This is a genomic window from Aquipuribacter nitratireducens, from assembly GCF_037860835.1.
GTDB classification, from domain to species: Bacteria; Actinomycetota; Actinomycetes; order Actinomycetales; family JBBAYJ01; genus Aquipuribacter; species Aquipuribacter nitratireducens.
Genome location: NZ_JBBEOG010000002.1, coordinates 1 through 113,655, shown reverse-complemented (window position 1 = coordinate 113,655; position 113,655 = coordinate 1). Strand labels below are relative to the sequence as shown.

At 75.0% G+C, this 113,655-nt stretch carries 113 protein-coding genes, 1 tRNA gene and 1 riboswitch (1 of these 115 only partly in view); of the genes, 46 read left to right on the top strand and 68 right to left on the bottom strand.

Annotation, left to right across the window (positions count from 1 at the left end; genetic code table 11):
* The 8 genes from nuoF to WAB14_RS03910 form a co-directional block, all read right to left on the bottom strand.
* A protein-coding gene (gene nuoF, locus WAB14_RS03945; protein ID WP_340267638.1) for an NADH-quinone oxidoreductase subunit NuoF crosses the window boundary here: on the bottom strand, nucleotides 1-383 show its beginning. Its footprint begins 979 nt before the window's first position; 383 of the gene's 1,362 nt are visible here — the first part of the coding sequence; its start codon is at nucleotides 381-383; its stop codon lies off the left edge, out of view.
* A 2-nt stretch (nucleotides 384-385) separates the two neighbouring features.
* Nucleotides 386-1,081: an NADH-quinone oxidoreductase subunit NuoE gene (nuoE, locus tag WAB14_RS03940; protein WP_340267636.1), complete on the bottom strand. Its 696-nt coding sequence runs from the start codon at nucleotides 1,079-1,081 to the stop codon at nucleotides 386-388.
* On the bottom strand, nucleotides 1,081-2,427 hold the full coding sequence (locus tag WAB14_RS03935) for an NADH-quinone oxidoreductase subunit D (protein WP_340267634.1): 1,347 nt from the start codon (nucleotides 2,425-2,427) through the stop codon (nucleotides 1,081-1,083). The genes nuoE and WAB14_RS03935 overlap by 1 nt, the downstream gene beginning before the upstream one ends.
* Entirely contained in the window at nucleotides 2,424-3,272 is an 849-nt protein-coding gene (locus tag WAB14_RS03930; RefSeq protein ID WP_340268449.1) for an NADH-quinone oxidoreductase subunit C, read from the bottom strand. The genes WAB14_RS03935 and WAB14_RS03930 overlap by 4 nt, the downstream gene beginning before the upstream one ends.
* Nucleotides 3,273-3,430: 158 nt before the next feature.
* Nucleotides 3,431-3,985, bottom strand: coding sequence for a NuoB/complex I 20 kDa subunit family protein (locus WAB14_RS03925; RefSeq protein ID WP_340267632.1), 555 nt, complete (start codon nucleotides 3,983-3,985; stop codon nucleotides 3,431-3,433).
* Nucleotides 3,986-4,050: 65 nt separating this feature from the next.
* On the bottom strand, nucleotides 4,051-4,410 hold the full coding sequence (locus WAB14_RS03920) for an NADH-quinone oxidoreductase subunit A (RefSeq protein WP_340267631.1): 360 nt from the start codon (nucleotides 4,408-4,410) through the stop codon (nucleotides 4,051-4,053).
* A gap of 188 nt (nucleotides 4,411-4,598) precedes the next feature.
* Nucleotides 4,599-5,909 (bottom strand): geranylgeranyl reductase family protein, encoded by a 1,311-nt coding sequence (locus WAB14_RS03915; RefSeq protein ID WP_340267629.1) that lies wholly within the window; start codon nucleotides 5,907-5,909, stop codon nucleotides 4,599-4,601.
* A 248-nt stretch (nucleotides 5,910-6,157) separates the two neighbouring features.
* On the bottom strand, nucleotides 6,158-6,865 hold the full coding sequence (locus tag WAB14_RS03910) for a demethylmenaquinone methyltransferase (RefSeq protein WP_340267627.1): 708 nt from the start codon (nucleotides 6,863-6,865) through the stop codon (nucleotides 6,158-6,160).
* A 63-nt stretch (nucleotides 6,866-6,928) separates the two neighbouring features.
* Between WAB14_RS03910 and WAB14_RS03905 the strand changes: the two genes are divergently transcribed.
* On the top strand, nucleotides 6,929-8,257 hold the full coding sequence (locus WAB14_RS03905; protein ID WP_340267625.1) for an isochorismate synthase: 1,329 nt from the start codon (nucleotides 6,929-6,931) through the stop codon (nucleotides 8,255-8,257).
* Nucleotides 8,258-8,308: 51 nt separating this feature from the next.
* Here WAB14_RS03905 and WAB14_RS03900 read toward each other — a convergent pair whose 3' ends face one another.
* Nucleotides 8,309-10,099: a diguanylate cyclase domain-containing protein gene (locus WAB14_RS03900; RefSeq protein WP_340267623.1), complete on the bottom strand. Its 1,791-nt coding sequence runs from the start codon at nucleotides 10,097-10,099 to the stop codon at nucleotides 8,309-8,311.
* 143 nt (nucleotides 10,100-10,242) lie between these two features.
* Nucleotides 10,243-10,334, top strand: a riboswitch (SAM riboswitch).
* A gap of 160 nt (nucleotides 10,335-10,494) precedes the next feature.
* Between WAB14_RS03900 and WAB14_RS03895 the strand changes: the two genes are divergently transcribed.
* A complete protein-coding gene (locus tag WAB14_RS03895) occupies nucleotides 10,495-11,013 on the top strand; it encodes a flavin reductase family protein (protein WP_340267621.1) in 519 nt (172 codons plus the stop codon).
* Nucleotides 11,010-12,191: a dimethylsulfone monooxygenase SfnG gene (sfnG, locus tag WAB14_RS03890; RefSeq protein ID WP_340267619.1), complete on the top strand. Its 1,182-nt coding sequence runs from the start codon at nucleotides 11,010-11,012 to the stop codon at nucleotides 12,189-12,191. The genes WAB14_RS03895 and sfnG overlap by 4 nt, the downstream gene beginning before the upstream one ends.
* A 34-nt stretch (nucleotides 12,192-12,225) precedes the next feature.
* Here the strand turns inward: sfnG and WAB14_RS03885 are convergent, their stop codons facing one another.
* The 9 genes from WAB14_RS03885 to WAB14_RS03845 all read right to left on the bottom strand — a co-directional run bounded on the left by WAB14_RS03885 (nucleotide 12,226) and on the right by WAB14_RS03845 (nucleotide 25,957).
* Nucleotides 12,226-13,308 (bottom strand): glycoside hydrolase family 5 protein, encoded by a 1,083-nt coding sequence (locus WAB14_RS03885; RefSeq protein ID WP_340267617.1) that lies wholly within the window; start codon nucleotides 13,306-13,308, stop codon nucleotides 12,226-12,228.
* Nucleotides 13,301-14,473, bottom strand: coding sequence for a GtrA family protein (locus WAB14_RS03880; RefSeq protein WP_340267615.1), 1,173 nt, complete (start codon nucleotides 14,471-14,473; stop codon nucleotides 13,301-13,303). The genes WAB14_RS03885 and WAB14_RS03880 overlap by 8 nt, the downstream gene beginning before the upstream one ends.
* Entirely contained in the window at nucleotides 14,470-16,353 is a 1,884-nt protein-coding gene (locus WAB14_RS03875) for an ArnT family glycosyltransferase (RefSeq protein WP_340267613.1), read from the bottom strand. The genes WAB14_RS03880 and WAB14_RS03875 overlap by 4 nt, the downstream gene beginning before the upstream one ends.
* Complete coding sequence (locus tag WAB14_RS03870) at nucleotides 16,350-17,690, bottom strand: glycosyltransferase family 2 protein (protein ID WP_340267611.1); 1,341 nt, start codon at nucleotides 17,688-17,690, stop codon at nucleotides 16,350-16,352. The genes WAB14_RS03875 and WAB14_RS03870 overlap by 4 nt, the downstream gene beginning before the upstream one ends.
* Before the next feature lie 165 nt (nucleotides 17,691-17,855).
* Nucleotides 17,856-19,808 carry a cellulase family glycosylhydrolase gene (locus WAB14_RS03865; RefSeq protein WP_340267609.1) on the bottom strand — a complete coding sequence of 651 codons (1,953 nt, stop codon included), beginning with the start codon at nucleotides 19,806-19,808 and terminating at the stop codon, nucleotides 17,856-17,858.
* A gap of 202 nt (nucleotides 19,809-20,010) precedes the next feature.
* The gene (locus WAB14_RS03860; protein WP_340267607.1) at nucleotides 20,011-21,900 is read right to left on the bottom strand and encodes a glycoside hydrolase family 13 protein; all 1,890 of its coding nucleotides are present in this window, start codon (nucleotides 21,898-21,900) and stop codon (nucleotides 20,011-20,013) included.
* Nucleotides 21,897-22,745, bottom strand: coding sequence for a sugar ABC transporter permease (locus tag WAB14_RS03855; RefSeq protein WP_340267605.1), 849 nt, complete (start codon nucleotides 22,743-22,745; stop codon nucleotides 21,897-21,899). The genes WAB14_RS03860 and WAB14_RS03855 overlap by 4 nt, the downstream gene beginning before the upstream one ends.
* 13 nt (nucleotides 22,746-22,758) lie before the next feature.
* Nucleotides 22,759-24,498, bottom strand: a complete 1,740-nt coding sequence (locus tag WAB14_RS03850; protein WP_340267604.1) for an ABC transporter permease subunit — start codon at nucleotides 24,496-24,498, stop codon at nucleotides 22,759-22,761.
* A 133-nt stretch (nucleotides 24,499-24,631) separates the two neighbouring features.
* Complete coding sequence (locus tag WAB14_RS03845) at nucleotides 24,632-25,957, bottom strand: sugar ABC transporter substrate-binding protein (protein ID WP_340267602.1); 1,326 nt, start codon at nucleotides 25,955-25,957, stop codon at nucleotides 24,632-24,634.
* A gap of 178 nt (nucleotides 25,958-26,135) precedes the next feature.
* On the opposite strand from WAB14_RS03845, the gene WAB14_RS03840 reads away from it, so the two are divergent.
* On the top strand, nucleotides 26,136-27,146 hold the full coding sequence (locus WAB14_RS03840) for a LacI family DNA-binding transcriptional regulator (RefSeq protein WP_340267600.1): 1,011 nt from the start codon (nucleotides 26,136-26,138) through the stop codon (nucleotides 27,144-27,146).
* 223 nt (nucleotides 27,147-27,369) lie between these two features.
* On the opposite strand, the gene menD is transcribed toward WAB14_RS03840, so the two are convergent.
* On the bottom strand, nucleotides 27,370-29,010 hold the full coding sequence (gene menD / locus WAB14_RS03835; RefSeq protein ID WP_340267598.1) for a 2-succinyl-5-enolpyruvyl-6-hydroxy-3-cyclohexene-1-carboxylic-acid synthase: 1,641 nt from the start codon (nucleotides 29,008-29,010) through the stop codon (nucleotides 27,370-27,372).
* On the bottom strand, nucleotides 29,007-30,035 hold the full coding sequence (locus tag WAB14_RS03830) for an o-succinylbenzoate synthase (RefSeq protein WP_340267596.1): 1,029 nt from the start codon (nucleotides 30,033-30,035) through the stop codon (nucleotides 29,007-29,009). Before WAB14_RS03830 ends, menD begins: the two co-directional genes overlap by 4 nt.
* 21 nt (nucleotides 30,036-30,056) lie before the next feature.
* On the opposite strand from WAB14_RS03830, the gene WAB14_RS03825 reads away from it, so the two are divergent.
* The 6 genes from WAB14_RS03825 (at nucleotide 30,057) to WAB14_RS03800 (ending at nucleotide 35,074) form a co-directional block, all read left to right on the top strand.
* Nucleotides 30,057-31,010: a 1,4-dihydroxy-2-naphthoyl-CoA synthase gene (locus WAB14_RS03825; RefSeq protein ID WP_340267594.1), complete on the top strand. Its 954-nt coding sequence runs from the start codon at nucleotides 30,057-30,059 to the stop codon at nucleotides 31,008-31,010.
* 7 nt (nucleotides 31,011-31,017) lie between these two features.
* Entirely contained in the window at nucleotides 31,018-31,482 is a 465-nt protein-coding gene (locus tag WAB14_RS03820; RefSeq protein WP_340267592.1) for an NUDIX hydrolase, read from the top strand.
* Between the two features lie 113 nt (nucleotides 31,483-31,595).
* A complete protein-coding gene (locus tag WAB14_RS03815) occupies nucleotides 31,596-32,495 on the top strand; it encodes a CPBP family glutamic-type intramembrane protease (RefSeq protein ID WP_340267590.1) in 900 nt (299 codons plus the stop codon).
* Between the two features lie 7 nt (nucleotides 32,496-32,502).
* Nucleotides 32,503-33,828 carry an AMP-binding protein gene (locus WAB14_RS03810; protein ID WP_340267588.1) on the top strand — a complete coding sequence of 442 codons (1,326 nt, stop codon included), beginning with the start codon at nucleotides 32,503-32,505 and terminating at the stop codon, nucleotides 33,826-33,828.
* Nucleotides 33,825-34,187 carry a PLDc N-terminal domain-containing protein gene (locus tag WAB14_RS03805; protein WP_340267586.1) on the top strand — a complete coding sequence of 121 codons (363 nt, stop codon included), beginning with the start codon at nucleotides 33,825-33,827 and terminating at the stop codon, nucleotides 34,185-34,187. The genes WAB14_RS03810 and WAB14_RS03805 overlap by 4 nt, the downstream gene beginning before the upstream one ends.
* Nucleotides 34,188-34,198: 11 nt before the next feature.
* Nucleotides 34,199-35,074, top strand: a complete 876-nt coding sequence (locus WAB14_RS03800; protein WP_340267584.1) for a 1,4-dihydroxy-2-naphthoate polyprenyltransferase — start codon at nucleotides 34,199-34,201, stop codon at nucleotides 35,072-35,074.
* Between the two features lie 27 nt (nucleotides 35,075-35,101).
* Here the strand turns inward: WAB14_RS03800 and WAB14_RS03795 are convergent, their stop codons facing one another.
* Together WAB14_RS03795 and WAB14_RS03790 are read right to left on the bottom strand one after the other, a co-directional pair.
* Nucleotides 35,102-35,308 (bottom strand): PLDc N-terminal domain-containing protein, encoded by a 207-nt coding sequence (locus tag WAB14_RS03795; protein ID WP_340267582.1) that lies wholly within the window; start codon nucleotides 35,306-35,308, stop codon nucleotides 35,102-35,104.
* Nucleotides 35,309-35,345: 37 nt separating this feature from the next.
* Entirely contained in the window at nucleotides 35,346-35,864 is a 519-nt protein-coding gene (locus tag WAB14_RS03790; protein WP_340267580.1) for an MOSC domain-containing protein, read from the bottom strand.
* Between the two features lie 53 nt (nucleotides 35,865-35,917).
* On the opposite strand from WAB14_RS03790, the gene WAB14_RS03785 reads away from it, so the two are divergent.
* The 4 genes from WAB14_RS03785 to WAB14_RS03770 all read left to right on the top strand — a co-directional run bounded on the left by WAB14_RS03785 (nucleotide 35,918) and on the right by WAB14_RS03770 (nucleotide 39,643).
* Nucleotides 35,918-36,250, top strand: coding sequence for a DUF4229 domain-containing protein (locus tag WAB14_RS03785; protein ID WP_340267578.1), 333 nt, complete (start codon nucleotides 35,918-35,920; stop codon nucleotides 36,248-36,250).
* Complete coding sequence (locus WAB14_RS03780; RefSeq protein ID WP_340267576.1) at nucleotides 36,247-36,666, top strand: globin; 420 nt, start codon at nucleotides 36,247-36,249, stop codon at nucleotides 36,664-36,666. The genes WAB14_RS03785 and WAB14_RS03780 overlap by 4 nt, the downstream gene beginning before the upstream one ends.
* A gap of 37 nt (nucleotides 36,667-36,703) precedes the next feature.
* Complete coding sequence (locus WAB14_RS03775) at nucleotides 36,704-38,371, top strand: glycoside hydrolase family 13 protein (RefSeq protein ID WP_340267574.1); 1,668 nt, start codon at nucleotides 36,704-36,706, stop codon at nucleotides 38,369-38,371.
* Between the two features lie 114 nt (nucleotides 38,372-38,485).
* A complete protein-coding gene (locus tag WAB14_RS03770) occupies nucleotides 38,486-39,643 on the top strand; it encodes a PP2C family protein-serine/threonine phosphatase (RefSeq protein ID WP_340267572.1) in 1,158 nt (385 codons plus the stop codon).
* A 4-nt stretch (nucleotides 39,644-39,647) separates the two neighbouring features.
* On the opposite strand, the gene WAB14_RS03765 is transcribed toward WAB14_RS03770, so the two are convergent.
* A complete protein-coding gene (locus tag WAB14_RS03765) occupies nucleotides 39,648-40,079 on the bottom strand; it encodes an acyl-CoA thioesterase (RefSeq protein ID WP_340267570.1) in 432 nt (143 codons plus the stop codon).
* A 62-nt stretch (nucleotides 40,080-40,141) separates the two neighbouring features.
* Between WAB14_RS03765 and WAB14_RS03760 the strand changes: the two genes are divergently transcribed.
* From WAB14_RS03760 to WAB14_RS03735, 6 genes are all read left to right on the top strand, one after another.
* Nucleotides 40,142-40,354, top strand: a complete 213-nt coding sequence (locus WAB14_RS03760) for a hypothetical protein (RefSeq protein ID WP_340267568.1) — start codon at nucleotides 40,142-40,144, stop codon at nucleotides 40,352-40,354.
* Nucleotides 40,351-40,860: a DUF5709 domain-containing protein gene (locus WAB14_RS03755; RefSeq protein ID WP_340267566.1), complete on the top strand. Its 510-nt coding sequence runs from the start codon at nucleotides 40,351-40,353 to the stop codon at nucleotides 40,858-40,860. Before WAB14_RS03760 ends, WAB14_RS03755 begins: the two co-directional genes overlap by 4 nt.
* Nucleotides 40,861-40,867: 7 nt before the next feature.
* Nucleotides 40,868-41,068 carry a hypothetical protein gene (locus tag WAB14_RS03750; protein ID WP_340267564.1) on the top strand — a complete coding sequence of 67 codons (201 nt, stop codon included), beginning with the start codon at nucleotides 40,868-40,870 and terminating at the stop codon, nucleotides 41,066-41,068.
* Between the two features lie 231 nt (nucleotides 41,069-41,299).
* On the top strand, nucleotides 41,300-42,181 hold the full coding sequence (locus WAB14_RS03745; RefSeq protein WP_377002453.1) for an acyl-CoA thioesterase: 882 nt from the start codon (nucleotides 41,300-41,302) through the stop codon (nucleotides 42,179-42,181).
* A gap of 73 nt (nucleotides 42,182-42,254) precedes the next feature.
* Nucleotides 42,255-43,091, top strand: a complete 837-nt coding sequence (locus tag WAB14_RS03740) for a matrixin family metalloprotease (protein ID WP_340267562.1) — start codon at nucleotides 42,255-42,257, stop codon at nucleotides 43,089-43,091.
* A gap of 28 nt (nucleotides 43,092-43,119) precedes the next feature.
* The gene (locus tag WAB14_RS03735) at nucleotides 43,120-43,770 is read left to right on the top strand and encodes an alpha-ketoglutarate-dependent dioxygenase AlkB (RefSeq protein ID WP_340267560.1); all 651 of its coding nucleotides are present in this window, start codon (nucleotides 43,120-43,122) and stop codon (nucleotides 43,768-43,770) included.
* 19 nt (nucleotides 43,771-43,789) lie between these two features.
* On the opposite strand, the gene WAB14_RS03730 is transcribed toward WAB14_RS03735, so the two are convergent.
* Both WAB14_RS03730 and ettA read right to left on the bottom strand, forming a co-directional pair.
* Entirely contained in the window at nucleotides 43,790-45,112 is a 1,323-nt protein-coding gene (locus tag WAB14_RS03730; protein ID WP_340267558.1) for a DUF2254 domain-containing protein, read from the bottom strand.
* 9 nt (nucleotides 45,113-45,121) lie between these two features.
* Entirely contained in the window at nucleotides 45,122-46,807 is a 1,686-nt protein-coding gene (gene ettA, locus WAB14_RS03725; RefSeq protein ID WP_340267556.1) for an energy-dependent translational throttle protein EttA, read from the bottom strand.
* Nucleotides 46,808-46,893: 86 nt separating this feature from the next.
* Between ettA and WAB14_RS03720 the strand changes: the two genes are divergently transcribed.
* Nucleotides 46,894-47,544, top strand: a complete 651-nt coding sequence (locus tag WAB14_RS03720; protein WP_340267554.1) for a TMEM165/GDT1 family protein — start codon at nucleotides 46,894-46,896, stop codon at nucleotides 47,542-47,544.
* A 4-nt stretch (nucleotides 47,545-47,548) separates the two neighbouring features.
* Here the strand turns inward: WAB14_RS03720 and WAB14_RS03715 are convergent, their stop codons facing one another.
* From WAB14_RS03715 to WAB14_RS03665, 11 genes are all read right to left on the bottom strand, one after another.
* Nucleotides 47,549-48,145, bottom strand: coding sequence for a single-stranded DNA-binding protein (locus tag WAB14_RS03715; protein WP_340267552.1), 597 nt, complete (start codon nucleotides 48,143-48,145; stop codon nucleotides 47,549-47,551).
* 168 nt (nucleotides 48,146-48,313) lie between these two features.
* Nucleotides 48,314-50,020: a GTPase gene (locus tag WAB14_RS03710; protein ID WP_340267550.1), complete on the bottom strand. Its 1,707-nt coding sequence runs from the start codon at nucleotides 50,018-50,020 to the stop codon at nucleotides 48,314-48,316.
* Nucleotides 50,017-51,714 (bottom strand): ABC transporter, encoded by a 1,698-nt coding sequence (locus WAB14_RS03705; RefSeq protein ID WP_340267548.1) that lies wholly within the window; start codon nucleotides 51,712-51,714, stop codon nucleotides 50,017-50,019. Before WAB14_RS03705 ends, WAB14_RS03710 begins: the two co-directional genes overlap by 4 nt.
* Nucleotides 51,715-51,769: 55 nt before the next feature.
* On the bottom strand, nucleotides 51,770-53,227 hold the full coding sequence (locus tag WAB14_RS03700; RefSeq protein ID WP_340267546.1) for an NADH-quinone oxidoreductase subunit N: 1,458 nt from the start codon (nucleotides 53,225-53,227) through the stop codon (nucleotides 51,770-51,772).
* 5 nt (nucleotides 53,228-53,232) lie between these two features.
* On the bottom strand, nucleotides 53,233-54,759 hold the full coding sequence (locus tag WAB14_RS03695) for a complex I subunit 4 family protein (RefSeq protein ID WP_340267544.1): 1,527 nt from the start codon (nucleotides 54,757-54,759) through the stop codon (nucleotides 53,233-53,235).
* Nucleotides 54,760-56,709, bottom strand: coding sequence for a proton-conducting transporter transmembrane domain-containing protein (locus WAB14_RS03690; RefSeq protein ID WP_340267542.1), 1,950 nt, complete (start codon nucleotides 56,707-56,709; stop codon nucleotides 54,760-54,762).
* On the bottom strand, nucleotides 56,706-57,008 hold the full coding sequence (locus WAB14_RS03685) for an NADH-quinone oxidoreductase subunit NuoK (protein WP_340267540.1): 303 nt from the start codon (nucleotides 57,006-57,008) through the stop codon (nucleotides 56,706-56,708). Before WAB14_RS03685 ends, WAB14_RS03690 begins: the two co-directional genes overlap by 4 nt.
* Nucleotides 57,005-57,601, bottom strand: a complete 597-nt coding sequence (locus WAB14_RS03680; protein WP_340267538.1) for an NADH-quinone oxidoreductase subunit J — start codon at nucleotides 57,599-57,601, stop codon at nucleotides 57,005-57,007. The genes WAB14_RS03685 and WAB14_RS03680 overlap by 4 nt, the downstream gene beginning before the upstream one ends.
* Nucleotides 57,602-57,614: 13 nt before the next feature.
* The gene (locus tag WAB14_RS03675) at nucleotides 57,615-58,529 is read right to left on the bottom strand and encodes an NADH-quinone oxidoreductase subunit H (RefSeq protein ID WP_340267536.1); all 915 of its coding nucleotides are present in this window, start codon (nucleotides 58,527-58,529) and stop codon (nucleotides 57,615-57,617) included.
* A complete protein-coding gene (locus WAB14_RS03670) occupies nucleotides 58,522-59,649 on the bottom strand; it encodes a hypothetical protein (protein ID WP_340267535.1) in 1,128 nt (375 codons plus the stop codon). The genes WAB14_RS03675 and WAB14_RS03670 overlap by 8 nt, the downstream gene beginning before the upstream one ends.
* On the bottom strand, nucleotides 59,640-59,990 hold the full coding sequence (locus WAB14_RS03665; protein WP_340267533.1) for an NADH-quinone oxidoreductase subunit A: 351 nt from the start codon (nucleotides 59,988-59,990) through the stop codon (nucleotides 59,640-59,642). Before WAB14_RS03665 ends, WAB14_RS03670 begins: the two co-directional genes overlap by 10 nt.
* Nucleotides 59,991-60,101: 111 nt before the next feature.
* Between WAB14_RS03665 and WAB14_RS03660 the strand changes: the two genes are divergently transcribed.
* A complete protein-coding gene (locus WAB14_RS03660) occupies nucleotides 60,102-61,289 on the top strand; it encodes an NAD(P)/FAD-dependent oxidoreductase (RefSeq protein WP_340267531.1) in 1,188 nt (395 codons plus the stop codon).
* A 14-nt stretch (nucleotides 61,290-61,303) separates the two neighbouring features.
* On the opposite strand, the gene WAB14_RS03655 is transcribed toward WAB14_RS03660, so the two are convergent.
* Entirely contained in the window at nucleotides 61,304-62,254 is a 951-nt protein-coding gene (locus WAB14_RS03655; protein WP_340267529.1) for a quinone oxidoreductase family protein, read from the bottom strand.
* Nucleotides 62,255-62,430: 176 nt separating this feature from the next.
* Between WAB14_RS03655 and WAB14_RS03650 the strand changes: the two genes are divergently transcribed.
* Complete coding sequence (locus tag WAB14_RS03650) at nucleotides 62,431-63,885, top strand: amidohydrolase family protein (RefSeq protein WP_340267527.1); 1,455 nt, start codon at nucleotides 62,431-62,433, stop codon at nucleotides 63,883-63,885.
* 88 nt (nucleotides 63,886-63,973) lie between these two features.
* Nucleotides 63,974-64,654: a hypothetical protein gene (locus WAB14_RS03645; protein ID WP_340267525.1), complete on the top strand. Its 681-nt coding sequence runs from the start codon at nucleotides 63,974-63,976 to the stop codon at nucleotides 64,652-64,654.
* On the opposite strand, the gene WAB14_RS03640 is transcribed toward WAB14_RS03645, so the two are convergent.
* From WAB14_RS03640 to WAB14_RS03625, 4 genes are all read right to left on the bottom strand, one after another.
* Entirely contained in the window at nucleotides 64,647-65,999 is a 1,353-nt protein-coding gene (locus tag WAB14_RS03640) for a sensor histidine kinase (protein WP_340267523.1), read from the bottom strand. The two genes, WAB14_RS03645 and WAB14_RS03640, sit on opposite strands and share 8 nt — an antisense overlap.
* Before the next feature lie 141 nt (nucleotides 66,000-66,140).
* Nucleotides 66,141-66,845 carry a response regulator transcription factor gene (locus WAB14_RS03635; protein WP_377002515.1) on the bottom strand — a complete coding sequence of 235 codons (705 nt, stop codon included), beginning with the start codon at nucleotides 66,843-66,845 and terminating at the stop codon, nucleotides 66,141-66,143.
* A 91-nt stretch (nucleotides 66,846-66,936) separates the two neighbouring features.
* On the bottom strand, nucleotides 66,937-68,178 hold the full coding sequence (locus WAB14_RS03630) for an RNA polymerase sigma factor (RefSeq protein ID WP_340267519.1): 1,242 nt from the start codon (nucleotides 68,176-68,178) through the stop codon (nucleotides 66,937-66,939).
* Nucleotides 68,171-68,542: a YciI family protein gene (locus WAB14_RS03625; RefSeq protein ID WP_340267517.1), complete on the bottom strand. Its 372-nt coding sequence runs from the start codon at nucleotides 68,540-68,542 to the stop codon at nucleotides 68,171-68,173. Before WAB14_RS03625 ends, WAB14_RS03630 begins: the two co-directional genes overlap by 8 nt.
* Nucleotides 68,543-68,724: 182 nt before the next feature.
* Between WAB14_RS03625 and WAB14_RS03620 the strand changes: the two genes are divergently transcribed.
* Nucleotides 68,725-69,228 carry an SRPBCC domain-containing protein gene (locus WAB14_RS03620; RefSeq protein ID WP_340267515.1) on the top strand — a complete coding sequence of 168 codons (504 nt, stop codon included), beginning with the start codon at nucleotides 68,725-68,727 and terminating at the stop codon, nucleotides 69,226-69,228.
* Here the strand turns inward: WAB14_RS03620 and WAB14_RS03615 are convergent.
* The 3 genes from WAB14_RS03615 to WAB14_RS03605 form a co-directional block, all read right to left on the bottom strand.
* Nucleotides 69,170-70,657 carry an aldehyde dehydrogenase family protein gene (locus WAB14_RS03615; protein WP_340267513.1) on the bottom strand — a complete coding sequence of 496 codons (1,488 nt, stop codon included), beginning with the start codon at nucleotides 70,655-70,657 and terminating at the stop codon, nucleotides 69,170-69,172. The genes WAB14_RS03620 and WAB14_RS03615 overlap by 59 nt on opposite strands.
* 29 nt (nucleotides 70,658-70,686) lie before the next feature.
* Complete coding sequence (locus WAB14_RS03610) at nucleotides 70,687-71,139, bottom strand: mismatch-specific DNA-glycosylase (protein WP_422665459.1); 453 nt, start codon at nucleotides 71,137-71,139, stop codon at nucleotides 70,687-70,689.
* 110 nt (nucleotides 71,140-71,249) lie between these two features.
* A complete protein-coding gene (locus tag WAB14_RS03605; RefSeq protein WP_340267511.1) occupies nucleotides 71,250-71,807 on the bottom strand; it encodes a dihydrofolate reductase family protein in 558 nt (185 codons plus the stop codon).
* Nucleotides 71,808-71,893: 86 nt separating this feature from the next.
* Between WAB14_RS03605 and WAB14_RS03600 the strand changes: the two genes are divergently transcribed.
* Together WAB14_RS03600 and WAB14_RS03595 are read left to right on the top strand one after the other, a co-directional pair.
* Nucleotides 71,894-72,061, top strand: coding sequence for a hypothetical protein (locus tag WAB14_RS03600; protein ID WP_340267509.1), 168 nt, complete (start codon nucleotides 71,894-71,896; stop codon nucleotides 72,059-72,061).
* A gap of 49 nt (nucleotides 72,062-72,110) precedes the next feature.
* A tRNA-Arg gene (locus tag WAB14_RS03595) sits at nucleotides 72,111-72,184 on the top strand.
* On the opposite strand, the gene WAB14_RS03590 is transcribed toward WAB14_RS03595, so the two are convergent.
* The gene (locus WAB14_RS03590; RefSeq protein ID WP_340267507.1) at nucleotides 72,185-72,490 is read right to left on the bottom strand and encodes a helix-turn-helix domain-containing protein; all 306 of its coding nucleotides are present in this window, start codon (nucleotides 72,488-72,490) and stop codon (nucleotides 72,185-72,187) included.
* Between the two features lie 57 nt (nucleotides 72,491-72,547).
* On the opposite strand from WAB14_RS03590, the gene WAB14_RS03585 reads away from it, so the two are divergent.
* Both WAB14_RS03585 and WAB14_RS03580 read left to right on the top strand, forming a co-directional pair.
* Nucleotides 72,548-73,927, top strand: coding sequence for a S8 family serine peptidase (locus tag WAB14_RS03585; RefSeq protein WP_340267505.1), 1,380 nt, complete (start codon nucleotides 72,548-72,550; stop codon nucleotides 73,925-73,927).
* Complete coding sequence (locus tag WAB14_RS03580) at nucleotides 73,927-74,142, top strand: hypothetical protein (RefSeq protein ID WP_340267503.1); 216 nt, start codon at nucleotides 73,927-73,929, stop codon at nucleotides 74,140-74,142. Before WAB14_RS03585 ends, WAB14_RS03580 begins: the two co-directional genes overlap by 1 nt.
* A gap of 119 nt (nucleotides 74,143-74,261) precedes the next feature.
* On the opposite strand, the gene WAB14_RS03575 is transcribed toward WAB14_RS03580, so the two are convergent.
* Together WAB14_RS03575 and WAB14_RS03570 are read right to left on the bottom strand one after the other, a co-directional pair.
* Nucleotides 74,262-75,227, bottom strand: coding sequence for an exopolyphosphatase (locus tag WAB14_RS03575; RefSeq protein WP_340267501.1), 966 nt, complete (start codon nucleotides 75,225-75,227; stop codon nucleotides 74,262-74,264).
* 41 nt (nucleotides 75,228-75,268) lie between these two features.
* A complete protein-coding gene (locus tag WAB14_RS03570; protein ID WP_340267499.1) occupies nucleotides 75,269-75,559 on the bottom strand; it encodes a hypothetical protein in 291 nt (96 codons plus the stop codon).
* Nucleotides 75,560-75,645: 86 nt separating this feature from the next.
* On the opposite strand from WAB14_RS03570, the gene WAB14_RS03565 reads away from it, so the two are divergent.
* The gene (locus WAB14_RS03565; RefSeq protein ID WP_340267497.1) at nucleotides 75,646-76,413 is read left to right on the top strand and encodes a VOC family protein; all 768 of its coding nucleotides are present in this window, start codon (nucleotides 75,646-75,648) and stop codon (nucleotides 76,411-76,413) included.
* Between the two features lie 14 nt (nucleotides 76,414-76,427).
* On the opposite strand, the gene fahA is transcribed toward WAB14_RS03565, so the two are convergent.
* From fahA to WAB14_RS03550, 3 genes are read right to left on the bottom strand one after another with little or no spacing between them, the layout of a single operon-like run.
* On the bottom strand, nucleotides 76,428-77,690 hold the full coding sequence (fahA, locus tag WAB14_RS03560; RefSeq protein WP_340267495.1) for a fumarylacetoacetase: 1,263 nt from the start codon (nucleotides 77,688-77,690) through the stop codon (nucleotides 76,428-76,430).
* Entirely contained in the window at nucleotides 77,687-78,571 is an 885-nt protein-coding gene (locus WAB14_RS03555; protein ID WP_340267493.1) for a hypothetical protein, read from the bottom strand. Before WAB14_RS03555 ends, fahA begins: the two co-directional genes overlap by 4 nt.
* A complete protein-coding gene (locus tag WAB14_RS03550; RefSeq protein ID WP_340267491.1) occupies nucleotides 78,568-79,833 on the bottom strand; it encodes a homogentisate 1,2-dioxygenase in 1,266 nt (421 codons plus the stop codon). The genes WAB14_RS03555 and WAB14_RS03550 overlap by 4 nt, the downstream gene beginning before the upstream one ends.
* A gap of 184 nt (nucleotides 79,834-80,017) precedes the next feature.
* On the opposite strand from WAB14_RS03550, the gene WAB14_RS03545 reads away from it, so the two are divergent.
* The 5 genes from WAB14_RS03545 to WAB14_RS03525 all read left to right on the top strand — a co-directional run bounded on the left by WAB14_RS03545 (nucleotide 80,018) and on the right by WAB14_RS03525 (nucleotide 85,164).
* Nucleotides 80,018-80,986 (top strand): ABC transporter substrate-binding protein, encoded by a 969-nt coding sequence (locus WAB14_RS03545; RefSeq protein WP_340267489.1) that lies wholly within the window; start codon nucleotides 80,018-80,020, stop codon nucleotides 80,984-80,986.
* Nucleotides 80,983-81,873, top strand: coding sequence for an amino acid ABC transporter permease (locus WAB14_RS03540; protein ID WP_340267487.1), 891 nt, complete (start codon nucleotides 80,983-80,985; stop codon nucleotides 81,871-81,873). The genes WAB14_RS03545 and WAB14_RS03540 overlap by 4 nt, the downstream gene beginning before the upstream one ends.
* A gap of 41 nt (nucleotides 81,874-81,914) precedes the next feature.
* Nucleotides 81,915-82,682, top strand: a complete 768-nt coding sequence (locus tag WAB14_RS03535) for an amino acid ABC transporter ATP-binding protein (protein ID WP_377002519.1) — start codon at nucleotides 81,915-81,917, stop codon at nucleotides 82,680-82,682.
* Between the two features lie 218 nt (nucleotides 82,683-82,900).
* Entirely contained in the window at nucleotides 82,901-83,887 is a 987-nt protein-coding gene (locus tag WAB14_RS03530) for an NlpC/P60 family protein (RefSeq protein ID WP_340267485.1), read from the top strand.
* A gap of 71 nt (nucleotides 83,888-83,958) precedes the next feature.
* The gene (locus tag WAB14_RS03525) at nucleotides 83,959-85,164 is read left to right on the top strand and encodes a GAF domain-containing protein (protein ID WP_340267483.1); all 1,206 of its coding nucleotides are present in this window, start codon (nucleotides 83,959-83,961) and stop codon (nucleotides 85,162-85,164) included.
* Nucleotides 85,165-85,192: 28 nt separating this feature from the next.
* Here the strand turns inward: WAB14_RS03525 and WAB14_RS03520 are convergent, their stop codons facing one another.
* Genes WAB14_RS03520 through WAB14_RS03505 form a run of 4 tightly spaced genes read right to left on the bottom strand, consistent with a single transcriptional unit; the run spans nucleotide 85,193 to nucleotide 88,524 of the window.
* On the bottom strand, nucleotides 85,193-86,203 hold the full coding sequence (locus WAB14_RS03520; RefSeq protein ID WP_340267481.1) for a poly-gamma-glutamate biosynthesis protein PgsC/CapC: 1,011 nt from the start codon (nucleotides 86,201-86,203) through the stop codon (nucleotides 85,193-85,195).
* A complete protein-coding gene (pgsB, locus tag WAB14_RS03515) occupies nucleotides 86,200-87,525 on the bottom strand; it encodes a poly-gamma-glutamate synthase PgsB (RefSeq protein ID WP_340267479.1) in 1,326 nt (441 codons plus the stop codon). Before pgsB ends, WAB14_RS03520 begins: the two co-directional genes overlap by 4 nt.
* Complete coding sequence (locus WAB14_RS03510) at nucleotides 87,522-88,412, bottom strand: GGDEF domain-containing protein (protein WP_340267477.1); 891 nt, start codon at nucleotides 88,410-88,412, stop codon at nucleotides 87,522-87,524. Before WAB14_RS03510 ends, pgsB begins: the two co-directional genes overlap by 4 nt.
* Entirely contained in the window at nucleotides 88,384-88,524 is a 141-nt protein-coding gene (locus WAB14_RS03505; RefSeq protein WP_340267475.1) for a hypothetical protein, read from the bottom strand. Before WAB14_RS03505 ends, WAB14_RS03510 begins: the two co-directional genes overlap by 29 nt.
* 85 nt (nucleotides 88,525-88,609) lie before the next feature.
* Here WAB14_RS03505 and WAB14_RS03500 point away from each other — a divergent pair, with 85 nt between their 5' ends.
* Both WAB14_RS03500 and WAB14_RS03495 read left to right on the top strand, forming a co-directional pair.
* A complete protein-coding gene (locus tag WAB14_RS03500; RefSeq protein ID WP_340267473.1) occupies nucleotides 88,610-90,427 on the top strand; it encodes a CapA family protein in 1,818 nt (605 codons plus the stop codon).
* Nucleotides 90,428-90,466: 39 nt separating this feature from the next.
* Nucleotides 90,467-91,066 carry a DUF4126 domain-containing protein gene (locus WAB14_RS03495; protein WP_340267471.1) on the top strand — a complete coding sequence of 200 codons (600 nt, stop codon included), beginning with the start codon at nucleotides 90,467-90,469 and terminating at the stop codon, nucleotides 91,064-91,066.
* Here WAB14_RS03495 and WAB14_RS03490 read toward each other — a convergent pair.
* Both WAB14_RS03490 and WAB14_RS03485 read right to left on the bottom strand, forming a co-directional pair.
* Nucleotides 91,056-91,691, bottom strand: a complete 636-nt coding sequence (locus WAB14_RS03490; RefSeq protein ID WP_340267469.1) for a vitamin K epoxide reductase family protein — start codon at nucleotides 91,689-91,691, stop codon at nucleotides 91,056-91,058. The genes WAB14_RS03495 and WAB14_RS03490 overlap by 11 nt on opposite strands.
* Nucleotides 91,688-92,389 (bottom strand): SDR family oxidoreductase, encoded by a 702-nt coding sequence (locus WAB14_RS03485; RefSeq protein ID WP_340267467.1) that lies wholly within the window; start codon nucleotides 92,387-92,389, stop codon nucleotides 91,688-91,690. Before WAB14_RS03485 ends, WAB14_RS03490 begins: the two co-directional genes overlap by 4 nt.
* Nucleotides 92,390-92,451: 62 nt before the next feature.
* Here WAB14_RS03485 and WAB14_RS03480 point away from each other — a divergent pair, with 62 nt between their 5' ends.
* Entirely contained in the window at nucleotides 92,452-93,855 is a 1,404-nt protein-coding gene (locus WAB14_RS03480; RefSeq protein WP_340267465.1) for an MFS transporter, read from the top strand.
* Here the strand turns inward: WAB14_RS03480 and WAB14_RS03475 are convergent.
* The 5 genes from WAB14_RS03475 to zwf form a co-directional block, all read right to left on the bottom strand.
* Nucleotides 93,787-94,179: a DoxX family protein gene (locus WAB14_RS03475; RefSeq protein WP_340267463.1), complete on the bottom strand. Its 393-nt coding sequence runs from the start codon at nucleotides 94,177-94,179 to the stop codon at nucleotides 93,787-93,789. The genes WAB14_RS03480 and WAB14_RS03475 overlap by 69 nt on opposite strands.
* Nucleotides 94,179-95,654: a glutamate synthase subunit beta gene (locus tag WAB14_RS03470; protein WP_340267461.1), complete on the bottom strand. Its 1,476-nt coding sequence runs from the start codon at nucleotides 95,652-95,654 to the stop codon at nucleotides 94,179-94,181. The genes WAB14_RS03475 and WAB14_RS03470 overlap by 1 nt, the downstream gene beginning before the upstream one ends.
* Before the next feature lie 62 nt (nucleotides 95,655-95,716).
* A complete protein-coding gene (locus WAB14_RS03465; protein WP_340267459.1) occupies nucleotides 95,717-96,508 on the bottom strand; it encodes a MerR family transcriptional regulator in 792 nt (263 codons plus the stop codon).
* 34 nt (nucleotides 96,509-96,542) lie between these two features.
* Entirely contained in the window at nucleotides 96,543-97,856 is a 1,314-nt protein-coding gene (locus WAB14_RS03460; RefSeq protein WP_340267457.1) for an AI-2E family transporter, read from the bottom strand.
* Nucleotides 97,853-99,235, bottom strand: a complete 1,383-nt coding sequence (gene zwf / locus WAB14_RS03455; RefSeq protein WP_340267455.1) for a glucose-6-phosphate dehydrogenase — start codon at nucleotides 99,233-99,235, stop codon at nucleotides 97,853-97,855. The genes WAB14_RS03460 and zwf overlap by 4 nt, the downstream gene beginning before the upstream one ends.
* Before the next feature lie 199 nt (nucleotides 99,236-99,434).
* Here zwf and WAB14_RS03450 point away from each other — a divergent pair, with 199 nt between their 5' ends.
* Entirely contained in the window at nucleotides 99,435-101,519 is a 2,085-nt protein-coding gene (locus tag WAB14_RS03450) for a hypothetical protein (protein ID WP_340267453.1), read from the top strand.
* A gap of 22 nt (nucleotides 101,520-101,541) precedes the next feature.
* On the opposite strand, the gene WAB14_RS03445 is transcribed toward WAB14_RS03450, so the two are convergent.
* From WAB14_RS03445 to WAB14_RS03435, 3 genes are all read right to left on the bottom strand, one after another.
* Nucleotides 101,542-101,991 carry a hypothetical protein gene (locus WAB14_RS03445; RefSeq protein ID WP_340267451.1) on the bottom strand — a complete coding sequence of 150 codons (450 nt, stop codon included), beginning with the start codon at nucleotides 101,989-101,991 and terminating at the stop codon, nucleotides 101,542-101,544.
* An 82-nt stretch (nucleotides 101,992-102,073) separates the two neighbouring features.
* Nucleotides 102,074-103,975, bottom strand: a complete 1,902-nt coding sequence (locus WAB14_RS03440; RefSeq protein WP_377002454.1) for a gamma-glutamyltransferase family protein — start codon at nucleotides 103,973-103,975, stop codon at nucleotides 102,074-102,076.
* Between the two features lie 56 nt (nucleotides 103,976-104,031).
* Complete coding sequence (locus tag WAB14_RS03435) at nucleotides 104,032-104,529, bottom strand: HNH endonuclease (protein ID WP_340267447.1); 498 nt, start codon at nucleotides 104,527-104,529, stop codon at nucleotides 104,032-104,034.
* A 366-nt stretch (nucleotides 104,530-104,895) separates the two neighbouring features.
* Between WAB14_RS03435 and WAB14_RS03430 the strand changes: the two genes are divergently transcribed.
* Nucleotides 104,896-106,308, top strand: coding sequence for a cryptochrome/photolyase family protein (locus WAB14_RS03430; protein ID WP_340268440.1), 1,413 nt, complete (start codon nucleotides 104,896-104,898; stop codon nucleotides 106,306-106,308).
* A 304-nt stretch (nucleotides 106,309-106,612) separates the two neighbouring features.
* Here the strand turns inward: WAB14_RS03430 and pdxH are convergent, their stop codons facing one another.
* Nucleotides 106,613-107,302, bottom strand: coding sequence for a pyridoxamine 5'-phosphate oxidase (gene pdxH / locus WAB14_RS03425; protein ID WP_340267445.1), 690 nt, complete (start codon nucleotides 107,300-107,302; stop codon nucleotides 106,613-106,615).
* Nucleotides 107,303-107,350: 48 nt separating this feature from the next.
* Between pdxH and WAB14_RS03420 the strand changes: the two genes are divergently transcribed.
* The 3 genes from WAB14_RS03420 to WAB14_RS03410 are packed head-to-tail and all read left to right on the top strand — an operon-like array spanning nucleotide 107,351 to nucleotide 110,791.
* Nucleotides 107,351-108,421 (top strand): citrate synthase 2, encoded by a 1,071-nt coding sequence (locus tag WAB14_RS03420; RefSeq protein ID WP_340267443.1) that lies wholly within the window; start codon nucleotides 107,351-107,353, stop codon nucleotides 108,419-108,421.
* Between the two features lie 31 nt (nucleotides 108,422-108,452).
* Nucleotides 108,453-109,556 (top strand): phosphoserine transaminase, encoded by a 1,104-nt coding sequence (gene serC, locus WAB14_RS03415; protein WP_340267441.1) that lies wholly within the window; start codon nucleotides 108,453-108,455, stop codon nucleotides 109,554-109,556.
* Nucleotides 109,553-110,791, top strand: a complete 1,239-nt coding sequence (locus WAB14_RS03410; protein ID WP_340267439.1) for an MFS transporter — start codon at nucleotides 109,553-109,555, stop codon at nucleotides 110,789-110,791. Before serC ends, WAB14_RS03410 begins: the two co-directional genes overlap by 4 nt.
* Before the next feature lie 20 nt (nucleotides 110,792-110,811).
* Here the strand turns inward: WAB14_RS03410 and WAB14_RS03405 are convergent, their stop codons facing one another.
* Nucleotides 110,812-111,297, bottom strand: coding sequence for a hypothetical protein (locus tag WAB14_RS03405; RefSeq protein ID WP_340267437.1), 486 nt, complete (start codon nucleotides 111,295-111,297; stop codon nucleotides 110,812-110,814).
* 93 nt (nucleotides 111,298-111,390) lie between these two features.
* Here WAB14_RS03405 and WAB14_RS03400 point away from each other — a divergent pair, with 93 nt between their 5' ends.
* Nucleotides 111,391-111,870 (top strand): hypothetical protein, encoded by a 480-nt coding sequence (locus WAB14_RS03400; protein WP_340267435.1) that lies wholly within the window; start codon nucleotides 111,391-111,393, stop codon nucleotides 111,868-111,870.
* An 84-nt stretch (nucleotides 111,871-111,954) separates the two neighbouring features.
* On the opposite strand, the gene WAB14_RS03395 is transcribed toward WAB14_RS03400, so the two are convergent.
* Both WAB14_RS03395 and WAB14_RS03390 read right to left on the bottom strand, forming a co-directional pair.
* Entirely contained in the window at nucleotides 111,955-112,443 is a 489-nt protein-coding gene (locus WAB14_RS03395) for an SRPBCC family protein (RefSeq protein ID WP_340267433.1), read from the bottom strand.
* Between the two features lies 1 nt (nucleotide 112,444).
* Nucleotides 112,445-112,795, bottom strand: coding sequence for an ArsR/SmtB family transcription factor (locus tag WAB14_RS03390; RefSeq protein ID WP_340267431.1), 351 nt, complete (start codon nucleotides 112,793-112,795; stop codon nucleotides 112,445-112,447).
* 118 nt (nucleotides 112,796-112,913) lie between these two features.
* On the opposite strand from WAB14_RS03390, the gene WAB14_RS03385 reads away from it, so the two are divergent.
* Entirely contained in the window at nucleotides 112,914-113,219 is a 306-nt protein-coding gene (locus WAB14_RS03385; RefSeq protein ID WP_340267429.1) for an ArsR/SmtB family transcription factor, read from the top strand.
* Nucleotides 113,216-113,655 (top strand): SRPBCC domain-containing protein (locus WAB14_RS03380; protein WP_340267427.1); only part of this gene is annotated, 440 nt, incomplete at its 3' end. The genes WAB14_RS03385 and WAB14_RS03380, both read left to right, overlap by 4 nt.

Below are 113,655 nucleotides of genomic sequence, written 5' to 3'. Positions count from 1 at the left end.
TCGCCGCGCAGGTAGATGAACGCCCGGTTCGCGCCGATCGCGTAGCTGGAGATGACGACGCCCTCGACGAGGAGGTGGGGCGTCGCGAGCATGAGCGGGGTGTCCTTGCACGTGCCCGGCTCGGACTCGTCGGCGTTGACGACGAGGTAGCGGGGCTTGCCGTCGTCGGGCGGCAGGAAGCCCCACTTCATCCCGGTGGGGAACCCGGCGCCGCCGCGGCCGCGCAGGCCCGACTTCTTGACGGCGTCGACGAGGTCGCCCGGCGCCATGCCGAGCGCGGTGCGGAGGGCGGCGTAGCCGCCGTTGGCCTCGTACGTGCGGCGGGTCCACGGCCTGTCCGCGTCCCACGTCGCCGAGAGGACGGGGGTGAGCATGTCGACCACGGTCAGGCCTCCTTGCCGTCGCTGCGCTGTCGTTCGGGACTGCCGGGCTCGGGGGCGGTCCAGCCGTTCTCACGCGCCAGGCGCAGGCCCCGCAGGGTCGCCGGACCGGCGGCAGGACCTTCGTCGGCGCGGCCGTCGGGGAAGCCGGCGAGCACCCGGGACATCGGCTTGAACTCGACGACCTCGTCGGCGCCGCGCGTCGGGCGGACCGCCTCGCCGCGGCGCAGCCGGTCGACGAGCTCGCACGTGGACCGGGGCGTCTGCTCGTCGAAGAACTCCCAGTTGACCATGACGACGGGCGCGTAGTCGCAGGCGGCGTTGCACTCGACGCGCTCGAGCGTGACGGCGCCGTCCTCGGTCGTCTCGTCGTGCCCGACGCCGAGGTGGTCGCTGACGGCGGCGAAGATCTCGTCGCCGCCCATGACCGCGCAGAGGGTGTTCGTGCACACCCCGACGGTGTAGCGGCCGTTGGGGTGCCGCTTGTACTGCGTGTAGAAGGTCGCGACCGCGCTCACCTCGGCGTTGCTGAGCCCGAGGGTCTCGGCACAGAACGCGATGCCGTCGGGGCTGACGAAGCCGTCGACCGACTGCACGAGGTGGAGCAGCGGCAGCAGCGCCGAGCGCTCCTGCGGGTAGCGCGCGACCACCGCGGCGGCGTCCGCGCGCAGCTGCTCGAGCGTCGTCTCGTCGTACGCCATCAGCGGTCCACGCCTCCCATGACGGGGTCGAGGGCGGCCACGGACGCGACGACGTCGGCGACCTGGGCGCCCTCGCACATCACGGAGACACCCTGCAGGTTGGTGAAGGACGGGTCGCGGAAGTGGGCCCGGTACGGCTTCGTGCCGCCGTCGGAGACCACGTGGACCCCGAGCTCGCCGCGCGGGGACTCCACCGCGGTGTAGACCTGGCCGGCGGGCACGCGGAAGCCCTCGGTGACGAGCTTGAAGTGGTGGATGAGCGCCTCCATCGAGGTGCCCATGATCGTGCGGATGTGGTCGAGGGAGTTCCCGAGCCCGTCACCGCCGAGCGCGAGCTGCGACGGCCACTTGATCTTCGGGTCGTCGACCATGACCGGGCCGGGCCCGAGCGCACGCAGCCGCTCCATGCACTGCTCGATGATCTTCACCGACTCGTACATCTCGTCGATGCGGATGCGCATGCGGGAGTAGTTGTCGGCGTCGGTCCGCGTGATGACGTCGAAGTCGTAGGTCTCGTAGCCGCAGTACGGCTCGTCCTTGCGCAGGTCCGCCGGAAGACCGGTGCTCCGCAGGACCGGGCCCGTGATGCCGAGGGCGAGGCAGCCGGCGAGGTTGAGGTAGCCGGTGCCGACGAGGCGCTGGCGCAGCGTCGGGTTCTGCGCGCTCAGGAGCTCGAGCTCCTTGATGCCCTGGCGGATGCTCGGGACGAACTCGCGGATGCTGTCGAGGGTGCCGGGCGGGATGTCCTGCGCGACGCCGCCGGGGCGCACGTACGCGTGGTTCATCCGCAGGCCGGTGATCTCCTCGAGGATGTCGAGGGCCTTGTCCCGCTCGCGGAACCCGTCGGTCATCATCGTCGTGGAGCCGAGCTCCATGCCGCCGGTCGCGAGCGCGACGGTGTGGGAGCCGATGCGGTTGAGCTCCATCGTGAGGACGCGCAGCACGCTCGCGCGCTCCGGCACCTGCTCCGTGATCCCGAGGAGGCGCTCGACGCCGAGGCAGTACGCCGTCTCGTTGAAGATCGGCGAGAGGTAGTCCATGCGCGTGCAGAAGGTCACGCCCTGGGTCCAGGAGCGCACCTCCATGTTCTTCTCGATGCCGGTGTGGAGGTAGCCGATGCCGGCGCGGGCCTCGGTGACGGTCTCGCCCTCGACCTCGAGGATGAGCCGGAGCACGCCGTGGGTCGACGGGTGCTGCGGGCCCATGTTGACGACGATCCGCTCCTCGCCCAGGCGCGCGGTGTCGACGACGTCGTCCCAGTCCCCGCCCCCGCCGACGGTGACGACGGCTCCCTCGAGGACGTCCGGGTCCGTGGCCGAGTACGGGTCCTGCTGCTGGGTGCTCACGTGTAGAGCCTCCGCTCGTCCGGCGGCGGGACGGTGGCGCCCTTGTACTCCACCGGGATCCCGCCGAGGGGGTAGTCCTTGCGCTGCGGGTGGCCCGGCCAGTCGTCGGGCATGTGGATGCGCGTGAGCGCGGGGTGGCCGTCGAAGACGATGCCGAAGAAGTCCCACGTCTCGCGCTCGTGCCAGTCGTGGGTCGGGTACACCGACGTCGTCGACGGGACGTGCGGGTCGGCGTCCGGCACGGACACCTCGAGGCGCACGCGGCGCCCGTGCGTGAGCGAGCGCAGGTGGTAGACCGCGTGCAGCTCGCGGCCGGCGTCCTCCGGGTAGTGGACGCCGGAGACGCCGAGGCTCAGCTCGAAGCGCAGGTCGGGCTCGTCGCGCAGCCGGCGGCACACCTCGAGGAGGTGCTCGCGGCGCACGTGGAGGGTGAGCTCGCCGTGCTCGACGACGACCTTCTCGATCGCGCCGGACGGGCCGTCGAAGTCGAGTCCGACGTCGGCGAGGGACTGCCCGAGCGCGTCGGCGAGCTCGTCGAACCAGCCGCCGAAGGGCCGCTGCGCCGGCAGGGCGACCATCGAGGTCGTGACGAGGCCGGAGTAGCCGCTGGTGTCACCCGGTCCGGCGACGCCGAACATGCCCCGGCGGGTCGTGACGGGGGTGGCGGCCGCGACCTGCGCGCCGGTGGCGACGTCGCTGCGGGCGCCGCGGGACTCCGCGTCACCTGCGGTCCCGGTGCCGGCGGTGGCCCCGCTGGTGGCGGCGCCGCCGGTGGTGGCGGACGGGTCCGGACCGGGCTCGTCCTCGGCCTCGGTGGCCTCCTCGACGGCGGGGTCCGTGCTCAGCTTCGTGCTGGGGTCGAGCGCCTCGTCCTCGACCTGCTCGGTCGTGACGTCGTCGGCGCCGGTCGGGTTCGTGCCGCCGGCGGGCGCACCGTCCGGACCCTGCGCCGCGGCCTCGTCACCCTCGCCGAGCGTGCCGGCGGCGCCCTTCTGGTCGTCGCTCACCGGAGCAGGCCCTTCTGCTGGATGGTCGGGGTCGCGACGAGGGCCCGCTCCTCGGCCTCGCGCTCCGCGGCGACCTTGTGGGCGCCCATCTTCTCGCCCTTGATCTGCTCGTGGAGCTTGAGGATGGCGTCGAGGAGCATCTCCGGGCGCGGCGGGCAGCCGGGGAGGTAGACGTCGACGGGGACGATGTGGTCGACGCCCTGGACGATCGCGTAGTTGTTGAACATCCCGCCGGAGCTCGCGCACACGCCCATGGCGATGACCCACTTCGGGTTCGGCATCTGGTCGTAGACCTGCCGCACGACCGGCGCCATCTTCTGGCTCACGCGCCCGGCGACGATCATGAGGTCGGCCTGTCGCGGGCTCGCGGAGAACCGCTCCATGCCGAAGCGGGCGATGTCGTACTTGGGGCCGCCGACGGCCATCATCTCGATGGCGCAGCAGGCGAGGCCGAAGGTGGCCGGCCACACCGACGCCTTGCGGACGAGGCCGACGAGCTGTTCGACCTGCCCCAGGAGGATCCCGGCGGGGAGCTTCTCCTCGATTCCCATGTCAGTCGCTCCAGTCGGAGGGTCGGGTGGTCCGGTCTGCTGCTGCCCCGCGGCTCACCGGGACGTCAGTCCCACTCGAGGCCGCCCCGACGCCACACGTACGCGTAGGCGATGAGGATGGCGCCGACGAACAGCAGCACCTGCACGAGCGCGAAGAGCCCGAGCTGGTTGAAGGCGATGGCCCACGGGATGAGGAACACCGTCTCGATGTCGAACACGATGAAGAGCATCGCGATCAGGTAGAACTTCACGGGCACCCGGCCACCGCCCGTGGCCTGCGGCGACGGCTCGATGCCGCACTCGTAGGCCTCGAGCTTCGCGCGGTTGTAGCGGGCGGGCCCGGTGAGCGAGGTGGCGAGCACCGAGAACGCGGCGAAGCCGGCGCCGATGGCCAGCATGATCACCAGCGGGAGGTAGGGGCTCACAGGGGTGCTCCTCGTCCGGTCCTGCCTGCGTCGCGGCGGTCGGCCGCGGCGCGGGTCGGGTGCAGGGTCGCGGTCATCCTAGGGGCGACCCGGAACGGTCCAGGACCGGGGTACGGGCCGCCTACCTGCGGGTTTAGGTCAGAAGCGCCTGACGAAATCGAACCGTTACCCCGCACCGCCCGCACCGCTCAGGCGATCCGCGAGGCGACCGGGGACAGCCGCTCCATCGCCTGGATGACGCGGTCGACGCCGCTGCCACCGCGGTCCTCGTAGAGGTTCGCGAGGAGCTTGAGGACGAACTGCATGAGGAGCGGGCGGGGCAGCCCGTAGCGCGTGGCGGTCTGCATGACCCACGGGTTGCCGATGAGCTTCACGAACACCCGGCCGAGCGCGTAGTAGTCGCCCATCTCCGCCTCGACGGCCTTCGGGTACGAGCGCAGCGCCCGCTCGCGCTGCAGCTCCGGCATGGCGAGGGCCTGGCTGACGACGCCTGCGGCGATGCGGCTGGACGCCATGGCGTAGGCGATGCCCTCGCCGTTGAACGGGTTGACCATGCCGCCGGCGTCCCCGACGAGCACGAGCCCGCGGGTGTAGTGCGGCGTGCGGTTGAAGCCCATCGGCAGCGCGGCGCCGCGGACCGGGCCGACCTGGTTCTCCGGCGTGAAGCCCCAGTCGGCGGGCATCGTGGCGACCCAGCGGTGGAGCAGCTCCTTGTAGTCGACCTTGCCGAAGGCGCTGGAGCTGCTGAGGATGCCGAGCCCGACGTTGCTCGTGCCGTCGCCGACGCCGAACACCCACCCGTAGCCCGGCAGCAGCGTGCTCTGCCCGGGCGGGCCGTCCCACAGCTCCAGCCAGCTCTCGAGGTAGTCGTCGTCGGTGCGGGGGCTCGTGAAGTACGTGCGGACGGCGACGCCGAGCGGGCGGTCCTCGCGCTTCTCCAGGCCCATCGCGAGGCTGAGCCGGCTCGAGTTGCCGTCGGCGGCGACGACGACGCGGGCGCTCACCTCACCGGTCTCCCCGGTGCGCCGGCCGCGCTCGTCGTAGCGGGCCCACGTCACCCCGGTGATGCGGCCCGTCGCGTCGAGGACGGGACCGGTGACGCCGGTCTGCTCGAACAGGTGGGTCCCCGACCGCTCGGCGGTGCGGGCGAGGACCTCGTCGAGGTCGGCGCGCGGGCGGACGAGCCCGTAGCTCGGCACCCCGGTGAGCTCGGGCCACGTCAGCTGGAGCCGCTGCCCGCCGCCGATGATGCGCAGCCCCTTGTTGCGGATCCAGCCGTCCTCCTCGCGGTGGGGGACGCCGAGCGCGACGAGCTCCTTCACCCCGCGCGGGGTGAGACCGTCACCGCACACCTTCTCGCGGGGGAAGGCGGTCTTCTCCAGCAGGACGACGTCGAGCCCGGCGCGGGCGAGGTACGCGGCGGCGGTCGAGCCCGCGGGGCCTGCCCCGACGACGACGACGTCGGCCTCGGTGGGGATCGGATCGGGTCCGCTGGTCATCGAGGGTCCTCCACAGGGGTGGCGCGGGTCTTGTGCGCCGCTTCACAAGGTTGGGCCCAGGGTACGTCGGCGCGGCGGCCGTCGCGCGCGCCAGGTGGGCGTGCCCGTTCGCCGGCGACTGGGACGTCCCGCCCGCGAGTGGGACGTTTCGCCGGTGACCGGGACGTCGCGGCCTCGCAGTCGCCCGAGGACGTCCCACACGCGTCGAGGACGTCCCACACGCGGCGCGGACGTCCCACTCGCGGCGCTCAGGTCGGCGGCCGGACCGCCCGGTGCAGCGCGACGATGCCGCCGCTCGCGTCCTGCCACGACACCTCGCCCCAGCCCGCCGCGCGCAGCCGCGCCGCGAGGGCGGGCTGGTCCGGCCACGCCTGGATGGACTCCGCGAGGTAGTCGTACGCCTCCGGGTTCGAGGCGGCGCGCCGCGCCACGGCCGGCAGCACGCTCAGCAGGTACCGGTCGTACACGTGGCGGAACGGCGCCCACGTGGGGTGGGAGAACTCGCAGACGACGAGGCGGCCGCCGGGCCGGGTGACCCGCAGCATCTCCCGCAGGCCGGCGTCGGGGTCGACGACGTTGCGCAGACCGAAGGAGATCGTGACCGCGTCGAACGTCGCGTCGGCGAAGGGCAGCCGGGTCGCGTCCCCCGCGAGGAACGACAGGTCGGGGCGGCGGCGCCGCCCGACGTGGAGCATGCCGAGGGAGAAGTCGCACGCGACGGCTCGGGCGCCGAGGGCGGCGAAGGGCTCGGTCGAGGTGCCCGTGCCGGCGGCGAGGTCGAGGACCCGTTCCCCGCGCTGCAGGTCGAGCAGCCGCGTCACGAGTCGGCGCCACCGCCGGTCGGACCCGAGGGCGAGGACGGTGTTCATGAGGTCGTAGCGCTCGGCGACGCCGTCGAACATCGTGGAGACGTCGACGGGCCGCTTGTCGAGGTCGGCCCTCGTGCCGGAGGTCACAGCGCCAGGGTAGGTGGCCGCGGTGGGCGGAGCGCCCGGCGGCCGACCTACCCTGGTGCTGCCATGTCGACCCCCCTGTCCTCCCCCGCGCAGCCCGCGGAGCGCCCGGCGACCACGCCGCGGCCGGCCGGCCGGCTCGTCTCCCGCACCGTCGGGCTCGACGACCCGGGACCGCTGCTCGACCTGCTCCCCCCCGGCGACGCCGAGCCGCTCGCCTGGGTGCGGCGCGGTGAGGGCCTCGTGGGGTGGGGCCGGGCCGCCCGGATCCGCACGAGCGGACCCGACCGGTTCGCCGACGCCGAACGCCGGTGGCGGGAGCTGCTCGGCGGGTCCGTGGTGCGCGACGAGGTCCGGCTGCGGGGCACCGGACCGGTCGCGTTCGGCTCCTTCGCCTTCGCCGACGCCTCGGCCAGCGAGAGCGTGCTGGAGGTCCCGGAGACCGTCGTCGGCCACCGCGACGGCCGCTGGTGGCTCACCCGCACGACGGTCCAGGCGCCGGGGGCCCGGGCGGCCGCCGAGCTGCCGGGACCGGTGGAGGCCCCCGCCCCCCACGGGCGGCCGGAGCCACCACGGGACGTCACGTTCGCCGACGGGTCCGTGACGAGCACCGAGTGGGAGCTGCTCGTCGCGGCCGCCGTCGCCCGCATCGGCCGCGGTGACGTCGACAAGGTCGTCCTCGCCCGCGACCTGCTGGCCCGGGCCTCGGCCCCGCTCGACGTCCGCTCGGTCCTGCAGCGGCTCGCCGCCGCGTACCCGGCGACGTGGACCTTCCACGTCGACGGCCTCGTGGGCGCGACGCCGGAGATGCTCGTGCGGACCCATGTCCGCCTCGTCGCCTCCCGTGTGCTCGCGGGCACCATCCGCCGCACCGGCGACGACGAGCACGACCTCGCTCTGGCGGCGTCGCTCGCCCGTTCGAGCAAGGACCTCGGCGAGCACGAGTACGCCGTCCGCTCCGTCGTGGAGGCGCTCGAGCCGTTCTGCGCGGGGACGAACGTGCCGGAGTCCCCGTTCGTCCTCCACCTCGCCAACGTCATGCACCTCGCGACCGACGTGACGGGCGTGCTCCGCGACGGGGTGTCGAGCCTGCGGCTCGCGGCTGCGCTCCACCCGTCGGCAGCGGTGTGCGGCACCCCGACGGGGGCCGCGGCGGGACTCATCGCCGACCTCGAGGGCATGGACCGGGGCCGCTACGCCGGACCGGTCGGCTGGCTCGACGCCGACGGTGACGGCGAATGGGGCATCGCGCTGCGGTGCGGACAGCTGGGCGACGACGCGACCGAGGTCCGGCTGTTCGCGGGCTGCGGGATCGTCGACGGCTCCGACCCCGCCGCGGAGCTCGCGGAGTCGACGGCGAAGCTCGTGCCGATGCGCGACGCCCTCGGCGGCTGAGCCGGGTCTCGGCCCCGCGGGCCGCGACGTCCGGGAGCCGGACGCCGCGGGTCAGCGTGGCGCCGGGACGACGCTCCCCTCGCGGGTGATGCGGCCGCGCCCGGCGCGCTTCGCCCGGTACATGGCGGCGTCCGCCCGCTCGAGGAGCCGCTGCGGGTCGTCGTCGGGCTCCGACAGCGTGAGCCCACCGCTGACGCCCACGTCGAGGGCGGTCCTGCCGACGACGAGGGGCTCGGCCATCCGCTCCATGAGGCGCGCGGCGAAGGCGTCCGCGTCGGCCGGTCCCGCGAGCCCCGGGCAGCACACGACGAACTCGTCGCCACCCAGGCGCGCCACGGTGTCGGCGGGACGCACCGCCTCGCAGAGCCGCCGGGCGACGAGCACGAGGAGCTCGTCGCCGGTCTGGTGCCCGAAGGTGTCGTTGACGGCCTTGAAGCGGTCGAGGTCGACGAAGAGGACGCCGACGGAGCTGCCGTCCCGGCGCGCCCCGGCGAGTCCCTGCGCGAGCCGGTCGAGCAGCAGCGTCCGGTTCGGCAGCCCGGTGAGCTCGTCGTGCAGCGCGAGCCGGGTGAGCCGCTGCTCGGCGTCCTTGCGGTCCGTCGCGTCGACCATCTGCACCGTGAGCCGGGCGCCCCGGACGGCGTCTCCGTCGCGACCGACGAGGTCCGCGCCGACGAGGACGTGGAGCCACCGGGCCGTGCCGTCCGGCAGGAGGACCCGCGCGTCGCCCTCCCAGGACGCGGCCCGCCCGCTCGCGACCGCGACGAGCCCGGCACGGACCTCGCGGACGTCGTCGGAGTGGACGAGCGCCAGCCAGTCGGAGCCGACGACCTCGCCGGCGGCACGTCGCAACAGGGTCGCGGTCGCCGGGTTGGCGGTCCGCACCTCGGTCGTCGTCCCGTCCGGACGCAGCCGGAGAGACACGTGGCCGGCGAAGGCGGTGTCGACGCTGCGGCGGGCGCGCGCCTCGCTCACGCGGACCGCCTCGAGCAGCTCCTCGCGCTCGTGCCGGCTGATGGCGACGCTCATCGCGACGAGGGCGAGGACCGCGAGGAACCCCTGGGCGAGCAGGACCCGTGTCGTGGGCGAGCCCGCCCCGGCGAAGGGGCCGTGGCCGAGGACCGTCAACGTCACGGTCGCCGACCACGTGAGGACGAGGTGGGCCGACGTGAGGAAGCGGCCGAGCCGCATAGCCGCCCACAGGGTGAGCGGGATGGTGGCGTACGCGATGTTGAGCCCGTCCGCGACGAGGAACACGAGCCAGTAGCCGGCGACGGTCGCGGCCAGCAGGACCGCCGCCTCCGCCCTCCGGGCCGCGACGACCTCCGACGCCTTGGGCGGCCAGGTCCACGCGACGGACAGCACGAGCGCCGTGCTCACGAGGTTGCGAACGAGGACGAGGAAGGCGGCGAGCGGCCCGTCGACGTACACGGGAGTGGCGACGAAGAGGACGGCGGCGCCGGCCGCGGCGGCCGCGAAGGAGCCGACGAGCACGAGCGAGGCGCCCCGGACGGACGTCATCGGACGCGGTCCGGCGCGCAACAGGCACAGCACGCCGGCGCCGACGGCGGCGTGGACCAGGTTGGAGGCCGCGAAGGCCGGGGCCTGCGAGGCGGGGATGCCGGTGAGGACGTTGACGACGGTGACCGACGCCGCCATCAGCCCCGCTGCGGCCAGCGCCTGCCGGGGACGCCTCACCTGGGTGGCCCAGAGCACGGCGACGCCCGCCGCCGGCCACACGAGCGACAGTCCTGACAGCGCCGACGCTGCCGTCGTGGCCGTCAGTCGCCCGAGGACCGCCGCAGCGGTGAAGGCGACGAGGAAGAGGACGGTCGAGCGCACGTCCTGGTGATCGGCAGCGGGCGGGTCGCGATGCGGGGCCGACCGGGTGACGGCCCTCGTCACGCAGCGTGAGCACGTCCGAGGCGTGAGACGTCCGCTGCGGGAGGTGGACACGAGGGGGCGACGGCCGCCACAGTCGTCCTCGTCCATCCAGAGCGGCCGAGAGACCTGGCTCGTCGACGCCGCAGCAACCCCCCGGTGACGGGTGAGGGTGCTCCCGCCAGGCCGATGGAGGCCATCACCGTGAACGTCCGTCCTGCTCCTGACCCGACCCGCGCGCCGCGGCTGGTGCGCCGCCGTGTGGTCGACCTGCACAGGACCGGGTCCAGCGCCTGTCGGCGCCGGACCTCCTGAGCCGCCCGACCACCCTTCCCGCACCGCCCACAGGAGCCACCATGACCACCCCCACCTGGGGTGGACCCGCCGTGGACCTGCGCCGCGCGTTCCGATCCGACGCCTCGAGCGTCTGGGTCGTCACGACCGCGCACGCAGGCCGGCCCGTCGGGTTCACCGCCGTGTCCGTCACCTCCGTCTCCCTCGTCCCGCCGCTGCTGTCGTTCAACGTCTCGAGGTCGTCCTCGAGCCTGCACGCCCTCGTGCAGAGCGGCCGCTACGCCGTCCACCTGCTCGCCGCCGACCAGGCCGAGCTCGCCCGACGCTTCGCCGCCGACGCCGCCCTCCGCTTCGGGCCCGCGACCGCGTGGCGCTGGGGCGACGACGACCTGCCGCACCTCGACGGGGTCGTCACCCGCGTCGCCGGCGCCGTCCTGCGGTTCGTCGAGGCAGGGGACTCCCTCCTCGCCCTCGGCGAGGTCCACCGCGTCACGGGAGCCGACTCCCCGGGCGTCGAGCCGCTCGTCCACCACTCCCGCACCTACACGCGTCCCGCCGCTCTCGAAGGAGCCGTCGCATGACCGAGCCCGTCCGCTTCGCCGACCCCCTGCGCTTCGCCGGCACGAGCACTCCGCTCCGCTTCGCCTACTGGGTGCCCAACGTCTCCGGCGGCCTCGTCGTCTCGACCCTGCCCCAACGGACGTCGCACAGCCCCGAGTACAACGTCGACACCGCGCGGGCCGCCGAGGCCGCAGGCTTCGACTACGCCCTCACGCAGGTCCGCTACGGCGCGAGCTACGGCGCGGACGAGCAGCACGAGTCGACGTCGTTCTCCCTCGCCCTGCTGCTCGCGACCCAGCGCCTCAAGGTCATCGCCGCCGTCCACCCCTACTTCTGGCAACCGACCGTCCTCGCGAAGTGGGCCGCCACCGCCCAGGCCCTCACGGGCGGCAGGCTCGCCCTCAACGTCGTGTCCGGCTGGTTCAAGGGCGAGGCGGTGTCGTTGGGCGCGACGTGGCTGGAGCACGGGGAGCGCTACCGGCAGTCCGAGGAGTTCATCGAGGTACTGCGCGGGGCGTGGACCACCGACGGCTTCACGTACCGGGGCGACTTCTTCCGCACCCGCGACCTCACCTTCCGCCCCCAGCCGGACGTCCTCCCGGAGATCTTCCAGGGCGGCAACTCCACCGACGCCCGGCACATGGCCGGGCGGGTGAGCGACTGGTACTTCATGAACGGCAACAGCCCCGAGGGCGTCGCGGAGCAGGTCGCGCAGGTCGGCGGCTACGCGGCCGCGAACGGGCGCCGCGTGCGATTCGGCGTCAACGGGTTCGCCGTGGTCCGCGACACGGAGGCGGAGGCCCGGCAGGTCGTCGAGGACATCGTCGCCCACGCCGACGTCGAGAAGGTCGAGGGCTTCGGCGAGGCGGTCCGGCAGGCGGGCCGGTCGACGTCGGACGGGACGGGCATGTGGTCGGACAGCACGTTCCGGGACCTCGTCCAGTACAATGACGGCTTCCGCACCGGGCTCGTCGGCACGCCCGAGCAGGTGGCCCGTCGCGTGCTCGCCTACCGCCTCGTCGGCGTCGACCTGCTCCTGCTCGGCTTCCTCCACGTCCGGGAGGAGGTGGAGGCCTTCGGGCGGCGCGTCATCCCGCTCGTCCGCGAGCTGGAGGCGGAGGTCGCGGGGGTCGCGGACCCCGTCGCCCACCTCGACCTGGAGGATGAGCTCGCCGCGGCCCTCGCTGCGGCCGGCTGAGGCCGCATTGCCACGGGGAGCCGGCGCGGACGCCTCAGTGCCGCGCCGGCTCCACGACCCGGGCGATGCTGGTCGCGTGACGCAGCGGAGTCCCCGTGTACACCGACAAGGGGTAGCCGTCGCCCCAGCGCTCGCCGGTGGCCCAGCAGGCGACGTCGACGCCCCCGCCGATGAGGCGCTCGTACGCCTGCGCGCCCAGCCGGTTCCAGCGGCGCCAGTCTTCGGGGTGCGCTGCCGCGGGCTCACCGGACGGCCAGCCGACCTCGCCGAGGAGCCCGCGCACCCCCTGCTCGTCGCACCATCGGAGGAAGCCGTCGAGCTCGGTCGCCACCTTCGCGGCAAGCGACTCCCAGCCGTCGCGTCGTGCGCGGGCGTCGTCGACGGCGAACGGTGCCGGGTACGTGCCCCGGTGCTCGTTGCTCGCATCGAAGTAGTAGTGCGCCTCCGCCCCGCTACGGCCCAGCGGGTCTTCCACAAACCACCGCGGGTGCGTGACGGCCCACGACGCCGCTGACGACCACCGCTCCCCGGACACCCACACCCACGCACGGGACCCGGCTCCGCGCACGGCGTCGACCGCCGCCTGGGCGGCGGTCTCCCAGCCGCGCGCACCGCCCGGCATGTCGTGCGGCTCGTTCATCAGGCCGAGCTCGACCCGGTCGTCGCCGACGAGGGCTCCGGCCAGCCGGCCCCACAGGTCGGCGAAGGCCTCGACCGGCACGGCCGGGCTGCCGACCGGCTCCCCGCGGAAGCGACCGAAGCCGTGGACGTCGAGGACGCACGCCATGCCCCGCTCCGTGCAGTGCCCGACGACCGTCCGCAGCTCGGCGAGGTAGGCGGGCTCGAGCGAACGGCCGAGGTGGGGCTGGACCGACTCCCAAAGGAACGGCAGCCTGACGAGTTCGTAGCCGCGCTGGGCGAGCAGCTCGGCGGTGCTCACGGGGTCGAAGGCGCCCCCGACCTCGAACTCCGCACCCGCGACGTTGACCCCCACCCGGCCGGGGGTACGCCCGGCGCACGCGGCTGCCACAACGAGGAGCGGGACGACGGCGACGCCCGCCGCACCCCGCAGGAGGGAGCGGCGGGTCAGGACCGGCGCGGTGCCGGCCTCAGGCACCGCGACGGGCACCGACCGGTTGGCCCTCGGACGCGACCACGACCGCGTCCGGCGCGACGGGCACCGTGCGCGGCGGCCGACCGCGATACACGACCCGGGACACGAAGAGGAACCGGACGACGAAGGCGACGGCGATCGTGACGGCCTGCGCGGCGACGGGGTGCAGCCCGGTGAGGGACACGAGCGCCACGAGCGCCGGCAGCCGCAGGGCGGTCTCGATGTTGTTGAACGCGAAGAACTGCAGCGCCCGGGACCACCACGGGTGGACGCCGTCGCGCAGGTCGTGGAACACGAAGCGCTCCGACAGCAGGAAGTTGTGGAGGATGCTCACCTCCGCCGCCACCACGGCCGCCGCCACGTACGGCGTCGCGACCGCCACGAGGGCCCACATGACGGCGAGGTTGACGAGGGCACCGAGCGCCCCCACCACCGCGAAGCGGCTCATGCGCCCCATCCGGAGGCTGACGAGCTGATGGAGGAAATGCAGACCGTTGCGCCACGACGCCTTGCTCTCCCCGTCATGGCGGACACCGAACGCGAACGGCAGCTCCAGGACCCGCAGGTCGTGGCGGGCGAGCACCTCGAGCAGGATCTTGAACCCGCGAGGCCGCAGCCGGTCGGTGTCGACGGCCGCGCGGCGCAGGCAGAAGAAGCCCGTCATCGGGTCGGTGCACAGCCGCCCGATGCGCTTCGGGAAGCACGCACGAGCCAGCATCGTGCTCACCCCGGACACCGACCGCCGCCAGGAGCCGGCCAGACCACCGGCGTCGCCGTCACCGGTGTACCGGCTCGCGACGACGACATCGGCGTCCTCTGCCGCATGACGAAGGGCGGGGACGAGCTCCGGCGGGTGCTGGAGGTCGCCGTCCATGACGACGACGAACGACGCGCGGCTGTCACGGATCCCGGCGGTCACTGCACCTGCGAGCCCTCCGACCCGCTCGCCCGGCGCCCGGTGCAGCAGGCGCACCCGGACGGGGTGTCCCTGCCGCGCCACCTCGCGGACGCGGTCGGGGGTGTCGTCGGTGGAGTCGTCGACGAAGAGGACCTCCGCGGTCTCGGGCCGCTCGAGGGCGGTGGACAGCCGGCGGACGAGGATCTCGACGTTGCCGCCCTCGTTGAAGGTGGGCACGACGACTGTCGTGTCGGGGGCGGTGGGGCTCACGAGGTCTCCTCGGGGGTCTCGGCGAGGACGTCGGTGACGACGTCGGTCGTGGTGCCGTAGCGGTCGGCCAGCTCGGCGGGGGTGGCGTCCGCCGCCTCCGAGCGGATGGCGTCGACCTGCCCGTTCGTCAGGCCCTCGTAGGGGCTCGGCGCCGCGAGGCGCAGCTCGAGGGCGCGGCGCTCGAGCGCGAGTTCCTGGCGCTGCCGCGAGGCCGCACGGGCCTCGCGCTCCTCGATCTCCGCCTGCGTGAGGACGTCGCGGAGCTCGACGCGGCGCACCCCCACGCCGCCGGACCACACGACCTCGCTGTTGTCGTAGGCCTCGCGGACGACCGGGGCCATGTCGCTCATGGAGTCCCGGGTCCACAGCAGGTAGTCGATGCTCTCGTAGCTCGGCACGACCTCCTCGGCGACGGCCGGGTCGGAGTCGACCTTGTAGAACCACACGACGTCCTCGCGGTCCCTGCCCGCCGCGACGAGGTCGTTCCAGTAGGTGTTGTCCACGACGAGGACGGCGTCGTCGGGCACCTCGGCCTCGACGACCTCGAGGGCGCGGGCGTGGACGGCGTTCTGGTCCGCGGCGTAGGCGAAGCGGTAGCGCTCGCGGGCGTCCTGCACGGGCTGCCACGCCATGAGCGCGACCACGACGACGAGGAGGTACGACGGCACGAGGGACACACCGTGCCGACCGGCCCGCATGCGCTGCCACAGCTCGTCGACGACACCGACGAGCACGAGCGCGCAGAACGGCAACATCGCGATGACGTACATCGCCGGTAGGTAGCCGCCGGGCCGGAGCGCGACGAGCGTCGCGATCACGACCGCGAGCGCTGCCGGGCGCAACCGGCGCAGGAGCAGCGCGGGCAACGAGAGACCGATGCCGAGGAGCAGGAGGTACGGGTCCTGGTCGAGCCAGCCGAGGACGGTGCCGTGGGCCCCGCCGTCGGCACCGGAGGGGTCGAGGACGGAGCCGGACCCCTCGCGCGAGGACAGCTGGAACTGCACAGCCGCCCACACGGAGACCCGCTCGTCGCTGGGGAGCAGCTCGCTGCGAATGGCGGCGTACGTGAGGTAGAGGGCGCCGGTGAGCGCGGTCACCACGCCGAGCCCCACGACGGCGAAGCGCCGCGTGCGCGGGTAGGTGGCCTGCCACACCGCGACGAGGAGCGCCGGCGCGAGCACGAGCACGGTCTCCTTCGTGAGGACGGCGATGCCGAAGGCGAGGCCCGCGAGCATGTGGAGCCCGAGATGGCGGCGACGGTTGAGGGCGAGGACGAAGGCCCCGAGCAGCCACGGCATCGCGACGTTGTCGAGCAGGACCTGGCGCCCCCAGAACAGCGTGAGCGGGTTGAGGGCCCACACCAGCACGGTGGCGAGGGCCCATCCGCGGGACATGCCCACCCGGCGGGCGAGCAGGAGGAGCAGCAGCGCCGAGACGACGACGTAGCCCACCATGACGGCCCGGCCGGCGAGCAGGGCGGGACCGTCGTCGAGGATCAGGTCGGGCAGCCACGTCAGCCCGGCCAGCTGCAGCCAGCCGACGGGCGGGTGGTCGTACCAGTAGGTGTACGGCGCGAGGGTGCCGAGCTCCTGCACGGCCCAGGCCTGCGAGAAGTACGTGCCCTCGTCGTCGACGAAGCGCGGCCAGCCGACGAGGTTGGTCGCATGCGCCGCCCCGATCACGACGAGCGACAGGACGACGGTCAGCCGCGTGACGAGCGGACCGGCGGTCGAAGAGGTCGGGCGCCGGCGCGCACGGGCGTGGCGCGGCGGGTGCGGGGGGCCGGACGGTGGTGCCGGCGCGCGTCCGTGTCGCGGGAACGGGTCGATCGCCGGCAGCGGCGCGGGTGCGGTGCCGCGCTCGAGGGTGGGTGCGCTCACGCGGCCACCTCCACTCGATCACGTGCAGGCACGGCGTCGCCGGACGCGGCCCCCGTCAGGTGGGACCCCACGTGGGCTGTCTTCTCCCACGCGAAGTCGCCCGTCACGTACTTGACGAGCGCGCGGACCACCGCCACGGCGAGCAGCACCTGGTAGAAGGGCATCGACACCACGAGCCGCACGTAGTCGCGGAAGCGCACGCCCAGCTGCATCTCCTCGTCCCACTCCCGGAGGATGAGCACCTCGAAGGCGAGCATCGCGAGGGTCGGCACGAGCGGCAGCAGGGTGACGAGCACGACGAGCGGCGGCACCTCGGCGAGGAACGCCGTGAGGACGGCGACGGGCAGCACGAGACCGGCGAATGCGACGGCGTGCTGCTGTACGAGGGTCCACCACGCGTGCACGCGACGCGAGCGCGTCGGGAGTCGCTTCCAGTCGCCCTTCGACAGCACCTGCATGAAGCCGAGCGCCCAGCGCGTCCGCTGCTTGACGAGCTGGGGGATGCGTTCCGGGGTCTCCTCACGCGTGACGAGCGACGGGTCGTAGGCGACCTCGATGCGTCGCCCGCGCGTGGACAGGCGCACGCCGAGGTCGCAGTCCTCGGCGAGGCAGGAGCCGTCCCAGCCGCCGACCTCCAGCAGCAGGTCGCGGCGGACGAAGACGGTGTTGCCGCCGAGGGGGATGAACCCGGACAGCGCGTGCCCGTGCAGCCGACTGCGGAACCAGATCCGGTACTCCATGCAGTTACGGAGGCTGAACCACGAGTCCTGGTAGTTCATGAGGTGGACCGCTCCCTGCACGACGTCGGCGTCGCGCTCGGAGAACACGCGGTCGACGTTGACGAGCAGGTCCGGGGCGGCGAGCGACTCCGCGTCGAAGACGCCCACGACCTCGTTGCGGCACATGAGGAGGGCGTCGTTCAGCTGCTTCGGCTTGTTCTTCGTGCCGACGGGGTCGTGGTTGACCGAGACGCGGACCCGCGCGTCCCGCGCGGCGAACCGGTGCGCGGTCTCGACGGTCGGGACGTCGTCGTGGCCGACGGAGATGATGACCTCGACATGCGGGTGCGACTGCGCGAGGAGCGCGTCGAGGGTGGCCCGCATGACAGGCTCCTCCTCCTCCCGGCACGGCATGATCAGCGAGAAGGAGCGGCGTACCACCGGCCGGCGGTGGGGCGGGTCCTGATTGAGGTCGAGGACGGTGTCGTCGGCGCCCGGGTAGCGGGCGCGGTCGTCGTGGTCCGGCAGGAGCCACGCGTGCATCTGCCACCACAGGGTGGTGACGGCGACGGCGGTGAGGGCGAGCGCGACGAGGACGAGCAGCAACGAGACGATCAAGGGGTCGCTCCGGCGGGGGGATCAGCAGCCGTGATCTCGACGTCGAGGGACAGACCTTGGGCGGACAGCTGGACGTGACGCACCGGCCGTTGCACCACCCTGACGGAACCCGCCCCAGGTTGGCGAACTCGGCGCTGGGGCTTGCTGTACCCGCCCGCGTGGGGGTCAAACTCCTGAGGGCGACACGTGTGCTCTCGGGCCGGCCCCACCCGCTGTTGCGGCCGTTTGCAGCCTCGCCCGCACCTGGTCGCCCCACGGCGTCGGCCGCGTCCCGGCCCAGTCCTGCACGAGGACGTGGGCGTCACCTGGCCACAGGTTCCAGGTCCAGGCGGTGTACCCGGCGCCTTCCCCGTCGAGCAGGTCGAGCAGCCGCTCGGAGAAGCCGGTGGACGACGGCGCGCACCCGACACACAGCTGGTCCGGGCCGATCTCCGTCGCGACGAGCGGGTGCTGTGCCGCGACGGGCGCCACCTCCGCCAGGAAGCACTCGGCGGTGCGGCAGGCGTTGAAGTCGTAGGCGTGCCACGCCACCCCGAGGTTCCCGATGGGGTCGTGCGGGCGGTGGGCGAGCCAGCCGTCGAGCCGGTTGCTCCACTGCACCCCGCCGACCAGCACGAGCTGTCGGGCGCCGGTCGAGCGGACGGCGTCGAGCAGTTCCTGCACCCCGGCGACCTCGTACGGGGCGCCGGTCGCGTGGTCCACGGTCCGGGGGCACCAGCCGCCGTCGCGCCAGCAGCGCCACGCCTCGGCGCTGGTGCTGCCACCGTCGGGATGGGGCTCGTTGACGAGCTCGAAGACGACGGAAGGGTTGTCGCGGAAGTGGGCCGCCACCGACGCCCAGAAGCGGGGCGAGTGCTCGCGGTTCGTCATCGGGTTGTTGTCCGTCCGGCGGGTGCCGGGGGCGTGCCAGTGCAGGTCGAGGACGGCGACCATGCCGAGCGCGTTGATCGCGGCCACCTGCCGGGTGATCGCCTCCCGGTACTCGCTGCCACGCCGGTGCGCCGGTATGCCGGAGTCGACGTCGAGCCAGCAGTGCTCGTTGAGGGGGACCCGGACCGCGGTCGCCCCCCAGGAGCGGGCACCCATCAGCGGGACGCTGCTCGCCCGCTCGGCGTCCGGCCCGTCGAAGAAGCCCCAGCCCTGAGCGCACGCGTACTCGGTACCCGACTGGTTGACGCCCAGCAGGCGGACGGTCCGGCCCGACTCGTCGACGATCGTGTTCCCGCTCGCTCTCAGCCCGCGGGGAGCAGCAGGTCGCCCTGTGGGCGCTGGGTCCGCCGCAGCCGTCGACAGCCGGACGTCGTCGACGTGGACGTGGACGGTGCCGGACGCCTGGTCGGACTCCACCTGCACGCCGACGGCCCTCATCCCGCCTGCGACGACGTCCGGGACGGTGAATGAGACGGTCGTCCATGTACCGGGCACCAGCGTCGAGGTGGGGCCGGCGACATAGGACCACCCGGAGTCCTGGGCCTCGAGTCGCGCCCGCCACGAGCCAGAGGTTCCGGCGGGCACGAGGACCCTGGCCTCGAGCCTCGTGCCCTGGTTGCGGATGTCTCGCAGGGCGCTGCGCCCGTCCCCGGCCCGCAGCGCTCCCCAGCCACCCGGGAAGGTGCGGGTGACCCGCAGCGAGCCCGTTCCCACCGCCGCGGCGAGGGTGCTGTGGCTCGTGGTGGAGTTCTCGCCGCGCCATCCGTCCGTCCCCAGCTCGAACCCGTACGACAGCGCAGTCGACGGTGCGGTCGGGCTCGTCGTCGGGCTCGTCGTCAGGCTGGTCGTCAGGCTCGTCGTCGGGCTCGTCGTCGGGCTCGTCGTCAGGCTCGTCGTCAGGCTCGTCGTCAGGCTCGTCGTCGGGCTCGTCGTCGGGCTCGTCGTCAGGCTCGTCGTCGGGCTCGTCGTCGGGCTCGTCGTCGGCGCCGCGGTCTCCGTCGAGGTCGTCGTGGCGGCGACCAGCGGTCCCCGGGACCGCGAGCGGCCCGTCGAGGCCGGTCGCCACATGTCGGTGCGAGCGGCCTTGCGCGCAGCGGACCAGGCGGTCTCCGCGGCCGCCGCCGACGGGCGGGTGGACGCAGCGGCACCCGACGCGGCGTTCCCGGGGACGTCGCCCGAGACCGTCACCGCGGTCAGGAGGACAGCGAGGGCGATCGGGGCACTACCACGCGATCGAGAGCCCAGGAGTCGAAGGAGTCCGAGGAGTCCTGGGGGCGAAGGAGACATGGCGGACCATTCGTCGGAGCTGCGGGCCTCCTGGTACTCGACCGGCTCGGCCCTCCCCTCCAGACGGCAGACGGGTGACGCGCACGTCGGCGCGGGCAGGGCGTCAGCCGCAGCGGAGGACCACGGCCCCCGGACCGGGCAGCTGCACCTGGACGACGGTCGCGCCCGCCTCGACCGTCGCACCGGGACTGCGCCACAGCAGCGTCGGCTCGCCCAGCAGCGACACCGGCAGGTCGACGGTGCTCGCGGCGCGGGCGACGACGACGGCGACCCGCTCGCCGGGTGCCTCGCGCAGCCACGCCATGTCGTCCTCCCCCGCGCAGAGCCAGCGCATGCCACCGCGGCGCAGCGCCGTGGACCGCCGGCGCAGTCCCAGCAGCCCGGCGTAGGCCTCGAGCACCGCCCCGGCGAAGCGGTCGTCGTCGTCCCACGGCATCGGGGTGCGCGCGTGCTCGCCGTCCTCCGCCTCCAGCCCCAGCTCGTCACCGGCGAAGACCATGGGGATGCCGGGGTAGCCGACGAGCAGGGCGGCTCCGACCAGCAGGGCCTCGTCGGAGCCGAACACCGTGCGGGCGCGGGGCGTGTCGTGCGAGCCGATGTTGTTGACGTTCTGCAGCGCCTGGTGCCACGGCACGGCGGCGGCGAACTGGCGCATCGCCGCCACGACGTCCTCGGTGCGCTTGCGGGGGACCTCGACCGGGAGGCCGAGGAACCCGATCCGGCAGCCGGGCTCGGCGAGCCACTCCCACACCGGCCGGGTGAAGGCGGCGTAGTTCATGACGGCGTCCCAGCCGCCGGCCCCGGTGGTGACGTCGTCGGAGGTGTCGTGGAAGTGCTCGGCGAGCAGGAAGCTGTCCGGCTTCGTCTCGTCCATGGTCCGCCGGACCGCCCGCGCCACCTCGTGGTTGTGGTCGTCGTCGGCGCGCCGTCCTGTCATGTTCGCGACGTCGATGCGCCAGCCGTCGAGCCCGTCCGGTCCCTCGAGCCAGCGCGCCACGACGCTGCCGGGTCCCTCCACCATGCGGCGGCGGAGCTCCGGCGAGGCGTGGTCGAGCTTGGGCAGGCTCGGGATGGCGAACCACGCCTCGTAGTCCGGGCCGTCGGCGGCCGCCACCTCGCCCCGGGGACCGTGCTGCGGCTGGGGACCCTCGTCGAAGAAGTAGTAGAAGGACGCCTCCGGCGAGCTGCGGTCGGCCTGGGCGGCGAGGAACCACTCGTGGGTGTCGCCGGTGTGGTTGGTCGTGAGGTCGCCCATCACCCGGATACCGGCCCGGTGCGCGGCCCGGACCAGGGAGGCGAGCGCCTCGTCACCGCCGAGCAGCGGGTCGACCCGGTCGAAGCTCGACGCGTTGTAGCGGTGGTTGCTCGCGGCCGGGAAGAACGGGGTGAGGTAGAGGATGTCGACACCGAGGCGTGCCAGGTGGTCGAGGTGCTGCTCGACCCCGGCGAGGTCGCCGCCGAACAGCTGCAGCGGGGTCTCGGGGCCGGTGTGCTCGACGGGGTCCCCCCACTCGGCGGGCACCGCCCAGTCCGGCAGTGGGCCGTGGTCGACGCCGGAGCGGGCGAACCGGTCGGGGAACACCTGGTACACGACCCCGTCCACGGCCCAGTCCGGTGCGGGGCGGTACGTGCTGACGACGAAGTCGGCGGCGTCGGTGACGTCGTGGCTCCACGTCCCGGCGGCGTTGACCCACCGGTAGCCGTCCGGCCCGTCGTCGAGGAGCCAGCGGTAGTGCGTCATCCGGTTGCGCAGCGGCAGCCGGGCCTGCCACCACGTGTCGTGCTCGTCGCGTCGGACGACCTCCGCCGCCGTGTAGAAGGGCTCGCCGTCGTGCAGGCGACGCACGTGCACCGCCTGCACGCCGGGTCCCGCGTGCGGCACGCGCAGCAGGACGGGCACGACGTCGCCGAGGGTGGCGGCCGCCGCCTCCGGGCTGTGCAGGGCCGAGCCGTCGTGGTGCGGCTCGGCCCACAGCCGGGTCCCTCGGGTCACTTGCCCGCCCCGGCGGTGAGGCCGGACACGACGTACTTCTGCAGCCAGAGGAACAGCAGGACAGCGGGGATGGCGCCGAGGAGCGAGCCCGCGGCGAAGAACCCCCACTGGGCGTTGAGGAAGTTGCTGACGAGCCCGTAGAGGCCCACCGCCAGGGTGAGGTCCTCCGGTGCGGTGAGGATGATGCTCGCCACGAGGAACTCGTTGAGCGTCGTGATGAACGCGAGCAGCACGACGACGGCGAGGACCGGCGCCGACAGCGGCAGGATCATCGTGAAGAAGATCCGCGTGTGGCTGGCGCCGTCGACCTTCATCGCCTCGTCGAGCTCCTTCGGCACCGTGTCGAAGAAGCCCTTGATGAGGAACGTCGAGACGCCGAGCGCGCCGCCCATGTACACGAAGACGAGCCCGAGCGTGGAGCCGAGGCCGATCGCGGGGAACAGGTTCCCGATCTCGAAGACGAGCAGGAAGATCGCGATCGCCGCGAGGATCTGCGGGAACATCTGGATGAGCAGGAGGCCGAGCAGCCCGATGCGACGACCCGCGAACCGGAAGCGGCTGAAGGCGTACGCCGCGAGGCAGGCGACGAAGACCTGGAGGACCGCGGTCGCGACGGCGACGAACATCGTGTTGAGGAACCAGCGGGGGAACGGGAACACGGGCGTGTTGAAGAGCGCCTCGTAGTTGTCGGTCCCGATCCGGCTGAAGAGCTGGTTGCTCGCGGTCAGCGTCCCCGCGGGGTTCAGGGAGGCGCTGATGACGAACACGATCGGGAACAGGGCGAAGACGAGGACCGCGAGGGCGACGAGGTGTCGCCAGCCGGTGTCGGTGAACCACTTGGTCATGTGTCCCAGCTCCTCAGTTGATGTCCTCGAGCGCGCGGGTCTGCCTGAAGCTGACAGCGGAGATCCCGGCGACGATGAAGAAGATCAGCACGCTGAGCGCGCAGGCGAAGCCCCACTGCTGGCCGCCGCCGCTCTCGAACCCGAGCGTGTAGACGACGTGGATGAGCAGGTCGGTGGCCCCGAGGCTGATGGAGGCCTCAGGGATGTTCGGCCCGCCGCCCGTGACGAAGTAGATGAGCGTGAAGTTGTTGAAGTTGAAGGCGAAGCTCGCGATGAGCAGCGGCGCGACGCTCACCATGAGCAGCGGCAGCGTGATGGACCGGAAGATCCGGAACGCGCTCGCGCCGTCGACGCGGGCCGCTTCCTTGACGTCACCGGGGATCGACTGCAGGGCGCCCGTGCACACGAGGAACATGTAGGGGAAGCCGAGCCAGAGGTTCACCAGGAGGACGCTGAAGCGCGCGAGCCACGGGTCGGTGAGCCAGGGGATGTCGGCACCGCCGAGCAGGATCTGGTTGACGAACCCGAAGCTCGGGTTGAGGAAGCCGGCCCACAGCAGCATCGACATGAAGCTGGGGGCCGCGTACGGGAGGATCATGAGGGAGCGGTAGAGCTTGCGCCCGCGCATGCGCGGGTTGTCGAAGACGATGGCGAGCAGGACGCCGAGGAAGAACGTCGAGATCACGGAGATCGCCGCGAAGGCGAACGACCAGACCGTGGTGCCGAGGAGCAGGACCGAGAGCCTGTCGTCGTTGAAGACGCGCACGTAGTTGTCGACGCCGACGGGCACCCGCCACCCTGGTGTGAGCTCGGTGCCGTCCTCGCCGACGTAGAAGCCGACGGACTGGTCGGCGGTGTAGACGGTGCCGTCCCGGGTGTCGACGAGCGCGTCCGCCTCCTCGTCGTACTCCAGCTGGGGACGGAACTCGTAGGCGATGCGGCCGTCCTGCGTGCGGAGGCTGCCTGCGTCGGGGTCCTCCTCGTCGGCCAGGGGGACCCGGAAACCGACGACGGCCTGCTGGCGGTCGGCGAGGTCACCCAGGGACAGGGACTCCCAGCCCTCGATCGCTGTCGCGACGCCCTCGTCGTCGAGCGTCACGGCGTCGGCGTCGACCTCCTGCAGCCCCTCCGAGGTGCCGAGGCTCACCTCGCCGTCGGGACCCGTGAGGAGGAACGCGAGCTCCTCCTGCGGCGCCGTCTCCGCCGGGTCCTCGGGGGCGTCGACCGCCCCGGCGTCGCCGGCTCCGGCGTCCTCACCGGCGGGTGGGGCCGCCTGGCCCTCGCGGGCGACGATCGTGAGGTCGTACGCGGGGCTCTCGGGGACCCGCTGCTCCGAGACGGCGAGGATCTGCTCGCGGGCCTGGTTCTGGTTGATCGTGTGGGCGTCGCCGAAGTTCGTGAAGCTGATGAAGACGGTGTAGGCGACGACGAAGATCTGGAAGATCAGGAGGAAGAACAGGCCCGGGAACAGGTACTTCGCCGGGACGAGCCGCTTGCTGAAGTAGATGACGTCGGCGACGACGAGCGAGACGAGGAGGAAGGCGAAGAAGCCCCAGTTCTCGGCCCCGAAGGAGACGAACAGGGCGAAGGCGCCGAGGGCGTTGAGCACGCCCATGAAGAGCGTCTTGAGGAGCAGGCTCGTGAGGAACCCCGGACCTCGCGGCGGCTTGCCCGCGGGGACGGGGGGTTCCCCCGGTGGTGGGGCCGCGGGCGGGTCGCCCTGCGGCCGGGTCGTGGTGAGGATGCCGGACACCGGGCCTCCGCTTCGTCGTCGGGGGTGAGTGCGTCGCCTGCTGCGTGGGGGTGGTGCACCCGGGGGCCGGGACGGATCCCGACCCCCGGGGCGTGAGCGGTGGTGCGGTGGTGGTGCGTGTCGCGCGAAGGGCTCAGCCGCCGGCGATGGCGGCGCGGATCCGCTCTGCGGCGTCCTGCACGAGCGTGGCGGGCTCGCCGTTGCCGAGCAGGATGTCGCGCTGGGCGTTGCCGTAGTCGCCCCACACGCTGTTCATCGCGGGGATGTTGGGCAGCGGCTGGCCCGTGGCGCCGTACTCACCGAAGCCGGCGATGATCGGGTCGGACGAGACCTCGTCGAACACCGACTGGAAAGCCGGCGGACGCTGCCCGGTCTCGTAGAGCTCCTGCGCGACCTCCTCGGTCCCGAGGTAGTTGAGGACGAAGTCGTTGGCCACGAGCGGGTTCTCCGCGTACGCGGAGACCATGAAGCCCTGGACGCCGACGAACGGCTGCGACGGCTCCCCGCCGGCGGACGGGATCGCCTCGACGACGAACTCGACGCCACCGTCGGTGAACGTCGGGACGTTCCACGGGCCGGTGATGGCGTAGGGGGCGCGGCCGCTGGCGAAGGCCTCGGACGCGATGTCGAAGGTGACGTCCGGGTTGATGAGGCCGGCCTCGCCCCACTCGGCGAGCTGCTCGGCGAAGGCGATGCCGCCCTCGTTGTCGATCTGCAGGTCGTCGGGGTTGTACGAGCCGTCCTCGTTCTGCCGGAAGATCTGCGACCCGAAGGAGGTCTGGATCGGGTAGAAGTGGTAGACGTCGCCGGCCTCGCCCACCTGGAGAGCGAGCGGGAGGTCGGCGTCACCGGCGTCGACGAGCGCCTGGCCCTCGTCGAGCATCGACTGGAAGTCGGCCGGCGCCTCGGGCGCGAGGGCCGTGTTCCGGAAGAGCGCGACGTTCTCGACCGCGTAGGGCAGGCCGTAGGTCACGCCCTCGTAGGACAGCGCCTCGACGGCGACCTCCTGGAAGTTGCCCTCGGCGTCGCCGAGCTCGAGCGGCGCGACGGCTCCGTTCGTCACGAGCTGGCCCAGCCAGTCGTGGGCGCCGATGATGATGTCCGGACCCTCGCCGACCGGACCGCGCTGGATGAGCTGGTCGCGGATGACGCCGAAGTCGAGCTGCTGGACGGCCACGGTGAGGTCGTTCTCGGCGCCGAACTCGTCGCCGATCTCCTGCACGATCGGGGCGCGGGTCTCGTCGGTCCAGATGACGAGGTCGGCGTCGGCGCGCTCGATCGGCGCCTCGCTGCCCTCGGCGCTCGGCTCGGCGGCCGGCTCGCTGGCCTCGGCGGTGGCCTCGTCGGTGGGCTCCGGCGCCGCGGCGGTGGCCTCGTCGGTGGTGCCGCCGTCGCCGCACGCGGTCGCCACGAGCGCGAGGCCGGCAACCATCGCTGCGATGGGGATGCGTCGTCGCATCGGTGTGTCTCCGTTCTGTCGGCCCGCTCGACGCTCGAGCGGCTGGCGCGGACACTAGCAAGACCAAGCGCAAGAGCGGAAGAGTCTTGCGCAGAACTCTCGCAAGGCTTTACCGATTCTTGACGCGGCTACAGCGAACTCCTTGCGCGCGGACTTGCGCGGGTGCCAGAGTCGGCAGGTGACCACGCTGGACGTCATCGCCGCCGAGGTGGGGGTCAGCCCCGCGACGGTCAGTCGTGCCCTGCGTGGCAAGAACGGCGTGAGCGACGCGGTCCGCCAGCGTGTCCTCGCGGCGGCGGAGGCCGCTGGGTACGTCGCGAGCCGCCGCAGCACCGGTATCGACACCGACGTCGTGGGGCTCATCGTCCCCGAGCTCGACAACCCCGTGTTCCCGGCGTTCGTCCAGCGCATGCAGACCCTGCTCGTCCAGCAGGGCTACACCCCGCTCGTCGGCTCCCAGTTCACGCCGGGCGTGAGCGAGGACGAGTGGATCGAGCTCATGCTCGGCCGGCAGATGGCGGGGCTCGTCGTCGTCAACGGCATGCACGCCGACACCACGGCGCCCCCGGACCGCTACCTGCGCCTGCGCCGGCTCGGCGTGCCGCTCGTGCTCGTCAACGGCTTCGTGCCGGACCTCGACGCCACCTTCATCGCCGTCGACGACGCCAACGCCGTCGAGATGGCCGTCCAGCACCTCGCGACGCTCGGCCACCGCACGATCGGGCTCGCGGTCGGGCCGGAGCGCTACACGCCCGTCGTGCGCAAGGTCGAGGCGATGACCCGCCTCGTCGAGGCGCGCCGCGGCACGCCCGTGGAGATCACCGGCCTCGTCGAGCACTCGCTCTTCACGATCGAGGGCGGGCAGGCCACGGGTCGCCGGCTCATCGAGGCGGGCGCCACGGGGATCGTGTGCGCGTCCGACCCCATGGCGCTCGGGGTCATCCGGGCGGCCCGGGCGCTCGGCCTCTCCATCCCCGGCGACGTGTCGGTCATCGGCTTCGACGACTCCCCGGTGAACGCGTTCATGGACCCGCCGCTGACGTCGCTGCGCCAGCCGGTCGGCGACATGGCCGCGGTCGCCATCACGGCGCTCGTCGAGCAGCTGCGGACGGGCCAGCACCCCACGACGGAGTACCTCTTCGCCCCCGAGCTCATCGTCCGCGGCACGACGGGCCCCGCTCGCACCTGACCGCGCCCCGCCCGCCCACAAGCCCGCTCCCGCGCCACAACCCCTGCGCCACAGCGGTTGTGGACGCGAAACGGCCGATCCGGGCGCTACAACCCCTGTGCCGCAGCGAGTGCCGTCCGGGCGGCGGGTGACCCGCGCCACGACGACACAACGAACGGCCGTTCGGGGTCGCCGGTGCACGGAACCGGCGTTGCGGGTGTCGTCGTGGCGTCGTCCGCGCGACCTACCGGAGCGTGGCGAGCGCCGCTTCCCGTGCCGCGGCCGCGACCTCGGCCTGCAGGGCACGGGAGCCGGACCGGTCGGTCCGGGCCTCGACGACCTCCATCGCCCCGCCGTCCCAGCTGCCCAGCGCGTCGGCGAGCTCCGCCTCGGTCGTGACGAGCCGGTGCGGGACGCCGTGCGCCCGGCACAGCGAGGCGAGGTCGACGCCGTGCGGCGTGGCGAAGAAGCGCTCGTGGACACCGGCGAACCGCTCCTCGCCGTGCTCGAGCAGGCCGAAGATGCTGCCGCCGTCGTCGTTGGCGACGACCACCTGCACGGGCGGGCGCTCCTCGGTGTGCCCGACGAGCAGGCCGTTGGTGTCGTGGAGGAACGTGAGGTCGCCGACGAGCGCCCGGACGGGCGCGCCGCCCCCGAGCGCGATGCCGCCGGCGGTGGACAGGCTCCCGTCGATGCCGGCGAGACCGCGGGAGGCCAGCACCGGGGGCCGCCGGATCCCGTGGTCGAGGACGAGGTCGAGATCCCTCACGATGCTGCTGGCGCCTACGAACAGCTCCGGCTCGTCACCCGCCCAGGCGGAGCGGGCCGAGGCGACGCACCGCGCGACGTGCAGACCCGCGAACGCGGACGAGCGGTCGAGGGTGGCGTGCACGGCGCCGAGTGCGGCCGCGCCGGCTCGTCGCCAGCGGTCGCGCCAGGGGAGGTCCGTCGGCACGGAGGCCGCCTCGACCCGCCGGACGCCACGACCCGGGCCGGGGAGCGCCCCACGCCCGACGAGTACGACCTCGACGTCCTCGCGCTGCACCAGACGGCTCACCGGTCGCGTGAGGGTCGGGCGCCCGACGACGACGACGCGACGGACGTCCGCTCCCAGCCCCGCCACGTCGACCAGCAGACGACCGGACGGCACGGCAGGGAGCCGGGACCCGAGCCCCGCCGACGCCTCGACGCACCAGGGTGCCCCCTCGGCGTCCAGCAGCGGCGCCAGCCGCCCTGCCCCGTCCCCGGCGACGACGAGCGTCGGCTCGTCGTCGAGGACGACCGGTGCGACCGCTCGGGCAGCGGGGGGGTCCGCCACGGCGGCTGCGCCGGGCGACCACGCGAGGTCGTCCGGCACGAGCGGGTCGTCGAACCCGGCGTTCACGTGCACCGGCCCACCCGCACCGCCGTCGTCGGCCCGCGCGACCCGCACGAGCCGGACGACCTCGGCACGCAGGTCCACGCCCTCCGCGGCCTCGACGTCGAGCACCTCGAGCGCGGCCTCGGCGAACGCCGCCGCCTGGAGCGGCGTCGTCTGGTTCGCCCACGTGCCGCGTAGGCGGCGCGGCCGGTCAGCGGTGAGCAGGAGCAACGCCACCTGCGAGTGGTGCGCCTCCCACACCGCCGGCAGCAGGTTCGCCACGGCCGTGCCGGACGTCGTCACGACCGCGGCGATGCCGCCGGCCTTGCCGATGCCGAGCGCCGTGAACCCGGCGGAGCGCTCGTCGATCCGCACGTGCACGCGCAGCAGCCCGGCGTCGTCGGCGGCGGCGAGCGCGTACGCCAGCGGCGCCGAGCGCGACCCCGGGCACAGCACGACGTGCTCGACACCGGCGTCGACGAGGCCCTGGACGATCGCGCGGGCCGCGGCGGTCGACGGGTTCACGCCGCCGATCCTCCCCGCGCCGCGAGCAGCCCGTGCACCCGGGTCAACCGCTCCCGCCACCACGCCTGCCGCTCCGGCGGCGCCTCCCAGCGCCCGAGCAGCGCCGGGTCCGGAGCCACGCGGCGCACGGGCACGCGCCCGCCGGACGGCAGGAGCGGCGACGCGGTCACGTCGCCGGCCAGCAGGGCGGCCGTCGCCAGTCCCTCGGCCCGCCCGGCGTCGAGCACGGCCGCTGCCGCGACACCCGCCGCGAGCCCGACCGACGACTCCAGCGCCGACGACACGGTGACGAGCACCCCGTACGACTCGCGCAGCTCGGTCGCCAGCGCCACCAGCGCCGCGACCCCGCCGAGCGGGGCCGCCTTCACGACGACGACGTCCGCGGCGCCCGCTCGCGCCACGGCCAGCGGGTCCGAGGCCCGACGCACGACCTCGTCGGCCGCGACCGGCACGTCCACCCCCGCCCGGGCGAGCGCCACCCGCAGCCGCGCGAGACCGTCGACGCCCGCGACGGGCTGCTCGGCGTACTCGAGCCCAGCCCCGGCGAGGGCGCGCAGCGCGTCCACCGCCTGCGCCTCGTCCCAGCCCGCGTTCGCGTCGACGCGGATCGCGCCGCCGGGGCCGAGCGCCTCGCGCACCGCGGCGACCCGGGCGAGGTCGTCGGCGAGCGACTGCCCCCGCTCCGCCACCTTCACCTTCGCGGTCGTGCAGCCGGGGAAGCGGGCGAGCACCGACGGGACGTCGTCGGCGGGCACGGCCGGGACGGTCGCGTTGACGGGCACCGCGGGAACACGAGCGGCGGGCCACGACCCGTACGCCGCCTCGTAGCAGGCTGCGAGCCACCGCACGGCCTCGTCGTCCGGGTACTCGGCGAAGGCGGCGAATTCCCCCCACGCGGACGGGCCCCGCACGAGGAGCGTCTCCCGGACCGTCAACCCCCGGAACCGCGTGCGCAGCGGCAGCGCCACGACGTGCACGTCCGCGGGCGGGGGCAGGTCGGGGACGTCGGACGGCACGGCGGTCATCCTCGCCCGTACGCTCGCGCCGTGCCCGCGCTCCCCCACGTCTCCGACACGTTCGACCCGTCGGCCTGGCGGGAGGTGGACCCGACCGAGCTCGGCCGGGAGCGTCTCACCGACGTCACGTACCACCGCTGCGTCCTCGACGGCCCGGCCGGCGGCACCGTCCGGGTCGCGTTCGACCGGCCCGAGGTCCGCAACGCCTTCCGGCCCCACACGGTCGACGAGCTGTACGCCGTCCTCGACCACGCGCGCCGCACGCCCGACGTCGGCTGCGTCCTGCTCACCGGCAACGGCCCGAGCCCGAAGGACGGCGGCTGGGCGTTCTGCTCCGGCGGCGACCAGCGGATCCGCGGCCGCACCGGCTACCAGTACGCCGAGGGCGAGACCGCCGACACGGTGGACGAGAAGCGCACCCGGGCCGAGGGCGGGCGACTGCACGTCCTCGAGGTCCAGCGGCTCATCCGGACGATGCCGAAGGTCGTCGTCGCCGTCGTGAGCGGCTGGGCCGCCGGCGGCGGGCACTCCCTCCACGTCGTGTGCGACCTCACGGTCGCCAGCCGCGAGCACGCCCGCTTCAAGCAGACCGACGCCGACGTCGGCAGCTTCGACGCCGGGTACGGCAGCGCGTACCTCGCGAAGATGGTCGGGCAGAAGAACGCCCGCGAGATCTTCTTCCTCGGTCGCACCTACGACGCCGAGACCATGCAGCGGATGGGCGCGGTCAACGTCGTCGCCGACCACGCCGACCTCGAGCGCGACGCGCTGCAGGTCGCCGCGGAGGTCAACGGCAAGTCCCCCACCGCGCAGCGCATGCTGAAGTTCGCGTTCAACCTCACCGACGACGGCCTCATGGGCCAGCAGGTGTTCGCCGGCGAGGCGACCCGCCTGGCGTACATGACGGACGAGGCGGTCGAGGGCCGCGACGCGTTCCTCGACAAGCGGACCCCCGACTGGTCGGCGTTCCCCTGGTACTACTGACGGCGCCGTGACCGGGGCCCCGATCGACCGCCGCTCCGCCCGCGTCCTCCTGCTCGACGGCCGCGGCCGCCTCCTCCTGCTCCACGGCTGCGACCCGGCCCGCCCGGCGACGAGGTCGTGGTGGTTCACCCCGGGCGGCGGCCTCGACCCGGGCGAGAGCCACCTGCAGGCCGCCGCGCGGGAGCTGTGGGAGGAGACGGGCCTCACCGGCGTCGAGCTGCACGGCCCGGTCGCCGAGCGCTCCGCGGAGTTCACGTACGACGGCGTCGAGTACCGCCAGCACGAGCTGTTCTACGTGTCGCGCCTCGACGCCGCGGACGTCGCCGTCGAGCCCGGCGCCCACACCGACGTCGAGACCCGGGCGCTGCTCGGCTGGCGCTGGTGGACCGCGCGGGAGCTCGCCTCGACGGAGGACACCGTGTACCCCGAGTGGCTCCCCCGCTGGCTCGAGGAGCGCTCGGCCCCGTCGTGATCACCGGTCCGACCCTGCGCCGGCACCCACCGTTACCGAACCGCTGACGAACCGTTATCCACCCGATGCCTCCCGTGTCGTCCGGTACGGGCGGAGGTTCCTACCCTGGGTGCGTGGACCTCGTGCTCGCCGCTGTCGCGGTCGCCCTCGCCGTCGTGGCGTGGACGGCGTGGGAGGCGACCATGGCGACCCGGCTCGTCCGCGACCGGCGTCCGCTGGTCGCCCGGAACGCCGCCGTCGCCGGCGCACAGCGCCTCACCGTCCTCGGCCAGCTCGGCCTCGTCGTCGTCGCGACCGTCGCCGCGGGGCTCGTCGGGGTCGACCTGTGGTGGAGCGCCATCGCGGTCGCCCCACCCGTGCCCGGCTGGCTCCTCACGGCCGTGGCGGTTCTCCTGCTCGGGCTCGCCGTCGCGTGGACCGCGCGTCGCGGACCGCTCCCCGGCGACCGGCGGGCGCTGACGGCGACGGTCGCGACGGCCGTCGGCACCGAGGTCGTCCTGCGCGGCTTCCTCCTCGGGCTGCTCGAGGCCGCGGGCTCCCCCGTCACCGTCGCCGTCCTGCTCACCGCGGGCGCGACGGGAGCCCTGCAGGCGGTCCGGGCGCGACCCGGCACCCGCGGCACGGCCTTCGTGCTCGCGACGGTCCTCGGTTTCGGGCTCGGTCTCGTCGTGCTCCTCACGGGCAGCCCGCTCGCCGCGGCGGCCCTCCACGCGTCGGTCGCGGCCCTCGGCCTCGGCCGGACCCTCGTCACGGCACACCGCGCCGAGGGGTGCGCGTGCGGCCACGACCACGGCACCGACGCGGCCGCCGGCCAGGCCGTGACCGTCGTGCCCGGCACGTCGACGGCCGACGTCTCGCCCGCCAGCGCCGCTGCGCAGGCCACGGGCGACGCGACGAGCCACGGCACGAGCCACGCGGCCGCGCACCCGGACGGAGCGGCGTGCACGGGCGCGTGCGACCACGCCGGGTCGAGCGCGTGCGCCGTCTGCCCGCTGTCCACCGCCCGGGTCTGACCCGCTCGTGAGCGGCCGGGCGGTCCTCACCGTCCCCGTGACGGGAGCGGACGGCCGTCCCCTCCTCGACCCCCTGCGCGACGCCCTGTGCGGGGCAGGGCCCGCGGTGCTCCCCCGGGCCGGGACCGCGCCCGTCCCCCCGTGGCTCATCGAGCCGCTCGCGGCCGACGAGGACGACCCCCGCGACCCCACCGCCGCCCTCGTCACCACGACGGGGTCCACGGGCGCCCCCCGTGCCGTGCTCCTGCCCGCGTCGGCGCTGCTCGCGTCCGCGGCGGCCACGCACGACCACCTCGGCGGCTCCGGCCGGTGGCTGCTCGCGGTGCCCGCACACACGGTCGCGGGCGTCATGGTGCTCGTCCGGTCCCTCGTCGCCGGCACCACCCCGGTCGCGCTCGACCTCACCGACGGCTTCGACCCCGCCCGGTTCGCGGCCGCCGCCGAGACCCTCGGCGGGCGCCAGCGCCGCTACACGTCCCTCGTGCCCACGCAGCTGCGACGCCTGCTCGTCGCACCCGGGCGCGCCGGTCGCGAGGCGCGCGCGGCGCTCGTCTCCTTCGACGCGGTCCTCGTGGGCGGTGCCGCGCTCGACGCCGGCACCCGCGAGCGGGCCGAGGCCCTCGGGGTCGGCGTCGTCGAGACCTACGGCATGACGGAGACGTGCGGGGGCTGCGTGTACGACGGCACGGCCCTGCCGGGGGTGCGGGTCGACGTGGAGCCGCCGCTCGGCCGGGTCGTCGTGAGCGGCCCGGTGGTCGCCCGCGGCTACCGCCGCGACCCCGCGGCCCCCGGGGGCGACCACGGCGCCCCCGACGCGGCCGGCGGCGGGTTCGGCGACGACGTGGTCCCGGGCGGTCCCCGCTGCTTCCGGACCACCGACCGTGCCGTCGTCGAGGGCGGTCGCCTCCGGGTGCTCGGACGCCTCGACGACGTCGTCGTGTGCGGCGGCACCAACGTCGCGCTCGACGCGGTCGCCGCGGCGGCCCGGACGGTCCCGGGTGTGACCGACGCCCTCGCGGTCGGCCTGCCGGACGACTCGTGGGGCACGGTCGTCGGGCTCGTGCTCGTCCCCGACGACGACGGTGCGACGCGCGAGGTCATGCCCCGCGCCGTCACCGCCGTGCGGGACCGCGTCGGTCGCGCGGCCACCCCGCACCGCGTCGTCCTCGTCGACGCCCTGCCCGTCGCGGGCGTGGGCAAACCGGACCGCGCGGCTGCCGTCCGGCTGCTCGCGGCCGCCGGCGCGGCACCCCGGACGACGCCGGACGCCGGCATGGGAGACCATGGTCGCCAGGACCACGCACCCCCGGAGCAGGAGGACGAGCACCCGTGAGAGCCCTCATCATCCCGGCGCTCGTGCTCGCCTTCACGGTCTACTGCCTCGTCGACGTCGTGCGGTCCGACGACTCCGACGTCCGGGGCCTCCCGAAGCTCGTGTGGGTGCTGCTGGTCCTCCTGTTCCCCCTCGCCGGCGGCGTCGCGTGGCTCATCGCCGGGCGCCCGCGCCGCAGCCGCCTGCCGGGCACGGGCCGTCTCGGCCGGCCCGCGCCACGGGTCCTCGGCCCGGACGACGACCCCGACTTCCTCCGGGGGCTCGACCGCGGGGCGCAGGACCCACCGGAGGAGCCCGGCGACCGCCGCGACGGCGACGCGGGTGACCCCGGCGGGCCCGCGCCCGGCGGGCGGCGCTGACCCCCTCCCCCGTGACGACCCCCGCCCAGTGGGTGGCCGGCTCACGCCCGCGCACCCTCCCGGCCGCCGTCGCGCCCGTCGCCGCGGGGACCGGCGCGGCCGTCGGGCTCGGCGCCGTCGCGCCCGGGCGCGCCGTGCTCGCCCTCGTCGTCGCCCTCGCGCTGCAGGTCGGCGTCAACTACGCCAACGACTACTCCGACGGCGTCCGCGGCACGGACCGGGACCGGGTGGGCCCGGTCCGGCTCGTCGGGCAGGGGCTGGCGTCGCCGCGTGCGGTGCTCACGGCGACCGTCCTCGCCTTCGCCGTCGCCGCTCTCGCCGGTCTCGTGCTCGTCGCCCTCAGCGGCACGTGGTGGCTGCTGCTCGTCGGCGCGCTGTGCGTCGTCGCGGCCTGGACGTACACCGGCGGCCCGAGGCCGTACGGCTACGCCGGTCTCGGCGAGGTCGTGGTGTTCGTGTTCTTCGGCCTCGTCGCGGTCCTCGGCACGACGTGGACGCAGGCCCTCGCCCTCGACGCGGGCGGCGTGGCCGCGGCGGTCGCGCTCGGCGCCGTCGCCGCCGCGCTGCTGGTCGTCAACAACCTGCGGGACATCCCGACCGACACCGTCGCCGGCAAGCGCACGCTCGCGGTCGCCCTCGGCGACGCCCGCACCCGGCGGCTGTTCGTCGGGCTGCTCGCCGTGCCCGTGCCCGCGGTGCTGCTCGCGGCGACGACGAGCGGGTGGGGGGCGCTCCTCGCGCTGCTGGCCGTCCCGGCGGCGCTGCCGCCCGCGCGCGCCGTGCTGCGCGGTGACACCGGGCGGGACCTCGTCGCCCCGCTCGGCGGCACCGGCCGGTACCTGCTGCTCCTCGGGCTCGGCCTCGGGTCGGGACTCGCCCTCACCTGAGCGCCGGCGGCCGCAGCAGCGGTCCCGTCAGCGGCGCCGGCCCACCGGGTCGAAGGCCTCGGGCCGACCCGACCACAGCCACAGCAGCGGCCCGACGACCGGCACGACGAGGACGACGAGCACCCACGCCGCGAAGGGCAGCCCCCGCACGTGCGCGGGCGAGGTGCGCATGCAGTCGATGAACGCGTAGACGTGCAGCGCGACGACCGCGAGCACGACCAGGAGGCGGAGCACAGGACCAGGGTAGGTCGGTACGGCACCTCCGGGCAGGTCACAGGGGGTGCAGCGGGTCGTCCCCGACGTGCAGCACCCGAACGGCGTCACCCGCCCGGACGCGGCCGCCCGCCAGCACGACGGCGAACACCCCCACCCGCCCGACGGGCACACCGGCGGGGTCGAGGTCGACGCCGACGCGGTCCGTCGCCGGGTCCTCGTGGCGCGGGAACCGCATCCCGGTGAGGCGCAGCCGCGCCCGCCCCCCGACAGCCAGCACCGTGCCGGCGGGCAGGGCGAGGAGGTCGACGCCGTCGGTCGTGACGTTCTCGCCGAGGTACCCCGGACCCACGTCGTGCCCCGCGGCGCGCAGCAGCCGGTACCGGGCGACGTCGACGAGGTGGACCTCCCGCAGGTCCCGGCCGGCGTGCCGGTCGTCCGCGGCGCCGTGGTCGGCGACGAGGAGGAGCTCGTCGCGCGACTGCTTCGCGAAGCCGCTCGCCGGCGCCTCCGCGGCCGCGTGGACGGCGAGCACGGCCCCGGCCCGACCGCTCGGGTCGCCCTGTCGCGCGTCCATCCCGACAGTCTCCCCCGGACGGGACCGGCCAGCGTGACGCCTACCCTGGGGGGATGCGTCCCGTCGCCGTCTACTCCGCGCTGCGGCTCGGCATGTTCCTCGTCGCGTTCCTCGCCCTGCGCCTCGTCGGCGTCGGGGGGCTGCTGTCCCTCGTCCTCGCCCTCGTCATCTCGATGCTCCTGTCATTCGTCGTGCTGCGCCGACAGCGCGATGCCGTCACGCTCGCGATCATGGAGCGCCGCGCGTCCCGCGACGCCGGTGAGGCGCAGGCGACCACGGGGCAGCGGCGACGGCTCCGCGACCGGATCGACGACGACGCCGCCGCGGAGGACGCGGCGCTGGACCGCGCCGACGACCACCGGGCGGACGGGCAGGAGCCCCGGTGAGCCGGCCGCACGACGTCCCCGACCTGCGCCGTCCCGACTCCTTCTGGGCAGCCGTCGGCGGCACCGACACGTTCGACCGGCTCGTCGCCGCCTTCTACGCCGGGGTCGGCGAGGACCCGGTCCTCGCGCCGATGTACCCGGAGGAGGACCTCGGCCCCCACGGGGCCGCCGCCCAGCGGCTGCGCATGTTCCTCGAGCAGTACTGGGGCGGGCCGACCACCTACAGCGAGGAGCGCGGTCACCCGCGCCTGCGCATGCGGCACGCGCCGTTCCGCGTCGACCCGGACGCGCGCGACCGCTGGCTGCTCCACATGCGCCGCGCCGTCGACTCCCTCGACCTCGCGCCCGTGCACGAGGCCGTCCTGTGGGACTACCTCGAGCGGGCTGCGCACTCCCTCGTCAACACCTTCGAGTGACGGGACGGGCACCGCGGCTGTGCCACCCTTGTGACACGTGACCTCCTCGTCCCTCGAGTCCGCCCCGTGGTGGCGCGACGCCGTCATCTACCAGGTCTACCCGCGCTCGTTCGCCGACGGCGACGGCGACGGCATCGGTGACCTGCCGGGCATCACGTCCCGCCTGCCGAAGCTCGCCGAGCTCGGCGTCGACGCGGTGTGGCTGTCCCCCTTCTACCCCTCCCCGCAGAACGACGCGGGCTACGACGTCTCCGACTACCGCGACGTCGAGCCCATCTTCGGCACCCTCGCCGACGCCGACACCATGATCGCCACGGCGCACGACCTCGGTCTCCGGGTCGTCGTCGACGTCGTCCCCAACCACACGAGCTCGGAGCACGCGTGGTTCCGCGCCGCGCTCGCCGCGGCGCCGGGCTCGCCGGAGCGAGCGCGCTTCCACTTCCGCGACGGGCGCGGTGAGGCCGGCGAGCTGCCCCCGAACAACTGGGCGTCGGTGTTCGGCGGCCGGGCGTGGACGCGCGTGACGGAGGCCGACGGCTCCCCGGGCCAGTGGTACCTCCACCTCTTCGACTCCACGCAGCCGGACCTCAACTGGGACAACCCCGAGGTCCACGACGAGTTCGAGGACACCCTGAGGTTCTGGCTCGACCGGGGCGTCGACGGCTTCCGCATCGACGTCGCCCACGCGATGGTGAAGGCACCCGGCCTGCCGGACTGGTCGGCGGACGACCGGCCCATGCAGGGCACGGCCGAGATCACCGACGACCGCCGTCCCCCGATGTGGGACCAGGAGGGCGTCCACGCCATCTACCGGCGCTGGCGCGCCGTCACCGACTCCTACGACGGCGACCGCATGCTCGTCGCCGAGGCGTGGGTCACCCCGTACGAGCGCCTCGCCCGGTACACGCGCCCCGACGAGCTGCACCAGGCGTTCAACTTCGACCACTGCGTCGCGCCGTGGCTGCCGAAGGAGCAGCAGGAGGTCATCACGACCTCCCTCGCCGGCTCCGAGGCCGTCGGCGCCCCCACGACGTGGGTCCTGAGCAACCACGACGTCGTCCGCCACGCGTCGCGGCTCGGTTTCCCGCCGGCCACGCGGGGTCTCGGCGGCATCGGCCCGCGCGACGAGCAGCCCGACGCCGAGCTCGGCCTGCGCCGCGCCCGCGCCGCCACGCTCCTCATGCTGTCGCTGCCCGGTTCCGCGTACCTGTGGCAGGGCGAGGAGCTGGGCCTGCCGGAGCACACGACGCTGCCCGACGACGTCCGGCAGGACCCGGCATGGCACCGCACGAGCGGGGAGCAGGTCGGCCGCGACGGCTGCCGCGTCCCCATCCCGTGGGAGGCCGACGCCCCGTCGTACGGCTTCGGACCGGGTGACGCGTCGTGGCTGCCGCAGCCACCGGTGTGGGCGGAGCTCGCCCGCGACCGGCAGGAGGGTGTCGACGGGTCGACGCTCGAGACGTACCGGGCCGCGCTGCGGCTGCGTCGCGAGCACGGCCTCGGGCGCGGCAGCCTCCGCTGGCTCGACGAGCGCTGCGGCGACGGGTCGCTCGGCCTGCGCAACGGCGACGTCACCGTGCTCGTCACCTTCGACGGTGAGCCGCAGGAGCTGCCGGCGGGTGCCGAGGTGCTGCTGACGAGCGGCCCGCTCGACGCCGACGGCCGGGTCCCGTCCGACACCACGGTGTGGCTGCGGACGCCGTGACGACCGGCTGAGCCCTCGAGGGGCGTCACCCGATCGGCTGACGCCGACCGTCCGACGCGCGGCCCTCCCCGCCCCGCCCGTACGATCCCGTGCGAGTGCGAGGCGAGGAGGGCCGTGTCCGTTCCACCCGCCGCGCGCGACGCCGGTGACGACGCCGCGCTCCTGCGCGCCGCCGTCGAGTCCGGCCTCGACGGCATGGTCGTCGTCTCGACCCAGGGCCGGATGATCGCGATGAACCACCAGTTCCTCGACATCTGGCGCATCCCGGCGGACATCGCCGCATCGGGCGACGACCAGGCGGCGCTCGCGTGGGCGCAGCGCAGCGTCGTGGACCCGGACGCGTTCCTCCGCCGCGTCGAGGAGCTGTACGCCGACGGCTCGACGCCCGCGCGCGACGAGCTCCAGCTCGTCGACGGGCGCGTGCTCGACCGCTACGGGACCCCGCTGCGTGCACCGGACGGCACCTCCATCGGGTGGGCGTGGTACTTCCGCGACGTCACCGTCGAGCGGCGGGCAGCACAGGAGGCGATCGAGGCGGGCGAGCGGTTCCGCCGCCTCGCCCGCACGCTGCAGGACAGCCTCCTGCCGCCCGTGCTGCCGGACGTGCCCGGGGCGGAGATCGCCGCCCGCTACCTGCCCGGCTCGGAGGTCGTCGACGTCGTCGGCGACTTCTACGACGTCTTCCAGACCGGCGAGCACGGCTGGGCGCTCACCGTCGGCGACGTCTGTGGCAAGGGCGTGGAGGCCGCCACCGTCACGGCGCTGGCCCGGTACACGATCCGCGCCGCGGCCGTCACACGGACCTCACCGTCGTCCGTGCTCCGGCTGCTCGACGAGGCGCTGCGTCGGCAGCACCCGGACTCCGAGCGCTTCGTGACCGCCGCCTACCTCGCACTCCGGCTCGAGGACGGCGCGTGCCGGCTCACGGTGTCGCTCGGCGGGCACCCGCCGGCGCTGTGCCGCCGCGCCGACGGGACCGTGGAGCCGCTCGGCGAGCCGGGGATGGTGCTGGGCGTCTTCGAGCAGCCGATGCTGAGCGACGCCGCGACCGTCCTGCACCCGGGCGACAGCGTCCTGCTCTACACCGACGGCGTCACCGAGGCCCGGCACGAGGGCGAGCAGTTCGGGGAGCAGCGGCTCGTCGAGGTGCTGCGCGGCTGCGACGGGCCCGCGGCCGACACGGCCCGCTGCGTCGAGGAGGCGGTCCTCGCCTTCGCGCAGCGGCAGAGCGACGACACCGCCGTCCTCGTCGTCCGCGTGCCGCCCGCCTGACGGCTCAGCGCGAGGGCCGGCGGAACTGCACCGGCGGGCCCGACAGGCTCTCGAGCAGCTCGCGCTCCGCCGGCTCGATGCGACGCGGTGTCGCTCGTGAGAAGGAGTACATCACCATCGTCGAGGCCGAGACGGCGTGGACGACGCGCTCACCGGCGTGCGTGGTCGCGACCTCGTAGGCGAGGTCGAAGCCGGCGCCGCCGATCCGCGTCACCCAGATGTCGACGAGGACGCCGTCGCGGTGGTACTCCAGCGGCACCCGGTACTCCACCTCGTGGCGCACGACGAGCGTCCCCGTGTCCGGGCCGGACTTGACGAGCGCGAGCGCCTCGATGCGCGCCTGCTCGGTGTAGCGCATGAAGTCGGTGTTGTTGACGTGGCCGTAGGCGTCCATGTCGGACCAGCGCATCGCGACGGGCACGGTGACGACGGGCACGCCCGGGATCCTCGCACGCGGCCCAGGCATGGCGCGGAGCGCGTCCGGGTACCGCACTCACCATGAGCGAGAACACCGAGTACCCGACGGGTGCCACGGGCGACCCCGAGGACATGGAGGGTCCCGGCGACGAGACCGGCGGGTACGACCCCGACGACGACCCGGACGCCGACCCGGAGATGCTGCACCCGCGTGACGGCGACCGGGCCTCCGGGTCCCAGACCGAGGACCCCGACTCCGACCCCGACAGCCTCAACCCGAGGGGAGACGCATGAGCGAGCAGGAGGGCGTCGACCGGATCGACGCCGAGGCGACCGCAGGCATGGACCTCGACGAGGTCGACATGGACCAGGACCTCGCGTTCGGCGAGGACGGCGAGGACGACAACCTCGACCGCAGCTACGTGCCGAACGACCGCCCCGTCGCGGCGACCGCGCACGGCACCACGGCCGAGGAGCAGCACGAGGGCGGCAGCCTCGAGGCGCGCCTGGAGGCGGAGGAGCCGGAGGTCTTCGAGGAGCGGCCCGGGGACGCCGTGCTCCCGACGGACCAGCCCCTCACGGACGCGACCGGCGAGGACGTGTCGAGCGAGGACCTCGCGATGACCGAGGACGACGACAGCGAGGTGGGCGACCTGCGCGCCGGACGGCTCGTCGAGCCCGACGAGGGCGTCCGCGAGGACACCGAGAAGGACCTCGTCGCCGAGGACGTCGGCATCGACGCGGGCGCGGCGAGTGCCGAGGAGGCCGCGATGCACGTGACGGAGGACCCCCGCACCTGACCACGGTGTGAGCGGGGCCGCCGGCGGGTACTGCGCCGGCATGCCGGACCCCGACGCCCCCGAGCGCACCGACCACGACGACCCCGAGATGTACCGCCACAGCGACGACCCCGAGCCCGACGCGGGCGAGGGGCCGCAGGAGGGCGGCACCGCCGGTCCCGGCGGGGCGGCGCAGGCACCGCCCCGACCGGGACCGCAGCGGTCCTGAGGGTCGGCCGGTGCCCGGTTTCGTCTGCGGGACGGGCCCGCGACTGGGACGTTCCGGTGCGCCGGACGCCCGAAGTCGTCCCACTCGCCGTGCGAACGTCCCACTCGGCGTGCGGACGTCCCACTCGCCGTGCGGACGTCCCACTCGGCGTGCGGACGTCCCACTCGCCGTGCGGACGTCCCACTCGGCGGTGATCGAGGGCGCGGCCGGGGTCGGCGGTAGGTTCCGGGGGTGAGCGAGCGCCCGACCCCCGAGTCCCTGCGCGACCGTCTCGTCAGCGACCTGAGGCTGGAGGCCACCGACGACGCCGACCGCTTCGTCGGCCAGAACGTCCACCACCCCTCGGGGCGCGTCTTCGGCGGGCAGGTCCTCGGGCAGTCGCTCATGGCGGCGGGCCGCACCGTCGACCCCGAGCGGCACCCCCACAGCCTCCACGCGTACTTCCTCCGCGCCGGCGACCCGTCGGTGCCGATCGAGTTCGCGGTCGAGCGCCTGCGGGACGGCCGCTCGTTCAGCGCCCGGCGCACGCACGCCCTGCAGCACGGTCGACCGATCCTGTCCATGATCGCGTCGTTCCAGACCGCCGACGAGGGCCTCGACCACGCGGCCCCGATGCCGGACGCCCCCGACCCGGAGTCGCTCCCGACGACCGCGGACGTGCTCGCCGGGATCGACCACCCGACCGCCCACTACTGGTCGCACGAGCGGCCCGTCGACATCCGCAACGTCGACGAGCCGATCTTCCTGCGGCCGGCGAGCGCCCGCCGCAGCGACAGCGCGGTGTGGTGGCGCACCCCGGCCGCGCTCCCGGACGAGCCCCTCGTCCACGCGGCCGTCATCGCCTTCGCCAGCGACTACTCCCTGCTGGAGGCGGTGCTGCGCCGCCACGGCGTCGCGTGGTCGACGCCCGGTCTGAAGATCGCCAGCCTCGACCACGCGATGTGGTTCCACCGTCCGGCGCGCGCCGACGAGTGGCTGCTGTACACCCACGCCAGCCCGTCGGCGTCGAACGCGCGCGGCCTCGTCCAGGGCCACATGCACGACCGGCAGGGGCGGCTCGTCGTCACCACCACCCAGGAGGGCATGGTGCGGGTCCCCCGCTCCGGGGGGTGACGACCCTTCGACACGGCGTACCGACTCGCTCCAACAGGTCCAGGCGGCCGCCCGCTCGACCGATGATGGACTCATGGGCCGACGCCGGCACGCGCGACGCCACCTCGTCGTGGCGGCCCTCGTGCTGCTCGCGCTGGTGGCGCCGCACGCTCCCCGCGACCCCGGCGTCGACGAGGCGACGCGGCTCGCCCCGGCCGCGGCGAGCCCGCCCCGGGCCGTCCCCGGCTCGTCCCGGTTCTCCCTGTACGACGGCGTGCTGCCCGACGGCAGCGGCACGTACCTGCGGTGGGACCCGTGCAGCACCATCACGTACCGCGTCAACCTCACCGCGGTGCCCGTGCGCCTGCGCGCGCAGGTGCTCGGCGAGACCCACGCCGCGGTCGAGGAGGTCGCCGCGACCACGGGCCTGCGACTCACCTACCGCGGGCTGACGGCGGAGGTCCCCCTCACCGAGCCCGCCGACCCGCTCGAGCAGTCCGCCGACGTCGTCGTCGCGTGGGTCGAGCCGGAGCAGACGAGCGCCGACCTCGAGGGCGGCATCGCGGCCCAGGCCGGGGCCCGTGGCCTCCTGACGTCCCGGACGCGCGACGGCCTGGTCTACGACCCGGCGGACCCGGGCCGGCTCGGGCACGTCATCGTCCGCGGCTACGTCGTGCTCGACGCCCCGCAGCTCCTCGTCGAGGGCAAGCCCGCGGCGGGGCCGGGGACGTCACGGCGGAACACGCTCCTCCACGAGCTGGGACACGCGGTCGGGCTCGGGCACACCGAGGACCCCACGCAGCTCATGCACCCCCGGTTGCACGCCGGCACGCCGGACGGCTTCGCCGCGGGCGACCTCGAGGGACTCGCCGCCGTCGGCGCCACGCACGGCTGCCTGCAGGCACCGGTCGGGCTCCCCGACCTCCTCTGACCGCTCGAACACCTGTACGCTATCGGTCGTGCGGACCGCCTTCCAGCCGTCGCTCCTCGACGCCGCCGAGGGGCCGGACACCACCGAGGGGTGGTCCCTCGGTGCGCTCGCCGACGGGCTCGAGCGCGTCGACCTCGCGCACGGGGCGTGGCTCGACGTCCGGCGCGGCTGGCTGCGGGGTTCGGCCGGAGTCATGGCGCACCTCGTCGGCACCGTGCCGTGGCGCGCCGAGGAGCGCCGCATGTACGACCGCGTGGTCACCGTCCCCCGCCTGCTCGCCTGGTACGGCCCCGAGGAGCCGTGGCCGCACCCCGCCCTCACGGCGGCCCGGGAGGCGCTCGACGCGCACTACGGGCTCCCGGCCCCGCAGCGCGTCGCGAGCGCCGGACTGTGCTGGTACCGCGACGGCCGAGACGGGGTCGCATGGCACGGTGACCGCATCGGTCGCAGCCGGCACGAGGACGTGCTCGTCGGGATCCTCTCCGTCGGGGAGCCGCGGGCGCTCGCCCTGCGCCCCGTCGACGGCGGCGGACCCACGCTGCGGTTCCCCCTCGGGCACGGCGACCTCCTCGTCATGGGCGGGTCGTGCCAGCGCACGTGGGACCACTGCGTGCCGAAGACCGCGCGGCCGGTGGGCCCGCGCATCAGCGTGCAGCTGCGCCCGCGCGGGGTCGCCTGAGCCGGTCTCGCCCCGCTCCTCAGAGGGCGGGCGTCGCCGGCAGGGACGCACGGGCCTCCTCCGCCGCAGCGAGCACGCGCTCCCGGTCGCGGGGGTAGGGCTGCGTGCGGGCGTGGTGGTCGAGGAGCACGTCGAGCTGGGCGCCGAGCGCCGGAAGGTCGGCCCGGTCGGCGTCGTCGGCGACCTGACCGATCAGCCTGACGGTCCGCACGACGACGTCCGGGTGCGGCAGCCCGTAGGCCCGGACGGTGTCGACGACGGTCTCCAGGAGCTCCGGCAGCCGGATCGTCGGCGCGACGACACGCACCGTCCCGTCGTCGTCGGTGTGGCGCTCGGGTGGCCGCGAGCGCCGGGCCATCGCGGCCAGGCCGTCGCTGAGGTCGTCGAGCGCCGTCCGGGCCGTGTAGGGGTCGTTCGTGCCCGGCGACAGCGCCCGGGCGAGCATGTCGAGGAGCAGCTGGACGGCGAAGCCGACGTCCTGCGCCGGGTTGCGGGACGGCGCGAGCACCACCGCAGGGCGCACGCAGCCGACGAGGTCCTCGGCGTCGCGGACGGTGCCGTGGACGTGGGCGAGCTCCTGCCCCTCGACGACGAAGTCGCCCGGCCGGACCCGCAGCCGCACGAGCACGTCGTGCTCCTCCGCGTGGTGCACGAGGTCGTCGAGGGCGACGGTGAGGACGTACCCCGCGTCGTCGCTGCGCACCCGCAGGGTGACGGGGCCGGGGTCGGCGAGCTCCGGTTCGGCCCGCTCCTCGCCCGTGCCACGCCGATCGGGGTAGAGGTCGTCGATCGTGCGGCGCAGCTCGCCGCGCACGCGGCGCGCGAGCGTCCACACCTGGATGCTGTCGCTGATGTGGTGGATGAACCACACGAGCGTCGCGATGCTGACGATCGCGAGGAGCATGGCGACGTTGACGGCGATGTGGGGGACGAACGCCTCGTCCGTCTCCGTCCCGGAGATGGTCCGGATGGCTCGCAGCACCAGCAGCGAGTAGAGGAACGTCGCGAGGAAGGTCCCGAGCGCCGCCTGGTTGACGCGGTCGGCCATGAAGTTGCGCACGAGCCGCGGACCGAACGCCGACGACGTGAGCGCGAGGACCGCGATGGTGATGGAGAACGTGGTGGACGCGGCAGCCAGCACCGAGCCCGCGATGGCCGACAGCAGGCTGCGGCTGCCGTCGGCCCCGACCCGGTAGAGGACGTCCACGCCCTCGAGGACCTGCACGCCGAGGAGCGCCCGGTCGACCTCGACGAGGACGAGGGCGAGCACCGCGGCCGCCACGCACAGCAGCGTCGGAACGGCCCAGAAGGACTCGCGGACGCGCTGCACGACGGCGACCACGGCGCGGACTCAGTCGCGGGTGAGCTTGCGGTGCGTGACCCGGTGCGGCCGGGCGGCGTCCGGGCCGAGCCGCTCGACCTTGTTCGCCTCGTAGGACTCGAAGTTGCCCTCGAACCAGAACCACTTCGCGGGGTCCTTCTCGTCGCCCTCGTAGGCGAGGATGTGCGTGCACACCCGGTCGAGGAACCAGCGGTCGTGGCTGATGACGACCGCGCACCCGGGGAAGTCGAGCAGCGCGTTCTCCAGCGACCCGAGCGTCTCGACGTCGAGGTCGTTCGTCGGCTCGTCGAGCAGCAGGAGGTTGCCGCCCTCCTTGAGGGTGAGGGCGAGGTTGAGCCGGTTGCGCTCCCCGCCGGACAGCACCCCGGCCGGCTTCTGCTGGTCCGGGCCCTTGAAGCCGAACGCCGACACGTACGCCCGCGACGGCATCTCGACGTTGCCCACCTGGATGTGGTCGAGGCCGTCGGACACGACCTCCCACAGGGTCTTCCTCGGGTCGATGTTCGCGCGGTTCTGGTCGACGTAGGAGATCTTCACGGTCTCGCCGACCTTGACGGTCCCCGCGTCGGGCTCCTCGAGACCCACGATGGTCTTGAACAGGGTCGTCTTGCCGACGCCGTTGGGGCCGATGACCCCGACGATGCCGTTGCGGGGCAGCGAGAACGACAGCCCCGAGATGAGGGTGCCGCGCTCGTCGAAGCCCTTGTGGAGGTCGTCGACCTCGATGACGGTGGAGCCGAGGCGCGGCCCCGGCGGGATCTGGATCTCCTCGAAGTCGAGCTTGCGGGTGCGCTCGGCCTCCGCCGCCATCTCCTCGTAGCGCTGCAGGCGCGCCCGGGACTTGGTCTGGCGGCCCTTGGAGTTCTGGCGCACCCACTCCAGCTCGTCCTTGAGGCGCTTGGCGAGCTTCGCGTCCTTCTTGCCCTGGACCTGCAGGCGCTCCTGCTTCTTCTCCAGGTACGTCGAGTAGTTGCCCTCGTACGGGTAGAGCTTGCCGCGGTCGACCTCGGCGATCCACTGAGCGACGTTGTCGAGGAAGTAGCGGTCGTGCGTGACGGCGAGCACGGCGCCCGGGTAGGCGGCGAGGTGCTGCTCGAGCCAGCTGACGCTCTCCGCGTCGAGGTGGTTCGTGGGCTCGTCGAGCAGGAGCAGGTCCGGCTTGCTCAGCAGGAGCTTGCAGAGGGCGACCCGGCGGCGCTCGCCACCGGACAGGACGGTGACGTCGGCGTCCGGCGGCGGGCAGCGCAGTGCGTCCATCGCCTGCTCCAGCTGGCTGTCGAGGTCCCACGCGTCGGCGTGGTCGAGCGCCTCCTGCAGCTCCCCCATCTCCGCCATGAGCGCGTCGAAGTCGGCGTCCGGCTCGCCCATCAGCGCGCTGATCTCGTTGAAGCGGTCGAGCTTCTGCTTGATCTCGCCGAGGCCCTCCTCGACGTTGCCGAGGACGGTCTTCTCCTCGTTGAGCGGCGGCTCCTGCTGGAGGATGCCCACGGAGTAGCCGGGCGAGAGCCGCGCCTCGCCGTTGGAGGGCTGGTCGAGCCCCGCCATGATCTTGAGGATCGTCGACTTCCCCGCACCGTTCGGGCCGACGACACCGATCTTGGCGCCGGGGTAGAACGACATGGTGACGTCGTCGAGGATGACCTTGTCGCCGTGGGCCTTGCGGGCCTTGTACATCGTGTAGATGAATTCCGCCACGGCCCCAGGCTAGGGGAGCCCCACCGCCGACCGCGCACGGTCGGGCCGCGCCCTCGGGTACGGGAGGATGCCGGGGTGAGCGCACCGTGACGACCGCCCTCGGCGCCTGGCTGCTCGCGGCCGGGGGCGCCGCCCTCGCGACGTTCCTCGCGGAGTTCGGCGACAAGTCCCAGCTGCTCGCGGCGGGGCTGTCGGCGCGGCTCGGTCGCCGGGTGGTGCTGCTGGGCGTGACCCTCGGCATCCTCGCGGTCCAGCTCGTCGCGGTCCTCGTGGGCGCCGCGGCCGGGGCGGTGCTGCCGGCCCGCCCGGTCGGGATCGTCTCCGGCGTCCTCTTCGTGCTCGTGGGCCTGTGGCTGTGGCGGGAGACGCTGGGCGACGGGCACGGCGACGACGACGGCGACGAGGACGGCGGCGACGTGGTCCCGGGCACGGGGCGGCTCGCACGGCGGCTCGCCACCGCGACGGGCCGCAGTGCCGTCCTCGCCGTCGCGCTGACCTTCGCCCTCGGGGAGATGGGCGACAAGACCCAGCTCGCCACCGTCGCGATCGCGGCCCAGCAGGACGCCGTCGCGACGTTCGTCGGCGCGAGCCTCGGGATGGTGGCCGCCAACGCGGTCGCCGTGGAGGTCGGCGCCCGCCTCGCGCGCGTGCTGCCGCAGCGGACGGTGCTGCGCGGCTCGGCGGTGCTGTTCGTCGTCGTCGGTGTCGTCGTGGCCGTGCTCGCCGCCGTCGGGTGAGCCCTCAGAACGGGTCCGCGGCCCCGACGACCGCGAGAGACGGCGCGTCGCCCTCGGTGGTCCCGCCGTCGGCCTCGCCGTCCTGCTCGCCGAGGTCCCCGTCACCGAGGCCCTCGTCCGGCTCCGCCGCCTCGTAGGCCAGGCGGGACTCCTCGGTCACCTCTGCCGCCGACTGGGCCGCCAGGATCTCGGCCTCGGCGCGGTCGGCGGACCGCTCGCCGCTGCTGCTGCCACCGCGACGCCGGGCCGGCTCGAGCTTCACGGTGCCCCACGAGAGGTCGAGCGCCACGACGTCGGCCGTGACGTCGGCGCTCGTGCGCGGCTGGTTCTCCCACGTGTAGTCGCGGATGCGCAGTCGGCCCTGGACCACGACGCCGGTGCCGGGGGCGAGGCTGGCCGCGACGTTGCCAGCGAGCCCCCGCCAGGCCGTGACGGTGTACCAGCTCGTCGCGCCGTCGACGTACTTCTGGTCGGTGTCCGACCAGCGCCGGTCGGTCACGGCCATGCGGAACGTGCAGAGGGTCGTGCCGGCCGTCGTCACCTTGAGCGAGGGGGTGGTCGCGACGTTGCCGCGCAGCGTGATCCGGGTGTCGTTGAGCATGAGGTGCCCCTTGTCGTCTCGGGCGCCGACGGGTGCCGGCGCGTCGGGACGAGCCTCGACGCCGCGGTGCACCGACGGGGTGGCCGGCGTCCGCTGCTGTGGACGACGACGCCGCCCGACGACCTGTGGACACGGCACCGACCGGGACGCGACCGCACGGCCCCGGCGTCAGGGGGTGAGCAGCTCCCGGCACCGCCGGTGCTCGGCGAGCACGTCGGCGACGGGCGACAGCACCCGTTCCCGCGCGACCCCCGACACGGCGACGTCGAGGCGCGTGCGGGCCTCGCGGGCGCGCGCCCGCGCCCGTCCGGGAACCGCTGCGCCCGCGAGCACGGACAGCAGCAGCCCACCGAGGAGCCCGACGAGGAGGAGGGCCGTCGGCGCCGGGAGCCAGTCCGGGAGCCCGGGCAGGGCGGGCAGGTCCGGTGCGGGCACCTGGAGGAAGCCGAGGACGAACAGCCCGACGAGGGCGAGGAGCCCCACGAGCGCGAGCAGGGCGAACACCCACTGCAGGGCGCCGACGACCACCCACCAGCGGGGTCGCCGGAACGACAGGTCGGTGCCGACGACGGCCTGGTCGAGGGCGTCCCGGAGGTCCTCCGTCCGCACCGGCGCCGCTCGCACGGCGTCCGCCCAGCGGTCGGGCAGCCCCGTCGTCGCGCGGTCGACGAGCTGCCGCTCGGCGAGGTCGACGCGCGCGAGCTGCGCGCGGGTGGGCGCGGGCACCGACGAGCGCGCCAGCCCGGTCAGCTCCTCCCCCAGTGCGGGGTCGGTGAGCCGGAGCCGACGCAGCGGGTCCCGACCGAGGCGGCCGAGCCACCGCGTGTAGGGCCAGCCGACGTGCCGTGCCGCCTGACGCCGGTAGTCGGCCTCGACCGCGGCCACCACCGACGGCACGGACGCCGCGCCGGCGAGGGTCTCGGTCAGGTCGGCGTCCCCGTTGACGTCGTCGACGTGGGGCTCGTCGTCGGCGACGGCGCGGCGCAGGTCGGCCGCGACCTCCCGCAACGCCGCCCGCGCGCGCCCCAGCGCCATGGCGCGGGAGGCGACGGCGTCGGCGAAGAGCCGCCGGAGCTCGTCGACGCCCTCCCCCGTGACCGTCGACGTCGCGAGGACCGACGCGCGGGGCAGGCCGTCGGCGGCGACGAGACGGCGGAGGTCGGCGAGGACGGCGTCCCGCTCGTCGTCACGGAGCCGGTCGACCTGGTTGAGGACGACGAGGAGGACGTCGTCGTGTCCCCGCAGCCGGGACAGGTAGTCGGCGTGGAGGGCCTCGTCGGCGTACTTCTGCGGGTCGACGACCCACACGAGGAGGTCGACCCGCCCGACGAGGCGGTCGACGTCCGCCCGGTGGGCGCGCTCCCGGGAGTCGTGGTCGGGCATGTCGAGCAGGACGAGCCCCTCGAGGGCGTCGGAGCGGCCCTCGACGAGCTCGCTCGTGTGCTCCGTGCGGTGCCGCGACGGCACCTGGAGCCAGTCGAGGAGCGCGTCGGTGCCGGGACCCCACGTGCACGCCACCGGGTCGCTCGTCGTGGGCCGCCGCACCCCGACCTGGGAGATCGTGAAGCCGGCCACGGCGTTGAACAGGCTCGACTTGCCCGAGCCGGTCGCGCCCATGAGCGCGACCACGGTGTGCTCGGCACCGAGCCCGGCGCGGGCCTCCGTCCGCTCCAGCTCCTCGTTCGCGGCGCGGACCCGGTCGGGCGGGAAGCGGTCGCCGGCGAGCTCGAGCGCGCTGCGGATGCGGCCGGTGAGGTCGGGCACCTCCACCGCCGGGTCCACCCCGCCGCCGCGACGTTCCCGGGCGCCGCGCCGCGGCCGGGACCGCCGGTCCCCGACGACGCGGTCCTCCCCCGTCCCCGCCGCCGTGCTCACCGGGCCTCCTGCAGGAGCTCGAGGGACGCCCGGACCCGTGCGCCGGCGTCGGCGACGGGGGCGGCGTCGACCCAGCGGCGACGCTCGCCCTCGAGGAGGACGCCGACCCGGTCGAGGAGGTCGGCGCGAGCCTTCGCCGCCATGGTGCGGACCGCCTCGTCGCCGAGGATCGCCTCGAGGAGGCGCTGGCTGACGACCGCGGTCCCGCCGGCGATCGCGACCTCGCCGCCGGTGAGCCCGGCGGTCTGGCTGAAGACCGCGAGCATGAGGACGAAGCCGAGACCGTTGACACCGAGGCTGACCGCACGGGCCTGGGCCTTCTTGCCCTCGCCGAGCTCCGAGACCAGGTCGATGACGGCGCTCTGCCAGTCCCGCACGAGCCGCTCCACCCGCTCGTCGGAGCCGTCGGAGGGACGCGCGAGCGTGGGGTCGAGACGGAGCAGGGCCGCTCCGGCGGGGCGGGCCCGCCACTCGCGGGCCGTGTCGCCGGCCGCCGCGGTCAGCTCGGAGACGACGAGGGCGTGCGTCGAGGACTGCAACGCCTCGCCGAGCCGCTCCACCGGCGCGCGGCGACCGCGGACGAAGCCGACCAGCCGGTCGCGCACCCGGGAGACGCCGGACTCCAGGCCGCGCCACAGCTCGCCCGTGCCGAGCGCCTCCTGCCAGCGGGCGAGCACCTCGCCGCGCAGGACCGAGCCGTCGGACAGGGCGGTGTCGAGCCGGCGCCGCGCCTCGGCGTACCGCTCGCGCGCGACCGTCCGCAGCTCCGTCGCGGCGGCGTTCTGCGCGTCGGCGGCCTCCGCGACGACGGCGACCCGCTCGCCGAGGGTGTTGAGGGCGCCGGTGACGGTGCGGCGGATGACGACACCGCGCGCGGCCTCGTCCGCGGCGAGGCCGGTGAGCCACGCGTGCAGCCCCGCGACGGCACGGCGCGGCAGCAGACCGTGCTCGACGTCGGAGTCGGCGATGGTGAACATCGGGGACGCGCCGAGCCCGTTCGCGGCCAGCATCGACGCGAGGTCGTCCCGCACGTCGGTCATCGCGGCGGCGGGGACGCGGTTGAGGACCACGGCGAGCGCGGCCGCGCGGGCCGCGGCCTCCTGCAGCAGCCCCCACGGGACCGCGTCGGCGTAGCGGGCGGCGGTGGTGACGAACAGCCAGAGGTCCGCGGCGGCGAGCAGCTGCGCGGCGAGCTCCCGGTTGGAGTCGACGACCGAGTCGACGTCGGGGGCGTCGAGGACGGCGAGCCCGGCCGGGAGGGCCTCCTCGCTCACCAGCCTCACCGTCGTGATGGGCCGGTCCGGCGGCAGGTCCTCCTCGGGGCCGTGCACGCGGGCGAGCCCGGGAAGGATGCGCCGGTCGTCGAACCAGTGGGCGTCGGCGGGGTTGTGGACCAGCACGGGCGCGCGTGTCGTGGGGCGGAGGACGCCGGACCGGCTCACCGCGTTGCGCACGAGGCTGTTGACGAGCGTCGACTTGCCGGCGCCCGTGGACCCGCCGACGACGACGAGCAGTGGCGCCTCGAGGCGCTCCAGCCGCGGCAGGAGGTAGTCGTCGACCTGCCGGCACACCGCGTCGACGAGCTCGCGGGAGGCCGCGACACCCGGCACCTCGTACGGCAGCGCGACGGTGTCGAGCTCCGCCCGCAGCCCCCCGAGGGCGCTCACGAGCGCCGAGCCGTCACCAGTCGTCACGGCCCCACTGTGCCGAAGTGATCAACGTGAGGCGAGCGGACTCGCGGGCGGGGGGTCAGCGGACCGGTGCCCCACCGCCCGCGGCCACGACGACGCCCGCGGCGAGCCCGACCACGAGCACGCCGACCGAGCCGGCCGCGGCCGCCCGTGACGCCCACGCGAGCGGACGCCGGGGGTCGTCGCCGCCCGGCGCGTCGGCGACCGCACGGAAGGCGGGAGCGAGCCAGCGCAGGTAGTAGAAGAGACTCGCCACGGTGTTGAGGACGGCGACGACGGCGAGCCAGCCCGCGCCGGCGTCCCAGGCGGCGCCGAACGTCGCGAGCTTGCCGACGAACACCGCCGTCGGCGGGGTGCCGACGAGCCCGAGCAGCGCGACGACGAGCGCCACCCCCGTCACCGGGTACCGGCGAGCCAGACCCGCCCAGTCCGCGATCGAGCGGGCGTCCCGGTGCGCCGCCACGACGGCGAAGGCCGTGAGGTTCGTGACGGCGTACCCGGCGAGGTAGACGAGGAGGCTCGCGAGGGCGAGCTCGGCGCCGACCACGGCGACCGGCAGGAGGACGTAGCCGACCTGGCTCACGGTCGACCAGCCGAGCAGCCGCCGGACGTCGTCCTGCCAGAACGCCGCGAGGTTCCCGAGCGTCATGGACGCGACCGCGACGACGCCCACGACCACGAGCGCGGTGCGGGTCAGGCCCGGGTCGGTGCCGCCGGCGGTGGCGGCCTCGAGGAACCGGTACGCCGCGAGCAGCGCCGCCACCTTCGGCACGGTCGTGAGGAACGCCGCCGCCGTCGTCGAGGCGCCCTGGGCGGCGTCGGGCACCCAGAAGTGGGCGGGCACCGCCCCGGCCTCGAAGAGGAGCCCGACGAGGACGGCGACGAGCCCGGCGCCCGCGAGCGCCGCGGGAGAGGCGGGGAGCCGCTCGGCGAGCTCGGCGTACGTCGTGCCCGCCGTGCCGGCGTAGAGGAGGCCGACCCCGAGGAGCATGACGATGCCGAGGAGCGCGCCCAGGAGGTAGGCCTTGAGGACGGCCTCGGCCGCACGGCTCGTGCCGGCGAGGCCGATGAGCCCGTACAGCGGCACGCTCGACAGCAGGAACGCGACGGCGAGGACGAGCAGGTCGGTGGCGGAGGCGAGCACGAGCCCGCCGAGCGTGCCGAGGAGGAGCAGCGCGTACGTGTCGGACTCGCGCGGGACGCCGGCGAGCTCGTCGACGCCGAGCCCGACGACCAGCAGCGTCGAGAGGCAGAGGACGACGCGGACGACCGTCGTGGCGCCGTCGACGGCGAACGTGCCGGAGAAGGCGGTGGTGGGGCCCTCCGCGCCCGCACCGACGCGCGGGGCGACGACGCTCACGACCACGGCACCGGCCAGCACCGCCACGGCGAGGAGCCGTGCTGTCCACTGCCGCTGCCGTGGCAGGAAGGACCCGAGCAGGAGCGTCGCGACGGCGCCGACGAGCACGACGAGCTCGGGCAGGACGAGGAGCGTGTCGGCGCCGTGCATCGACATCCCGGTCACGGCAGGTCCGCCCCCGACAGGGCGTCGACGACGTGCTGTGCGGCGGGGGCGACGACGTCGAGCAGCACCGCGGGCAGGAGCCCGACGAGCACCGACAGGGCGAGCAGCCCGGCGACGGCGACGGTGGCGTGCGGCGCGAGGTCGGCGAGCCCGACCGAGCGGCCCGCCACGGGCCCCACGACGAGGCGCTGCAGCGCGCGCAGGTACAGGGCCGCCGTGAGGAGGATCCCGAGGAGAGCGACCGCCGTCACCGGCGCGAGCGCGATGCTGCCGGCGAACACCTGGACCTCCGCGACGAAGCCGCTGAACCCGGGCAGCCCGAGGGAGGCGAACGCCCCCACGGCGAACAGGCCGGAGAACACCGGCGCGACGCGCGCGAGCCCGCCGTAGGCGTCGAGGGAGTAGTCCTCGCGCTGCTGCCACAGGAGGTCGACGAGGAGGAACAGCGCGGCGGTGATGAGGCCGTGGCTCACCATCTGCGTGAGCGCCCCGGACACCGCCGTCACCGCGGCCTCCTCGCGGGACGCGTCGGGGGCGCCGTCGGCGAGCAGACCCGCCACCCCGAGCCCGAGCACGACGTAGCCCATGTGGTTGACGGACGTGTAGGCGATCATGCGCTTGACGTCGGTCTGGGCGAGGGCGACCAGTGCGCCCCACAGCACCGACACCACCCCGAGCGCGACGACGACCCACGCGAGGGAGCGCCACGCCTCCGGCAGCATCGGCACCGCGATGCGGACGAGGCCGTACGTGCCGAGCTTGAGGAGCACGCCGGCGAGGACGGCCGAGCCGACGGCGGGTGCGTCGGTGTGGGCGGGCGGCAGCCACGTGTGGAACGGGACGGTGGGGATCTTGACGGCCAGCCCGACGAGGACGGCGACGAGGACGAGGCCGCCCGCGAGCGGCCGGTCGACGAGGGGCGGGCGCGCGGCGAGCTCGACCATGTCGAACGTGCGGGGGCCGGCGTCGCCGGATGCGGCGAACAGCCCGATGAAGCCGAGGAGGAGCACGAGGCTGCCGAGGAACGTGTAGAGGAAAAACTTGAGAGCCGACCGGGCGGCGTCCCGGTGCCCCCAGCCGGCGATGACGGCGTACATGCCGACGATCGACAGGTCGAAGAACACGAAGAAGACGAGCAGGTCCGCGGCGGCGAACACCCCGAGGCACGTGGCCTGGAGGAAGAGGAACAGTGCGGCCTGCGCGCGGGGTCGCCGCCGCTCCGTGAGGGCGTGGACGGCGCACGCGAGGAACACGACGTTCGTCATGAGGACGAGCGGCAGGCTGAGCCCGTCCAGACCGACGTGGTAGCTGCTGCCGAGCGAGGGCAGCCAGCGGACCTGCTCCTCGAACGCGAGCCGCCCCCGGCCCGGGTCCTCGAAGGCGAGCCACAGCCCCAGCACGAGGACGGTCTCGACGGCGGCGACGAGCACCCACGCCCAGCGCGCGACCCGGTCGGGAAGCCCGCGCGCGAGCCCGAGGACGGCGGCGGCCAGCGCCGGGAGGAAGACGACGAGGGAGAGCACTCACACCACCACCAGAAGGAGGACGACGGCGAGACCGAGGAGGACGGCGAGACCGGTGACGAGCTGGAGGTAGTACTCGTCGACGCGGCCGGTCTGCGGTCGGCGGGCCAGGCGCCCGAGCCCGCGCGCGCCTGCCGCGACCCGCTCCACGCCTGCGTCGACGACGCCGTCGTCGACGCGCGCGGAGGCGCCGGCCAGGCCGACGGTCCCGCGCGACGTCCGGGTCACGGCAGCGTCGAGACCGCCGTCGTCGGCACGCGCCGCGCCGGCGCCGGCGGCGAGCGCCAGGGTCGCGACGGCGTGGACGGCCCGGTCGACGCCGTGGTCGTCGACGCGCGCGCACCATCCCGCGAGCCCGAGCACGGGTCGGACGACACCGGCGTGGGTGAGGCGGCCGAGGCCGAGCCACCCCTCCGCCCACGTCGCCCGAGGGAACGCGTCCCGACGGGTCAGGACCACGACCACGGCCCCGACGACGAGCACGAGGACGGCCGTCCCGACCACCTCCACCACGCCCGGGTGCGGGGGCGCCGCGCCCGTCAGCGCGCGACCGAGCGGGTCGAGGAGGCCGGGCAGGGCGAGCACCCCCAGCCCCGCCGCGCCGGCGGCGAGGGCGACGACCGCGGCGGTCTGCCCGCCCGAGACGGGCGCCGTCGGCGTGGGGGACTCCGCCGGAGGGCGGCGCAGCAGCACGGTGACGAGACGGGCGGCGTACGCCGCGGCGACCGCCGCGGCGGCCAGCCCGCACGCGTACAGCCACGGCGACGTCTCGAGGGCGCCGGCGAGGACGGCGTCCTTCGTCGCCCACAGGCTGAGCGGGGCGACGCCGGCGAGGGCGCACCCGGCGACCACGGCAGCGGCACCCACGCCGGGCGTCCGCCGGGCCGCCCCGTCGAGCCGGTCGAGGGCCTTCGTCCCGAGCACCTGCAGCCACACGCCGGCGGCGAGGAACAGCGCCGCCTTGGTGGCGGCGTGGGCGACGAGGTGGGCGGCGCCGCCCGAGGGCGACGTCCCGGCGGCGAGCACGACGAACCCGAGCTGCGAGGCGGTGGAGGCCGCGAGGACCTGCTTGAGGTCGCTCTGGGTCAGGGCGACCAGCCCGAGCAGCAGCGCGGTGAGCACCCCCACCCACGCCGCCGCGGTCGCCGCCCACCCGGTGGCGGCGAGCAGGTCGCTCGTCCGGAGCAGGAGGTACCCGCCCATCGCGACCATGGCCGCGGAGTGCAGGAGCGCGCTCACCGGGCTCGGACCCTCCATCGCCCGCGACAGCCACGCGCTGAACGGCAGCTGGGCGGCCTTGCCGAGCGCCGCGACGAGCAGCCCGGCGGCCGCGACGTCCCGCCAGATCCCCTGTGCGTCGGGGAGGTCGGCGAGGCCGAGGCCCGCACCGCCGGCGAGGGCGGCGGCGACCGCGACGTAGAGCCCGAGGTCCGCCGCACGCGTCGTGAGGAACGCGGTGAGCCCCGCGTCAGCGGCCCGGTGCTCGCGCCACGGCGCGGCGATGAGCGCGTACGACGCCGCGCCCATCACCTCCCAGCCGAGGAGCAGCGCCGGCAGGGTGCTCGCGGTCGCCGTGAGGAGGACCGCGGCGAGGAAGAGCAGGAGCACGCCGTGCACGGCCGCCGGCGCGGCCGCGACGCGCTCCTCGCGGGCCCCCGACGCCACGACCCACGCCACGACGAGCGCGGTGACGACCGCGACCGCGGGCACGACGAGCGCCGCGAGGGCGTCGACGGCGAGGCCGAGCTCGGCGAGCACGAACGGCGCCGCGACGGTCGGCGTCCACCACGCGACGGCTGCGGCGAGGCCGGCGACGACGACGACGGTGACGAGCGCGACCGGCCCCGCGAGCGGCCCGGCCCGGCGGCCGGCCGCGCACAGCACGGCGCCGACGAGCCCCGGCAGGAGGACGAGCGCCCACAGCGCGGCACCGCCGAGGGCCGCGCTCACCCGGACAGCTCCGTGGCCATGTCGACCATGTCCGTACCGGCGGAGCGGTGGAGCAGCGTCGCGACGGCGAAGCCCATCGCCATCTCGACCGTCATCGCCGCGATGACGACGAGGAGCAGGACCTGCCCGGTCGGCTCGGGCGCGAGGAAGTACCAGAACCCTGCGACGGCGAGGATGACGCCGTTGAGCATGAGCTCGAGGCCCATCATCACCATGACGACGACCTGCTGCGTGAGCGCCCCGTACAGCCCGACGCTGAACAACGCGGACGCGACGACGAGCACCGCCTCGAGGCTCACCGGCCCACCCCGCCCGGCTGGGGGTCGTCGGCGGGTCGTCGGCGCAGGTCGTCGCCGAGCCGGTCGTAGCGGGTGCGGTGGGAGGCGAGGACGACCCCGGCGACGAGGGTGGCGAAGAGCAGCGGGCTCACCGTCATCATCACGAGCATCTTCGGACCCATGACCGCCTCGCCGACGGCGCTCGCGCTCCCGGCCCCCGGCACCGGGTCGGCGAGCCGTTCCCACGGCACGAGCAGCGCACCCCCGGCGAGCACGACGAACGTCGCCACGGCGACGACCGCGGCGGGACGTTTCCGGTGCGTCATGTCCATCGGCATGAGCGCCGGGTTCATCCCCATGAACATGATCATGAAGACGGCCATGATCGCCATCTCCATCACCATCATGAGCACCGTGACGGCCCCGATGTAGTGGAGGTCGACGACGACGAGCGCGAGACCGACGGCGACGAACGACGTCGCGAGGGCGTACGTCACCCGGGCCATCGAGTCCCATCGGAAGACGAGGACACCGGCCACGACGGCGAGCGCCGCGAGCGCCCAGAACGCCACCACCTCGACGAGGCGGAGGGGGTCGGTCACGAGGTCGGTCATCGGGTCCTCCTGGTCAGGCCCCGCCCGCGCGGAGGACCGCGACGACCGAGACGACGAACACCTGGGCGAGGGTGAGGGGCAGGAGCACGAGCCAGCCGGCCTCGACGAACCGGTCCGGTCGCACCACGGGCAGCAGCCGGCGCCCGGCGACGAGCACCGCGAGGAGCGCGAGCGTCGTGACGAGCGACCACACCCACCCCGGCAGCCACGGGCCGGTGCCGCCGCCGAGGAACAGCGCCGCCCCGAAGGCGGCGCCGGCGGCGAGCAGCGCGTACCGGCCTGCCTGGACGACCCAGCGGTCGACGCCGGACAGCTCGGCGAGCACGCCGCCGTGGACGTCCGCGCCGGCGGGGTGGGCGAAGGGCCCGTGCACGGAGAACCCGACCACGCCGACGCAGAACACGAGGAACGCGACGGGCATCTCGACGACGAACCAGCGGTCGGCCTGCGCGGCGGCGACGTCCGTCATGCGCAGGCTCGCCGCCGCCACCGCCGGCGCCGTGAGGGCGAACATGAGCGGCAGCTCGTAGGAGAGGGCCTGCGCGAGGAACCGGTAGCCGCCGACGAGGCCGTGCACGGCGTTGGCGCCCCAGCCGAGGCACCACACGGCCGCCCACACGACGACGTCCATGGCGTTGAACCACACGACGCCCACGGGCACGTCGGCGACCGGCCGCCCGCCGACCGGCACGACGGCGGCCATGAGCAGCGCGGCGACGAGGAGCCCGGCACCGCCGAGGCGCCACAGGAGCCGGTCGGCGGACGCGAGGGCGCGGCGCCGTTGCCGGGCGAGGCGGGCGGTCTCCTGCCACGGGGCCCGCCAGGCCGCGGGCCCCTCGACGAGCACCGCGTCGAGGCCGGCGGCGAGGGCCGCGAGGGCGAGGAGCACGGCGGTGAGGCCGAGCGGGAAGAGCAGCGCCTCAGCCATGGCCGTGACCCCCGTGACCCTCGTGACCCCCGTGACCCCCGTGACCCCCGTGACCCCCGTGACCCCCGTGACCTGCGCTCTCCGGCTCCGGCTGCGGCTCGGGCACCGCCACGAGCGACAGGTCGGGGTCGAAGGACGCGACGACGAGGCGGACGGCGCCGAGGTCGAGACCGGTGACGAGACCGGGCAGCGCGTCGACCGCGGCCTGCGACTCGGCCCGTTCCACCGCTTCGTCGAGGTCCGGGTTCCCGTCCCCGACCGCGGCGACCGCCCGGTCGAGCCGTCCCAGCAGCCGGTCACGCACGTCGAGCCCCTCGTGGACGCCGAGTCCCCGCGTCGACCACCGCAGCACCCACGACCGCGCGATCCGCGCCCGCAGCGCCGCGAGGTCGCGCACGGCGTCGCCGCCCGCCGTGCTGCCGACCGTGCTGCCGACCGCGCTGCCCCCCGTCGCGACGGCGTCACGCAGCGCCCGTGCCCGCCGCGCCGCACCGTCCCAGCCGGCCACCCGGAGCATCCCGGCCACCGCGTCGAGGTGCCGAGCCGCCGCAGGCAGGCCACCCACCGGAGGGGACGGTCCAGGGTCGGCACCGACGCGCGGACCGACGCCCTCCACCGCCGCGCGGGTGACGACGTCCCCGGCCAGAACGCAGCGCAGTCGCAGCCCCGCCGGCCACGCGGGCAGGACCGGGCCGAGGGGCACGTGGAGCACGTCCATCTCGAGGCCGTCGCGGTCGTCGGCCTCCGACGCCATGTCGCGGTCGTCGCCGGGAGGCTCGCTCGAGCGGCCCGCCGCGTCGTCGCGCGCCGCGTCGTCGTCGAGGAGCGCCGCTGCCGCGACGTCGAGCGCGGCGACCGCGGCGTCGGCGGCGGAGACGTCGACCCGGGCCCGCGGTCCCGGCAGGTCCTCCCACACGGTCGCGACGGCGTCGCCGAGCCGACCGTGGAGCGGACCGCAGACGGCGAGCACGTCGGCGTCCGCCGGGCTCGCGGCGAGCACCCAGCCACGCGCGTCGGCCGCCGCCTCGACGCCCGCGCGGACCGCCCGGTGGCCCGGCACCTCCACCGCCAGCACGTGCGCCCGGGCGACCGCCGCCCGCGCGAGGCGTGTCACGACCACCGGAAGGCGCCCTCCCGTCGCGCCCACACGACGCCGGCCATGAGGACGACGAGGAAGACGAACATCTCGACGACGGCCGCCCAGCCCTCGGCGGCGACGACGACGGCCCACGGGTACATGAAGAGCATCTCGACGTCGAAGGCGAGGAAGACGACGGTGAGGGCGTACCAGCGGACGTGGAACCGGCTGAGGGCGTGCTCGCGCGGCCGCTCCCCCGACTGAGCCGGCGACGCTCCGACCGCGTCCGGCGCCACGGCGGTCCGCCGGTGCACGAGGTGGGCGATCCCGACGACCGCGAAGGCGCAGCCGAGCACGACGGTCAGCGCGACGTAGCCCTCCACGCGCCCCACGCAACACCGCCGCAGCGGACCTCGCCAGCGGGCGCGCGCCGCAGCGCCTGCGCCTAGCGTGGAGCGGGCCCGCCGCACCCGGACCACCTGGAGCACCCCCGCATGCAGACCCGCCGGCACGACGTCGTGGTCGTCGGCGGCGGCAACGCGGGGCTCTCCCTCGCCGCACGGCTGCGGCGCGACGGCTGTCGCGACGTCGCGCTCGTCGACCCGCGCGAGGTCCACGTCTACCGTCCGCTGCTGTCGTACGTCGCCGGTGGCCAGGCCACGCTCGCGGAGGCGAGCCGACCGCAGGCCGGGCTGGTCCCGCGCGGCTGTCGCTGGTACCGGGACCGGGTCGTCGCGGTGGACGCGGACCGCTCGACCGTCCGCCTCGCCGATGGCGGGGACCTCGCGTACGGCGACCTCGTCCTGTGCCCCGGCTCCGAGGTCGACTGGGACGCGGTCCCAGGCGCCCGGGCCGCCATGGCGACGCCGCACGCCGCCACGAGCTACGAGCCCGACCTCGCCGAACGGACCTGGCCGCTGCTCGCGGGGCTGCGCGCGGGCACCGCGGTGTTCGCGCTGTCGTCGCGTCACACCCCGTGCAGCCCCGTCGGGCTCAAGCCGCTCTTCCTCGCCGCGGACCACTGGCGCCGCAGCGGGGTCCTGCCCGACGTGCGCATCGAGCTCCTCGTCGAGGCGGACCGGCTGGTCGCCGAGGCGCGCGCCGACCGTCGGCTGCGGGAGGCGGCGGAGGAGCTCGGCGTGCGGGTGCGCACGTCGAGCGTCGTCGAGCGCGTCGACCCGCAGGCCCGCGTCCTCCGGGTCCGCACGGTCGACGGCGTGACCGAGCAGCCGTACGACGCCTTCTACCTCGCCCCGCCCTACCGGGCGCCGCGGTGGGTGGCCGGCAGCGGCCTCACGTCGCCGGGGTCGGACGGTCTCGTGGCCGTCGACCCGGACACCCTGCGGCACCGTGCCCACCCGAGGGTGTGGGCCCTCGGCGACGTCGCGGCCCACCGCACGCTGTCGTCGGGAGGCGCGCTGCGCCGGCAGGTGCCGGTGGTCGCCCACAACGTCGCCGCACAGCGGCTCGGACAGCCGCTGCGGCGCTACGACGGCTACACCGTCGCGCCGGTCGTCACGTCACGACGCCGCCTGCTGCTCGCCGAGCACGACCGCGACGCCCGGCCGACGCCGACCGTCCCGTGGCCCGACCTCACCCGCCCGGGCCTCGCGACCTTCGTCGTCGACCGCTACGTCGAGCCGCGCGTCTACTGGCACCTGCTGCTGCGAGGCCGCGTGTGAGCTGAGGCGCCCGCTCAGGGCAGGACGAGCACCTGCCGGCGCGGCGCCCGGCCCTCGGCCTGCCGCCGCCACGCGTCGCCGCCCTGCTCCAGCGGCACGGTCTCGTGCGCGACACGGACGCCCGGCACCGCGAGCGCCGAGGTCAGTGCGGTCCCGATCTCCGCGCCGGTGAGGAGGGCGTTCGTGTGGCCGAGCACCTCGGCGGCCCGCCCGCGCAGCGCGGCGGACGAGACCTCGAACGACGGCCCGGCGGAGGAGCCGAGGTGGACGAACCGCCCGCCGACGGCCAGCCCGAGGAGCGCGGCGGTCGCGGGCGGCCCGCCGAGCGGGTCGAGGACGACGTCCCAGCCGGACCCGGCGGCGAGCGCCTCCGCGGTGACGTCGAGCGCCTCGTCGGCCCCGAGCCCGAGCGCGGCGGCGCGGGCTCCGGCCGACCGCGCCGCCGCCACGACCCGGCCCGTCGCCCCGACGAGGTGCCGCGCGACCTGGACGGCGACCTGCCCCACGGTCCCGCCGGCGCCGAGGACGAGCACCCGCTGCCCGGCGGCGAGGCGGCCTCGCACGGCGAGGGCGTGCCACGCGGCGACGGCGCTCATGCCGAGCGCGGCGACGGCGGCGTCGTCGGTGACCTCGTCGCCCAGCAGGACGCACACGTCGTCGGGCACGACGACGAGCCCGGCGAACGTGCCGTCCCCCGGGGCCAGGCCGGCGGAGGTCGTGACGTGCACCCGCGCCCCCACCGGGTGGGCACCGGAGGCGACGACGCGCCCGACCCCCGCGACACCCGGCACGTAGGGCAGCGCCGGGGCGCCGAGGTAGGAGGCGCCGCTGCCCGCGAGCACGTCGAGCGGGGCGAGCGCGGCCGCCCGCACGGCGACCAGCGTCCGTCCCGCGCCGGGCGACGGATCGGGCAGCGTGCGCGGCACCGGCGGCCCGCCGTGGCTCTCGAGGACCAGTGCGTCCATGCCGCTCCTCCGATCTGCGGACATCTGTCCGATCCGGCCGAGCGTAGTGGGGTCCCGGGGGCCCGCACCGCTTGACAGCGGCCCCGCGTCGGCGGACGCTGCAGCCGAGCGACCGTTGTGCGGACAGTCGTCCGCTGATGAGCCGAAGCGGTCGCCGTCCGACGAAGGAGTCGCCCGTGGACCACTCAGCAACCAGCTCCGGCCCCCGTCCCGGCGTCGTGTTCCGCGGCGGCACGGTGCTGCCGATGGACACCGCCCGCAGCGTGCTGCCCGACACCGACGTGCTCGTCGTCGGCGACCGGGTCGAGGCGGTGGGGCCGGCTCTCGACGTGCCGACCGGCACCGAGGAGGTGGACGCGCGCGGCGGCATCGTGATGCCCGGGATGGTCGACACCCACCGCCACATGTGGCAGACCGCGATGCGCGGGTACGGCGCCGACTGGACCCTCACGCAGTACTTCGTCTGGTACTACCTCGAGCACGGCCGCCACTTCCGGCCCGAGGACATCGCGGCGGGCAACCTGCTGAGCGCGCTGGAGTCCCTCGACGCCGGGGTGACGACGACCGTCGACTGGTCGCACGGGCTGCAGTCGGTCGAGCACGCCGAGGCGGCGGTGGACGCCCTGCGCTCCGTGCCGGGGCGCTTCGTCCTCGCCTACGGCAACATCCAGGCGGCACCGTGGGAGTGGACCGCCGACGCCGACGTCCGCTCGTTCCTCCAGCGCGTGCCGCGCAGCGACATGCTCGGGCTGCAGCTCGCCTTCGACGTCACGGGCGACCCGGCCTTCCCCGAGAAGGCGGCCTTCGAGGCGGCCCGCGAGCTCGACCTCGCCGTCACGACGCACGCGGGCGTGTGGGGCGCGACCAACGACGACGGCATCAGGCTCATGCACGAGAACGGGTTCATGGAGGAGCGGACGGTCTACGTCCACGCGGCCACGCTGTCGCACGACTCCTACCACCGCATCGCGGCCACGGGCGGCTCGGTGTCGGTGGCGACGGAGTCCGAGCAGAGCTGCGGGCAGGGGTACCCCCCCACCTGGACGCTGCGGGAGCACGGCATCCCCGTGTCGATCTCCATGGACACCAGCGTGTGGATGAGCGGCGACCTCTTCAGCGCGATGCGCTCGACGCTGGGCGCCGACCGCAGCCGGGAGCACCTGGAGGCGCACAAGAAGGGCGACACCGTCACGCACTGCCACCTCCGGGCGGACCAGGTCGTCGAGTGGGCGACGCGTGGCGGTGCGCAGGCGCTCGGCATGAGCGACCTGGTCGGCAGCCTCGAGCCGGGCAAGAAGGCCGACGTCGTGCTGCTGAGGAACGACGACAGCCCGGTCTCCTTCCCGGTGCTCAACCCGTACGGCCACGTCGCGATGCAGGCGCAGCGCAGCGACGTCCACACGGTGCTCGTCGACGGGCGCGTCGTGAAGCGCGACGGGCGCCTCGTCGGCGTCGACCTGGCGGCGGTCCGCGCACAGGTCGGGGCGACGATCGACCACCTGCGCTCGGCGATGGGCGACGACGCGTGGGAGAAGGGGATGAACCCCGACATCCCCGAGACCAAGGTGCTCGACAACCCGTACCAGTACACGGAGTACCGCAGCGCCTCGACGCACGCGGGTCGCGGCTGACCCATCCGGGTGACGGGGCCGCGTCGTACCCCTGACGTCCAGGGATCGACGCGGCCCCCTCGAGGGGCCCAGACGGAAGGACCCCACCATGTCCAGCCCCAGCCCCGCCCTCGCCCTCGCCACCGCCCTCGGCGCCACCGCCGCCCTCGCGCTCGCCGCCCCGGCGGTGGCCGGTCACGACGGCAACCCGTCGGACAGAGTCGCCGCCTACGCCTACGACCTCGACCAGGTGCAGTCCGGCGTCCCCGGCACCGACGCGACCGGCTCGACCCGCATCACGGCGCTCCCCAACGGCAAGCTGCAGGTCAAGGTGGAGGCGAGCGGCCTCGCGCCGGGTCTGCCGCACGCCGTGCACCTGCACGACACCACCGGCACCGACCGCGACCCGTCGCAGTGCCCCGTCGACGCGGACACCGACGGGAACGGCGTCGTGACGGTCGTCGAGGGCGGCCCGTTCTACGGCGGCATCATCGCCTCGCTCACCACGACCGGCGACACGTCCGCCGCGAGCGGCCTCGCGCTCGACCGCTTCCCCGTGGCGGAGGCCGACGGCACGCTGTCGTACAGCCGCACCTTCACCCCCGCCGACCCGGCGGCCTTCGCCCAGGCCGGCAGCGTCCAGGTGGTCGTCCACGGCGCCGACTTCGACGGCAGCGGCGGCTACGCCTTCAACCCGGACGACTACTTCGCCGCGATGCCGTCCTCGCTCGTCGCGTCCGTCCCGCTCGAGGCGACCGTCCCCGTCCTCTGCGGCGGCATCCTCAACTGAGGTCCGTGGCCGCCGGCAGCCGCAGCGTCACGCACGCGCCGCCGAGCGCCGAGGCGTTGTCCGCGCCCACGGACCCACCGTGGGCGCGGACGGTGGCGGCCACGATCGCCAGCCCGAGCCCGGTGCCGCCCGGGGACCGGGCGGCGTCGCCGCGGCGGAAGCGCTGGAAGGGGTCGTCGAGCACCGCGGCGGGGAACCCGGGACCGTCGTCCTCGACGCTCACGACGACCTCGTCGCCCTCTCGCCCGCACCGCAGCCGCACGCTCCGGGCGCCGGCCCGGACCGCGTTGCGCAGGAGGTTGTCGAGCGCCCGGTCGAGCGATCCCGGCTCGACGCGGACGTCGAGCCGCCCCCTCCCGGCGTCGTCGACCGGCTCGACGGTGACCGCGAGCGCGGTCCCGGCCCGCTCGGCCGCAGCGCGCAGGTGCGGCACGACCGCGGCCGGCTCCGGCGCTGCTCCCGTCGCACCGGCGTCGGCCCGCGCCAGGACGAGGAGGTCCGTCGCGAGACCGCTGAGCCGCTGCGTCGCCGCGAGCGCGGCGAGGACGCTCTCCCGTGCGCGGACGGGGTCGGGGTCGTCCGCCGCGAGCTCGAGCTCCGCCTGGACCACCGCGAGCGGGGTACGCAGCTCGTGGCTCGCGTCGTCGACGAAGGCGCGTTCGCGCCGCAGCCCCGCCTCGACCCGGTCGAGGAGGTCGTTGAGCGTGCGGGCGAGCTCGTCCACCTCGTCACCCGTGCCGGGACGAGGCAGGCGGCGCCCGCCCGGGGAGCTGCCGATCCCGGCGGCCGTCCGGGTCATGTCGGCGACGGGCCTGAGGGCGGCGCCGACGACGAGCCACGTCCCGACGACCGCGGCGACGAGCGTTCCGGCGAGGACCGCGGCCAGACCGACGGACACCCGCTCGGAGACGCGGGCGAGGGTCTCCAGCCGCGTCCCCGTGACGAGCGCGGTCGCCAGCGGGGCCTCCGCGACACCGTCCGGGAGAGGCACGACGAGGACACGGACCTCACCGGGGACGCCGGGGACGGTGACGACGTCGCGGACGGGCTCGTCCCGGCTCCTCGACACCTCCGCGGCCGGGACGAGCGGGACCCCGGGAGAGCCGTCGATCACGGACCCGTCCGCCGCGAGCAGCTGGGTGAAGGGGTCCCGTAGCTCCTCCCCCGCGGACAGCTCCGCCAGCAGGACGGCCACCCGCTGGTCGAGCCCCTCGTCGACGGCGTCGAGCAGCTGCCGGGGCGCGAGGACGGCGAGCGCGCCGAAGGACGCGGCCGCGGCGAGGAGCGTCGCGATGCCCACCACGACCGTGAGGCGTGACCGCAAGGCCACCGGCAGCCCCGGCACCCGGGGATCGTAGGGTCGCGACCGCGGCCGGCGCGTCACCCGGCGGCCGGCGCTCGGGTGGTGCTCGACGAGGACCGCGTCGAGCTCCCCGACGGCCCGCGGTCGCTGACGACGACCATGCCGAGGACCAGGGCCCGTGGCTCACCCACCGGGTGCCTCGGGGGCAGCCCCGGACGTGTCGTCGACGACCCGGTACCCGGCGCCGCGGACCGTGAGGACCGACCGTCGCCCGAAGGGCCGGTCGACCTTGTCCCGCAGGTAGCCGATGTAGACGTCGACGACGTTCGAGGTGCCGTCGTAGGCGAAGTCCCACACCTGCTCGATGAGGGCCGACCGGGACAGCGCCTCGCCGGGGCGGCGCATGAGCGCCTGGAGGAGGGCGAACTCCTTGGGCGACAGGTCGACCGGGACCCCGGCCCGGGTGACCTCACGGGATGCGGGGTCGAGGACGAGGTCGCCGACGCGCAGCACCACCGGGCGCTCCTGCGGGGCGCGCCGGGCGAGGGCGCGCACACGCGCGGCGAGCTCCCCTACCGAGAACGGCTTCGTGAGGTAGTCGTCGGCGCCGGCGTCCAGGCCCGCGATCCGGTCGACGACCCCGTCCCGGGCCGTCAGCAGGAGGACGGGCGCCCAGCGCCCTGCCCCCCGCATGCGACGCACCACCTCGAAGCCGTCGGGGCCGGGGAGCATGACGTCGAGGACGACGACGTCGTAGTCCTGCTCGCACGCGAACCACAGCGCCTCGTCACCATCGGCCGCGGTGTCGACGGCGTGCCCCTCGCGCTCGAGCGCGCGCCGCAGCGTGGCGGCGAGCGCGGCGTCGTCCTCCACCACGAGCAGGCGCACGGAGCCGAGGCTAGCCAGCCCGCCGTACGCGATGGTGCCCACGGACCCGAGCCTGCCCCGGTGGTCGTGAGGCGGTGGTGAGAGCGGGCGCTCACGCCCGCACGAGGTGGTCGCGGACGGCCGGGTCGTGCGTGAGGTCCGCGGCCCGGCGCCGGGCGGCACCGGCCGCGGCCGGGTCGAGGTCGGCGAGGGTCGCGGCCCGCACGACCCAGTACGGCTGGTAGCCCGCGCTGCGGGCGTCCTCGCGTGCCAGCGCGTCGAGGATGGCCAGCGCGGGCACGGACCCGTGCGCGGCGAGGACGGCGGCCGCGTGGGCGACCTTCGCCCCGGTGGTGGGCTGCAGCGCGACGAGGCCCTCGTACAGCCGCGCGAGCGCGACGTGGTCGGTGCGCCCGGTCACCGCCCGGTGCGCGTGCACGGACTGCACGGCCCCCATCAGCTGGTAGGGGCCGACGACCCCGGCCTGCTGGGCGAGCAGCAGGTGCTCCTCGGCCTCGCGCACGAGGTCGGCGTCCCAGCGCTGCGGGTCCTGCTCCGCGAGCGGGACGAAACGGCCCGCGCCGTCCCGCCGGGCCCCGCGTCGTGCGTGGACGTGGAGCACGGCGGCGAGCAGGCCCCGCGCCTCCGGCTCCTCGGGCAGGCGGCGGACCACGAGTCGCGTGAGGCGCAGCACCTCGCCCGTGAGGTCGTCCCCGCGGCCCGGGGGCTCCCCGTCCGGTGTCGCCGCCTCGTCCCAGCCGGCGGTGTAGGCGGCATGGAGGGCGTCGAGGACGGCGCCGAGCCGCGCCGGCAGCTCCGCCCCCTCCGGCACCGCGAACGGGATGCCGGCGGCCGCGATCTTCGCCTTCGCGCGCACGAGCCGTTGCCCCATGGTGGTCGCGGGCACGAGGTGGACCCGCCCGATCCGGACGGCGTCGAGACCGAGGACGACCTGGAGCATGAGCGGGCCCCGGACGGCCGGCGCGATCGCCGGGTGCGCGCAGGCGAACATCAGCTGCAGCCGCGTGTCCGGGACGGTGCTGGCCGGGCCCGCCTGCGCGTGCTCGTCGGCGAGGCGTGCGAGCTCGGGCAGGGCGCGCTCCGCCGTCGTGCGCCGCCGCAGGGTGTCGAGGTGACCGCGCCGGGCGGCCGTCAGCAGCCACGCCTCCGGCCGCTCCGGCACCCCGCGCTCGGGCCACGTCCGGAGGGCCGCCACCAGCGCGTCCGACAGGGCGTCCTCCGCCGCAGCGACGTCGCGGGTCCGCACGGCCAGGTACGCGACGAGGCGCCCGTACGACTCCCGCACGACGACCTCCACCGCGTCGCGGCTCGCGTCGCCGTCCTCCTCACGCACCAGCGGGCCGGGGCGGCGGCAGGACGGGCCGGACCTCGCACGACCCGCCCGCGGCGGCCGACGGGCAGCGCCCGGCCCAGCCGAGCGCGGCGTCGAGGTCGGGGACGTCGACGACGAAGTAGCCGCCGAGCTGCTCCTTGGTGTCGGCGTAGGGCCCGTCCTGGACGTCGACACGGCCCTCGACGACGCGGACGGTCGTGGCCGTGGCGGGCGGGTGGAGGCCGTTGGCGCCCCGCAGCACGCCGGCCTCCTCCAGGGCGGTGACGTAGCCCTGCCAGCCCGCCCAGTAGGCGGGGGCGCGGTCGGGGTCGTCGCGCTCGGCGAAGGCGGCCTCGGTCTCGACGGCCAGCAGCAGGAACTCCACGGCCCACTCCTTCGGTCCTCCCGGCCCGGCCGGGGCGGCACGGTGCCGCACCTCAATGACGCGCGGGCCCCGGCCGTTTCGACACCTCGCGGCTGCCGGTGTCGAAATGCGGGGGGCGTCCGCGTCATGAGGGTGCCACCGCCCGGAGGGACCGGCGCGGGGTACCGACCGAGGAGGTCACCATGAGCACGACCACGACCGCTGCCCCCGCCCCGTCGACGAGCGCGACCGCGACCGTCCGGCTCGCCTACGCCGTCCGCGCCGAGCCCGAGGCGGTGTGGCAGGCGCTCGTCGACGGCAGCGTGACGCCCGCCTACTACTACGGCTTCGAGGCGCACTTCCCCGCGCTGCAGGCCGGGGCCGCCTACCGGTACACGGCCGGGGGCGGCGACATGATCACCGGTGTCGTCGAGGACGTCGAGCTCGGCCGGCGCCTCGTCCTCACCTTCGACGGGGTGTGGGCCCCGGACATCGCGGAGCTGCCGACCTCGCGCGTCACCTTCGAGGTGGTGGAGCCGTTCATGCCGATGCCGGGCGTGACCGTGCTCCGCTGCACCCACGAGGGCCTGCCCGCCGGCGCGGCCGCGGACCACCTCGAGATCGGGTGGGTGGCGATCCTGTCCGGCCTCAAGACGCTGCTGGAGACGGGGCAGCCGCTCGTGGCGGCCCCAGGTGGCACACGGTGACGGCGGTCATCTCGTCGAGCAGCTCGGGGCCGTAGCCCAGTCCGGTGCCGGAGCCCCGGCGCGGGGTCGCCGCCCCGCCCGGGGCGCCGCCGAAGACGTCGTTCACCTTGACGGTGCCGACGTCGAGCGCGGTGCACGCACGTCGCGCGACGACGAGGTCGGCCGTGAGGACGGTCGCGGCGAGGCCGTACCGGCCCGCCCCCGCCAGCCTCAGCCCCTCGTCGACGTCCTCGACGCGCACGAGGGGGAGCACGGGACCGAAGGTCTCCTCGGTGAGGACGGCGGCGTCGGCCGGGACGTCCTCGAGGACCGTCGGCGGGTAGAACGCGCCGGGACCGTCGGCAACCTCCCCGCCCCGGAGGACCCGCGCACCCGCGTCGCGGGCCGCGCTCACGTGGGCGTGGACGGCGTCGCGGTGCGCGGTGTCGACGAGCGGGCCGATGGCCTGCTCACCGCCGGGTGCCCACCGCTCGACCTCGGTGAGGAGGGCCTCGCGGACGGCGTCGTAGGCGTCGGTGTGGACGTAGACCCGCTCGACCGCCGTGCACAGCTGCCCGGAGTTGATGAGCCCGCCGAGCGCGATCTGCTGCGCCACCCACTGCGGGTCGAGCCCGCGGTCGACGACGAGCGGGTCCTTGCCCCCGTTCTCGAGCAGGGTGTGCGCGCCGGTGCGCGCGGCCGCCGCCGCGATGGCGCGGCCGGCGGCGGTCGAGCCGACGTGCGCCACGACGTCGACGTGCTGCTCGACGAGGAGCGCACCGGTCGTGGCGTCGCCGTGGACGACGTTCACCACGCCGGGCGGGAACGACGCGGCGAGCAGCCCGGCGAGCCGGTCGCTCGTGCGGACGGCCCGCTCGGACGGCTTCCACACCACGGTGTTGCCCGTGACGAGGGCCGCCGCGAGGAGACCGACGGTGGCGGCGACGGGGTCGTTCCACGCGGTGACGACGGCGGCGACGCCCCGCGGGCGCAGCTCCATGACGTCCCACGCGTCCGGGGAGCCGTTGAGCCTGCGCCCGCGGTGCAGGGGGCCGAGGACGGCGTACTCGCGCATGGTGGCGACCCCGGCGGCGACGCCGTCGCGTGCCAGTGCGGGTGGGCGGCCCATGTCGAGGCGGCTGTCCTCGGCGAGCTGCTCGGCGACGGCCTCGACGGCGTCGGCGGCCCGGGCGAGCGCGGCGGCGCGCTCGGCGGCGGGGGTGCGCGCCCAGTCGGGTGCGGCGGCACGGGCGGCGGCGACGGCGGCCGCGACGGTGACGTCGTCGCCGACCGGGGCGGTGCTCGTCGGGTCGCCGGTGGCCGGGTCGCGGCGCTCGAGGACGGGCGCGTCGAGCGGGTCGGGCCGCTCGCCGGCGACGAGGTGGCGGGCGTGGTGGACGGTCGTGTCGTGCGCGTCGGGGTCGGCGGGCCGCTGCAGGGTGTCGGTCACGACCCGTGCCGTACCCCGTCGGCGGCGTCTCACCCGTGCGGCGGCTGCACCGCCTCCCGCAGCGTGGCGAAGAGACGGGCGAGGTCGGCGGGGGTGTGGTGGGCGTTGAGGCCGCTCGGGTTCGGCAGCACCCAGACACGCGTCGTGCCGATCACGTGGTCGGGCTGCTCCCCGAGGGCGGCGCGCGGCCGCCCGAAGGCGGTTCGGTACGCGGTGATGCCGAGGACGGCGAGGGTCCGCGGCGCGTGCGCGAGGACCTTCCGCTCCAGCTCGTGGCGACCGGCCCGCAGCTCGTCGTCGGTGAGGTCGGCCGCGGCGGCGGTCGCCCGGGCGACGACGTTCGTGATCCCGAGGCCGAGCCCGAGCACCTCCTGCTCCTCGCCCGGGTCGAGCCGTCGCGGCGTGAACCCGGACGCGTGCAGCGCGGGCCAGAACCGGTTGCCCGGCCGGGCGAAGTGGTGGCCGCTCCAGCCCGACCACAGACCCGGGTTGATGCCGCAGAACAGGACGCGGAGACCGGGGCCGATGACGTCGGGGATGGTCCGGTCGACGCTCGCGAGGAGCTGCTCGCGCGTCGGCCGGGCGGGGCTGCTCAGGGCTCGCGCCGCACGTCGTAGCCGAGGTGGACCGCGCCGCCGGCGAAGCGTCGCTCGGTCACGAGGCGGAGGTCGACGCGGAGGTCGGTCGGCATGGCGGCGAGGCCGCCGCCGACCGTGACGGGGAACACCACGAGGTCGACCCGGTCGACGAGGCCCTGCCGGAACGCCGCCGACGCGACGGTCGGGCCGCCGATCACCGCGTCGGCGTCGGCGGTCAGGTCGCTGACGAGCGCCCCGTCGAGCTCGCGGACGAGCTCGGTGCGGGACGTGGTGACGGCGTCGAGCGTGCGGGACACGACGACCTTGCGCGCCCGCACCCACTGCTCGGCGAACCGCGCGGCCTGAGGGGTGTCGCCGACGGACGGGTCGGTCTCCCACACCGTCATGAGCTCGTACGTGCGCCGGCCGTAGACCTGGACCGGCGTCTCGTCGCCGAGGTCGTTGACGAGGGCCATGACCTCCTCGTCCGGGAACGCCCACTCGAAGCCGCCGTCGCGGTCGGCGACGTAGCCGTCGAGGGAGCACAGCGCGGAGTAGCGGAGCCTGCCCACCCTCGGATGCTGCCAGACGGGTCGGTCGACGGTGCGACCGTGCTGGCACGGATGACGACACCACGGTCTTCCCGGACGCTGGGGCGGTGGCGGCCGGAGGCGCGGGCGGTGTCGGCAGGTTCTGGTGCACGCTGCGGCTGCACCGGTGGGTGGTCGTGCGCCCGCCGGGCGTCGAGCCGTACTGGGGCTGCTCCCGCTGCGGCAAGGAGCGCATGTGGTCCCCGGGCGCGGGGATCGGCATGGGCGGCGGCTGAGCGACGTCGGCGACCCGACAGCGCCGACCGTCTACCGTTGTGCTGCGATGCCCCCGTAGCTCAGCTGGATAGAGCGGCGAACTTCTAATTCGCGGGCCACAGGTTCGAGTCCTGTCGGGGGCGCTACCTGCCCGCGCTGCCCGCCGACGACAGCGCCAGGGCCGCCGCTGCCTCGGCCGCCGAGCTCACGCCCAGGCGACGGCGGATGTGGTCCATGTGCGCCCGCACGGTGCCCCGCGAGACGACGAGGCGCGCCGCGACCTCGGCGTACGACAGACCCCGACCGACGAGCCGGAGGACCTCCTCCTGCCGGGGGGTGAGCGAGGGTGCGCCCACCCGGCGACGCTCGGCCCGCTGCCACACCTCGTACAGGTGGGGCCGCAGCAGCGACAGGACCTGGCGGTCGCGCTCGTCGAAGGACTCGATCACGCGGCGGTTCGGTGCCACGATGGCCGGGCCGGACGACAGCGGGATCAGGAGGACGGCGTGGCCGTGGTGAAGGTGCTGCTGGAGGTCGAGGCGCCGGACCAGCCGGTGGGCTTCGAGCTGTTCGAGAGCGCGACGGAGTCGCTCGTCGCCGCAGACCGGGCGGCCAGACCGGCGCTCGACCGCGTCGCCGGGCTGGGCGTCGAGCTCGACGAGCCGCTGCCGCCCGTCCCGATGTTCGGCACGCGCGACGGCTCCGCGCCGTGGGGCGGTGCGCCGGCCGGCTCGCTGCGCGCGTTCGCCGGTCCCGAGACCAACGCCGACCTGGCGGCGACGAGCGTCGTGGTGGCCGCCGAGGTCAACAGCTCGCAGCTGGCCGAGCTGCGGGACCGCGAGGGGGTGACCGTGTGGCCGAACTCCCCCGTCACGCTCGACCACCACGAGCACGACGACGCCGTGGACCTCGCCCGGTCGCGGCCGGGCCTCGACTGCCGTCCGTTCCGCGACGCCGTCGACCTCGAGGTCGTCCGGGCGATGCTCGGGGTCCACCGGGCGTGGTGGGACGGCTACCGGGGCCAGAACGTCGCGGTCGGCATCATCGACGAGGGGGTGAACGGGGTCGTCTACCCCGTGGTCGGCGGCTTCGCCCGCCCCAACGCCGCCCGCCAGCCCGGCGCCGCCCCCATCACGAGCCACGGCTCGATGTGCGCCGCGGACGTCCTCGTCGCGGCCCCCGCGGCGCGGCTGTACGACTACCCGTTCCTCGGGGTCGCGAACTCCGGGGGCGTCCTCACGATGTTCCAGGCGGTCCTCGACCAGCGGCGCCTCGACGGCACGCCGCACCTCACGACGAACAGCTACGGCTACACCGGGATCCCCCCCGTCGCGGACTTCCCCAACCACGAGGTCCACGACCCGCAGCACCCGGTCCACCGCAAGGTCCGCGAGGTCGTCGCGTCCGGCGCCGCCTGCCTGTTCGCGGCCGGCAACTGCGGTGCGGACTGCCCGAGCGGCGCCTGCCACAGCAGCGGCATCGGACCCGGGCGTTCGATCCACGCCTCGAACAGCCTGGCGGAGGTCATCACGGTCGCGGCGGTCAACACCCGTCACGAGCGGATCGGGTACTCCTCGCAGGGACCGGGCATGTTCCACGCCGAGAAGCCGGACCTCGCGAGCTACTCGCACTTCTTCGGCAACTTCGGTCCCGACCGCCCCGGCGGCACGAGCAGCAACCCGTTCGACAACGGCACGTCGGCGGCGACACCGGTCGCCGCGGGCGTCGCGGCGCTCCTGCTGTCCGCAGCGCCCGGCCTCACCCCCGACGGCCTCCGGGACGCCCTCTATGCCGGGCTCACGAACGTCACCGGCGCGGCGTGGGACGCCGGCTACGGCCGCGGCATCGTCAACGCGGCGGCGTCGTACTCCTCGCTCGTCCGCTGATGCGCTGGCTCATCACGGTCGCCTCGGGCACGGACCTGCAGCAGCTCGACGCGCTCGTGCGGGCCGCGCACGGCTCCCTCCGCGACCTCGACGCCGTCCCGATGGGACCGGAGGAGCTCGTGGTGTTCGCCGAGGGACCGGTCGACCTGCCGCGCCGGCTCGACTGCCCGCCGGTTCTCGGCGTCCACCCGGACTCCGAGCCCGAGCCCTACTGAGGCGGCGGCACCCTCACCAACGGCCACAGCGCAGGACGTCGCTGGCGTCGCCGCAGGTCGGCTGCCACGGCGGCCGCCAGGCCCTGTGGTGTGGCCGGCCGACGACCGCAGGCGCGACCTCAGCGGCCCCGGAGCGCGGCGACGACCTCGGTGAGCGAGCGCTCGGCGTCCTCGTGCGCGACCTGGCACGTGCCCGCGGCGGCGTGGCCCCCGCCGCCGTGTGCGAGGCACACCGCACCGATGTCGACCGTCGAGCTGCGGTCGAGGATCGACCGGCCGACGGCGAGGACGGTGTTCTGCTTGTCCCGGCCCCACATGACGTGGACCGAGACCCGCGCCTGCGGGAAGAGGGCGTACACGAGGAAGCGGTTGCCGGCGTGGATGACGTCCTCGTCGCGGAGGTCGACGACGGCGACGTCGCCGTGGAGCGTCGTGACGCGCAGCAGCTGCTCGCGGAACAGGTCCGCCTGCGCCCGGTACAGCTCGACGCGCTCGGCGACGTCGGGCAGGGCGAGGATCTCGTCCACGTCCTGGTACTCGATGCAGTGGTCGATGAGCTGCATCATCAGCTGGTAGTTCGAGATGCGGAAGTCGCGGAAGCGGCCGAGACCGGTGCGGCTGTCCATGAGGAAGTTGAGCAGCGTCCAGCCGGTCGGCTCGAGGACGTCCTCGAGGGAGTAGTCGGCGGAGTCGGCCTGGTCGACGGCCCGCATGAGCCCGTACGACACGCCGGGCACGCGCTCGGGGCCGCCGAGGAACGTGTGGACGACGCGCGCCGCGGACGGCGCCGAGGGGTCGATGACGTGGCGCTCGGAGGCGCCGTTGCGGACCGTCTCGGACAGGTGGTGGTCGAAGACGAGGTGCGCGCGCGGGTCGAACGGCAGGTTCGTCAGCACGTCGCGGTCGGTGATCTCCACCGTGCCGTCCTGCACGTCCTTCGGGTGGACGAACGTGATGTCGTCGATGAGCCCGGCCTGGCGCAGCAGCACCGCGCACACGAGCCCGTCGAAGTCGCTGCGCGTCACGAGGCGGTAGGGCCCGGACCCGAGGAGCGCGGCGGGGTCCTGCACGAGGGTGTCGGTCACGTGCGGGTGATCGGCCGGTCGCCGACCCACCTTGAGGCGCCTCAGGCGGCGAGGTCGCCCACCCGGCCCAGCACGAACAGCAGGAGCGCGACGACGAGGACGACCGCCACGACGGCGACGACGACGCTGGTGGTTCGCCTCGTCACCCGCGTCTCGACCCCGCGGGTGTGGGACTCGCCCGTCGAGTGCGGGCGGGACCGCTCCCGGTAGCGGGTGAAGGCCGCGACGAACACGAGCCACGCGACGGCGAGGGCGACGCTCACCCACAGGACGACGAGCCACCCGGCCTCGGACAGCGGGACGGCGTTCGTCGACAGCGGCACGGCGAGCACGCCCTCACCCTCACGACCCGCGGACCGCGCCGCAACCGGTGGCCGAGGGGTTCCGTCCGTCCGGGGTCGGTGCCACGCTCACGGACATGAGCACACGTGACGAGCCGTGGCCCGCCGGCACGCCCTGCTGGGTCGACTACGGAGCCGTCGACGTCGACGCCGCCGTCCGCTTCTACACCGAGGTGCTCGACTGGACCGCCGAGGCGAGCGGGCCCGAGTACGGCGGCTACGTCATGTGCCGGGTCGGGGACCGCGACGCCGCGGGGATCGGCCCGGCGCAGGAGGGCGCCCCCGCGGCGTGGACGACGTACCTCGCCTCCACCGACGTCGACACGACGACGACCCGGGCCGCCGACGCCGGCGCCACCGTCCTCGCCCCGCCGTTCGACGTCGGCGACCTCGGCCGCATGTCGGTCGTCGCCGACCCGCAGGGCGCCGTGCTCGGCGTGTGGCAGGCGGGCCGTCACATCGGCGCCCGGGTCGTCAACGAGCCCGGTGGGCTCACGTGGAACGAGGCCGCGGAGCCCGACCCCGCGACCGCGCGCACCTTCTACAGCCAGGTGTTCGGGTTCGTGTGGGAGCCGGTGCCGGGTGCGCCGGACGACTACTGCACGTTCGCGACGGAGACCGGGCGGCCGCTCGGGGGCCTCGGCGGGCTGCCCGGTAAGGACGTGCCGCCCCACTGGCTCACGTACTTCTCGGTCGCCGACACCGACGCCTTCGTCGCCGCCGCGAAGGATCGGGGCGCGAGCGTCGTGTCCGGGCCCTTCGACACCGAGTTCGGCCGGATGGCGACCGTCCGCGACCCGTGGGGCGCGACCTTCGCGGTCATGGGCGGCGGCAGCGCCGCCTGACGTCCGGGCCGGGCTCAGCGGAGCGCCCGGGCGGGCAGCACCCGACCGCTCACCTCGCCGAGGCCGACGCGCGCGCCGTCCGGGCCCGGCGCCCAGCCGCGGAGCACCACCTCGTCGCCGTCCTCGAGGAACGCCCGCGTGGTCCCGTCCGGCAGCACGAGCGGCTCCTCGCCGTTCCACGTGAGCTCGATGAGCGACCCGCGCTCGTCCCGCGCCGCCCCGCTCACCGTGCCGGAGGCGAAGAGGTCCCCCGTCCGCGTCGAGGCCCCGTTGACCGTCATGTGCGCGAGCTGCTGGGCCGCGGTCCAGTACATGCCGGCGAACGGGGGACGCGACACGACGTGCCCGTTGAGCCGCACCTCGAGCCGCAGGTCGAGACCCCACGGGGCGGCCGCGTCGTCGAGGTACGGCTGGACGGCGTGCTCGCGGGCCGGCGGCGCAACGCGCGCCGCGGCGAGCGACGCGAGCGGGGTCACCCACGCCGACGTCGTCGTGGCGAACGACTTGCCGAGGAACGGCCCGAGCGGCACGTACTCCCACGCCTGCAGGTCCCGCGCGGACCAGTCGTTGACCAGGCACACGCCGAAGACGTGCGCGGGCAGGTCGGCGACGCCGACCGGCTCCCCCAGCGGTGAGCCGGCGCCGACGACGAAACCGACCTCCGCCTCGATGTCGAGCCGGCGCGACGCCACCACCTGCGGCTCGTCGGTACCGGGAGGGCGGACCTGCCCGACCGGGCGACGCACCGGTGTGCCGGACACGACGACGGTGCCGGAACGGCCGTGGTACCCGATCGGCAGGTGCGTCCAGTTCGGCGTGAGGGCGGGCTGGCCGGGGCGGAACATCGCGCCGAGGTTGGAGGCGTGCTCCCGCGAGGCGTAGAAGTCGACGTAGTCGGCGACCTCCACCGGCAGGTGGAGCGCGACGGGGGCGGGCCCGCCGAGCGGGTACGACGCCTCCCGCACCTCCACCGCGCGTCCCGGGTCGGTGAGCAGCGTCGAGAGCCAGTCGCGCTCCTCCGCCCACGCGTCCGGACCGAGCGCCATGAACGGGTTGAGCGACGGCGACGCGAGGGCGTCCGCCCACGGCAGGCCGTCCCGGCGCGCCAGGGCGCCGACGTCGACGACGCTGTCGTGGAGCCGCACCCCGACCCTGGGCAGGAGACCCGGCAGCGAGAAGACCCCGTGCGCCTGCGTGACGGGACCGAAGAGGTCCTCGGCGTCGGTCGCGTCGTGGGGCTCGGCGGGCTCCGCGGGCACGAGGTCCGCGGCCGTCACGTCCCCGCCCCGACGAGCCCGACCCCGGGTCGGCGGAGCAGCCCGAGCCCGGCGAGGTCCTCGACCGGCTCCACGGTCGAGCACGTCCCGAACGACGTGAAGGCCCGACGGACCCGGACCGCGTCGTCGTCGTCGAGGTGCTCGAGCTCGCGGACGAGGACGTCGGCGTCGGTCGCGGCGACGAGCGCCTCGACACGGGCGAGGTCGGCACCGCCCAGCAGTGCGGCCGACGTCGCGGCGAGCAGGTTGAGGAAGCCGTGGTGCTCGAAGCCGGTGTCCTCGTCGCGGTGGCGCAGGGCGTTGTGCAGCCCCGCGGTCGCCTTGAACGGCACGCCCGCGGTCACGGCGGCGTGGACGAACCGCGCCACGCCCCTGACCGGGGGGAACGCCGCAGCCGTGATGCCGCCCGTACGGATCTTCGCGCGCACTCCCGCCTCGGCGAGGACCGGCATGGCGACGGCCGGGTCGACCGTCGACGACAGCTCGACGTGGAGCGGGACACCGGCGGGCACCTCCATGCGGGTGCGCAGGAGCAGGACGGTGTCGGGTGCCACCGCCCCCAGCGGCACGTCGACCCCCGCGAGGCGCAGCCGCTCGTCGGCGGCCGCCGCCACCGCGCCCGCCACCTCGTCGAGCCCGCCGGGCGTCACGACGACCACGGGCAGAGGCCGGACAGGGCCGTCGTCGGTCGCCTCCAGGGCCGCCAGGAGCTCCGGCACGCGGTCGGCGCGGACGACGAAGGCACCGACGAGCGGGGCGTACCAGCTCGACTCGTACATGCCGCGCGCTGCCACCGCGTCGGCGGGCGCGGCGTTGCCGGGCGGGAACAGGGCGGCGTCGTCGAGGAGGCCCGCGACGAGCGGGCAGGGCAGCGGGCTCACGCGGTCGCACCCCCGCCGGCCGGCGGCACGGGACCTGTGGGGCCGCGCCCGCTCCACGTCCACGCGTAGCGGCCGTCGTCGGCGGCCAGCCCGCCCTCGCCGAGCTCGAGCGGACGGAACGTGTCGACCATGACGGCGAGCTCGTCGAACCGCTCCGCACCGAGCGAGGCCTCGATGGCCGACGGCTGCGGGCCGTGGCTGTGGCCGCCGGGGTGGACGGTGATCGACCCCTTCGCGATGCCCGAGCCCTTGCGCGCCTCGTAGTCGCCGTCGACGTAGAACATGATCTCGTCGCTGTCGACGTTGGCGTGGTAGTAGGGCACGGGGACCGCGAGGGGGTGGTAGTCGACCTTGCGGGGCACGAAGTTGCAGATGACGAAGTTCCATCCCTCGAAGACCTGGTGGACGGGCGGCGGCTGGTGGACCCGGCCGGTGATGGGCTCGAAGTCGTGGACGCTGAACGTGTACGGGTACAGGCACCCGTCCCAGCCGACGACGTCGAACGGGTGCCGCGGCACGACGTGGACGGTGCCGGCGAGCCCGCCCGGACCCGGTCCGCGGTGCTTGACGTACACCTCGACGTCGGCCTCGTCGCGCACCTCGGGGGCGCTCGGGCCGTGGAGGTCCCGCTCGCAGTACGGCGCGTGCTCCAGGAGCTGGCCGTAGCGCGACAGGTACTTCTTCGGCGGTGCGATGTGGCTGTTCGCCTCGATGCAGTACGCGCGCACAGGCCCGTTCGCGGCGACGTCGACGGGCAGCCAGCGGTGCGTGGTGCCGCGGGGCAGGAGGACGTAGTCGCCCTCGGTCGCGTCGAGGTGGCCGAACACCGTCTCGACGCGCGCCGCGCCCCGCTCGACGTACACGCACTCGTCGCCGACGGCGTTGCGGTAGAGCGGGGAGTCGGCCGCCGCGACGACGTACGACAGCCTCACGTCGGCGTTGCCGAGGACGAGCCGCCGCCCGCGGACGACGTCGACGTCGGCGACCTGCGAGGCCTCGGTGCCGCTGCCGCCCGGGAAGAGCCCGTGCAGCTGCAGGTGCCGCGGCTGCAGCGGGTGGTTGGGCGTGGTGCGCTGGTCGGGCAGCTCCCAGGGCCGGGCGTCGACGAGGGCCGACGGCACCCCCACGTGGTAGAGCAGGGAGGAGTCGGACGAGAAGCCCTCCTCCCCCATCAGCTCCTCGTGGTAGAGCCTCCCCTGGCCGTCCCGGTGCTGCGTGTGCCGCTTGGGCGGCACGTCCCCCATGGTGCGGTAGTGGGCCACCGCGGTCTCACCTCATCCGTCAGGGCGTCGTCGTCGACGCCTGTTGGCCTGGCGATGCCTCAGCCTAGCCGCCGCATCCCGGCCCCCGGTCCTCCGTGCGGGTGTGAGGGTGCTCACCTGCGATGATGTCCCCCGACCGGCGCAGCCGGTCTCCCCCTGGTCACCGCCTCACCGGAGGTCTCCCGTGCCCCGACCCCTGCCCTCGCGCACCGTCCGCGCCGCCGCGCTCCTCGGCGCCACGGCCCTCGTCCTCGCCGCCTGCGCCGACGACACGGCCGACGAGCCCGCCGCGACCGGCGCACCCGCCACGATGGACGCCGCCACCGACGCGGCCACCGACACCGCCACGGACACCGCCACCGACGCGGCCACCGACGCCGCGGCCGGCGGCGCGATCGAGGGCTGCGACCCCGCATCGCTCGAGACCCTCACCGAGGGCACCCTCACGATGGCGACGAGCGAGCCGGCCTTCGAGCCGTGGATGGTCGAGAACGACCCGACGAACGAGCAGGGCTACGAGTCCGCCGTCGCGTACGCCGTCGCCGAGCGGCTCGGCTACGCCGACGACGCCGTGGAGTGGGTCCGCGTGCCGTTCGAGGCCGCGATCGCACCCGGCCCCAAGGACTTCGACGTCGCGATCAACCAGTTCTCCATCACCGAGGAGCGCCGGCAGGCCGTCGACTTCTCCAGCCCGTACTACGACGTCCGCCAGGCCGTCGTGACGACCGCCGGCTCCCCCGCCGACGGCGCGACGACGACCGGCGAGCTGGGCGAGGTCCTCATCGGCGCGCAGGTCGGCACCACGAGCCTGCAGGCCATCGAAGAGCTCATCGGGCCGACGATGCAGCCGCAGGTCTTCAACAGCAACGAGGACGCGGTCACCGCCCTGCAGAACGGTCAGGTCGACGCGATCGTCGTCGACCTGCCGACGGCCTTCTTCGTCACGGCGGTGCAGCTGGACGACGGCGTGATCGTCGGGCAGCTGCCCGAGCTGGGCGAGGACCCCGAGCAGTTCGGCATGGTCCTCGACCTCGGCAGCCCGCTCACCGACTGCGTGAGCCGCGCCGTCGACGCCCTCGAGGCCGACGGGACGCTCGACGCGCTGCAGGAGGAGTGGCTCGCCGACGTCGCCGGGGCCCCCGAGCTGGGGTGAGCGTCCCCCCGCTCACGCGTGCGGGGTCGGGAGGCGCCGACCGGCTCCTCCTGACCCCGCTCGAGCAGCACCGGGCCCGGGTGCGGCGCGCACGGACCCGCCGCTCGGTGCTGACGTCGCTCGCGAGCACCGTCGTCTTCGCGGTGCTGCTGTACGTGTCGGTGACGAGCGCCCCCGGCTGGCCGCGGGTGCAGGAGACGTTCTTCGACCCGGCCGTGGCGCGCGAGTGGCTGCCGAGCATCCTGCGCGGGCTCTGGCTCAACATCCGCGTGCTCGCCGTCGCCGCGGTGCTGACCCTCGCGCTCGCGCTGCTGCTGGCGGTCCTGCGCACGCTGCGCGGGCCCGTCTGGCTGCCGGTGCGGCTGCTCGCCACCGCCTACGTCGACCTGTTCCGCGGCATCCCGCTCATCGTCCTGCTGTACCTCGTCGGCTTCGGGGTCCCCGCCCTCCGCTTCACCGAGGGCCGCATCAGCCCCGTCGTGCTCGGCGCGGCCGCGATCGTCCTCACGTACTCGGCGTACGTCGCGGAGGTCTTCCGCGCGGGCATCGAGACGGTGCACCCGAGCCAGCGGCTCGGCGCCCGCTCGCTCGGCCTGTCGTACGCCCAGTCCCTGCGCCTCGTGGTCCTGCCCCAGGCCGTGCGCCGGGTGACGCCGCCGCTGCTCAACGACTTCGTCGCGATGCAGAAGGACGTCGGCCTCATCTCCGTCCTCGGCGCCGTCGACGCCGTCCGCGCGGCGCAGATCGGTGCGCTCGACTCCTTCAACTTCACCCCGTACGTCGTCGCGGCCCTGCTGTTCGTCCTGCTGAGCGTCCCGACGGCGCGCCTGGCGGACTGGGCGGCGCTGCGGGCGACCCGCCGCGAGCAGGCGGGGGGCGTGCTGTGAGCCGCACCGCGGACCGACCCGACGCGGACAGGTCGCTGTGGCTGCCGCAGGGCGCCGTCCGCGGTGACGTCGTCCTCGACGTCCGGGGCCTCGTCAAGCACTACGACGACACCCCGGTCCTGCACGGGGTCGACCTCACCGTCGCCGAGCACGAGGTCGTCGCCCTCATCGGCTCCTCCGGCTCCGGCAAGTCGACGCTGCTGCGGTGCGCGGCCCTGCTGGAGGAGGTGACCGACGGGCAGGTCCTCCTCGACGGCGACGACATCACCGACCCCGGTGTCGACGCCGACCGCGTCCGCTCGCGCTTCGGCGTCGTCTTCCAGGCCTTCAACCTGTTCCCGCACATGACGGTGCGGCAGAACATCACCCTCGCCCCGCGGGTCGTCCACGGCGTACCCGCCGGGGAGGCGGACGCCAGGGCCCTCGAGCTGCTCGAGCGGGTCGGTCTCGCCGACAAGGCGGACGCGTACCCCGACCGGCTCTCCGGCGGCCAGCAGCAGCGGGCTGCGATCGCCCGCGCCGTCGCCGTCGAGCCGCGGGTCCTGCTCCTCGACGAGGTGACGTCCGCGCTCGACCCCGAGCTCGTCGGCGAGGTCCTCGCCCTGGTCCGCGAGCTCGCCGAGGGCGGCGCGACGATCCTCATGGCCACCCACGAGATGGGGTTCGCCCGCCGGGTCGCCGACCACGTGGTCTTCCTCGACGGCGGCCGGGTGTGCGAGGAAGGGCCGCCGGCCCAGGTGCTCGGGGAGCCCACGCAGCCCCGCACCCAGCAGTTCCTCCGACGGGTGGTCGACGCCGGGCGGCTGTGAGCGCGGTCCCGCACCGGGACGCTCCTGCCGGTGACGGGCTCGACCGTCCGCACGACGTGCGCCTCGCCCGGTCGGCGAGTCGCAGGACGGTGCCGTCACGGCCCGTGAGGGCTGCCGTCCAGCCCCGTGGCACCGGTGTGGTCGCCACGGCACGGGCTCGCCCGGGCACGCCCGCGCGCCGAGGCACGGAGGGTATGTCGTGTCCCCCTGGAGGTCCCGTGCCCATCGCCGCGCGCCGCTCCGGCGTCGTCCTCGCCCTGCTGCTCGCCCTCGTCGCCGGTCTGCTGGTCGTGCCCGGTCCGCCCTCGCACGCGCACCTCACCGCCAAGGCCGCGGCGCCGCGTCAGCTGCCCGGCACCACGGGCACGCTGCGGGTCTGGACCTCCGGCACGCCGGCGGTCACGACCGTGCGTGACGACCGCGGCGTCGTCGCGACCTTCACGCGCGGCGCCCGGACGGTCGGCGTCCGCGGGCCCGCCCGCTCGTTCGCCGAGAGCACGACCACCGCCATGGTGACGTCGACGACCTGGGTCCGTCTGCTGCCGGCCCCCTTCTCGGGCAGCATCAACTGGTCGTGGCTGGGCGTCGCGCTGCAGGACCGCACACCGGACGTCCTCGCGGTCGCCGTGCAGTACGTGACCGGCGCCCCCGACGTGGTCGACGACACCGGTCGACGTGTCGCCGGTGACGCGTCGTACGGCCCGCTCGTCGACGGTGCGAGGCAGGAGGGCTCCGACGCCAACGACTTCCTGGGCGAGATCTGGACGTACCCCGACGGCACGACCGACGCGCCCGAGCCGGCGCAGCTCGGCGCCATGGACTGCTCCGGCTTCGTCCGCATGGTCCTCGGCGTCCGGTCGGGCCTGCCCCTGTCCCTGCGCCCCGACGGTCAGCGGCTGCCGAGGCGCTCCTTCGAGATGCTGGCGTCGGGCCCCGGGGTCGTGGTCGCGGCCGACACGGGAGCCCGCGCGCCGGTGTCGGGGCTGCGCCCCGGGGACCTCGTCTTCTTCGACGCGAGCACGGACGACGGCACGCGCGTGGACCACGTCGGCATCCACCTCGGCACGGATAGCGCCGGCGCTCCGCGCTTCGTGTCGAGCCGGAAGACCGTCGACGGCCCGACGTTGGGGGACGTCGGGGGGCGCTCGACGCTGAGCGGGACCGGGCTGTACGCCACCGCCTTCCGGGCCGTCCGCCGCCCCTGAGCTCGGCGCGGCAGCGCGACCGCCCTAGGGTGCTGGGGTCGGGGACATGCAGCCGGTACGGGAAGCAGGAGATGTCGTCCACCACGCAGATGTCCGAGACGGGTGCGCTGCCCGTCACCGCCGATCCGGGACGACTGGAGGTGCTGCGCCGCACCGGTGTCGCCGACGGCCGCTCCGACGAGGTCTTCGACCGCTTCGCCCGCCTCGCGGCGACGCTGCTCGACGCCCCGGTCTCCTACGTCTCCCTCGTGGGGCACGACCGCCAGGTCATGCCCGGCGCCGTGGCCCTCGACGGCGGGGGCGAGCGCCGGACGCTCGCCCTCGAGGACTCGGTGTGCGCGTTCTCCGTCGCGACCGGTGACGAGCTGGTGATCGAGGACATGGCGACCGACCCGCTCGTCCGCGACAACGACCGCTTCCGGGACCTCGACTACGCGGCCTACGCCGGGTATCCGCTCACCACCGAGGACGGGTACGTGCTCGGCAACCTGTGCGTCGTCGACCGCTCGGCACGCCACTGGTCGGAGGAGGAGATGCGGAGCCTGCGCGAGCTGTCCGCCCTGGTCGTCCAGGAGCTCGAGCACCGCATCACGCGCTCGCGTCTGGACGCCCTCCGCGACGAAGTGGTGGCCGTCCTCGCCGAGGTGCCCCCGACCCACGAGGCGGTCCGCCTGCTGAGCGGCGCGGCGGACCGCAGCGAGGACCCCCGGCTCCAGCGTCTGGCGGCCACGGCGTCGGCGCGCGCGGACCGGCTCGTGCGCGCGGCGTCCGCCGTGCACGAGGACATGGCCGCAGCACCCGTCGCCACGACCCCGGCGGTGCGGGGTCGGGTCGACCTCGTGCGCACCGTCCGGCGCACCGTGCAGGGGACGCGGGCCGCCACCGGGGCCGACCTGAGGCTCGAGACCGATCCCGCGCTCCACGGCACGGAGGTCGACGGCGACGTGCTCGCGCTCGAGCGTGCGTTGTCCCACGTCATGCTCGCTCTCCTCCACCACAGCGGGGACGCCGTGCCGACGGTGACGCTCGAGCGGGACGGCGACCTGGCGCGGCTCACGCTCGCCACCGACGCGGGGCACCTGCCCACCGGGCAGCTCGGGCGTGCGGTCGGCCGGCTCGCGGCCGCCGTCCAGCCAGTGGGCCAGGGAGCAGGGCGGCCTACCGGCGTGCGCCTGGTGGACGGTGCCGTGCGTGCCGTGGCCGGGGACGTCGAGGGAGAGGTGTCACCGGAGTACGCCGCGGTCCGGGCCGTCATGGCCGTGCACGACACCCGCTGACGGTCGGCTCGACCGTCGCCCCACCGGGTCACAACCAGCCGAGGAGCCGTGCCACGCCGGCCGACAGCCACACGAGGCCGAGCACGCCGACGGTCGTGAGCCCCGCCCCCCACAGGGTCCGCTCCCAGCCCTGCCGCTGGGCGTCGTTCGCGAGCAGGGCGGGGACCATGAGCGCCATGATCGGGAGTCCGCGCCACGGCACGTGGTCGCCGGCCGTCAGGGTCGCGACGAGGACCTCTCCCGTCCACGCGACGAGGGCGCCCACCAGCACCATCGTGCTGAGCTTGCGCCGACCGAAGACGAGGAGCCGCGGCATGATGACGTGGACGACGAGGGCCCACGTCACGACGGCGGCGGCGAGGGCGAAGACGATGTCGCCCCAGCGCGGTGCCACCATGGCGAGGTAGGCGCCCGAGATGAAGCCGCCCGAGCGCAGGCCGAGCCGGCTGAAGACGAGCATGCCGACGGCGACCGAGGCGAAGGCGGCCGGCAGCGTCAGCTCCGGCGGGTAGGCGGTGAGCGCCGCGAGGTCGTCGAGCGGCTCGTCGCGCAGCGGCGAGATGGCGAGCAGCGACGCGTAGAGGTAGACGACGGCGCCGAGCACGACGGTCGTGACCGCGACGGCGAACAGCGTCCTCCCGGGCCGCTGCCGCGACATGTCGTGCGCGATGACCCCGGGCACGAGGTAGCCGAGGGCCGCGACGCCCGCGAGGGCGGGGTCGACGTCGTCGAGCAGCGCCGCCGCCGAGCTCAGCAGCGCGACGAGCACGAGTCCCGCGAGCACCTCCAGCTCGAACTTGCGCCGCCCGTACACGATCAGCCTCCTGCTGAGGACGACGCTCACCAGGAGGTACGCCCCGAAGCCCGCCAGCAGCGTGCTGAGGACGTGCAGCGGCGCGGGCAGGCTGATGGCGAGGTAGGCGGGCACCACCGCGCCGCCCGTCGTCAGCTGGACGCGCTCGTAGAACAGCACGCTGACGACGACGCCGACGACGAGGGCGACCCGGACGACCTCCGGTCGGAAGAGGTACTCCGTCACGCCCCCGGCCCCCCTCCGCCGCGCCCACGGGCGGCCACGCCCCGCAGCCGGACGTGACCCAACGGCATCCGCGCGGGGTCGCGGGACTCGTCCAGCTCGTCGGACCCGTGCGAGCCGCGCAGCTGCTCGAAGTGGTGGATGAGGAGCTCCGCCTGGTCGGTGTGGATGTTGACCATTCCGACGAGGACCGCCCTGCCGTCCACGGCCAGTCCCTCGATGGTCGTGAGGATCTTCTCGAGCGTCGGTTGCACGGTCTCGCCCAGGAGGTGGACCCGGTCGGCCGGGTAGCCCCCGTCGACGATCCGCTGCTGCACGGTCTCCTCGTAGGCGCCGAAGGTGACGACGTGGTCGAGGTGGTCGGCGAGGTCGGTCGGCACCATGGTCGCGAAGAGCTCGGCCCGACGGCCCCGGTCGCGACGGTTGTTGAGGATGCCGATGACAGGGGCACCGGGGGGGAACTGGGGACGCAGCGTCTCGAAGGTGAGGACGACGCTCTCGCGGTCGTTGGCGGCGAACATCGGCACCCACAGCAGCTGCGCGTCGCCGACCGGGTACGTCCGCAACCGCACGACCCCGACGTCGGGGACCGACTTCCACATGCCGCGCAGCGCCGTGTCGCGTCCTATCCCGAGCAGGCGCGCGAGGGTGAGCCCGACGGCCACGTTGGACTTGAACTGCAGGTAGTCGAAACCCCGCATGTCCTCGTCCGCGACCTGCTCGGGGTCGGCGTACACGAGCCGGGAGCCACGCGCCTCGGCGTTGCGACGCAGCCGCTCCCGCAGGTGGGGACGGTCCTCGGCCGTGATGAGGACCCCGTTGCGGGGGATCGTCACGGACATGCTGTCGGCGATCTCCTCGAGCGTCTCCCCCATCTCCTCCTGGTGGTCCTCGCGCACGTTCGTGATGACGGTGACGTCGGACTGGACCATGAACTCCTGGGAGTACTGCTGGTAGAGCGGCCGCACCGCCATGCACTCGATGACGAGGGCCTCCACGTCGTCGTGGACGTGGGCGGCGACGACGTCGACCTGCTCGTTGATCGTCGCGGCGCCGCGCCGCGCGATCGGTGTCTCCTCACCGCGGGGACCGATGACCCGGGCGGCGCTCCCGGTCGTCTTCGCCACGGTGTAGAAGCCGCCCTCGCGCAGCACGCCCGCGACGAGGCGGGTCACCGTCGACTTGCCGCGGATGCCGTTGACGTGGACCCGCACGTCGAGCTGGCGCAGCCGCTGCTGGTGCCGCGACACCGACACGCGCCAGTAGCCGAAGGTGCCGACGGCGAGCGCGAGGAGGAGTCCGATGGCGTCGAGGTCGGCGATCACCGGACGGACTCCCCGTGGGGCGCGCGCGCCGGCTCCTGCTCGTCACCGCCGAGCGAGCGCAGGGCCGCGGCGAGCAGCGTGCGGGCGTCCGCCCCGTCGTCGGGCAGCGTGGCGATGCCGACCGCGACGGTCGCGTGGTCGCCGAGGCGCTGCCGCGAGCGCTCGTCGCGGTCGGTGAAGGTCGTGTCGGCCACCCGCTCGAGCAGGGAGCCGGCGACCTGCCACGCCCCCTCGGCCGGAGTCTCCGGGAGGATCGCCCCGACGAGGTCGGGCGCGAGGGCGAACGGGACGTCGGTGCGCCGCAGGGCCGCCTCGACGTGCCGGGCGGCCACACGCTGCGCGGCGTCCGCCCGGTCCGCCGAGCCGTCGACCACGCTCGTGCGGACCAGCATGACCGACAGCACCCTGCGATGGCGCTGGGCGCGCAGCGCCTCCTCCTCCAGACGCGCCTCGGCGACGACCTCGGTGACCAGCCCCATCGAACCGAAGGCCGCGGCCTGGGCGAGGGAGGGTTCGGGACGCGAGGACCCCCGCAGGCGCTTGCCGAGCCGGCCCACCGCCCAGCCGAGGAGAAGGAGGAGGACGGTCGTGGCCAGCGAGCGCCCGAACGACTCCGGCGTCCACGCACCGGTCCACTGCCTGACGACGACGAGGGCAGCGGCGGACAGCAGGCCGACGAGGAGCCCGACCAGCCCGTCGGCGGCCACCGGGACGACCGCGCACACCGCCACCGCGACGAGCGTGGCAGTGGCGGGGACGGCGGGGTCGCCGACGGTCAGGGCGCCGACCACGGCGGCGGTGACGAGGGCGACGGCCGCGAACGCCTGCCGCTCGCCCCAGGGACGACGTCGTCGCGGCTCAGTCGAGCCCGCTGTCTGATGTCTCACGCGGGGTGGTCCTCCTGAATCGAAGCCTGGCCCCCGAGAACAGCGCGACGAAGACGGCGAGCGCGGCCAGACCACGGAGCAGGTCGTCCTGCCAGGAGCCGTCGACGATCACGCGGGGCACGCTAACGGGCCGCCCCGGGTCCCGCAGTCCGGTGCAGCACAGTGCGCTCGGGGCGGTGCGTGGCAAGGTGGGCGGGATGCGGACGACCGGGCGGTTCGTGCTGACCGGCGTCGCCGTGGTCGCCGTGGTGGGCCTCGGGGCGCTCGAGCTGTCGGGCTCGGTCCCGGACGGCACCGTTCCCGCGACCGTGCGTGTCGTCGACCCGGACGGGCAGCCCCTGACGGGTGTGGGCGTCACGGCCGGCGACGTGACGGCGACGACCGACGGCGACGGCGCGGCCGACCTCCCGCTCGACGGCCCCACGCTGCTGGAGCTGAGGGGGCCGGAGGGCGAGGAGCGGACTCTCGCGCTGGCGCCGGGCGAGGAGCGGAGCGTCGTCCTGGCGGACGGGGCCCTCACCATCCGCTTCGGCGGCGACGTCATGGCGGGACGTCGGTACTACGCCGACAGCGGCGAGGCCGGCTCCCCCCTGCTCCCTCCCGGCGCGGACGCCGCCGACCACACGACGCTGCTGGCCGCCGTCGCGCCGCTGCTGGCCGACGCCGACCTCACGGTGGTCAACCTCGAGACACCGCTCGTCGACGACCCGCTCGTCGAGGGCGGGCCCGGCGAACGCCCACCCGGGTGGCACCCGACCAAGGCGTTGGCGTTCGGGAGCGCCGTCGCTCTCGCGGAGGCGCTGCGCGACAGCGGCGTCGACGCGGTCTCCCTCGGCAACAACCACTCCTACGACGCGCTCGACCGCGGCCTGCGCAGCACCCTCGAGGCGCTGGACGCGGCAGGCATCGCCCACACCGGTGCCGGGCTCACCCCCGACGAGGCTTGGGAGCCGGCGGTGCTCGACGTCGGTGACCGCACGGTCGCCCTCGTGGCGTGCACGACCGTCCGCGGGGCCCAGCACGACATCCGCTACGTCGCCGGGGCGAGGCAGGGCGGTGCCGCCGCGTGCGAGGAGGCGCGGCTGCGGCGGGAAGTGGCGGACGCAGCCGGGTCCGCCGACGCCACCGTCGTCATGGTCCACGGGGGGACCGAGTACGAACGGATCCAGGACGACCGCGTCCGGACCGCCACGGAGGTGGCGCTCGAGGCGGGCGCGACCGCCGTCGTCAACAGCCACCCGCACGTCGTCGGCGGGGTGGGGCTGACCGAGGACGGGCGCCTGGTGGCGGAGTCGACGGGGAACCTGCTCTTCGACCAGGACCTGTGGCCGACGTTCCAGTCCTACCTGCTCCACCTCGCCCTCACCGACGGCCGCGTGGTGTCCGCCGACCTCGACCCCGTCCTCGTCGACGACTACGTGCCCCGGCCGGTCACGGGCCCCGTGGCCGAGGCGGCGCGGGCGGTGGCGCGCGACCTCGCACCCCCCGGTACGGCCCCGCTGCAGGAGGCTCCCGGTTCGGTCGGCGACCGCGACCTGCTCCTCGGGACGGGCGGCTTCGAGGACGTGACGGCCGACGACCAGCGTGACGCGGCACCCGCGTGGACGTTCGGTGCGCCTGCCGGTCGCCTGTCGCCGCAGGCCGCCTGCTCCGGGAGCACGGGCGTGGAGCTGCGCCGCGGCACGCTCAGCACGCAGGACGGCGTCCTCACGCCCGACCACCGCCAGCCCGTGGGGGCCGGGGTACCCCTGCGCCTGGAGGTCGACGTGCGCGCCGCGAGCGGCGACGCCGTGCTGGAGCTGCGCACGTACGAGGGCTCCACCGGCGGCAGCAGCACGGTCGTGTCGGTCCCCGTCCCCCGGCACACCGGCGCCGGCTGCCGGACCGTGACCCTCGAGACGACGACGCCGCCGGGGACCGTCGCCGTGCAGCCCTTCCTGCGCCTGCGGCCGCCCGAGGGTCTGCAGGGCTCCTCGCGCCTCGCCGTCGACGACGTCAGGCTGCTCGCGCCGTAGCCGTCCCGCGTACCCTCGCAGGCACGGAGGTGGCAGACGATGGAGGTCCTCACCGCGCTCGGGCTCGCGTCGGCGGCGGGGCTCAACGCGTACGTCCCGCTGCTCGCGCTCGGCCTGCTGGCGCGCTACACGGAGCTGGTGGCGCTACCGGCGGGCTGGGGCTGGCTCGCCGACCCGTGGGCCCTCGGCGTCCTCGGCGTGCTCCTGCTCGTGGAGGTGACCGCCGACAAGATCCCGGGCCTCGACCACGTCAACGACCTCCTGCAGACGGTCGTGCGGCCGGTGTCCGGCGGCCTCGTGGTCGGCGCCGGCACAGGGCAGGAGTCGCTCCTGAGCGACCCGTCCGCGTTCGTCGAGTCCGGGGACTGGGTGCCCGTCCTCGTCGGGATGGGCATCGCCCTCGCGGTGCACGCGTTGAAGGCGGGCGGCCGGGCCGTCGTCAACGCGACGACCGCGGGGGTCGGCGCACCGGTCGCGAGCACCGCGGAGGACGCCCTCAGCATCGGGCTGAGCCTCGCGGCGCTGCTCCTGCCCGTCCTCGTCCTCGTCCTCCTCGTCGTGCTCGTCGTGGCGGTCGTCCGGACGCGCAGCAGGAGCCGGCGACGCCGCGAGGCGCCGAGCGGCGGCCTCAGAGCATGAGCGCCCACTGGTCGGCGAACCGGACTCCGACCAGTGCGGCCACGAGCGCCACCCAGAGCAGGACCGGCAGGGGGTGGGCGAGCACGAGCGTGCGCACCGCGGTCGAGGCCGCCACGCGTCGCCCCAGCAGCCCGTCCGCGGCGTTCGCGAGCGTGACGTAGGAGAAGAGCGTCATGGTCGCCACCCACACGACCATGCAGTACGGGCACAGGACGCCGAGCCGGAAGACGCTCACGACCACGAGCCAGTGGACGAACACCGCGCCCAGCACGACCCCGACCTGCAGCCCGAGTCGCACGCCGCGCGGCAGCCGCACCCCCCACAGGCCGAGCACACCGAGCGTCACGACGACCGCGAACGACGCGACGCCGATCAACGTGTTGGGAAAGGTGCCGAACAGGCTCGCCTGGTCCGAGCTCGCCACCGCGCCGCAGTCGAGCAGCGGGTTGACCGAGCACGTCGGCCGGTACGACGGGTCGACGGCGAGCAGCAGCCGCTCGTACGACAGGTCGAGTGCGGCGAGGAGCCCTGCGGCACCGGCGACCGTCAGCACCCACGGGAGCAGGCGCGGGACGACCTCCGAGCGGACCGCCGCCTCGGCTCGGGTACCCGCGGGCGCGCTCAACGCGGCCCCTCCTCCCCGGTGAAGTCGTGGAGCACCTGCCAGGTGGACGGGTCGTCGTGCCGCCGCTCGGCGAGGTCGACGAGCCGCTCGGCGACGACGGCGGGGTCGAAGGCCGTCCCCTCACGGAGGAACCCGCGCACGGTGAGCGTCGCGGCGTGGACGCCACGGTCGGCGAGGTCGGGCGCCATCGCCTGCAGCAGGGCCCGCACGCCCGCCTTCTGCACGCCGAGGGTGACGGCGTCGGTCACGGGCCGGTCCGCCGCCCCGCCACCGGTGACGACGACGCTGCCCCGGCTCGCCTCCAGCACGGGCAGCGTCGCCCGCACGCTCGTGAGCAGGCTGCCCACCCCGGCCGCGACGTCGGTGAGGAGGTCGTCCGCCGTGACGTCCGGCGCGCGACCCGCCCTGTAGACGCTGACGTTGTGGTGGAGCACGTCGAGCCGCCCGGTGTGGGCGACGAGGCGCTGGAGCGCGGCGGTCAGGCCGACGGGGTCGGCGACGTCCGCGGCCGCCCAGCCGATCGACGCCCCGGGCACCTCGACCCGGCCGGCGAGCTGCGCGAGCCGACCCTCGTCGCGGGCCACGAGGGCGACGTCGTACCCGGCGCGGGCGAACGCGCGGGACGCAGCGAGGCCGAGACCGGGACCTGCGCCGACGACGCACGCGACGGGGCGGGCAGGGGTCACCTCGGTCGTCACCGTCCGAGCATGCCACCGGGTCCGGGGTGCCGACCCGGGACCGTGGCCGCAGGATCAGGACGGTGCGCACCTCCCCCGAGCCCGGGCCGCCCGGTCTCGCCCCCGCTGCCGCGTGGACCCCCACGCGGGCCGCGGTCGTCCTCGGCGTCCTGTGGGGCCTGGACTCCCTCGGCACGTCGGCCGCGAGCGTCGTCATCGGACCGCTGTCCGACGAGCTGGGCCTCGGCACCGCCGGCAGCGCGTGGGTGCTCACCGCGTTCGCCCTCACCTTCGCCGCGTCGACGGCCGTGTGGGGCCGGGTCGCGGACTCCGTCGGCGTGCGCGGGCCCTTCGTCCTCGGGGTCGTGCTGCTGTGCGTGGGCGCCGGCGTCGCCGCGGCGGCGACGACGTTCGAGGTGCTCCTCCTCGGCCGGCTCGTGCAGGGCGTCGGCGCGGGCGCGGTCCCCGTGCTCGCGACGACCACCCTGTCCGCGCGCTTCGCCGGCCGCGACCGGGCGGTGGCGCTGGGCCGGACGAACTCCGTCGTCCTCGTCCTCACGAGCCTCGGACCGCTGCTCGGCGGCACCCTCGGGGTCGTCGTCGGGTGGCGGGCCGCGATCCTCCTGCCCGTCCTCTGCCTGCTCCTGCTCCCCGTCGCCTACCGCTTCACGCCCGCGCGCGGCACCGGCGCCCCGGTCGACGTGGTGGGGGCCGGCCTCGTCGCCGGGTCGGCCGCGGCGCTGCTCGCCGTCGTCCAGACCGTCGGCGACCCGAGCGCCGTGACGGCGGGGGCTGCTCTCGTGCTCGTGCCGCTCCTCGCCGTGCTCGCCCTGCGCGTGCGCCGCCACCCGGACGGCTTCGTGCCCCTCGCCGTGCTGCGGGAGGACGTCGTCCTGCGGGCCGGGGTGGCCGCGGCCGCGATGCCGGTCGTCTACTTCGCGGGCCTCGTCGCGGTCCCCCTGCAGCTGGCCGCCCGCGGCTGGGACCCGCTGCAGAACGGGTTGCTGCTCCTGCCGGGCGCCCTGCTCGGCGCCACGGTGTCGTTCAACAGCGCCCGGGTGCTGGCCCGCCTCGGCCGGCGGGGCACCGCGACGCTCGGGCTCGGCCTCTCGGTCGTCGGCGGCCTCGTGTCGGCCGGGGTCGGGTTCAGCCCGTGGCTGGCGGGCGTCGGCTTCGTCGGGATGTCGACCGGCTACGCGCTCGCCCAGCCGTCGCTGGTGGGCTCGGTGGCGGCGGCCGTCGGCGACGGCCTGCGGGGGGCGGCGCTCGGTCTGTTCACCCTCGTGTTCTTCATCGGCGCCGGGCTCGGGTCCGCGGTCGTCGGCGGCCTCGGGGACCTGCTCGGTCTGCCGGGGGCCCTGGCGGTCGCGGCGCTGGCGCCCGTCGTCGCGATCGGGGTCCTCGCGACGGCGCGTCCGTCAGCCGCCTGGGACGGCCGCGCGGGAGACCCGCACGCCCCACGCGACGAGCGGCGCCTGCAGCGGTAGGCGGGCGAGCGCCGCGGCCCGGTAGGGCCAGGGCCGGCGGCGCCACAACCACGCCATCCACAGGTTGCCGGGGAAGACGGCGACGAACAGGCCGGCCGCGGCGAGGCCACCGAGGCGGCGCGTGCGGGGGTGGGCGACGGCAAGCCCGGTACCGACCTCCGCGACCCCGCTGGCGAGCGTCCAGAACCGCTGGGAGGGCGGGAGCCAGCGCGGCACGATGGCGTCGAAGACCCTGGGCCTCAGCACGTGCAGCACCCCGGCGCCGACCAGGAGCGCCGCGAGACCGCGGTGCTCCTCGGGCCGTGCCGCACGGCCGAGGGGCACTACAGCGCCCGGTCGTGCGGGCCCACGGGCGCCGGCAGGCGCGAGGAGCCGCGGACGGCCGCGTCGACGGCCGCGGCGCACGCGCGCCCGTCCGCGATCGCCCACACGACGAGGCTCGCGCCGCGGGTGGCGTCGCCGCACGCGAAGACGCGCTCGCTGCTCGTCGCCCACCGGTCGTCGACCTGGACGGCGCCGCGCTCCCCCACGACGTCGACCCCGGCGCCGCCGAGGAGGTCGTCCGCGCCCGTGCCGACGAAGCCGACGGCGAGGAGCACGAGGTCCGCGGGCAGGTCCCGCTCGGACCCCTCGACGGCGTGGAAGGACCGGACGCCGTTCTCGTCGTAGCGGCGCTCGACCGTCCGCACGCGCACGTGCGTGAGGCGCCCCTCGTCGTCGCCGACGAACGCGACGGTCTGCGTGGCCCAGGACTCCTCGACGCCCTCCTCGTGGGCGGGGCTCTTGCGGTGCGTGCGGGTCCACTGCGGCCAGGGGTTGCTCACGGGGTCGCGCACGACGGGCGGGGTGGGGTTGTGGTCGAGCACCGTCACCGACAGGGCGCCCTGCCGGTTCGCGGTGCCGAGGCAGTCGGCCGCGGTGTCGCCGCCGCCGATGACGACGACGTGCTTGCCCTCCGCGGACACCGGGACCGCGGGCTGCTTGCCGGCGACGTACCGGTTGGCCTCCGGCAGGTAGTCCATGGCCTGGACCACGCCGTCGAGGTGCCGGCCCTCGACGTCGACCTCGCGGGGGCGCAGCGCCCCGACGGCGAGGACGACCGCGTCGAACTGCTTGCGCAGCCGGCTCACCGGCATCGCGTCCGTGCCGACGTCGACCCCCGTGACGAAGCGGGTGCCCTCGGCCTCCATCTGCGCGACGCGCCGGTCGATGGCGCGCTTCGGCATCTTGAAGTCGGGGATGCCGTAGCGCAGCAGCCCGCCCACCTCGTCGGACTTCTCGTAGACGACGACGGTGTAGCCCGCGCGCGTCAGCTGCTGGGCCGCGGCGAGCCCGGCCGGGCCCGACCCCACGACGGCCACCGTCTGGCTCGTCATGCGCTCCGGGGGTCGCGGGACCACCCAGCCCTCGTCCCACGCCCGGTCGATGATCGACAGCTCGACCTGCTTGATGGACACGGGGTCGTCGCCGATGGCGAGGACGCACGAGGCCTCGCACGGCGCCGGGCACAGCCAGCCGGTGAACTCGGGGAAGTTGTTCGTCGCGTGGAGCCGGTCGATCGCGCGGCGCCAGTCGGCGTCGACGACGAGCTCGTTCCACTCCGGGATGAGGTTCCCCAGCGGGCAGCCCTGGTGGCAGAACGGCACACCGCAGCCCATGCACCGCGACGCCTGGGTGCGGACCGTCGCCTCGTCGGCGCGCTCGTACACGGGCTTGTAGTCGAGCAGGCGCAGCTCGACCGGGCGCTTCGGCATGTCCTGCCGGGGTGCCTTGGTGAAACCCCACGGGTCGACGGGCATGCCGCCAGGGTACGGGGCGTCCCGGGGGGTGGACAGCGTGTCCACCGCCCGGGACGCCTCGCTCAGGCCCGCGCCGCCGCGTTCGCCTGCACGGCCGTCGACACGTACTGCGCGAGACCGGGCGCCTTCGCCTCGTACGTGGCCGTGAACCGCTCGTCCTCGACGTACGTGCGGCCGAGCGCCGCGTGCATCTCGGGGGTGCAGTCGTAGTGCCAGCGGCTGATGAGCTGCCGGTGCGCCTCCGCGGCCTCGCGGGCCGCCGGGCCGTCGGCGGGCTCCCCGGCGCCCAGCAGCGCGACGAAGCGCGCGTCGATCTCGTCCGCCTCCGCGCGCATCCGCGCCCAGTCGTCCGCCGTGTAGCGCGCGGATCGCTCGCGCGACTGCCGCCACGCGTCGGTGTCGCCCCAGCGCTCCTGCGCCTCGCGGGCGTACTCCTGCTCGTTCTCCGTCCAGGAGTCGCCGAACAGCTCGCGCTTCTCCTCCTGGCTCAGCCTGACGCCGCTCACGTGCGCCTCCCTCTCCCTCTCCAGCGCCGCCCGCACCTGCTGCAGGCGGTCGATGCGGGCGCCGACGAGCACCAGCTGGTCCTCGAGGACCTGCCGGCGCGCCTCGTCGTCCGCGTCGAGGAGCACCCCGACCTCCTCCAGCGGCACGTCGAGCTCGCGGTACACGAGCACGGCGCGGAGCCGGTCGAGGTCGGCGTCGGAGTACACGCGGTACCCGCCGGTCGTGCGCCCCGAGGGGCGCACAAGGCCGATCGCGTCGTAGTGGTGGAGGGCGCGCACGCTCGTGCCGACCGCCGCTGCGGCCGACCCGACGGTGCGCCCCTCCACGCCTGCCATGGTGCTCCTCATGACGGGGAGCGTGGCGCCTCACGTCGCGTGAGGGTCAAGCGCGCGAGCCCTGCCGGGTGTCCGCGGGCTCGTCGGGCCCGTCCGGCCCGTCCGGCGCGGCCGGCTCGTCGACCTCGTGCGCGTGCCCCGTCGCGAGCTCCGGCGGACCGCCGTGGCCGGGGCCCGTGTCGCCACGATGGCGGTGGGTGTGGACGTGCACCGGCCCGTCCCGCTCGGCGCGCAGCCGCCGCAGCACCGTGACCGCGCCCCACGCCACCGCGAGGAGCGGCACCGCGAGGATCGCGCCGATGATGCCGGCGGCGATGGTGCCGGCGGCCACCGCCAGCAGGATCGCGAGCGGGTGGAGCTTGAGCGCCTTGCCCTGGATGAAGGGCTGGAGGATGTTGCCCTCGATCTGCTGGACGACGACGATCGCCGCCACCACGAGCAGCGCGTTGACCGGCCCGTTGGCGACGAGCGCGACGAGCGCGGCGAGCAGACCCGCGGAGACGGCGCCGACGATCGGGACGAACGACGCGATGAACGTGATGAGCGCGAGGGGCAGCGCGAGCGGCACGTCGAGGACGACCAGTGCGATGCCGATGCCGGTCGCGTCGACGAAGGCGATGAGGGCGGTCCCCCGCACGTAGCTGCCGAGGACGTGGAGGGAGTGGTCGCTGACCGCGTCGACCCGCTCGTGGGTGCTCGCGGGCAGCTGCTCGCGGAGCCAGCGGTAGAGCGTCTCGCCGTCCTTCAGCACGAAGAAGAGGACGAAGAGGGCGAGGACGGTCCCGGTGGCGATGTTCGCCGCCACGGTGGCCCCGCTCAGGACACCCGAGCCGATCTGCGCACCCTGCAGGGCGTTCCGCGCCTGCTCGAGCAGCTGGTCGACGTCGGCCTGCGTGAGGCCGAACGGCAGGTTCTCGCCGAGCTCCTGCAGCTGCTCGAGACCGCCGGACACCCCTTCGGTCAGCTCGTCGGCCTGGCCGGCCACCGCAGTACCGACGAGCGTGAAGACCCCGCCGATGATGCCGAGCGCGGCGAGGAACGTCACGAGCACCGACAGGACCCGCGGCAGCCCCCTGCGGTCCAGCCACGACACGACCGGCCAGAGCGCCGCGCCGAGGATGAGCGCGATGAGGACGGGGATGACGACGACGCGCAGGAAGATGAGCGCGTACGCGAGCGTCGTGAACGCGATGACGACGAGGAGCGCCTGGCCGCTGCGCAGCGCGAGGCGGCCGAAGTGGTCGGCCCACCGGTCCTTGCGCCACGCGCGTTCCTGCGTGCGGCTGCGCGTCGGCGTGTCCACCACGTCCTCCTTCGTCGCGGTCGTCGTGGTCGTCGTGGTCGTCGTGTCGGCGCTCATCGGGGGTCGTACCAGTGCAGGCCGGACTCCAGGAGCCGTCCCGCCTCGTTGGGTCCCGTGCTCCCCGGGGCGTAGCCGTAGACGGGGATGCTCGCGCTGATGAGCGGCTCCACGACCCGCCACGCCTCCTCGACGGTGTCCTGCCGCGCGAAGCGGCGCTGGTTGCCGTCGAGGATGTCGTCGAGCAGCCGCTCGTAGGCGTCGTCGCTCTCCCCGAGGCTCGGTTCGAAGTCGACGCGGAGGTCGACGGGCTTGGTCGCGAACGTCTTGCCGGGGCGCTTCGCCTCGATCGACACCGACACCCCGCCGGAGCCGCCCAGGCGGAAGCGGATGAGGTTGGGGTGGGGTCGGGGGGCTGCCTCGCCGGCGAACAGCAGGGTGGGCGTCGGCTTCAGCTCGACGACGGCCTCCAGCGCCGTGCTCGCGAGCATCTTCCCCGTCCGGATGAACCACGGGACCCCGGACCAGCGCCAGGAGTCGATCGACAGGCGCAGCGCGGCGTACGTCTCGACCTGCGAGTCGGGCTTCACGCCGTCCTCGTCGAGGTAGCCGTCGAACTGGCCGTACACGACGTCGTCGGGCGTCACCGGCCGCGTCGCGCGCAGCACCTTGAGCTTCTCGTCGCGCAGGGGGTCCGCTCCGCCGCCGGCCGGTGGCTCCATCGCGAGCACGCAGAGGATCTGCAGGAGGTGGTTCTGCACGACGTCTCGGACGGCGCCCACGGAGTCGTAGAAGGCGCCGCGGCCGGCGACCCCGAACGACTCGGCCATCGTGATCTGGACGCTCGCGACGTGGTCGCGGTTCCACACGGGCTCGAAGAGCGAGTTGGCGAAGCGGAACGTCAGGAGGTTCTCGACGGTCTCCTTGCCGAGGAAGTGGTCGATGCGGAACACCTGGTCCTCGGCGAACACCGTCGCGATGGCGGCGTTGAGCTCGCACGCGCTCGCGAGGTCCCGACCGAACGGCTTCTCGATGATGACGCGCGCGCCCGTGTCGAGGTCGTGCTCGGCGAGCTCCTTGACGACCGTCGGGAACAGCGCCGGGGGGATCGCGAGGTAGTGCGCGGGGTGCTCCGCCCCCTCGAGCCGCTCGCACAGGCGCGTGTACGTGTCGTCCTTGAGGTAGTCGCCCTGGACGTAGCGCAGTGCGGCGCACAGGGCGTCGAGCTGCTCGGGGTCGGGGTCGCGGCGCCCGTGGGTGCGCACGGAGTCGCGGGCGCGGGCTCGGAGCGTCTCGTCGTCGCCCTCGCTGAGCGCCACCCCGATGACGGGCACACCGAGGCGTCCCTTCGCCTGCAGCTCGTAGAGGGCGGGGAACAGCTTCTTGAACGCGAGGTCGCCGGTGGCCCCGAAGAGGACGAGGGCGTCGCTGCGGGTCATGCCCCCCAGCCCACCACTTCCCGGCGCTGACGGCGACGGGACGCCACGCGGCCGGTGCTTCCCGTCGCGCTCCGCAGTCGTTCCGCCGGGCGGGTGAGGCCATCGGGTGGTCGTCCGCCCCGGTCCTCAACGGGGCGGCCGGGCGCCCCGACCACCGTCGTGGGAGCGGGACCGCCCCGGCCCCGCAGGAGGTGTCACGGTGCGACGACGGCTCGTCGGCACGGCGACCGCAGCCACGCTCGCGACGGCGCTCGTCGTGGGCGGCTGGCTGCCGGTGCCCGGCACGCAGGTCCCGGCCGCGCCGGACGGCGGCGTGGTGGCGGGCACTGTCGCTCCGGGCGCGGCGGTCAGCCCGCCGGTCACGCAGCCGGCGACACCGGCCCCTGACGTCACCGCCGGCGCGGAGCCGGCGCACGAGGCCGGCACCCCGTCGGCGCCCGGCACCCCGTCGGCGCCCGGCACCGCGTCGGCGCCCGGCACCACGTCCGTACCCGTCACCACCTCCGCGCCCGACACCGCACCCGTACCCGCCACCGCGTCCGTGTCCGGCCCCGGCGGCACCCCGGCGACCGCGCCGGTCCCGGACGTCCCGTCGACGACGAGCCGGCAGCAGACGACGAGCCCGGCCCCCCGCGCCTCCCTGCCCGCGACCGAGGGACCGGGCCGCGTGACCGGCACCCTCGTCCGCGTGTGGGCCGAGGTCCACGAGCCGGGGCCGCACAGCGAGGCGCTCACCGACGCCGCTCACGTCGAGCCGGAGCAGCAGGCGTGGCTCGAGGTCGGGGACGGCCTCGCGTACCGGGTGCCGGAGGAGTCCGTCGCCGAGCTGCCCGACGGCGCCGTCGTGACCGCCGACCTGGGCCCCCGGAGCGGCTCGGAGGCCGTCCACGCGTGGCAGGGACTCGTCGACGCGGAGGTCGTCGCGCCCGCCGCCGACGAGGCGGTGTTCGGCGCGGGCAGCGACGACGTCTTCGGCGTCGCCGCGGCCGCCCAGGTGCACGACGTCACCGTCGTCCTCGCCCGGCCCCGCAGCGGGTCGGCCGACACCACGACGACCACCGCCCTCGCCGACGCCGTCACCCGCGCGGGCACCTGGTGGGACCAGCAGAGCCGCGGCCAGCGCGCCTTCCGGGTGGTCCGCCAGGTCGGCTGGACGACGTTCTCCGCGCCGTGCTCCGACGCGTTCGGGGTGTGGGACGAGGTCGCGGACGCCGTCGGCTGGACGCCCGGTCCGCGCTCGCACCTGCTGCTCTACATCCCGCCGTCGAACGGCTGCGGGGCGGGGCTCGGCACCGTCGGTGCGGGCCCGGACAGCGGCGGCCGCACGTGGGTCGGCTACCCGACCCCGTCGATCATCGCCCACGAGCTCGGGCACAACCTCGGCCTGGGGCACGCCAACGGCCTGCTGTGCACGGGCGCCGCCGACGGCACCTACGCCTCGGGCGCCTGGCAGAGCGGCTGCGCCGACCACGAGTACCGGAACTACTACGACGTCATGGGCGTGTCGTGGGCCAACCTCGGGTCGCTGTCCGCCCCGAACGCCGACGCCCTCGGCCTGCTCCGCTCGACCGAGCGGCTCGTCGTCACCGAGCCCGTCCGGGTGCGGATCGCGCCGCAGACCGGCGCCGGGCTGCGGGTGCTCCGCATCGACGAGGGCACGGCCACGTACTACGTCGAGTACCGCGTCGCGACGGGGTGGGACGCGTGGCTGGGCAGCAACTACAAGGGGCTCGACGCCGGAGTGCTCGTCACCCGGCGCCACCCGAAGGACCCGCGCAAGACCCTGCTCGTCGACGGCTCCGTGACCTCCGGCACGCGCACGGACGACTGGCGCTCGGCGCTGCGGCCGGGGACGACGCTGCGGACCGCGTCGGGTCGTACCACCGTGCGCGTGGAGAACCAGTCCGGGACGGGCGCGACCATCGTCGTCACGCGCGACGGCAACGCCCCCGCGAGCCCGACCAAGCCGTCGGGCGGACGGCAGGTCGAGCTCCGCACCCCGACGGTGCAGGCCGCCGACGACGGCAGCACCGTGCCGGCCACGGTGTTCGGCGGCACGGCGACGTCACCCGGCACCGTCGCGTGGGAGGTGCGCCAGGGCGGTGTCCGCCGGGCGTTCGGCACGACCGAGGCGGCCGCGACGGAGAACGGCGCCGGCGAGTTCGTCGTGCCCGTCGCGCTGCCGCCCGGGACCTACTCCTTCCGGGCGTGGGTGCCGTCGGTCGAGGGCGCCCCTGTCGAGCCCGCGTCGCCGAGCGCGGACACGACGGTGACGGTGCCCTGACGGCACACCCGTCAGATCGACGTCACGGCGCGAACTCGCCGGTGTCCCAGACCTCGCTGATGATGTCGGCCGCCTGCGTCTCGAGAGAGTCCTCGCAGCGCTCGACGACCGCGTCGTGGAACGCCTCGATCGTCTCCGGGGAGGGCGTGTCGGCAGTGAGCTCGGTCAGCCAGTAGGCGCGCAGCAGCGCCCCCGCGTTCTCCTCCCGGGTCCGGACGGGCACGTCGAGCAGCTGGTCGCACGTGCCGTTCGCGCGCTGGAGGGCCTCGTCGACGGCGTCCCCCGCAGCCGCCCGCGCCGACTCCTCCGCGGCCGTGCCTGCCGCCTGCTCCGCCTCGGCGACGGCGTCCCGGGCCGCCTGCTCGACGACGCCGCGCGCCGCCTGCTCCGCCTCGGCGCAGCCTGCGACCCCGGCCGCCGCCAGCAGCGCGGCGGCCGCCACGGCGAGGGGGCGGGTGGGTCGGGGTCTCACGGCAGCCGAGTGTTGCAGACCTCGTGGCCCACGTCAGGAACCGCGCGGCGCGCCGCGTCGTGACACCGCAGGTCAGGGGCTGTCAGCGACCGGCGGCGTACCCCTGGGCGCCGCGCGCGTTCGCCGCGGCCCGGAGGAACCCGCCCTCGACCCCGACGACGCAGGTACGGCCGAGCGACCACCCGTCCGCCGTCGCGACCCGGTGGCCGCGCCGGCGCAGGTCGTCGACGACGTGCGGCGCCGTGCGGTCCTCGACGAGCAGGCTGCCCGGGTCCGCGCCGCGCGGATGGAAGGAGCCGGGCGCGTGGTCGGTGTGGAGCATCGGCTCGTCGAGCACCGCCTGCAGCGGGGTGAGAGCAGCCGGGCGCTCGCCCTCGCGGCGGCCGTGGGCGGCGGCGGCGAGCATCCGGACGAGGCTCACGGTCGTCCACTGGTCCTGCTGGTCACCACCGGGGGTACCGAGTGCGAGCCACGGCTCCCCGTCGCGGAGGACGAGCGTCGGCGACAGCGTCGTCCGCGGCCGGCGGCCGGGACGGAGCGAGGCGGGCAGCCCGGGCTCCACCCGGAACATCTGCCCCCGGGTGCCGAGCGGGAAGCCGAGCGCCGGGACCACGGGGCTGGACTGCAGCCACGCCCCGCTCGGTGTCGCCGACACCACGGTGCCCCAGCGGTCGACGACGTCGAGGTGGACGGTGTCGCCGCGGGTGACGCCCGCTCGGTCGACGGTCGGCTCCCCCGCACCGGCACCCGCGGCCGCACCGGCACGGCCCGCGCACCAGTCCGCCCACGACGCCGTCACCGACGTCGGCAGCACGGGCGCGCGCCCGCCGGGGGCGCCGGGGCGTAGTCCGTGCGCGCCGAGGTCGGCGTGCGTGCCGATCTCACCGGCGCGGGCGGCGAGGTAGGCGGGGTCGAGGAGGTCGGCGAGCGGCGGCGGGTCGTCGCCGGAGTCCCCGAACCACGCCTCGCGGTCGGCGAGCGCGAGCTTCGTCGCCTCGACCCACGCGTGCAGCCACGCCGGGTCCTCCCGGCCCTCCGCGTCGGCGAGCGGCCCGGTGCCGACGCCGAGCGCGCCGAGCATGCCGAGGACCTGCAGCATGACCGGGCCCTGTCCCCACGCGCCCGTCTTGCACACGGTGACGCCGGGGTGCTGGGCGAGGTCGAGGGTGGCGGGCTCCTCGACGGTGGCGTGCCACGCCGCCATGTCGGCCCCGGTGAGGAACCCGCCGTGGGCCTCGCCGCTGGAGTCCAGCCACGACGTCCTCGCGCAGAACGCGTCGACCGCCTCGGCGACGAACCCCTCGTACCATGCGGCGCGGGCGCGCTCCCACTGCTGCTCGTGCGGCCCGGTCCCCGCCGCGTCGACGACACGGCGGTACGTCTCCGCGAGCACCGGCAGCCGCAGCCGGGTCCCGGCCCGGGGCACCCCGTCGGGCCCGTCCCCGACGAGGTAGGTCTCCGCCGACGTCCCCCAGTGCTCGCGGAAGTGGCCCGCCATGCGCTGCAGGGTGGCCTCGACGCGGTCGAGGACGGGCGCGCCGTCGGCGGCGAGGGAGATCGCCGGGCCGAGGACGTCGGCGACGGACCACGTGCCCCACCGCTGGACGAGCAGCGCCCACGCGCCGAAGGAGCCCGGCACGGTGGCAGCGAGCAGCCCCGTGCCGGGGACGTGGTCGAGGCCGAGGTCGACGACCGCGTCGACGCTCGCACGGGCCGGTGCGGTGCCCTGGCCGCACACGACGTGGACCGGCCCGCCCGCCGGGCGGACGATCACCGGGACCTCTCCTGCGGGCCCGTTGAGGTGCGGTTCGACGACCTGCAGCGCGAGACCGGTCGCGGCGGCGGCGTCGACCGCGGTGCCCCCGCGCTCGAGGACCGACTGCCCGACCGCGGTCGCGAGCCAGTGGGTGCTCGCCACCATCCCGAAGGTGCCGGTGAGCTCGGGGCGGGTGACGAGGCTGGTCGGGCTGTGCACCCGCGGCATCGTGCCGTGGCCGGTCCGGGCGCGCCCGCCGGGGCGCGCCCGGGCCCGCCGCGCGCTCAGGCGGCGACGGGGGCGAGGAACTCCTCCCAGGCCGGGTCGCGCTGGTCGGCGCCCTTGACGACCCAGGCGGAGCCACGCGGGGTGTAGGGGCGGATCCGCATCGTCCAGCCCATCTCCTCCGGGGTGCGGCTGCCCTTGACGTTGTTGCAGCGCACGCAGCAGCCGACGAGGTTCGCCCACGTGTCGGCTCCGCCTCGGCTGCGGGGCAGGACGTGGTCGACGGTCGTCGCGCCCGCGCCGCAGTACACGCAGCGGTGCCCGTCGCGGCGCAGCACGCCCCGTCGGCTCACCGGGACGCTCGCGCTGTACGGGGCGCGGACGTAGCGCCGCAGGAGGATGACCGACGGGCGGACGAAGCGGGACGTCGCCCCCACCACCTCGTCCGGGTGGGCCGTGAGGACCGTCGCCTTCCCCGCGAGGACGAGGACGACCGCCCGGCGGAACGACACGACGGCCAGCGGCTCGTAGCCGGCGTTGAGGACGAGGGTGCGCACTACCGCCTCCTGCACGGGGAGACCGGGGCGGTACGAGGGCCCCGGAGACGACGAAGGCGCCGTCCCGGACGGGACGACGCCTTGGGCGACGGGCAGCAGCGCGGGCCGCTCGGCCGACTGCTGCGGTGGGGCGCGCTCGGCGCCACCACCGAACGGTGCTCATGGCCGCGCACGAAGACGTGACCGCGCCCGGGGCCGTCGCCGTGACCCCGCGGCTCGTGGTGCTGCGGACCGTGCACGGGTGGAGCGTAACCCCCGGCCCCCGCGCCCGGGCAGGTTGTGATGCACGCGTGACCTGACGTGTCGCGGGCGCCCGGGGCGCGACCTACCGTCGGTCGCGTGACGAGCAGCGAGGCGCCCGCGGTCATGTGGTTCCGACGGGACCTGCGTCTGGCGGACCACCCGGCGCTGCTCGCCGCGACCGGCTCCGACGGCGCCGACGGGCACGGCGCAGGCGACCGCGCGGTCGTCCCGCTCTTCGTCGTCGACCCCGCCCTGTGGGGCCCGTCCGGGGACCCGCGGCGCGCCTGGCTGCTGCGCTCGCTCCGGGCGCTCGACGGCCGCCTCGGCGGCGGGCTCGTCGTGCGGGAGGGCGACCCCGCGGACGTCGTCCCGGCCGTGGCGCGGGACGCCGCCGCGGCCGAGGTGCACGTGACGGCCGACACCGGCCCCTACGGACGGCGCCGGGACGCCGCCGTCGAGAGGGCGCTCGTCGGCCTCGAGGACCCCGTCCGGCTCGTGCGGACCGGCACCGCCTACGCCGTCGGTCCGGGCAGCGTCGTCAACGGCTCCGGCGACCCGTACAAGGTCTTCACGCCCTTCTACCGGGCGTGGCAGCGGCACGGCTGGCCGGCGCCGGCACCGGACGTCGACCCGGCGTCCGTCGGCTGGGAGAAGGTGCGCGGCCGCGAGTGGCCGTCCGAGCCCGACCTCGGCGACCTCAGGCTCCCCGACGCCGGGGAGGCCGCCGCCCGGCACCGGTGGGAGGAGTTCCTCGACGACGGGCTCCTCGACTACGCCGGCACGCGCGACCGGCCCGACCTCGACGGCACCTCGGCGATGAGCGCGCACCTGAAGTACGGCGAGGTCCATCCCCGGTCGCTGCTCGCCGACCTGGGGCAGCGTCTCGGCGACGGCCGGCTCGCGGACTCCTCGCGGGAGTCGGTCGAGACGTACCGCTCCGAGCTCGCGTGGCGGGAGTTCTACGCCGACGTGCTGTGGCACCACCCGAGGACCGCCCGGGAGTACCACCGCACGGAGTACGCGGACATGCGGTACGACTCCCCGACGTCGGCGACGGGCGAGAAGCGCCTGCACGCCTGGCAGGAGGGGCGGACGGGCTTCCCGTTCGTCGACGCCGGCATGCGCCAGCTGCGCGCGGAGGGGTGGATGCACAACCGCGTCCGGATGGTCGTCGCGAGCTTCCTCGTGAAGGACCTCCACCTCGAGTGGCAGCTCGGCGCGCGCTGGTTCCTGCGCTGGCTGCGCGACGGCGACCTCGCGAGCAACAACCACGGCTGGCAGTGGGCCGCGGGCTCCGGCACCGACGCCGCCCCGTACTTCCGGGTCTTCAATCCCGTGACGCAGGGCGAGAAGTTCGACCCGTCGGGCGACTACGTCCGCCGCTACGTCCCGGAGCTGCGGCACCTCGGTGGCAAGGCGGCGCACTCGCCGTGGGACGCGGAGGACGGGTACGCGGACGGCTACCCGCGCCGGATCGTCGACCACAAGGCGGAGCGGGAGGAGGCGCTCGCCCGGCTGTCGGAGCTCACCCGCTAATCCCCTCGACGGACCGGCGACGCCCGACGTACGGTCCTCCCACACGGAAGGGAGGTGATCCGAGGAATGCAGAACCTTCGGACGAGTGAGGTGGCTGTCCGCTGAGGCGGAGCCCTTCGACCGGACTCCGACTGCCGGCGTAGACCACGGCAGCCACCGCAGCCCCCGGGTGTCGCACCTCGTCCACGCGACGGGTGACCGTGTCACCGCCCCGGGGGCTGTCCCCTGCCCACCTCCCCCCCGTCTGCAAAATTGCAGACAATCGACCCGGATGTCGGCAAGAACGCAGACAGACGGGGCGCGCCTAGGGGGCCCGGCGCTCCACCACCCAGTCCGTCGCGTCGTCGAGCCACCCCGGGCCCTCGGCCCCGGCCGGACGGACGAAGACGAGGCGGTCGTGCAGGCGCGAGGGCCGGCCCTGCCAGAACTCGACCTCGACCGGGCGGACGACGAAGCCGCCCCAGGAGTCGGGCAGGGGGACGTCGCCGACCGAGCCGGTGTCGGGGAAGCGGTCCCGCATCTCCCGCTCCCGCGCCTCGAGCGTCTCGCGCCCGTCGACGACGCTCGACTGCTCCGACGCCCACGCCCCGATCCGCGAGCCGTAGGGGCGCGTGACGAAGTAGTCGCGCACCTCGTCGCGGCTCAGCGGCTCGGCGACCCCGCGGACCCCGACCTGCCGTTCCATGTCGTGCCAGCCGAACAGGAGGGCGCACGCCGGGTCGGCGGCGAGCGCCCGGGCCTTGCGCGAGACGAGGTTGGTGAAGAGCCGGAACCCGGCGCCGTCGACGCCCTTGCACAGCACCGTCCGGCTCGAGGGACCCTTCGGCCCGGCGGTCGACAGCACCATGGCGTTCGGCTCCACGACCCGCTCCGAGGCGACGGCGTCGGCGAACCAGCGCCCGAACTGCTCGAGCGGGGTCGCGGCGAGGTCGCGCTCGACGAGCGCCCCGGCGACGTACGTCACCCTCATGTCCCTGATCCGCTCCGCCGTCACGTCGGTAGTGTCGGGCGCGGACACCGGTGTCACGACCTGGGAGGCGGCATGTCGGAGGGGACCATCGCGCACGGCCTCGAGGGCGTCGTCGCCTTCGAGACGACGATCGCCGAGCCGGACCGGGACGGCGGTGCCCTGCGCTACCGCGGCGTCGACATCACCGAGCTCGCCGGCGAGGTGCCGTTCGAGCAGGTCTGGGGGCTGCTCGTCGACGACGCCCCGCTGCCCGGCCTCGTCCCCGGCGAGCCGGTCGAGCTCCCGGTCTCCACCGGTGGCGTCCGGGTCGACGTCCAGGCGTCGCTGCCGACGCTCGCTGCCCGCTGGGGCCTGAAGCCGGTCCTCGACGTCGACGCCGACACCGTCCGGGACGACCTCGCGCGCGTCAGCGACGCCGTCCTGTCGTTCACCGCGCAGTCGGCCCGCGGCGAGCAGGCGCCGGTCCCCCACGACGCCGTCGACGCGGCCGGCACGGCGGCGGAACGGTTCATGGTCCGCTGGCGCGGCGAGCCGGACCCCCGCCACGTCGAGGCCGTCGACGCGTACTGGGTGAGCGCCGCCGAGCACGGCATGAACGCCTCGACGTTCACCGCCCGCGTCATCACCTCCACGGGCGCCGACGTCGCCGCCGCGATCGCGGGTGCGGTCGGGGCGATGAGCGGCCCGCTGCACGGCGGCGCACCCAGCCGGGTCCTCCATATGCTCGATGGGGTCGAGGAGCGCGGCGACGCCCTCGCCTACGTGCGCTCCGAGCTCGACTCCGGCGCGCGGCTCATGGGCTTCGGGCACCGGGTGTACCGCGCCGAGGACCCCCGCGCCCGCGTGCTGCGCGCCACGGCCGAGCGGCTGGGTGCGCCCCGCTTCGAGGCCGCCGCCGCGCTGGAGACCGCCGCGCTGCAGGAGCTGCAGGCCCGCAAGCCGGACCGGGTGCTCGCGACGAACGTCGAGTTCTGGGCGGCCGTCGTCCTCGACTTCGCCGAGGTCCCACCGGACATGTTCACCCCGATGTTCACGTGCGCCCGCACCGCGGGCTGGGCGGCCCACGTGCTCGAGCAGAAGCGGACGGGCCGGCTCATCCGCCCGTCCGCCCGCTACGTGGGCGAGGGGCCGCGCAGCCTCTGACGGCTGGGACGATGGCGCCCGTGATGGTGTCGTGAGGATCCCCGCCGACCTGCTGCCCGCCGACGGCCGCTTCGGCTCCGGTCCGAGCCGGATCCGCCCCGCGCAGCTCGACGCGCTCGTCGCGTCGGTCGGGCTCCTCGGCACCTCGCACCGGCAGGCGCCCGTCCGCTCCCTCGTGCGACGGGTCCGCGAGGGCCTCGCGGAGCTGCTGGGCGCCCCGGACGGCTACGAGGTCGTGCTCGGCAACGGCGGGTCGACGGCATTCTGGGACGTCGCGACGGGCGCGCTCGTCGGCGAGCGGGTCCAGCACGCGGTCCACGGCGAGTTCTCCGCGAAGTTCGCCGCGTGCACCGCCCGAGCGCCGTTCGTCGGCGAGTCGGTGCAGGTGCGGGTCGAGCCGGGCGGGGCGGCGCAGCCGTACGCCGTCGCGGGGGTCGACACGTACGCGTGGCCCCACAACGAGACCTCGACCGGCGTCCTCGCGCCCGTGCGCCGCGTCGACGGCGCCGACGCCGACGCCCTCGTCCTCGTCGACGCGACGTCCGCCGCCGGCGCGGTGGACGTCGACCTGGCTCAGACCGACGCGTACTACTTCGCCCCGCAGAAGGCGCTCGGCTCCGACGGCGGCCTGTGGTGCGCCGTCCTGTCCCCCGCCGCCCTCGAGCGGGCCGAGGCGGTCGAGCCGGACCGCTGGGTGCCGGACTTCCTCTCGCTGCGGGCCGCGGTCGCGAGCAGCCGCAAGGACGAGACCGTCAACACCCCCGCGCTCACCACGCTCGTGCTGCTCGCCGAGCAGCTCGACTGGCTCCTCGGCCACGGCGGCCTCGGGTGGGCCGCAGCCCGGTCCCGGCGGTCCTCCGACGTCCTCTACGGCTGGGCGAGCGAGCGGGACTGGCTCGTGCCGTTCGTCGCGGACCCGGCGCTGCGCTCCCCCGTCGTCGTCACCCTCGACGTCCTCGACGTCGACGCCGCGGAGGTGGCGCGCGTCCTGCGCGCGAACGGGGTCGTCGACGTCGAGCCGTACCGCCGCCTCGGCCGCAACCAGCTGCGTGTCGGGACGTTCCCGTCGGTCGAGCCGGACGACGTGCGCGCCCTGACCGCGTGCGTCGACCACGTCGTCGAGCGGCTCGCATGAGCACCCAGGAGGTGGCGCCGCCACTGCGGCGCGACGCCGTCACGGCCGCCGGCTACACCGCCGTCGTGACGTGGGGCTGGTTCGTCTTCGCGTCCGGTCCGGTGCTGCCGCTCGTCGGGCTCGACCTCGGCCTGTCGAAGACGCTCGTCGGCCTCCACGCGACGTTCCTAAGCATCGGCAGCATCAGCTCCGCGCCGCTGCTCGTGCCCCTGGTGCGTTCCCTGCGCCGCTACGGCGCGATGACGGTCGGCGCGGGCTGCGTGAGCCTCGCGGCGGTGCTGCTCGCGGTCGGGTCGCTGTTCCCCGGCTGGGGCCTCGTGCTCACGCTGCTCGGCATGGTGAGCGCCGGGTTCGGCGGAACGCTGCTCATCGGGACCTCGACGGCCGTCCTCGACGGCCACCACGGGCGGTCGTCGAACGCCGCGGTCAGCGAGGCGAACGGCCTCGGCTCCGGCCTCGGGCTGTGCGCACCGCTGCTCGTCGGCGCGTGCGTCGCGCTCGGGCTCACGTGGCGACCGGCGCTGCTGCTGCTCCTGCCGCTCGCCGCCGCCGGCACCGTGCTCGTCCGGCGCGTGCTCGACGCCGACCGGGCCGGTCGCCTCGACGCCGCCCCGCTGCGAGCGGCGCCCGCGCCCGCGCGCGACGCGTCGGGTCGGCGCACGCCGCTGCCGCGTCGGGTGTGGGTGATCCTCGCCGTCGTCATGTGCGGGGTCGGCAGCGAGGTGAGCCTCAACACGTGGTCGGCGGAGCTGCTGCGGGAGCGCACGGTGCTGGAGGAAGCAGGCGCGAGCGCGTTCGTCGCGGCGTTCGCCGCCGGCATGACGGTCGGCCGGTTCGTCGCGGTGCCCTTGGCGCGTCGGTGGACGAGCGCCGCCCTGCTGCGCGCCGCGGTCGTCCTCGCCGGAGGCGGCTTCGCCCTGCTGTGGTTCTCGACGCTCACCTCGACGGGGTGGGTGTCGCTCGCGGTCGTGGGGCTCGCCTTCGCGGGGGCCGGCGCGGGGGCGTTCTTCCCGATCGGGGTGGCGTGGCTCGTCCGCAGCACCGAGGGCCAGTCCGAGCGGGGCATGACGTTCGTGTCGGTCGGGGTGGGCGCCGCCGCAGGTCTCGTGCCGTTCGGGGTGGGAGCGCTCGCCGACCTCGTCGGCATCCACCTCGCGATGCTCGCGATCCCGGTCGGAATCGCGCTCGTGACGCTCGGGCTCGGCGTGCTGGCCCGCGCGCGCGTCCACGACTGAGACACCCGACGGACGATCGGCTAGCGGCGGCGTAGCCGGAGACAGGTGACGCCCGAGGCCGCAAGCGCCGCGGTGACCCTCTCGTGCTGCTCCGGGCGGAGCCGGGCGCGGACGCCGGCCAGGGTGCCCGAGGACGTGAAGAGGTCACGGAGCAGGCCACCGCCCTGGAGGGACAGGTGGCTCGCGTAGGGCGCGATCGTGAGGAGCGCCTCCCACTGCACGGGGTCGGAGTCGTTCACGACCACCCCCTGGAAGGGGTTGCGGTCCATGGTCACGAACAGGCTGGGCCGATGGCGGCGGTGGAGGGTGAGGGCGGCCTGCCGGGCGGCGGGCGGCAGTGGTCCGGTCCGTCCGAAGAGGTCGGCGACGACCTGTGTGCTGTCGGGCCGCAGGCTCGTGAGGACGGACCGGTAGAAGGCCTCGATCTCCTCCATGGTGGGAGTGCGCTCGCAGCCGTCACCGGTGTCCCAGCCGATGACGTACGTGTGCCGCCGGTGCCGCCTCACCGCGGGGTAGGCCCAGCTCGAGGGGTGGGCTGAGGAGGCGTCACGGATCGTCCCTCCTGTCGTCGAGCGGTGCGGCCGGGCCCTACCCGGGGCGTGGTCATCGCCAGCATGGTCTACGGCCGGTCACCTACAGGCTGTTCGACCCATCGCGGAACCGCGCCGCTCCTCCCGGGCGTCACAGCCGTAGCCGTCGTTCGCGAAAGGGGCCACGTGAGCTCGTCGAGGGGTCGGTCCCTGGTGGTCGGTGCCGTGGCGTGGTTGCTCGCCGGCTGCGGGTCGGTCGAGGTGGAGGATCCGGTGGTCTCCGACGGACTGGACTGCCCGAACGGCACGAGGGTCGGCTGGTCCCTTGATCGAGGTGAGCCGGTGGCGGGCTTCGGCAGCCCGGAGGCTGCGGTCCGCGCCGACGTGGGCACCGGCGGCGCCCACCTGATCGTGGGCGAGGAGCGTGGACGTGGCGACACCACCGCGGTCGAGGTCATCGTGGCGCGTGGGGGGCGGGCGGAGATGCGCGTGGAGGTGTGGCGGACCGACCGCGGCTGGCTGGCAGACCACGTCGAGGCCTGCGGCTAGCGCTCGTTCCCTCCGCCACGCCTGACCACCGGGCGTTCGTCAGCCAGGATCAGAAGGCGCTGGCGGCTCCCGAGGGTGAGCCCGTCACACGGCGGCGAGCAGGTCGTCGATCTGGTTGATGGCGGCGGAGGCGCCCTCGACGACGCCCATGTCGAGGACCTGCTGCAGCGCCTCGGCGGAGGCGTAGGTGCTGACGTAGGTCGCTCGTGTACCGCCGTCGTGAGCGGTGAAGGAGTAGGAGTTGTGGCTCACGGGCAGGTCGGGGTTCACCTCGAAGTGCTCGTCGGCGAAGGCGTCCTCGAACGTGAACCGTGTGGTCGGTTCGACGGTCTGGATGTCCCAGACGCCGGCGAACTTCTCCCCCTCCGGCGAGGTCATGTAGTAGGTGGAGCGCGACCCCGGCGTCAGGGCGTGGTCGACGAACGTGGCGGGGTAGGTGGGCGGGCCGAACACCTTCTCCAGCTGGCGTGGGTCGGCGTACACCTGCCAGATCCGTTCCACGGGCGCGGCGAACTCGGCGACGATCGTCAGGGTGAGGGTGTCGATGTCGTGGGTGACGTCGGTGACGGGCATGTCAGTCGTTCCTCTCGGTGGGTGGGTCGGTGGCGATCAGGTCGTCGATGCGGGCGATGCGGCCGCGCCAGACGGCCTCGAGCTCGGTGAGCATCGAGGCCACCGAGCGCACGGCCTCGACGTCGCCGCTGGTGAGGGACTCGCGGCCACGGCGTCGCTTGGTGACGAGGCCGGCCTGCTGCAGGACGGCGACGTGCTTCTGGACCGCGGCGAAGCTCATGTCGTAGGAGGCCGCGAGGGCGGAGACCGACTGCTCCCCGGCCAGCACCCGACGGAGGATGTCCCGGCGGGTGCGGTCGGACAGCGCGTGGAACAGGGCGTCGGCCCGGTCCTCGTCCTGGTCGGCGCCCACACTCGCAACATACAACCGCTTGGTTGTATGTTGTCAAGTGCGCGGGCGACGCCTCCTGTGAGAGCCGAGAATGACGCCAGGACTGGACTGCCGCATCGTTCTCAGACAATATTGCACAGTGACGATATTCACGGCGGTCGCCGACCCTCGTCGTCGGCAGGTCCTCGACCTGCTGCTGGAGGGGGAGCGCACGGTCGGTGCCGTCGTCGAGGCACTCGACCTCGCTCAGCCCACGGTGTCGCAACACCTCAAGGTGCTGCGCGAGGAGGGACTGGTCGAGGTCCGGGCGGAGGCCAACCGCCGGGTCTACCGGCTGCGCCCGGCGGCCCTGCTCGACCTCGACGCCTGGCTGGAGCCGTACCGGCGGCTCTGGTCCGCCCGCCTCGACGCCCTGGAGACACACCTGGACGGAGACCCGACATGACCACCCACCACCCCCTGGGACGCATCGTCCGCGACGAGGACGGGGTCGCGCTGCTCTTCGAGCGTCGCCTCGGGCATCCGCCCGAGCGGGTCTGGCGCGCGCTGACCGAGAGCGACCAGCTGCGCCACTGGCTGCCCGCGGACATCGTCGGCGCCCGCGAAGAGGGCGCGCCGGTCCTCGTGACGTTCTGGGACGACGTCGCGCAGCGGTACGCCATCGACGAACCGGTGATGACCGGCCGCATCCTCACCTGGGACCCGCCGCGCCGCTTCGTCTGGCTGTGGGACGACGAGCTGCTCACCTTCGACCTCACGCCGGTCGACGGCGGGACCGACCTCGCGCTCACCGTTCGCGTCGGCACCAAGGCCCCCGCGGCGGACAAGGTCGCCGCCGGGTACCACGTGTGCCTCGACCAGCTCGCGGCGCTCGTCGACAC

Excerpts from the sequence above, each read along its gene's own strand:
- WAB14_RS03525 (WP_340267483.1), top strand. The coding sequence starts at position 83,959 with ATGTCGTCCACCACGCAGATGTCCGAGACGGGTGCGCTGCCCGTCACC.
- WAB14_RS03760 (WP_340267568.1), top strand. The coding sequence starts at position 40,142 with ATGAGCGAGAACACCGAGTACCCGACGGGTGCCACGGGCGACCCCGAG.
- WAB14_RS03440 (WP_377002454.1), bottom strand. The coding sequence starts at position 103,975 with ATGCCGCGGGTGCACAGCCCGACCAGCCTCGTCACCCGCCCCGAGCTC.
- WAB14_RS03715 (WP_340267552.1), bottom strand. The coding sequence starts at position 48,145 with ATGCTCAACGACACCCGGATCACGCTGCGCGGCAACGTCGCGACCACC.
- WAB14_RS03410 (WP_340267439.1), top strand. The coding sequence starts at position 109,553 with ATGAGCACCCAGGAGGTGGCGCCGCCACTGCGGCGCGACGCCGTCACG.
- nuoE (WP_340267636.1), bottom strand. The coding sequence starts at position 1,081 with ATGGCGTACGACGAGACGACGCTCGAGCAGCTGCGCGCGGACGCCGCC.
- sfnG (WP_340267619.1), top strand. The coding sequence starts at position 11,010 with ATGACCGAGCCCGTCCGCTTCGCCGACCCCCTGCGCTTCGCCGGCACG.
- WAB14_RS03680 (WP_340267538.1), bottom strand. The coding sequence starts at position 57,601 with ATGACCGACCTCGTGACCGACCCCCTCCGCCTCGTCGAGGTGGTGGCG.
- WAB14_RS03785 (WP_340267578.1), top strand. The coding sequence starts at position 35,918 with ATGCGTCCCGTCGCCGTCTACTCCGCGCTGCGGCTCGGCATGTTCCTC.
- WAB14_RS03395 (WP_340267433.1), bottom strand. The coding sequence starts at position 112,443 with ATGCCCGTCACCGACGTCACCCACGACATCGACACCCTCACCCTGACG.
- WAB14_RS03740 (WP_340267562.1), top strand. The coding sequence starts at position 42,255 with ATGGGCCGACGCCGGCACGCGCGACGCCACCTCGTCGTGGCGGCCCTC.
- WAB14_RS03675 (WP_340267536.1), bottom strand. The coding sequence starts at position 58,529 with ATGGCTGAGGCGCTGCTCTTCCCGCTCGGCCTCACCGCCGTGCTCCTC.
- WAB14_RS03830 (WP_340267596.1), bottom strand. The coding sequence starts at position 30,035 with ATGACCGCCGTGCCGTCCGACGTCCCCGACCTGCCCCCGCCCGCGGAC.
- WAB14_RS03495 (WP_340267471.1), top strand. The coding sequence starts at position 90,467 with ATGGAGGTCCTCACCGCGCTCGGGCTCGCGTCGGCGGCGGGGCTCAAC.
- WAB14_RS03620 (WP_340267515.1), top strand. The coding sequence starts at position 68,725 with ATGAGCACGACCACGACCGCTGCCCCCGCCCCGTCGACGAGCGCGACC.
- WAB14_RS03655 (WP_340267529.1), bottom strand. The coding sequence starts at position 62,254 with ATGGACGCACTGGTCCTCGAGAGCCACGGCGGGCCGCCGGTGCCGCGC.
- WAB14_RS03855 (WP_340267605.1), bottom strand. The coding sequence starts at position 22,745 with ATGACCAAGTGGTTCACCGACACCGGCTGGCGACACCTCGTCGCCCTC.
- WAB14_RS03925 (WP_340267632.1), bottom strand. The coding sequence starts at position 3,985 with ATGGGAATCGAGGAGAAGCTCCCCGCCGGGATCCTCCTGGGGCAGGTC.
- WAB14_RS03660 (WP_340267531.1), top strand. The coding sequence starts at position 60,102 with ATGCAGACCCGCCGGCACGACGTCGTGGTCGTCGGCGGCGGCAACGCG.
- WAB14_RS03580 (WP_340267503.1), top strand. The coding sequence starts at position 73,927 with ATGCGCTGGCTCATCACGGTCGCCTCGGGCACGGACCTGCAGCAGCTC.
- WAB14_RS03500 (WP_340267473.1), top strand. The coding sequence starts at position 88,610 with ATGCGGACGACCGGGCGGTTCGTGCTGACCGGCGTCGCCGTGGTCGCC.
- zwf (WP_340267455.1), bottom strand. The coding sequence starts at position 99,235 with ATGACCCGCAGCGACGCCCTCGTCCTCTTCGGGGCCACCGGCGACCTC.
- WAB14_RS03845 (WP_340267602.1), bottom strand. The coding sequence starts at position 25,957 with ATGCGACGACGCATCCCCATCGCAGCGATGGTTGCCGGCCTCGCGCTC.
- WAB14_RS03915 (WP_340267629.1), bottom strand. The coding sequence starts at position 5,909 with ATGACCAGCGGACCCGATCCGATCCCCACCGAGGCCGACGTCGTCGTC.
- WAB14_RS03790 (WP_340267580.1), bottom strand. The coding sequence starts at position 35,864 with ATGGACGCGCGACAGGGCGACCCGAGCGGTCGGGCCGGGGCCGTGCTC.
- WAB14_RS03565 (WP_340267497.1), top strand. The coding sequence starts at position 75,646 with ATGAGCACACGTGACGAGCCGTGGCCCGCCGGCACGCCCTGCTGGGTC.
- WAB14_RS03700 (WP_340267546.1), bottom strand. The coding sequence starts at position 53,227 with ATGTCGATGCACGGCGCCGACACGCTCCTCGTCCTGCCCGAGCTCGTC.
- WAB14_RS03420 (WP_340267443.1), top strand. The coding sequence starts at position 107,351 with ATGTCGGAGGGGACCATCGCGCACGGCCTCGAGGGCGTCGTCGCCTTC.
- WAB14_RS03465 (WP_340267459.1), bottom strand. The coding sequence starts at position 96,508 with ATGAGGAGCACCATGGCAGGCGTGGAGGGGCGCACCGTCGGGTCGGCC.
- WAB14_RS03895 (WP_340267621.1), top strand. The coding sequence starts at position 10,495 with ATGACCACCCCCACCTGGGGTGGACCCGCCGTGGACCTGCGCCGCGCG.
- WAB14_RS03470 (WP_340267461.1), bottom strand. The coding sequence starts at position 95,654 with ATGCCCGTCGACCCGTGGGGTTTCACCAAGGCACCCCGGCAGGACATG.
- WAB14_RS03645 (WP_340267525.1), top strand. The coding sequence starts at position 63,974 with ATGTCCAGCCCCAGCCCCGCCCTCGCCCTCGCCACCGCCCTCGGCGCC.
- WAB14_RS03755 (WP_340267566.1), top strand. The coding sequence starts at position 40,351 with ATGAGCGAGCAGGAGGGCGTCGACCGGATCGACGCCGAGGCGACCGCA.
- WAB14_RS03460 (WP_340267457.1), bottom strand. The coding sequence starts at position 97,856 with ATGAGCGCCGACACGACGACCACGACGACCACGACGACCGCGACGAAG.
- WAB14_RS03430 (WP_340268440.1), top strand. The coding sequence starts at position 104,896 with ATGTGGTTCCGACGGGACCTGCGTCTGGCGGACCACCCGGCGCTGCTC.
- WAB14_RS03905 (WP_340267625.1), top strand. The coding sequence starts at position 6,929 with ATGTCGACCCCCCTGTCCTCCCCCGCGCAGCCCGCGGAGCGCCCGGCG.